Source organism: Odoribacter lunatus, from assembly GCF_943193135.1.
Lineage (GTDB): Bacteria > Bacteroidota > Bacteroidia > Bacteroidales > Marinifilaceae > Culturomica > Culturomica lunata.
The window spans coordinates 115,343-208,359 of sequence record NZ_CALPCZ010000002.1; the positions used below are offsets into that span (position 1 = coordinate 115,343).

The 93,017-nt window shown below is 42.8% G+C and carries 78 protein-coding genes, 4 tRNA genes and 1 pseudogene (1 of these 83 cut by a window edge); 37 read left to right on the forward strand and 46 right to left on the reverse strand.

The features are described 5' to 3' along the window. From NFR61_RS01980 to NFR61_RS02025, 10 genes are all read right to left on the reverse strand, one after another. On the reverse strand, positions 1-2,378 hold the 5' portion of the coding sequence (locus NFR61_RS01980) for an efflux RND transporter permease subunit (protein WP_251620071.1). It extends 709 nt beyond the left edge of the window; the window shows 2,378 of its 3,087 coding nt (coding positions 1-2,378); its start codon is at positions 2,376-2,378; the stop codon falls past the left edge of the window. Between the two features lie 288 nt (positions 2,379-2,666). Continuing rightward, on the reverse strand, positions 2,667-2,900 hold the full coding sequence (locus NFR61_RS01985) for a cupin domain-containing protein (protein WP_251620072.1): 234 nt from the start codon (positions 2,898-2,900) through the stop codon (positions 2,667-2,669). A gap of 119 nt (positions 2,901-3,019) precedes the next feature. Continuing rightward, complete coding sequence (locus NFR61_RS01990; RefSeq protein WP_251620073.1) at positions 3,020-3,970, reverse strand: bifunctional helix-turn-helix transcriptional regulator/GNAT family N-acetyltransferase; 951 nt, start codon at positions 3,968-3,970, stop codon at positions 3,020-3,022. A 376-nt stretch (positions 3,971-4,346) separates the two neighbouring features. Next, a complete protein-coding gene (locus tag NFR61_RS01995) occupies positions 4,347-5,093 on the reverse strand; it encodes a LytR/AlgR family response regulator transcription factor (RefSeq protein WP_251620074.1) in 747 nt (248 codons plus the stop codon). After that, positions 5,074-6,057: a sensor histidine kinase gene (locus tag NFR61_RS02000; RefSeq protein ID WP_251620075.1), complete on the reverse strand. Its 984-nt coding sequence runs from the start codon at positions 6,055-6,057 to the stop codon at positions 5,074-5,076. Before NFR61_RS02000 ends, NFR61_RS01995 begins: the two co-directional genes overlap by 20 nt. 85 nt (positions 6,058-6,142) lie before the next feature. After that, on the reverse strand, positions 6,143-6,409 hold the full coding sequence (locus NFR61_RS02005; RefSeq protein ID WP_251620077.1) for a helix-turn-helix domain-containing protein: 267 nt from the start codon (positions 6,407-6,409) through the stop codon (positions 6,143-6,145). A 695-nt stretch (positions 6,410-7,104) separates the two neighbouring features. Continuing rightward, positions 7,105-9,696 (reverse strand): ATP-dependent chaperone ClpB, encoded by a 2,592-nt coding sequence (clpB, locus tag NFR61_RS02010; RefSeq protein WP_251620185.1) that lies wholly within the window; start codon positions 9,694-9,696, stop codon positions 7,105-7,107. A 287-nt stretch (positions 9,697-9,983) separates the two neighbouring features. Continuing rightward, positions 9,984-10,652, reverse strand: coding sequence for a DUF4159 domain-containing protein (locus tag NFR61_RS02015; protein WP_251620078.1), 669 nt, complete (start codon positions 10,650-10,652; stop codon positions 9,984-9,986). Positions 10,653-10,657: 5 nt separating this feature from the next. Beyond that, complete coding sequence (locus NFR61_RS02020) at positions 10,658-11,362, reverse strand: 16S rRNA (uracil(1498)-N(3))-methyltransferase (protein WP_251620079.1); 705 nt, start codon at positions 11,360-11,362, stop codon at positions 10,658-10,660. Between the two features lie 82 nt (positions 11,363-11,444). Then, a complete protein-coding gene (locus NFR61_RS02025; RefSeq protein WP_251620080.1) occupies positions 11,445-13,601 on the reverse strand; it encodes an elongation factor G in 2,157 nt (718 codons plus the stop codon). A 235-nt stretch (positions 13,602-13,836) separates the two neighbouring features. Between NFR61_RS02025 and NFR61_RS02030 the strand changes: the two genes are divergently transcribed. After that, positions 13,837-14,544 carry a zinc metallopeptidase gene (locus tag NFR61_RS02030; protein WP_251620081.1) on the forward strand — a complete coding sequence of 236 codons (708 nt, stop codon included), beginning with the start codon at positions 13,837-13,839 and terminating at the stop codon, positions 14,542-14,544. A 166-nt stretch (positions 14,545-14,710) separates the two neighbouring features. Here NFR61_RS02030 and metK read toward each other — a convergent pair. Continuing rightward, positions 14,711-15,991, reverse strand: a pseudogene (metK, locus tag NFR61_RS02035) (methionine adenosyltransferase); the annotation flags it as partial. A gap of 195 nt (positions 15,992-16,186) precedes the next feature. Between metK and NFR61_RS02040 the strand changes: the two are divergent. Next, positions 16,187-17,425 carry a 3-deoxy-D-manno-octulosonic acid transferase gene (locus NFR61_RS02040; RefSeq protein ID WP_251620083.1) on the forward strand — a complete coding sequence of 413 codons (1,239 nt, stop codon included), beginning with the start codon at positions 16,187-16,189 and terminating at the stop codon, positions 17,423-17,425. 17 nt (positions 17,426-17,442) lie between these two features. Here the strand turns inward: NFR61_RS02040 and NFR61_RS02045 are convergent, their stop codons facing one another. Beyond that, the gene (locus NFR61_RS02045; RefSeq protein WP_251620085.1) at positions 17,443-18,771 is read right to left on the reverse strand and encodes a S28 family serine protease; all 1,329 of its coding nucleotides are present in this window, start codon (positions 18,769-18,771) and stop codon (positions 17,443-17,445) included. 167 nt (positions 18,772-18,938) lie between these two features. Between NFR61_RS02045 and NFR61_RS02050 the strand changes: the two genes are divergently transcribed. After that, positions 18,939-20,291 carry an MATE family efflux transporter gene (locus tag NFR61_RS02050; protein WP_420910092.1) on the forward strand — a complete coding sequence of 451 codons (1,353 nt, stop codon included), beginning with the start codon at positions 18,939-18,941 and terminating at the stop codon, positions 20,289-20,291. Continuing rightward, a complete protein-coding gene (locus NFR61_RS02055) occupies positions 20,284-21,258 on the forward strand; it encodes a polysaccharide biosynthesis protein (protein ID WP_251620086.1) in 975 nt (324 codons plus the stop codon). The genes NFR61_RS02050 and NFR61_RS02055 overlap by 8 nt, the downstream gene beginning before the upstream one ends. Here NFR61_RS02055 and NFR61_RS02060 read toward each other — a convergent pair. Both NFR61_RS02060 and NFR61_RS02065 read right to left on the reverse strand, forming a co-directional pair. Further along, entirely contained in the window at positions 21,235-21,846 is a 612-nt protein-coding gene (locus tag NFR61_RS02060; RefSeq protein WP_251620087.1) for an HAD family hydrolase, read from the reverse strand. The two genes, NFR61_RS02055 and NFR61_RS02060, sit on opposite strands and share 24 nt — an antisense overlap. Continuing rightward, on the reverse strand, positions 21,846-24,116 hold the full coding sequence (locus NFR61_RS02065; protein WP_251620089.1) for a glycoside hydrolase family 20 protein: 2,271 nt from the start codon (positions 24,114-24,116) through the stop codon (positions 21,846-21,848). Before NFR61_RS02065 ends, NFR61_RS02060 begins: the two co-directional genes overlap by 1 nt. A 104-nt stretch (positions 24,117-24,220) precedes the next feature. On the opposite strand from NFR61_RS02065, the gene NFR61_RS02070 reads away from it, so the two are divergent. Further along, positions 24,221-24,305, forward strand: a tRNA-Leu gene (locus NFR61_RS02070). Between the two features lie 314 nt (positions 24,306-24,619). On the opposite strand, the gene NFR61_RS02075 is transcribed toward NFR61_RS02070, so the two are convergent. Further along, positions 24,620-24,707, reverse strand: a tRNA-Leu gene (locus tag NFR61_RS02075). A 14-nt stretch (positions 24,708-24,721) separates the two neighbouring features. Continuing rightward, a tRNA-Gly gene (locus NFR61_RS02080) sits at positions 24,722-24,794 on the reverse strand. Positions 24,795-24,950: 156 nt separating this feature from the next. Between NFR61_RS02080 and NFR61_RS02085 the strand changes: the two genes are divergently transcribed. The 6 genes from NFR61_RS02085 (at position 24,951) to NFR61_RS02110 (ending at position 30,551) form a co-directional block, all read left to right on the forward strand. Next, complete coding sequence (locus NFR61_RS02085) at positions 24,951-25,811, forward strand: cell division protein FtsX (RefSeq protein WP_251620090.1); 861 nt, start codon at positions 24,951-24,953, stop codon at positions 25,809-25,811. A gap of 16 nt (positions 25,812-25,827) precedes the next feature. Continuing rightward, entirely contained in the window at positions 25,828-26,103 is a 276-nt protein-coding gene (locus tag NFR61_RS02090; RefSeq protein ID WP_251620092.1) for a DUF3098 domain-containing protein, read from the forward strand. A gap of 9 nt (positions 26,104-26,112) precedes the next feature. Further along, positions 26,113-26,901, forward strand: a complete 789-nt coding sequence (locus NFR61_RS02095) for an undecaprenyl-diphosphate phosphatase (protein WP_251620094.1) — start codon at positions 26,113-26,115, stop codon at positions 26,899-26,901. Position 26,902: 1 nt separating this feature from the next. Further along, positions 26,903-27,604: a tRNA pseudouridine(55) synthase TruB gene (gene truB / locus NFR61_RS02100; RefSeq protein ID WP_251620095.1), complete on the forward strand. Its 702-nt coding sequence runs from the start codon at positions 26,903-26,905 to the stop codon at positions 27,602-27,604. A gap of 50 nt (positions 27,605-27,654) precedes the next feature. Then, positions 27,655-28,704, forward strand: coding sequence for a tRNA preQ1(34) S-adenosylmethionine ribosyltransferase-isomerase QueA (gene queA, locus NFR61_RS02105; protein WP_251620097.1), 1,050 nt, complete (start codon positions 27,655-27,657; stop codon positions 28,702-28,704). Positions 28,705-28,775: 71 nt separating this feature from the next. Continuing rightward, positions 28,776-30,551 (forward strand): DUF4091 domain-containing protein, encoded by a 1,776-nt coding sequence (locus tag NFR61_RS02110; protein WP_251620099.1) that lies wholly within the window; start codon positions 28,776-28,778, stop codon positions 30,549-30,551. A gap of 67 nt (positions 30,552-30,618) precedes the next feature. On the opposite strand, the gene NFR61_RS02115 is transcribed toward NFR61_RS02110, so the two are convergent. Beyond that, positions 30,619-31,869 (reverse strand): aminotransferase class I/II-fold pyridoxal phosphate-dependent enzyme, encoded by a 1,251-nt coding sequence (locus tag NFR61_RS02115; protein WP_251620100.1) that lies wholly within the window; start codon positions 31,867-31,869, stop codon positions 30,619-30,621. Between the two features lie 140 nt (positions 31,870-32,009). Here NFR61_RS02115 and NFR61_RS02120 point away from each other — a divergent pair, with 140 nt between their 5' ends. The 5 genes from NFR61_RS02120 (at position 32,010) to pyrI (ending at position 35,867) form a co-directional block, all read left to right on the forward strand. Further along, a complete protein-coding gene (locus NFR61_RS02120; protein WP_251620102.1) occupies positions 32,010-32,810 on the forward strand; it encodes an outer membrane protein assembly factor BamD in 801 nt (266 codons plus the stop codon). A 20-nt stretch (positions 32,811-32,830) separates the two neighbouring features. Further along, positions 32,831-33,178: a DNA-directed RNA polymerase subunit omega gene (locus NFR61_RS02125; RefSeq protein WP_251620103.1), complete on the forward strand. Its 348-nt coding sequence runs from the start codon at positions 32,831-32,833 to the stop codon at positions 33,176-33,178. 80 nt (positions 33,179-33,258) lie between these two features. Further along, on the forward strand, positions 33,259-34,464 hold the full coding sequence (gene coaBC / locus NFR61_RS02130; protein ID WP_251620105.1) for a bifunctional phosphopantothenoylcysteine decarboxylase/phosphopantothenate--cysteine ligase CoaBC: 1,206 nt from the start codon (positions 33,259-33,261) through the stop codon (positions 34,462-34,464). Positions 34,465-34,476: 12 nt separating this feature from the next. Beyond that, positions 34,477-35,385, forward strand: coding sequence for an aspartate carbamoyltransferase (pyrB, locus tag NFR61_RS02135; RefSeq protein ID WP_251620106.1), 909 nt, complete (start codon positions 34,477-34,479; stop codon positions 35,383-35,385). A 26-nt stretch (positions 35,386-35,411) separates the two neighbouring features. Beyond that, on the forward strand, positions 35,412-35,867 hold the full coding sequence (gene pyrI / locus NFR61_RS02140; RefSeq protein ID WP_251620107.1) for an aspartate carbamoyltransferase regulatory subunit: 456 nt from the start codon (positions 35,412-35,414) through the stop codon (positions 35,865-35,867). 119 nt (positions 35,868-35,986) lie between these two features. On the opposite strand, the gene NFR61_RS02145 is transcribed toward pyrI, so the two are convergent. Then, on the reverse strand, positions 35,987-36,961 hold the full coding sequence (locus NFR61_RS02145) for a type I phosphomannose isomerase catalytic subunit (protein WP_251620108.1): 975 nt from the start codon (positions 36,959-36,961) through the stop codon (positions 35,987-35,989). A gap of 303 nt (positions 36,962-37,264) precedes the next feature. Between NFR61_RS02145 and NFR61_RS02150 the strand changes: the two genes are divergently transcribed. Beyond that, complete coding sequence (locus NFR61_RS02150) at positions 37,265-38,503, forward strand: ATP-binding protein (RefSeq protein ID WP_251620109.1); 1,239 nt, start codon at positions 37,265-37,267, stop codon at positions 38,501-38,503. 50 nt (positions 38,504-38,553) lie between these two features. Beyond that, a complete protein-coding gene (locus NFR61_RS02155) occupies positions 38,554-40,005 on the forward strand; it encodes a hypothetical protein (protein WP_251620111.1) in 1,452 nt (483 codons plus the stop codon). Here NFR61_RS02155 and NFR61_RS02160 read toward each other — a convergent pair. From NFR61_RS02160 to NFR61_RS02195, 8 genes are all read right to left on the reverse strand, one after another. Further along, entirely contained in the window at positions 40,002-40,781 is a 780-nt protein-coding gene (locus tag NFR61_RS02160) for an alpha/beta fold hydrolase (RefSeq protein WP_251620112.1), read from the reverse strand. The two genes, NFR61_RS02155 and NFR61_RS02160, sit on opposite strands and share 4 nt — an antisense overlap. Before the next feature lie 68 nt (positions 40,782-40,849). After that, complete coding sequence (locus NFR61_RS02165) at positions 40,850-41,611, reverse strand: succinate dehydrogenase/fumarate reductase iron-sulfur subunit (protein WP_251620113.1); 762 nt, start codon at positions 41,609-41,611, stop codon at positions 40,850-40,852. A gap of 23 nt (positions 41,612-41,634) precedes the next feature. After that, positions 41,635-43,575, reverse strand: coding sequence for a fumarate reductase/succinate dehydrogenase flavoprotein subunit (locus tag NFR61_RS02170; RefSeq protein WP_251620114.1), 1,941 nt, complete (start codon positions 43,573-43,575; stop codon positions 41,635-41,637). A gap of 41 nt (positions 43,576-43,616) precedes the next feature. Continuing rightward, on the reverse strand, positions 43,617-44,252 hold the full coding sequence (locus NFR61_RS02175) for a succinate dehydrogenase cytochrome b subunit (RefSeq protein WP_251620116.1): 636 nt from the start codon (positions 44,250-44,252) through the stop codon (positions 43,617-43,619). A gap of 99 nt (positions 44,253-44,351) precedes the next feature. Then, on the reverse strand, positions 44,352-47,351 hold the full coding sequence (locus NFR61_RS02180; RefSeq protein WP_251620117.1) for a serine hydrolase domain-containing protein: 3,000 nt from the start codon (positions 47,349-47,351) through the stop codon (positions 44,352-44,354). Positions 47,352-47,419: 68 nt separating this feature from the next. Next, a complete protein-coding gene (locus NFR61_RS02185) occupies positions 47,420-48,511 on the reverse strand; it encodes a TlpA disulfide reductase family protein (protein ID WP_251620119.1) in 1,092 nt (363 codons plus the stop codon). An 18-nt stretch (positions 48,512-48,529) separates the two neighbouring features. Next, the gene (locus NFR61_RS02190) at positions 48,530-49,789 is read right to left on the reverse strand and encodes a BamG family beta-barrel-assembly machinery protein (RefSeq protein WP_251620121.1); all 1,260 of its coding nucleotides are present in this window, start codon (positions 49,787-49,789) and stop codon (positions 48,530-48,532) included. A gap of 13 nt (positions 49,790-49,802) precedes the next feature. Continuing rightward, entirely contained in the window at positions 49,803-51,110 is a 1,308-nt protein-coding gene (locus NFR61_RS02195) for a DUF4270 family protein (RefSeq protein ID WP_251620122.1), read from the reverse strand. A gap of 202 nt (positions 51,111-51,312) precedes the next feature. Between NFR61_RS02195 and NFR61_RS02200 the strand changes: the two genes are divergently transcribed. Both NFR61_RS02200 and NFR61_RS02205 read left to right on the forward strand, forming a co-directional pair. Then, on the forward strand, positions 51,313-52,449 hold the full coding sequence (locus tag NFR61_RS02200) for a Kelch repeat-containing protein (RefSeq protein WP_251620123.1): 1,137 nt from the start codon (positions 51,313-51,315) through the stop codon (positions 52,447-52,449). Between the two features lie 87 nt (positions 52,450-52,536). Next, the gene (locus NFR61_RS02205; RefSeq protein WP_251620125.1) at positions 52,537-54,495 is read left to right on the forward strand and encodes a tetratricopeptide repeat protein; all 1,959 of its coding nucleotides are present in this window, start codon (positions 52,537-52,539) and stop codon (positions 54,493-54,495) included. A gap of 20 nt (positions 54,496-54,515) precedes the next feature. On the opposite strand, the gene NFR61_RS02210 is transcribed toward NFR61_RS02205, so the two are convergent. The 11 genes from NFR61_RS02210 to NFR61_RS02260 all read right to left on the reverse strand — a co-directional run bounded on the left by NFR61_RS02210 (position 54,516) and on the right by NFR61_RS02260 (position 69,511). After that, positions 54,516-55,877, reverse strand: a complete 1,362-nt coding sequence (locus NFR61_RS02210; protein ID WP_251620126.1) for a UDP-N-acetylmuramate--L-alanine ligase — start codon at positions 55,875-55,877, stop codon at positions 54,516-54,518. 157 nt (positions 55,878-56,034) lie between these two features. Continuing rightward, the gene (locus NFR61_RS02215; RefSeq protein ID WP_251620128.1) at positions 56,035-56,667 is read right to left on the reverse strand and encodes a hypothetical protein; all 633 of its coding nucleotides are present in this window, start codon (positions 56,665-56,667) and stop codon (positions 56,035-56,037) included. A gap of 2 nt (positions 56,668-56,669) precedes the next feature. Next, on the reverse strand, positions 56,670-57,323 hold the full coding sequence (locus tag NFR61_RS02220) for a DUF6266 family protein (protein ID WP_251620129.1): 654 nt from the start codon (positions 57,321-57,323) through the stop codon (positions 56,670-56,672). A 565-nt stretch (positions 57,324-57,888) separates the two neighbouring features. Continuing rightward, a complete protein-coding gene (locus NFR61_RS02225; protein WP_251620131.1) occupies positions 57,889-58,353 on the reverse strand; it encodes a tellurite resistance TerB family protein in 465 nt (154 codons plus the stop codon). A 5-nt stretch (positions 58,354-58,358) separates the two neighbouring features. After that, positions 58,359-60,149, reverse strand: coding sequence for an AAA family ATPase (locus NFR61_RS02230; protein ID WP_251620132.1), 1,791 nt, complete (start codon positions 60,147-60,149; stop codon positions 58,359-58,361). 7 nt (positions 60,150-60,156) lie between these two features. After that, positions 60,157-62,652, reverse strand: a complete 2,496-nt coding sequence (locus NFR61_RS02235; RefSeq protein WP_251620134.1) for an Hsp70 family protein — start codon at positions 62,650-62,652, stop codon at positions 60,157-60,159. A gap of 12 nt (positions 62,653-62,664) precedes the next feature. Further along, on the reverse strand, positions 62,665-63,624 hold the full coding sequence (locus tag NFR61_RS02240; RefSeq protein WP_251620135.1) for a hypothetical protein: 960 nt from the start codon (positions 63,622-63,624) through the stop codon (positions 62,665-62,667). A gap of 17 nt (positions 63,625-63,641) precedes the next feature. After that, positions 63,642-64,409, reverse strand: a complete 768-nt coding sequence (locus NFR61_RS02245) for a DUF6602 domain-containing protein (protein WP_251620137.1) — start codon at positions 64,407-64,409, stop codon at positions 63,642-63,644. Continuing rightward, positions 64,406-66,478, reverse strand: coding sequence for a hypothetical protein (locus tag NFR61_RS02250; RefSeq protein ID WP_251620138.1), 2,073 nt, complete (start codon positions 66,476-66,478; stop codon positions 64,406-64,408). Before NFR61_RS02250 ends, NFR61_RS02245 begins: the two co-directional genes overlap by 4 nt. 553 nt (positions 66,479-67,031) lie before the next feature. Then, positions 67,032-68,144, reverse strand: coding sequence for a Fic family protein (locus NFR61_RS02255; RefSeq protein ID WP_251620140.1), 1,113 nt, complete (start codon positions 68,142-68,144; stop codon positions 67,032-67,034). 179 nt (positions 68,145-68,323) lie between these two features. Beyond that, positions 68,324-69,511: a 6-phosphofructokinase gene (locus tag NFR61_RS02260; protein ID WP_251620141.1), complete on the reverse strand. Its 1,188-nt coding sequence runs from the start codon at positions 69,509-69,511 to the stop codon at positions 68,324-68,326. Positions 69,512-69,675: 164 nt separating this feature from the next. On the opposite strand from NFR61_RS02260, the gene NFR61_RS02265 reads away from it, so the two are divergent. From NFR61_RS02265 to NFR61_RS02295, 7 genes are all read left to right on the forward strand, one after another. After that, a complete protein-coding gene (locus tag NFR61_RS02265; RefSeq protein WP_251620143.1) occupies positions 69,676-70,806 on the forward strand; it encodes a glycosyltransferase family 2 protein in 1,131 nt (376 codons plus the stop codon). Beyond that, positions 70,797-71,417, forward strand: coding sequence for an RNA polymerase sigma factor (locus NFR61_RS02270; RefSeq protein ID WP_251620144.1), 621 nt, complete (start codon positions 70,797-70,799; stop codon positions 71,415-71,417). The genes NFR61_RS02265 and NFR61_RS02270 overlap by 10 nt, the downstream gene beginning before the upstream one ends. After that, a complete protein-coding gene (locus NFR61_RS02275; RefSeq protein ID WP_251620146.1) occupies positions 71,404-72,063 on the forward strand; it encodes a carboxypeptidase-like regulatory domain-containing protein in 660 nt (219 codons plus the stop codon). Before NFR61_RS02270 ends, NFR61_RS02275 begins: the two co-directional genes overlap by 14 nt. A gap of 140 nt (positions 72,064-72,203) precedes the next feature. Beyond that, complete coding sequence (locus NFR61_RS02280; protein ID WP_251620147.1) at positions 72,204-72,809, forward strand: OmpH/Skp family outer membrane protein; 606 nt, start codon at positions 72,204-72,206, stop codon at positions 72,807-72,809. A 24-nt stretch (positions 72,810-72,833) separates the two neighbouring features. Then, the gene (locus NFR61_RS02285) at positions 72,834-74,078 is read left to right on the forward strand and encodes a glycosyltransferase family protein (RefSeq protein ID WP_251620148.1); all 1,245 of its coding nucleotides are present in this window, start codon (positions 72,834-72,836) and stop codon (positions 74,076-74,078) included. Positions 74,079-74,104: 26 nt separating this feature from the next. Further along, complete coding sequence (locus NFR61_RS02290) at positions 74,105-74,488, forward strand: SRPBCC domain-containing protein (RefSeq protein WP_251620150.1); 384 nt, start codon at positions 74,105-74,107, stop codon at positions 74,486-74,488. 22 nt (positions 74,489-74,510) lie between these two features. After that, the gene (locus NFR61_RS02295) at positions 74,511-75,758 is read left to right on the forward strand and encodes a Gfo/Idh/MocA family protein (RefSeq protein ID WP_251620151.1); all 1,248 of its coding nucleotides are present in this window, start codon (positions 74,511-74,513) and stop codon (positions 75,756-75,758) included. Here NFR61_RS02295 and NFR61_RS02300 read toward each other — a convergent pair. After that, complete coding sequence (locus NFR61_RS02300) at positions 75,751-75,954, reverse strand: RNA-binding S4 domain-containing protein (protein WP_251620152.1); 204 nt, start codon at positions 75,952-75,954, stop codon at positions 75,751-75,753. The two genes, NFR61_RS02295 and NFR61_RS02300, sit on opposite strands and share 8 nt — an antisense overlap. 128 nt (positions 75,955-76,082) lie before the next feature. On the opposite strand from NFR61_RS02300, the gene NFR61_RS02305 reads away from it, so the two are divergent. Beyond that, positions 76,083-76,847, forward strand: coding sequence for a creatininase family protein (locus NFR61_RS02305; protein WP_251620153.1), 765 nt, complete (start codon positions 76,083-76,085; stop codon positions 76,845-76,847). Positions 76,848-77,208: 361 nt separating this feature from the next. Here NFR61_RS02305 and NFR61_RS02310 read toward each other — a convergent pair whose 3' ends face one another. After that, the gene (locus NFR61_RS02310) at positions 77,209-77,760 is read right to left on the reverse strand and encodes an RNA polymerase sigma factor (RefSeq protein WP_251620189.1); all 552 of its coding nucleotides are present in this window, start codon (positions 77,758-77,760) and stop codon (positions 77,209-77,211) included. A 141-nt stretch (positions 77,761-77,901) separates the two neighbouring features. Between NFR61_RS02310 and NFR61_RS02315 the strand changes: the two genes are divergently transcribed. Further along, positions 77,902-78,303 carry a DUF6249 domain-containing protein gene (locus NFR61_RS02315; RefSeq protein WP_420910090.1) on the forward strand — a complete coding sequence of 134 codons (402 nt, stop codon included), beginning with the start codon at positions 77,902-77,904 and terminating at the stop codon, positions 78,301-78,303. A gap of 43 nt (positions 78,304-78,346) precedes the next feature. On the opposite strand, the gene NFR61_RS02320 is transcribed toward NFR61_RS02315, so the two are convergent. Continuing rightward, positions 78,347-78,419: transfer RNA gene (locus tag NFR61_RS02320), tRNA-Phe, on the reverse strand. Between the two features lie 188 nt (positions 78,420-78,607). On the opposite strand from NFR61_RS02320, the gene NFR61_RS02325 reads away from it, so the two are divergent. Beyond that, complete coding sequence (locus NFR61_RS02325) at positions 78,608-78,913, forward strand: RNA recognition motif domain-containing protein (RefSeq protein ID WP_251620155.1); 306 nt, start codon at positions 78,608-78,610, stop codon at positions 78,911-78,913. A 56-nt stretch (positions 78,914-78,969) separates the two neighbouring features. Here NFR61_RS02325 and NFR61_RS02330 read toward each other — a convergent pair whose 3' ends face one another. Both NFR61_RS02330 and thiL read right to left on the reverse strand, forming a co-directional pair. Further along, a complete protein-coding gene (locus NFR61_RS02330; RefSeq protein WP_251620157.1) occupies positions 78,970-79,599 on the reverse strand; it encodes a hypothetical protein in 630 nt (209 codons plus the stop codon). Continuing rightward, a complete protein-coding gene (gene thiL / locus NFR61_RS02335; RefSeq protein WP_251620158.1) occupies positions 79,589-80,641 on the reverse strand; it encodes a thiamine-phosphate kinase in 1,053 nt (350 codons plus the stop codon). The genes NFR61_RS02330 and thiL overlap by 11 nt, the downstream gene beginning before the upstream one ends. Before the next feature lie 87 nt (positions 80,642-80,728). Here thiL and sufB point away from each other — a divergent pair, with 87 nt between their 5' ends. Genes sufB through queG form a run of 7 tightly spaced genes read left to right on the forward strand, consistent with a single transcriptional unit; the run spans position 80,729 to position 87,234 of the window. Then, positions 80,729-82,174 (forward strand): Fe-S cluster assembly protein SufB, encoded by a 1,446-nt coding sequence (gene sufB / locus NFR61_RS02340; protein ID WP_251620159.1) that lies wholly within the window; start codon positions 80,729-80,731, stop codon positions 82,172-82,174. 37 nt (positions 82,175-82,211) lie between these two features. Beyond that, entirely contained in the window at positions 82,212-82,982 is a 771-nt protein-coding gene (gene sufC, locus NFR61_RS02345) for a Fe-S cluster assembly ATPase SufC (RefSeq protein ID WP_251620193.1), read from the forward strand. Then, the gene (gene sufD / locus NFR61_RS02350; protein ID WP_251620161.1) at positions 82,975-84,336 is read left to right on the forward strand and encodes a Fe-S cluster assembly protein SufD; all 1,362 of its coding nucleotides are present in this window, start codon (positions 82,975-82,977) and stop codon (positions 84,334-84,336) included. Before sufC ends, sufD begins: the two co-directional genes overlap by 8 nt. Positions 84,337-84,350: 14 nt before the next feature. Continuing rightward, the gene (locus tag NFR61_RS02355; RefSeq protein ID WP_251620163.1) at positions 84,351-85,571 is read left to right on the forward strand and encodes an aminotransferase class V-fold PLP-dependent enzyme; all 1,221 of its coding nucleotides are present in this window, start codon (positions 84,351-84,353) and stop codon (positions 85,569-85,571) included. 4 nt (positions 85,572-85,575) lie between these two features. Then, complete coding sequence (locus NFR61_RS02360; RefSeq protein ID WP_251620165.1) at positions 85,576-85,992, forward strand: SufE family protein; 417 nt, start codon at positions 85,576-85,578, stop codon at positions 85,990-85,992. Between the two features lie 13 nt (positions 85,993-86,005). Further along, on the forward strand, positions 86,006-86,320 hold the full coding sequence (locus tag NFR61_RS02365; RefSeq protein WP_251620166.1) for a metal-sulfur cluster assembly factor: 315 nt from the start codon (positions 86,006-86,008) through the stop codon (positions 86,318-86,320). Positions 86,321-86,322: 2 nt separating this feature from the next. Further along, on the forward strand, positions 86,323-87,234 hold the full coding sequence (gene queG / locus NFR61_RS02370; protein WP_251620168.1) for a tRNA epoxyqueuosine(34) reductase QueG: 912 nt from the start codon (positions 86,323-86,325) through the stop codon (positions 87,232-87,234). Here the strand turns inward: queG and NFR61_RS02375 are convergent. From NFR61_RS02375 to NFR61_RS02390, 4 genes are all read right to left on the reverse strand, one after another. Beyond that, entirely contained in the window at positions 87,231-88,208 is a 978-nt protein-coding gene (locus NFR61_RS02375) for a DUF362 domain-containing protein (protein WP_251620170.1), read from the reverse strand. The two genes, queG and NFR61_RS02375, sit on opposite strands and share 4 nt — an antisense overlap. 12 nt (positions 88,209-88,220) lie before the next feature. Beyond that, the gene (locus NFR61_RS02380) at positions 88,221-90,125 is read right to left on the reverse strand and encodes a TonB-dependent receptor (RefSeq protein WP_420910091.1); all 1,905 of its coding nucleotides are present in this window, start codon (positions 90,123-90,125) and stop codon (positions 88,221-88,223) included. Positions 90,126-90,314: 189 nt separating this feature from the next. Continuing rightward, on the reverse strand, positions 90,315-91,763 hold the full coding sequence (locus NFR61_RS02385) for an ATP-binding protein (RefSeq protein WP_251620172.1): 1,449 nt from the start codon (positions 91,761-91,763) through the stop codon (positions 90,315-90,317). A gap of 213 nt (positions 91,764-91,976) precedes the next feature. Continuing rightward, positions 91,977-93,017, reverse strand: a 1,041-nt coding sequence (locus tag NFR61_RS02390; RefSeq protein ID WP_251620174.1) for a glycine rich domain-containing protein, incomplete at its 5' end; no start/stop codon positions are given.

Sequence of the window (93,017 nt, forward strand, 5' to 3'; positions counted from 1 at the left end):
TTTGAAATCGGTGACATTTGTCCGGATTTATTGCGGACAAAAATGTTACGCAGAGATTCTTCGCTTAATCGGCTTTCTGCCGGAGCCTGAAGCATTACCCTGTAAAGCTTTGAAAATCTATTTATATTGGAAGAATATGAACCGCCTACGTACGCTCCAAGTGTTCTTAGAACATCAACGGGTGAAATCCCATTCCGCTTACACATGGCGGCATCAACCTCAATCTTATATTGAGGGTAATTTGAATTGAATGAGGTCTGGGCTCTTGCAATCTCAGGCCGTTTAGTGAGTTCCGATATAAACTCCTGTGTGACATTTTCAAGATCCTTAACCGACTTGTCTGAAAAATCCTGAATATGTACCTCAAAACCGTTAGTTACACCATATCCGGCTATTATAGGCTGTGCGAAAGACATAATTCTCGCATCCTTTATATCTGAAAGCCTGCGATAGATCTCAGCAATTACCGACTTATTGTCATCAGCCTTACCTTTCCTTTGTTCCCACGGTTTCAGCCTAATAATAAAGGTTCCATTAGAGGCCCCTTGTCCACCTAACATTCCCATGCCAATCGACTTTGAGTATATCTGAAATTGTGGAATATCTGAGATTTTTCCCTCAACCTCAGCCATTATCTGTTCAGTACGTGCTTTAGATGTACCCGGAGCGGCCTGAATATCCACTACTACAGTACCAGTATCCTCATCCGGCACCAGTCCAGTTTTAGTAATCGATAATAAAATAGCAAAAGAGCCAATTGCCAATATAATAAATCCGATTACAATCCATTTATGCCGAAAAAGCACGGATAAAGAGGATTGATATTTACGTCCGATAGCGTTAAAGGCAGCATTGAATGCCTTGGTAAATTTACCAGTCTCGTCGGCCGGTTTCATGATAATCACACATAGAGCCGGACTCAAAGTCATGGCATTGAAGGTCGATATAAGTACGGCAACCGCCATTGTCAGTCCAAACTGTCTGTAAAAAATACCAACCGCTCCTTCAATGAAGCATACCGGGACAAAGACCGCCATAAATACGAGGGAGGTGGTGATTAAGGGGCGCGATATACCGGCCATACCTTTCACGGTTGCTTGATAGGGAGATTTTTCACCGGTATCGAACTGTGACTGAACTGCCTCCACAACTACGATGGCATCATCAACTACAGTGCCTATGACCAAAACCAATGCAAAAAGAGTAAGCATATTTAGAGAGAAACCTGCAAAATATAGAAAAGCAAGAGTTCCTACCAGCGATACAATAATTGCAATACCGGGAATAAGGGATGAACGGAAATTTTGCAAAAACAGCATAACAACGAGTATCACCAGCACGATGGCTTCTATGAGTGTGTGAAGCACATTTGAGATAGACGCATCCATGAAACTCTTTACACTCATGAGGTCAACCAGCTCAAGCCCTTCGGGCAGTTTCTCCGCTGCACTTTTTATCACTTTGTCTATTTTTTCGACAAGTTCATTTGCATTGCTTCCGGGCATCTGGGCTATCATGCAGTTTGTTCCCGGATGCCCTGAAAGTTCATTTTTGACAGAGTAGCTGAGTTGACCAAGTTCAACATCTGCGACATCGCCCAATCTCAGCACACCGCCATCAGGCGTAGAGCGGATTACCAATTGCTTGAACTCATCCTCAGTCTCATAGCGTCCACGATATTTCAAAGCGTATTGGAATGTATTTTCTCCATCTGCACCGAGTGTTCCGGTAGGGATTTCAATATTCTGCTCGGCAAGTACCTCCTCAATATCTGCCGGGACTAAACCATGCACAGCCATTTTCTCCGGCTTCAGCCATATGCGCAATGAATAGTCGGAGCCAAACAAAGTAATATCTCCCACGCCCGGGACTCGTGCAAGGCGAGGCTCTATGTTTATCTTAAAATAATTAAAGATGAATTTCTGGTCATATCTGTCGTCCGGACTATAAAGAGCCACAATCTTTGCCGTACTGTTCTGGCTTTTGCGTACGTTCACACCAGATTGGACGACCTCTGCCGGTAACAGTCCCTGAGCCTGCGCAATACGGTTCTGTACGTTCACGGCTGCCATATCAGAATCTGTGCCTTGTCGGAAATATATGGTTACGGTAGCCTGACCATTGTTATTTGCCGAAGATGTCATGTAGTTGATACCTTCCACTCCGTTTATCGCTTCTTCGAGTGGCGCAATGACCGAGCGTTGTAAGGTCTCGGCATTTGCACCTGTATAAGTTGCAGATACACGTACGGTCGGAGGAGCTATTTCAGGAAACTGCTCCATCGGAAGGCGTGAAAGTCCGATTGTGCCAAGTAAAACTATAAACACAGACAGAACACAGGACAACACCGGTCGGTCGATAAAAGTCTTTATACTCATTGCTGAAAAAATTTTACAGCAAAAATACGTCATAGACGCCCATACCGAGACTGATGGTGTACTATCACGAAAAACGCATACCTTAAAGCGAATCTAGGACTATATGTCGAGCTGATGAATAAATCATTGTTCCGGCTGGAATTGGAGAATTATTGTCGAGCTTATGAATTATCAAATATTCTGCGGAGACGTCGAAAAGGAGGAAAGATTTCATAGTCTTTTTTATAAAGCGTTATGGTCTATCATCGGCTAATGATAGACCATAACACTAACTTACGGATTGTATAGTTAAAGATAATCCTCGCGTTGAGGAGTGAAGACATCCACCACTTCACCTCCTTCAAGCACCTCAAAGGAGTGAGGTGTGTTGCCCGGGATAGCGTATGAATCTCCGGCAGTCAGGATAACATCAATTCGCGGCTCAGTCTCCACTATCAGACGGTATTGACCGGAAATCACATATCCGCACTGCTCGTGAGGGTGGTGATGGGTTGTAGCGTAATTGCCTTTCACGTAATTCATTTTTGTGACCATCGATTTCTCGCCGACAGCAAGGGAATCAAGGTTGACACCCTTGAACACTCGCTTCAGGGCATCCTCTCGTTTTACTACGATTTTCTGCATAGCAATTTTGTTATTTGTTATAATGTTAATTCCATTTGTATGTCACCACGCTCGTAAGCTGGATGATATTCTTCAAGTTCTTTAAAACCAAGTTTACGGTAGAGATTGATTGCGGGCTTTAAAAGTGTATTGCTTTCAAGGAATATTTTCCTGGCACCCGATTTTCGGGCAAATTCAAGCGTAGCACGACACATCTTCTCACCAACCCCGAGTCCGCGAGCCTCTGGATCTACGGCCAGCTTTGCAAGCTCAAAATCATACTCTGTACCTTCCATTCTACATAGGGCTACGACACCCATCGGCTCACCATTGACAAGTGCCACAAAGATGTGTCCCCCTTTTGAAAGTATCGAACTGTCAGGGTCATTAAGCACTTCGAGGTCATGCGGTTCAAGCGACCAGTGGCTGTTTATCCACATTATATTCAGCCTCTTGAATGTCATAAAATATTCCGGCCGATAGTCTACAATTTCTACAACTCTTTTATCTCTCAGGGCTTTCAAGTCTTGTACTCTTTTCAGTAGCGACTTCTCTGCCAAAGCTTTTTCCCAGTTGTCAAGAGCCAGCCAAAGTTTATCAGATGACCGTATCTCTATCGTCCTGACAACACTTTCTACATCCTTGCAGACTTGGATAAGTCTATCTTTCAAATCCACTCCTTTTTCAGTCAGAGCTATGATTGTCGTTCTGCGATCCTCATCAGATTTGCCATCAGTCACAAATCCTGCGTTTTTCAGCTCCTTAACAATATTACTTACCGAAGGATGGCTCTGTCCGATAGCCTTTGCAATTCCGGTAATACTACAATCCGAGCCATCTAAAAGCATAAACAGTACCGGGAACCATTTAGGCTTTATATCAATGCCATATAATTTATAGATTTCGGTAGCCTCGCGTGTAATTTCATCAGCAAGCCAGCGAAGTCTGCTGCCCATCGCCATTATACCGGATTTATCAAAGAATATCATATATGATGTAATTAGTTGCGTAATCGATTACGCAAAATTAGTGAAAATTTCTGATCTGACAAAATTAATTAAAAAAACATCAATATTTCGTCATCGTAGTTTTGTAATAAACCCTCTCAGTGCAAAGGCGAAAGGTTCTGGAGCTTCCATGGCGGTAAAATGTCCGCCGTAGGGCATCTCCGAGAACTGGACAAGTGGGTAATTGCGGTCAATCCACGGCTTAGGTACAGGTAAAATATCTTTCGGGAACCGTGCGATAGCGGTTGGAACATTCACTTTACCCATCGGAGGGAGAGTATAGGAATTGCCGTAATATTGTCTAATGGATGATTATGCGCAGTTGGTCATCCAGTAGAGAGCCAAGTTGTTACAATTTTTATTTAGTGAGCCACGACTTGAATTCACTCGCGCGATTCTTTGCAATATAAATTTCTTCGGGAGTCTCGGCCGTGAGACGTAAGCGCAGACGGCTATCAAACCAAACAGTTATGTCGGCAATTTGGTTGCGATTGATTATGAACTGCTTGTTGGCGCGAAAAAAGAGCGTCGGGTCAAGATTTTTAATCATCGTATCCAATGGCTTGTTGTATATATAAGAGGTTTCTGCAGTGGTGATTATTTCCGTCTTGCGGTCAGTGGAATAAATGCAGGCAATATCTTCTACTGCAAGCGGGATGATTTTATCCTTTATAGCAACAAGAATACGGGATTGGTACTTAGGCTTCTCTGTTAGTTGATTTATACGGAATATATAGCTGTTTAGGTCAGAGGCGGTAAGTCGTTTGAACTTTTCAAAGGCTCGTTCGAGATCCGTCTGCTTTATCGGTTTCAGGAGATAGTCGATGCTGTTGACCTTGAAGGCATCGAGGGCATATTGGTCGTAGGCTGTAGTAAAAATTATCGGAGTGGAGACTTCGATATGATCAAATAAAGAGAAGGCAGAGCCATCAGAGAGATGAATGTCCATAAAAATCAAATCTGCGTGGTTCTGCATAAGCCATTGCTGTGTCTGTTCTACACTTTCGGTGACCGCTGCTATTTCAATAGCACGGTCAACCTTGTAAAGCAGATATTCCAGATTATCTACAGCAGCAGTTTCATCTTCAACAATCAAAACTCTCATATTTTTTCAACGGTAGAATTACTCTGAATATTTTGTCATCGCTTTCGACCTTAATCTCATTGCCACATAAAAGACGAAAGCGGTTACGGAGATTTTCAAGTCCGGTCCCAGTAGAGTGAACTGGAGAACTCTTAGGGCAAATCGCGTTTTCTACAATAAGATTCCCGTCGGCTGTTGTAAATATATCAACATTCATCTTATGGTCGGAGTCAATACGGTTATGACCGGTTATATTTTCCAATAGAGGTAGCAATGAAAGCACCGGGAGTTTGTACTCCTTATATCGAGCATCGATATGGAGGTTATAATAGAGTTTACCACCGAAACGTACTTCCATGACGTGTGAGAACACATCTACAAAATTGATTTCTTCAATAAGTGAAACTAACTGCCTACGGTCGCTATGGAGAATGTATCGGAATATATCTGAAAGTTGTGCAACATATTCAAGCGTAACCTCATCATTTCCTTTCCTGACAAGAGAAGAAATCGCACCTAACGAATTGAAGAAGAAGTGTGGATTAATTTGATTTGCAAGTGCATCGTATCGACTTTGTAGGCTTTCTATTTTCAACTGCTCTATAAGTTTTTCCTTTTGTCTTTTTACGTTATTGAGATCGGCTATATAACCAATGAACGTACAAAGTAGGCTGACAACAAGAAATTGAAAAGTCAGGTGCTTCGCTACTGTACCAGACTGAATTCCAAATAACGGAACAAGATATGAAATTGTAAGAAATAATACTCCGGCAATAAATGAGTACAGAATATTTTTGCCAAAACGCCCTACAAATCCACTATTATTTATTTGTTTGATATTATAGCCAATCTGAAAGTAGAATAGAATGAAGAAAAATACACAACGAAAGATAAAAGACCCCCAGAATGATAATTGAGAACCAGATTGGAGATTAGCTACATTCCAAGGTATCCACATCACATTCGGATATGTGATGAAGAACATGCATAAGAAACTTATAGCAATCCTATGTTTCTGACTTTTGTATAAATCTACTTCTTTCACTATTAAACTTACCGATTTGGCAATATTATCCCACAGTTATTATCGGCTGGCCGAAGAATGAAGACAGCATTGCGAGTGTTGATACAGTGAAATTATGTTCACCACTCAACCAACGGGTAATCTCGCTCGGACGTTTGCCTATGGCATCGGCAAGCTGCTTCTTTGTAAGCCCTTTTTCCCGCATCAGAGAGTCAAGCCGGTTGGAAATCTGAAATGAAAGCCGAGCTTCAGCCCTTTCTTCAGGTGTGATATCACTTAATAACTCCCGTAGAGAAGTTTTTGCCTGTTTCATATATCAAATGTTTTATCTGTTTCAATCTCATTTTCCGTGATAATAACACTTCCATCAGCTACACCCTCCTTAAGCAGTTCCTCTAAACGCTGCAACGTTAGGACGTATCCACTTAATGCATCATCTTCATAGAGTGTACAGTTCTCTGTCTGATCCAATAGGAGTAGTTCTACTCACTCATAATATCTTGTTTTCTATTATAACGCAAATATACGACAATTATTTCACATTTATGCGAAATATGAGATTCTTTTCACTTCAAAACAAAGGGTTGCCAATGACAATTTTAGGAAACAAGATATTACCGACTATTTTTCTCCCTATGGATAGGGGGATTAACAATAATAATTTGTAATTTGCATTGAATTAAGACAGTATGATTCGGTTTTGTTACAAAGGTTATATTAGGGTTCGCTTTGAACTTCTAAAAATCTGCGGACAACTGCTATTCTCACCTTGGAGTCGTGATGACTTCCCTACAAATCTAACGAAAATCTGTTCTTAGTTTCAACAACCGAACAGACACAGGGCGATAGAATAAAGCTTGGGAACAATCACTCAAAATCCTACACAACTAAATCTGAGTATCAGACAATTACTTCAAAATATGTACCCCGTTCCGAGGTATCACCAAAACACCCGTAAGAAAATAAACAGTTACCCACGCTTGGTCTATATACAATAAAACCAAAAGTTTATTTGTTTCGGAATACGAGCTGATTATCCTTGATGTCTATTTCTATGTGGTTGTCTTTGGTTACTTGCTCCGACAGTATTTGTTTGGATAAGTCGTTCAGCAATACCCGCTGGATGATTCGTTTTACCGGTCGGGCGCCGAATTGCGGGTCGTATCCTTCTCCGGCTATCCATTCGACGGCTTTGTCCGTAACCTCCAGTACGATGCCGTTGTCCGACAGCATTTTGTTTACGCTGTTTATCTGCAAGCGGACAATATCCACGATTTCCGATTTTTGTAATGGTGTGAACATGATGACTTCGTCTATCCGGTTGAGAAATTCGGGTCGGATGGTCTGTTTCAATAGTTCGTATACTTCGGTGTTTGTTTTTTCCAATACGTCATCCCGGTTTTTGTCATTCAGGTCTTTGAGTTTTTCCTGTATGATGTGTGCCCCGATGTTGGATGTCATGATGATAATGGTGTTTTTGAAGTCTACGACCCGTCCTTTGTTGTCGGTTAATCGTCCGTCGTCCAATACCTGTAAGAGTATGTTGAATACGTCTGGATGCGCTTTTTCTATTTCATCCAGCAGGATGACGGAGTAGGGTTTCCGCCGCACGGCTTCTGTCAATTGTCCGCCTTCGTCATATCCGACGTATCCCGGAGGCGCTCCTATGAGTCGGGAGACGGAGTGCCGCTCTTGGTATTCCGACATGTCGATACGGGTCATCTGGCTTTCGTCGTCAAACAGAAATTCTGCCAGGGCTTTTGCCAATTCGGTTTTCCCAACGCCGGTTGTTCCCAGGAAAATGAATGATCCGATGGGACGTTTGGCGTCCTGTAATCCCGCCCGATTGCGACGTACGGCGTCCGCCAGTGCTGCGATGGCAACGTCCTGTCCGACGACACGCCGGTGGAGTTGCTGTTCCAGAGAAAGCAGTTTTTGCCGTTCGCTCTGCATCATCCGATTGACGGGTATGCCTGTCCACCGCGATACGACTGCCGCGATGTCGTCGGCTGTGACTTCTTCCCGTATCAGGGATTCACCGCTTTTGCGTTCGGCCAGTTTTTGTTTCAGCACTTCGATGTGTTCTTCCGCTTCTTTTATTTTGCCGTAACGCAGTTCTGCCACTTTTCCGTAATCGCCGTCGCGTTCCGCTCCGGCAGCTTCAAATTTGTACTGTTCTATTGCTGCCTTTTCTTTTTGCAGTTCGTCGATGACGGCGCGCTCGGATTCCCAGCGAGCACGCAGTTTTGTACGTTCTTCGTTCAGATCTGCCAGTTCTTTGTTTATGCTATCGAGCTTTTGGCTGCTTCCTTCCCGCTTTAGGGCCTCTTTCTCTATTTGCAGTTGCTGTATTTTACGGTCCAGTTCGTCGATTTCTTCCGGTACGGAGTTCATTTCCAAACGTAACCGCGCAGCCGCTTCATCGACTAAGTCGATGGCTTTGTCCGGCAGGAACCGGTCGGATATGTAGCGATGCGATAATTCTACGGAGGCGATGATGGCATCATCGGTGATTCTCACTTTGTGGTGGTTTTCGTAGCGTTCTTTTAATCCCCGCATGATGCTGATTGCGCTCATGACGTCCGGTTCGTTTATCATGACTTTCTGGAAACGGCGTTCAAGGGCTTTGTCCTGCTCGAAATATTTTTGGTATTCGTTCAGAGTGGTTGCTCCGATGGCTCTTAAATCTCCTCTTGCCAGTGCCGGTTTGAGGATGTTGGCGGCGTCCATGGCTCCGTCCGATTTGCCCGCACCGACGAGTGTATGGATTTCATCTATGAAGAGGATGATTTCTCCGTCGGAGGAGATGACTTCATTAACGACGGCTTTCAACCGTTCTTCAAATTCTCCTTTGTATTTTGCTCCGGCGATTAAGGCTCCCATGTCCAAAGAGTATATCTGTTTGGAGGTTAAGTCGGAGGGTACGTCCCCGTTTACGATTCGTTGTGCTAATCCTTCTGCAATGGCGGTTTTCCCGACACCGGGCTCCCCGATTAGTATGGGGTTGTTTTTGGTGCGTCGGGATAATATCTGCAATACACGCCGGATTTCGTCGTCTCTCCCGATGACGGGATCGAGTTTGCCGTTGCGCGCCCGTTCGTTCAGATTGACCGCAAAGCGTCCGAGTGAGTCGTAGGTGGATTCAGCGGATTGGGAATTGACTTTCGAGCCTTTTCGCAGTTCGCTGATGGCGGCACGGGTTTCTTTTTCCGACATGCCGCTGTCTTTCATTAACTGGGCTGTCTGGTCTTTGCCGTCCAACAGTCCCAACAGGATATGTTCCAGTGAAATATACTGATCTCCCATCTCACTTGCCAGACGGGCGGCTTTTTCCAATACTTTATTGGTGTCCTGTGACAGGTATACGTCTGCACCGGAGACTTTCGGATAGGTATCTATTATTTTGTCTAATGCCGAGGAAAGCGCAGGGAGGTTTACACCTAATTTGTTAAAGATAAATTGTGTAACATTTTCTCCCACTTCCATGACTGCTTTTAGCAAATGCCCGGTTTCGATTGCCTGCTGACCTTTGCTTTGTGCATTCTGCACTGCTTTTTGCAATGCTTCCTGTGATTTGATTGTGTAGTTGTCCATGTTCATCATTACATTCTCCTTTCTATGGCTGGAAGTAAACAAAATGTATACCGTCCTCCTCCGGAAAATGTTTCAAGGGCTTTTTTATCTGTTTCTTGTCAATTTGACATAATTAATAAAAGATGAGCGACAAAATGACATGGATTCTGTTTCGTTTCCGAAATGTATCGATATATGGGTAATTTTTTTTAAATTTGTTTATCTATGGTCCCCAAGCGGATGAAGTATACGCCTACTTCAGAGAGTTTAATTTCACGATACGAAGTCCGCTTGGAGATTTTTGAATGTTCTTATCAGTTCATGAATACGTAGGAAATGATGTTTGCCCCCATTTCTAATGCCTGTTCATGTTTTATTGCGGGGTCTTTGTGTACTTCCGGGTCTTCCCAACCGTCTCCCAGGTCTGTTTCATATGTATACAATACGACCAGGCGGCCGTCTTTGATAATGCCGAATGCTTGCGGACGTTTGGCATCGTGTTCGTGAATTTTAGGCAATCCTTCCTGAAATTTGTATTTTTGATTGAAGATGGGATGGTCCCATGGCAGTTCAATCAGTTCGTCGTCCGGAAATATCTTTTTTATTTCTCTCCGGAAGGACTGGTCTAAACCGTAGTTGTCGTCCGCATGCAGAAATCCTCCGGCAAGGAGGTATTCCCGCAGGTTTTGTACTTCTACGGGAGTAAATACCACATTCCCGTGTCCGGTCATGTGTATAAAGGGGTAATTGAATATGTCCCGGTTGCCGGGTTCGACTGTTACGGGCTCGGCAGCCAAGTCCGTTTGCAGGTTTTTATTGCAGAATTTAATCAGGTTGGGCAGGGAGGTGGGGTTGGCGTACCAGTCGCCGCCTCCTTTGTATTTCAACAAGGCGATTTTTACTTTCGTATCCTGTCCCCACATCCAGCGCGGTACGATTAAAAATAAGGCGAGTACCAATATGATTTTCAATATGTTTTCCATGATGATTATACTTTATTGATAAAGTTTATACTATGGCAGGCAACTACTCCCGCTGTTTCGGTTCTTAAACGACTTTCGCCCAGTGTGATGGGAACGAAACCGGCTTCTAATGCCCATTTAACCTCTTCTTCCGAGAAATCTCCTTCCGGTCCGATGAGAATGACTGCGTTCGTGCCGGGAGTATATATTTCGCTCAAATGTTTTTTCTCTCCGGGATGACAATGGGCGATGTATTTCTGCTCTTCTTTTACGGATGTTATGAATTGTTTGAAGTCCGTCATCGGCTGCAAGCGGGGTACATAGGCTTTTAACGATTGTTTTACGGCAGCGATGATGACTTTTTCCAGGCGTTCTTCTTTTACGATTTTCCGTTCCGAATGTGCCGAATTTATTAAGGTAAATTCATCTGTTCCTATTTCCGTGCATTTTTCCAGCATCCACTCGGTGCGGTCGATGTTTTTGGTGGGAGCAACCGCTATGTGCAAACGGAAAGGGCGTTTGCCGTATTGTTTCGTTCTGGAAATTATTTTAACCTCACACCCTTTTGCTTCAGCCCGGATGATGCGTCCTGTATAAAATCCCCCCTGTCCGTCTATCAGGGATATTTCGTCTCCTTCTTGTAGTCTCAATACCCGCACGCAGTGTTTCGATTCTTCCGGATTGAGCGTATAATTGTCGCCCGTAATGTCAGGTGTGTAAAATAAGTGCATGCCTGTTTGTTTATTTCCGTCCAAAGGTATAAATAAAAAATGCCGCTGGCAAGCGGCATTTTTATATTAACATCCGACGGGGTTATTCATCGTCATCGGATTCTTTGTAGCTGCTCAACAGTTCTTCCTGTATTTCACCCGGTACTTTTTCGTATCCGGCGAATTTCATACTGAAGGTGGCACGTCCTCCGGTAATAGAGCTTAATGCGGTGGAATACCGCTGCATTTCCTTTAAGGGGACTTTTGCCATGATTTTCTGGAATCCGTTGTCGCTGTCCATGCCCATGATGATTGCGCGCCGTGTCTGTAAGTCGCTCATGACGTCGCCCATGTCTTCTTCGGGCACAAGTACTTCGACGTCGTAAATCGGTTCCAATACTTTCGGCCCTGCGTTTTTGAAGGCTTCGCTGAATGCGTGGCGTCCCGCTAGGCGGAAGGAGATTTCGTTGGAGTCTACGGGGTGCATTTTCCCGTCATAGATACATACCCGAATGTCTCTGGCATAGGAGCCTGTCAAGGGGCCTTCTTCCATTTTTTCCATGATGCCTTTCAATATGGCGGGCATGAAACGTGCTTCGATGACTCCGCCCACGATGCAGTTATAGAAGATTAGTTTTCCGCCCCACGGCAAGTCATATTCTTCTTTTCCTTTGACGGACATTTTGCTGTCTACGCCACCGATTTTATAGGAGGTCGGTTCGGGCATGCCTTCCGTATAGGGCTCGATGACCATGTGCACTTCGCCGAATTGGCCGGCTCCTCCCGATTGTTTTTTATGACGGTATTCCGCCTGTGCGAATTTCGTGATGGTTTCCCGGTAAGGAATTTTCGGTACTACAAATTCGATTGCTACTTTATCATTGTGTTCGATACGCCATTTCATGGTGTTCAGATGAAATTCACCCTGTCCGGAAAGTATCAATTGTTTTAGTTCTTTGGAGTATTCCACCAGCAAAGAGGGGTCTTCTTCGTGCATCCGGTTTAATACTTCCGCCATTTTTTCGTCATCTCCTTTGTTTACCGCCCGAACGGCTGTTCTGAATCGGGGTTCGGGGTATTTTATCAGAGGAAATTTATAAGTGCAGTCTTTTGCGTTCAATGTATCTCCGTTACGGGTGGCTTTCAGTTTTACGGTGGCTCCGATGTCTCCGGCTTTTAATTCGGAAACTTTCATGCGGTTTTTGCCTGCTACGGCAAATAGCTGGCTGATGCGCTCTTTGTTTTCGTTTGTCATGTTGGTCAGGTCGTCTCCTTCTTTCAGGGTGCCGGACATGACTTTGAAATAGTTTATATCTCCTAAATGCGGTTCGATGGAAGTTGAGAATACAAAGATGGAAGCCGCTCCGTTTTCATCGTAAGGCACCGTTGTGCCGTCTATTGTTTCCGTTCCCGGCATGGCGGCTGCATTGGGGGCAACGTTTACCAGGAATTCCATGAATCTCCGTACACACATGTCTTTTTCGGCAGATACGCAGAAAACGGGGAACATGTCCCGTTTTATCAATCCCGCTCTGATTCCCGCTCTCATTTCGTCTTCGGTGAGGCTCCCTTTTTCAAAGTATAATTCCATTAATTTATCGTCATTCTCGGCAGCTGCTTCTATCAATGCGTTGTGCAGTTCGTCCGCTTTTTCTTTTTCTTCTTCCGGAATAGGCAATACGTCGGGTTTTCCTCCCTCCGGTTTCCATTTGTACATTTCCATCTTCAATACGTCTACGACCATGTTGAATCCGGTTCCCTGATTAACGGGGTATTGCACTAATACCACTTTTTTCCCGAATGACGCTTTGGCATGTTCTATTGTCTGCTCGAAGTTGGCTTTTTCGTGGTCTAATTGATTGACGATGAAGATTATCGGTTTGTTCAATTTCTTGGCATGACGGCTGATGATTTCCGTGCCGACTTCTATTCCTTTTACTGCATTGACTACCATGACTGCCGTGTCCGCTACATTGAGCGCAGAGATAACACCTCCGACGAAATCATCGGCTCCCGGGGTGTCGATAAAGTTCAGTTTCTGATTCTTCCATTCGGCATACAATACTGCCGGAAAGACGGATGAACCGTATTCCTGTTCCACAGGCCGATAATCGGAGGCGGTATTTTTAGCACTTACGCTGCCTCTGCGTGGGATGACCCCGCCTTCATACATCATTGCTTCCGCCAGCGTGGTTTTCCCGGAACCGGCGCTACCCACGAGCGCGATATTTTTGATTTCACTTGGACTGTAGGTTTTCATGGTAATTAGGTTTTAATTAGTAAAATTACGCGTTTCAAACGTTTTAAAAACAGTTCACAAATTAGGTACTATTTTTCACAAAAACAATAATAAGTATCATAAAGAAGCAAAATAATTGCGTGATTGTTAAAATTCGCTAAAACTATCGCCGCTAAAGTAAGCCGGGACGTATATATAAAAGAGATGGTATGCTTTTTGTATTGTTGCTTATAAAGTAATATTAAGTCTTTAAATTATGGAACATTCATCATTATTTGCAGGGAATATGTGGATCTGGGTTATTTTTATCGGATTTACCCTTGTCAGCTGGCTTATCAGTAGTCAATTAAAGAGCCGTTTTGCAAAATATTCAAAAATTCCGACCGACAACGGTATGACGGGGCGGGATGTAGTCGAAAAGATGCTTCGGGATAACGGTATAACGGGAGTGAAGATTGGTAGTGTGGAAGGCCAACTTACCGACCATTATAATCCGGTTAATAAAACGATTAATCTTAGCCGGGAGGTGTATTACGGTAACAGTATCGCTGCTGCCGCGGTTGCTGCCCATGAGACGGGACATGCTATTCAGCACGCGAAGGCATACAGTATGCTGAAGTTGCGTTCTGCTTTGGTGCCGGCTGTAGAATTTGCTTCCCACTGGGTGCAATGGGTTTTGCTGGCAGGTATTATTCTTGTGAACAGTTTTCCCGGCTTATTGCTGGCGGGTATTGTACTTTTCGGTATTATGACTTTGTTTAGTTTTATCACGCTGCCTGTTGAAATAGATGCCAGCCACAGGGCTTTGGCTTGGTTGAGAAATTCTGGTATTACCAATTACCAGACGCAAGGGTTTGCTTTTGATGCGTTGAAATGGGCTGCCTATACGTATGTTATTGCTGCTTTGTCTTCGTTGGCGACATTGCTTTATTATATAATGATTTATTTAGGCAGGCGGGATTAAAGAAGGGTGGATTTTGTTCTTAAAAAAAGCTCCTTGAAGGTGAAATCCAAGGAGCTTTTTGTTATTAGCATTATTCCTGACTTGGAATCTCGCTTTGTTCTTCCGGTTTTTGCGGAACGGTTTGTTCCTCTGGTTGCGGTTGTATCGGTTTTTGCTTGAACGGCTTGAACACTTTTTTGATGGTGTCTACATAATCAAGTTTTTCCCAGGTAAAGAGTTCTACTTCTTTTTCAACCGCAGGCCAATAGCTTGATGTGTAGGCTTTTTTTACAATCTGCGGTTTTCGCCCCATATGTCCGTAACTTGCTGTTTCCTGATAAATGGGATTGCGAAGTTTCAAACGCTCTTCGATGGCTTTTGGCCGCAAGTCGAAGATGTCTTTTATTTTAGCGGCTATTTCCGGGTCACTAAGTTCTACTTTCGCCGTTCCGTATGTGTTTATGTATACTCCGACAGGACGGGCTATCCCGATAGCATAGGAGATTTGTATCAAAATCTCATCCGCTACACCGGCGGCTACGATGTTTTTAGCAATGTGTCGGGCAGCATACGCAGCCGAACGGTCTACTTTGGAAGGGTCTTTTCCTGAAAATGCCCCACCGCCGTGGGCTCCCTTACCTCCGTATGTGTCTACGATGATTTTACGTCCCGTTAATCCGGTGTCTCCATGAGGTCCCCCGATAACGAATTTTCCGGTAGGATTGACATGCAGGATTAAGTTTTTGTCAAACAATGCCTGTGCCCGTTTCGGCAATTTAGCTTTTACCCGGGGTAATAAAATATCGATAATGTCTTTTTTAATCCATTCTACCATGGCTTTGTCTGCTTTCAACTGGGCTTCCGGTGTTTCGTTTGCCGACTGGATAAATTCGTCGTGCTGCGTGGAAATAACAATGGTATGAATCCGGTGCGGTTTGCCGTCATCTCCGTATTCAACGGTTACCTGCGATTTGGAATCGGGACGCAGGTAATTCATCAATTGTCCTTCTTTACGGATTTGTGCCAGTTCCTGCAGGAGCAGGTGTGCCAGTTCCAACGACAAAGGCATGTAATTATCGGTTTCATTGCAAGCATACCCGAACATCATCCCCTGGTCGCCAGCTCCCTGTTCCATGGGGTCTTCGCGCACTACGCCCCGGTTAATGTCGGGTGATTGTTCGTGAATGGCGCACAGCACACCGCAACTGTTGCCGTCAAACATGTATTCGCTTTTGGTATAGCCGATTTCATTGATTACTTCACGGGCTATTTGTTGTACATCTACGTAGGTTTTGGTTTTTATTTCGCCTGCAACGATTGTTTGTCCTGTGGTTACCAATGTCTCGCAAGCGACTTTTGCTTCCGGATCAAAAGCCAGAATCCGGTCAAGCACAGCATCTGAAATCTGATCGGCTACTTTGTCAGGGTGTCCCTCCGATACGGATTCCGAAGTAAATAAGTATCCCATAATTTAATTGAATTTGGATTTTAATTTAATTAATACTATGGAAAAGTGCTGGATGGTTGTATTCAGAAGTAATGCGTTTTAGCAATTTTTTTCCGTGGTTGCAATCAGCCAAATCTTTCCACTTAAAACTGCGCAAAGATAGGAGAATTAATTAATTTTGCCTTCAATTGATTACGTTTATTTTTTTTATCAGATATGGTTTTCTTTTATAATATCGGTATTTTACTTTACACGTTTGCCATACGTCTTGCGGCATCTTTTAATGAAAAGGCTTCCCTTTGGATAAAAGGACGTAAGGGTATTTGGACGAAAATACGTTCGATGGAACGGGGGGATGCTCGCTTGGTGTGGTTTCATGCCGCTTCTCTCGGAGAGTTTGAACAGGGGCGCCCTGTCATGGAGGCATTGAAAAAATCCCGACCCGATACCAAGATTATATTGACCTTTTTCTCTCCGTCCGGTTATGAAATACGAAAGAATTATCAAGGGGCCGATTATATTTATTATTTGCCTTCCGACACGCCTCGGCATGCCCGGCGGTTTGTCGAATTGGTGCGACCGGATGCCGCTGTGTTTATTAAATATGAATATTGGTACCACTATTTAAAACAACTGCATCTGCGGCAAATTCCGGTGTATTTGATTTCCGCTATTTTCCGGAAAGAGCAGCCTTTCTTTAAGTGGTGGGGGGGACTTCACCGGCAAATGTTGCGGTTTTTCACCCGCCTTTTTATTCAGGACAGCGAATCTGCCCGGTTGCTTTCTTCTATTCATATTGAAGCATTTGAGCAGACGGGGGATACCCGTTTTGACCGGGTGAAACAGATTGCGGATGAAGCCCGGAATATTGAAATCGTCGAAAAGTTCCTCAATGGGCAACCGGCGATAGTGTGCGGCAGTACCTGGCCGCCGGACGAGGACCTGTTGCTGGAGTATATTAACCGGGATAGCAGTCGTTTCAAATGGATTATTGCTCCGCATGAAATCGGCGAAAGTCATGTTAAGAATATTCTAAACAAATGTCATAAAAAAGCTGTCCGTTATTCAGAAGAAACTGCCGACTGGGCCGATGCGGATATATTGCTTATTGATTGCATCGGATTGCTATCGTCTGTGTACAGGTATGGGAAAGCAGCTTATATCGGGGGAGGATTCGGTGCCGGTATTCACAATACACTTGAAGCGGCAGTATACGGCATGCCTGTTGTGTTTGGTCCCCGTTATCAGAAATTTAAGGAAGCTGTCAGTCTCATACAGGAAGGGGGTGCTTTCAGTATTCATACAGGAGAAGAATTAAAGGAAACACTGGATACGCTGATACAAAATCCCGCAATTATGGAAACAGCGGGCTCTCAAGCCTTGAAGTTTGTAAACAGTCAATTGGGTGCGACGGATGTTATTATGCGTTGTTTGACAACAACTTCGCAAACATAAACAGGCACATCCGGAGTTTATTTTAGCCAATCTTTCAGGGTATCAAGAATATCCATTTTGGTAATTTCTTCAAAATGTTTTATTCTGCATTGGTGCCCCATGTCTCCCCGTACATATTTGCTGCACTTATCGTTATTTTTTAAATCAACCGCTGTAGCTCCCCATGGGGCTTTGCCACCATAAATAAAAAGCATTTTTTCCGCATCGGTTTGCAGCCAGTGGTTGATAGCCTCCATCTGTGCTTCATCAAACGGTTTGCGTTCCGCATTCTCCGGGAAAGCAAAATCGAATCCGATGTTGTCTTTCTCGTCCATGTATTTTCGGAAAGGCCGCACGTTGTATTCATACATGCCTATTTCTGTTAATGCCGCATAAAAGAACGGATACATTTTGACGATTTCGGTATCGTCAAAAAAGGAAGGGGAAGATACTTTCACTAAATAATCAAATACGGATTCCAATTCATCTTCTTCCTGGGGGATATTTCCGCATTCATGTCCCCACTGCCAGAAAGCGAATTGAAATTCTAGAATAACCAGTTCCAGTGTCCGCTTCAGGCTCCCGACTTTCGTATAAGTGTATGCATGTTCCGCTGAATATTTCTCGAAAAGAGGTAATAGTTCGTCGATATGTTTGAAGCAATTCAATTGAAAATCCCGGACACGGTAAAAGCAATTTTCCTGTGCATCCCCGTTGCCGAAAAACAGATTGCCGAATCCTTTCTTTACGCTTCCGACTTTGCTGAGAAAACGCTCAATGCGGGGATCTGTTTCTTTCAGGTTTAATGGTGCCACATAAGGTACGCTGACATCCACGTCTTCCGGATAGAAGTAACGATGAAATATCGTTGTCTGTCCGCCCTTGCTGATACCTGTCGTTATCCATTTCGACTGCGGATAAAGGTTTGTCTTCAGGGCTTGTATAATTTCATGCTGGTCGGCAGCTGCTTGTTTTATAGTCAGATACTTCCAGGGAATTTCACCTTCCGGTACGCTTCTGTCAAAAAAACGGTGCTCTATCGTCAGCTGATTCCCTTTTAGTAGCCCGGCTAATTCTCCCTCTTTTTCGGTCCAGATGCTGTATCCTTCCAATTCCACAATAACGGGAGCCTTTTCTCTTTTATGTCCTAATAAAACCTTTTGCTTAAAAGTCCCGCCGGAAGGATTTTCATGATCTATCGGCTGCTCAAACCAAAATTCATAATATTCTCCGAAAGGCTCCACCTTCTTCTCCTTCACGTCACTGACTTTCGGTATCTGTTTCAGTTTTTCCAACACCCCGTCACCGGCAAATACGGTTCCTGCAAACAAGCATAAAATGGCTAATAGACCCAGACATTTTTTCATAATCCAAAACATTTTCCGTTTCGCCTGCAAGGTAGGAAAAAATGCGGACAAAGGAAAGAAGTCAGTGCCACGATACAATCGTATAACTGAAATTACCGTCTGTTCTTTCCTTTCTTAAAAGTTATCAGACTTTTTATAAATTTGCGCACTCAATTTGTTCGTACATGATGGGCATGAAATTTTGGAGTCGTTACAAAGAACATTATAAAGCACTGATACAGCTCGGAGGACCGATTGTCGTGGGGCAATTGGGCATCGTTATCGTGGGACTGGCGGATAATATCATGGTGGGACGTTTCGATACGTTGGATTTGGCGGCAGCCTCTTTTGTAAACAGTGTATTCAATATTCCTATTCTTTTTGGTTTGGGATTTTCATACGGACTGACTCCCCTTGTCGGACAGCTTTTCGGTCGAAAAGACAAATTCAAAATCGGACAGCTTTTACGTAATAGCCTACTGGTCAATGGCTGTATGGGTTTATTACTCACATTGCTCATGGGAACACTTTACTTAAATGTGGACAGACTAGGGCAGCCGGAAGAATTGCTACCCCTTATTCGCCCTTATTTTCTTCTGCATTTATTCTCTTTGCTGTTTGTGATGCTTTTCAATTCCTTGAAACAATTTTCAGACGGCATTACCGATACCGTCACGCCTATGTACATTATGGTTTCGGCTAATATATTGAATATTATAGGGAACTATGTCTTGATATACGGAAAATTAGGTTTCCCCGCAATGGGAGTGGTAGGTGCCGGTGTATCGACATTGCTTTCAAGAATAGTGATGTTTTTGGCTTTCGCTATTCTTTTTTGTTGTCGCAATTATTACCGTCGGTATTTGGTTGGCTATAAACGCGGGAGTTATAATCGTCAGGATATTGTCTCTTTGAATAAGATGGGATGGATGATTGGCATACAAATGGGACTTGAAACCGCGCTTTTCAGTTTAACGGGTGTCATGATAGGTTGGTTAGGCAGTATTGCTTTAGCCGCCCATCAGGTAGTTGTCGCTATTTCCACGCTGGGATTTATGATTTATTACGGTGTGGGGGCGGCTATTTCCGTCAGAGTCAGCAATTATTACGGACAGGGAGACCTTGCGAATGTCCGTAAAACAACGGTTGCCGGTTTTCATCTAATACTCTGTCTGGCACTGTTTACTTCCTCGATGTTTTTGATTTTCAGAAACAGTATCGGTCAGGTATTTACCAATTCGGAAAATGTCTTGCAAATCGTCTCCGTGTTGATTTATATTTTAGTAGCTTTCCAGTTCGGGGATTCATTACAAATTACGTTTGCTAACGCATTGCGGGGCATGGGGGACGTCGTATCCATGGCTGTCATTTCTTTTATAGGCTATTTCCTGATAGCATTGCCGACATGTTATTTAAACGGCTTTACTTTCAGTGGCGGCATTACCGGAGTATGGATAGGTTATCCTATCGGACTGACGGCAACGGGTGCTATGCTGTGCTATCGTTTTTATCGAATCACTTCCATGAAAAAATATGCTTAATAATCAACGTATACTCATTACAGGCGGTACCGGTTCTTTCGGGCAAAAGTTTATTGAATTGGCATTCCATACTTATCCTCAAATAAAAGAAGCGGTAATTTTCTCCCGTAATCCGGAAAAACAAGAAGCGATGAAACGCCGATTTCCTCATGTTCCCTTGCGATTTATATGTGGGGATATGGCTCATCCGGAAGAAGTGGAAAAGGCATGTGAAAACGTAGATATCATTATCCATACGGCAGCTTTACGGATTGTGCCGGATGCGGAAGTCGATCCGTGGGGAGCTGTGGAAACCAATGTCATCGGTGCCCACAATCTTATCCAGGGAGCTGTAAAGCATGATGTAAAACAGATTTTGGCATTATCGACCGATATGGCATCGCTGGTAAATAATACATACGGCGCAACGAAGATGTTATCCGATAAATTGTTTATAGCTGCCCATAGGCAATATCCTTCATTAAAAACATCTGTTATCCGCTACGGTAATATGTTCGGGTCTGCCGGAACCGTGATACCTTTTTTCTTGAAAAAAGCGAAAGAAGACGGGGTTTTGCCTGTCACCGATATTAAGATGACACGTTTTATGGCAACACTTGAGGAGTGTGTACACATCGCTTTTCAGGTTTTACAGAATAGTATCGGCGGAGAAATCATCGCTCCCAAAATCAAATCGTATAATATCATGACAGTTGCCCAAGCCGTAGATAGTCATGCAAAAATAGAAATCGTCGGTTTGCGTCCCGGAGAAAAATTATACGAAGAAATGGTGACCCGTTACAACTCCTTCCATACCATTGAAGCACAAGACGCTTATATCATTATTCCGCCTTATGGTGACAAAGAGGTTTTTTGTCGCCACTATTCTGCCCGTCCGGTAGAAATAGGCTTTGAATTTAATTCCGAAAACAATCCGAATAAAATGACAGTCGAAGATATTCAATCACTTATCCGGGCTATTCAGTGAGAGAAGTTGTTCTATCGTTTGATATCCCTTCTCTTTATCGGCAAAAAGGACGGTGTTAAATCCCATGTCGGCAGCAGCCTGGATATTGTCCGGTAAATCATCTATAAACAGGCATTCCTCTGCTTTCAAGCTGAAACGGGAAAGTAACAGACGAAATATTTCCGGTTCCGGTTTTACTGTCTTTTCGTGGGCTGAAATAATCTGTCCTTTAAAATAACGGAATACATCGCGTACTTTCAGATAGTCGTAAAATTCATTCGACATATTGGAAAGACAATACAATGAATATCCTTTTATCGATAGATTATGAATCAATTCTATTGTTTTCGGAATATCCGTCAGAGAATATTTTATAAACGCCATAAAATTCTCACATTCCGACAACGGAAATCCGGAAATGTCCGCCATGGCGCGAATCATTTCTTTTTCCGTTTGAACACCTCTGTCAAACTCTGTCCAATGTGTCTTGAAAAATCCGCTATGAAACAAAAACTGTGGCAGTCCCTTGTCTCCGTTATATTCTTTTTCCACTTTCGCCGGATTCCAGTCTACGACGACACCCCCTAAATCAAAAACAATATTTTTCATCAATATACAATGATTTCATCTGTAAACATAAACCCGGCTTGCTTCCTAGCAAAAATCCGGACATAGCGTCCCTGGGCGGAAAATTTCGTAACAAACTCCTTGAAGAACAAATCCGGTTTATCGGAAGGAATATCATTGTTTACCTGTCCTACTTCTATAAAATTCTTACCGTCTTCCGATACACTGACCTGTACATATTTCGGCATATATACACCGGGACCGGTCAGTTGCATAAACCTGATTCCGACAGAATGAAGCGTTTGCACGGAATCCAAATCGATGATTACATCCAGATTTTTTAAAAATCCTTGCCAGCGTCCGTCGCCGTAAGTCAGTCCGCCCCGGTAACCGTCCGTCAAAGTGGCATCCCCCGCAGCAGGGTAGGAACCACTGTATTTGTTTGCATAACTTACCTTCTTTCCAATGGCTTTGTGATAATCGAAACGTCCGGTTGAAATCACATCGCATCTTTTACCATCCGTAAACAAAGCTGCTTTCACCGTAGCCGAATCTACGCCGAAAGCCCCCGTATAAACAGACGAGTTCATATCAGGAATTGACCCGTCAAGCGTATAACGTATTTCAGGCTTATATTTTTCCGTATCAAACGTAATCCAAATTTGCTTTCTTGAAGTATCTACGCTCATTTCCATATCCACCCGGTTGCTTAAAGTAAAAGCATTTACCCCTTTTTTACGTAAATTTGTAATATGCGCCTGCACCCGCCGTTTGAAATCTTCATCATCTTTCTTTTCTTTTGGAGACCATACAACTTCCGCCAAGGCCAGCGTCCGAGGAAATGCCATATATTCCAGATGTTCCGGTGTCGGGATATATTCCGTCCACAGGTTAGCCTGTGCCCCTAAAACATGGGATGCCTCTTTCGCTGTCAATTCTGCCGGTACCGGATGATAAGAATATACCTTCAGATAGGGTAAAAATCCGCCGATAGCATAAGGCTGAGTTTCCGGTTCCGCTTGGTAACTGTCAAAATAACAATAAGTACCCGGCGTCATAATCACGTCGTGTCCGGAACGGGCTGCTTCAACTCCTCCCTGCTCTCCTCGCCAGGACATAACCGTAGCCCGTGGTGCCAAGCCTCCTTCCAGAATTTCATCCCAGCCGATAATTTTCCGCCCTTTTGAATACAGAAATTTTTCAACTCTTTTAATCAAATAGCTTTGCAGCTCCTTTTCATTCTTCAAATGTTCCGTTTTCATCCTTCTCTGGCATAGCGGGCATTTTTTCCAGGCACTTTTGGAGGCTTCATCTCCCCCGATATGAATGTATTCCGATGGGAAAAGCTCCATTACCTCCGCCAATACGTTTTCAATAAATTTAAAAGAAGCCTCGTTTCCGATACAGAATTCTCCGCTCTTCGCACTGTTCGGGCACTTTAATTTCGGATACACTGCCAAAACCTCTTCCGAATGTCCGGGCATTTCAATTTCAGGAATAACCTGTATATGCCGTTCTGCTGCATAAGCCACAATATCTTTAATCTCCTCCTGTGTATAATATCCCCCGTAGGCGCCTTCGTCCTCTTCTTTCATAAAAGTCCGGTCCCCTTTGTTCCACCATTCTATCCAATCTTCCTGCGTACGCCACGCTCCGTAGCGGGTCAGTTCCGGATAACGTTTGACTTCAAACCGCCACCCGCCGGCATCCGTTAAATGCCAATGAAACATATTGAACTTATACATTGCCATTAAGTCCAAATATTTTTTCACAAACTCCACCGGGAAAAAATGGCGGGCAACATCCAAATGGAGTCCTCTGTAAGAAAATGCCGGTTTATCGGATATCTGCACCACCGGCAAAATCCATTCCCGCTTATTCGCTTTGTAAAAACGATTATCCTCCAATATCTGTAAAAAAGTTTGCAAACCGTAAAACAGCCCCGTATTGGTAGATGCTTTTATTTCAACCCCATCCGGAGAAATGGATAAAAAATATCCTTCCTTCTCCATCTTCGCCAATGAATCTAGAGAAAAACGAATATAACTTCCTTCCTTTTCTTGTTCTCCGAAACGGTAAGACGCCAATGAATTGGTCACGGAATCAATATGTGTTATAAAAAAATCCCCGGAACAACCACCTTGCGAAAATATTCGGGTATATTGATTCAAACGACAAACACCCTTTCCAAATTCAACCTTTTCCGGAACCGGGATAACATTCAGTTCTTGCGGTACACGTTCCGATTGACATGCAACAAAAGAAAAACTAAAAATAAGGACAATACCTATTAAAAAATTTTGACAATACATAATTCATTTTATTATTTGTCGTAAAAATAAAAGAAAAGAATGAAAAAAAAGAAGCTGATTTTGCAGATATTAAAAAAATATCTATTTTTGCAGTCGAGTTCTTTGCTCAGGTGGCGGAATTGGTAGACGCGCTGGACTCAAAATCCAGTGTCCTCAACAGACGTGCGGGTTCGATTCCCGCCCTGAGTACTTAAAATATAAGGAAGCCAAACATTGCTTGGCTTCCTTTTTTTATCTCTCGATATAACGTTCATTCTTAATAGAATTTTTCTATAAACTTGCCATGGGGATACTTGAAGATACATCCTTTATACTTCTTATTCTTCTTTAGGTTATCTCCGTTCTGGAACGGAGATGATTCGGAGATGTAACGGAGGGGATACGGCAGTGTCTATAAGGGGGTGTCTTGTTTTATCTAAGAAAATGTGGTATATGTATAGCGAGAGATTCCGGGAATTTTAGAGATAAAAAAAGAAGCCAGATAAGAATCTGGCTTCTTTTTTTGGTACTCGAAGCGGGACTTGAACCCGCACAGCCGCAATGGCCACAGGATTTTAAGTCCTGCGTGTCTACCAATTCCACCATTCGAGCCTCTTTTGCAAGAGAGCGAAAAACGGGACTCGAACCCGCGACCCCGACCTTGGCAAGGTCGTGCTCTACCAACTGAGCTATTTTCGCATGGCTTAAACAATATTCAAAAATAAAAAAGAGCGCACTTTTTTTGTGAGTGCAAATATAGAGTGTTTTTTTAGTTTGCAAAAAGAAAAGCGTATTTTTTTCTTTACGCCCGATAATATTTTTATCTTTGTCAGACTTTATTAATTATGACCTGATATGTCGGGAAAAAGACGAGTTGCCGGTTCTTATTTTGTATCAACGCTGAGTATCGCATTGGTGTTGGTTGTTGTGGGGATATTGGTGTTTATTTTGTTGAATGCCCGTTCAATCTCGGAGCATGTGAAGCAGAATATCGGTTTCTCTATTATCGTAAAAGATAATGTGAATGAGGCTGAAATAAAGAAGGTGCAAAAGATTTTGGATACGAAACCGTTTGTCGCATCGTCGCTGTTTATCAGCAAGGAGGCGGCAGCGAAGGAGTTTAAACAGGAGTTGGGAGAAGATTTTGAACAGGTGTTGGGTTACAATCCGTTACTGCCTTCGATAGAGATTAAGCTGAATCCGTTATATGCCAATAATGATTCATTGGTGGAAATCGAGAAGCGATTGGGGGCGTATGATGTAATACAAGAGGTTTCTTATCAGAAATCATTGGTTGAGTATATTAATGACAATATTCGTAAAATCAGTTTTATTCTGTTGATAGCGGGAGCGGCATTGGTGTTGATTTCGTTTACGTTAATACGGAATACAATTCACTTGTCGGTATATTCTCAGCGTTTTTTGATTAAGACGATGCAATTGGTGGGGGCGAAGCCGTTCTTTATTTGCAAACCTTTTATTCAAAACAGTGTGTGGTTCGGTTTTTTTGGCAGTATGTTTGCCAATATGATATTGCTGGCAGCCGTGTATGTTTTGCAAAAAGAGGTGGGAGGCGTGATTGATATTATGAATCAGGATATATTGATTATGATGGTGGCGTTTGTATTTGTGTCGGGAATATTTTTATCGTTTGTTTCTTCGTGGCTTTCCGTATTGAAGTATTTGAATACGGATTTGAATGATCTTTACGGGTAATTAATATAGTAATTATATGGCAATTAAGAATGATTTAAAGAAGTCTGCACCGGAGAATAAGGCCGGTTTTCCGATACCGGAAAGCAATTATAAGATGATATTGGTGGGATTCGGTATTGTGATTTTGGGATTTATTTTGATGATGGGTGGCGGCTCTGATGATCCCAATCAGTTTAATTATGATATTTTCAGTTTCCGTCGGATAACTTTGGCGCCCATTGTTGTTTTGCTGGGATTCGGATTTGTTTTTTGGGCGATTATGAGAAAACCTAAAAAAGAAACGGAAGAATAATTCATGGGTATGAATTGGTTGGAAGCATTGGTGCTCGGAGTAGTTCAGGGATTGACAGAGTTCCTGCCGGTAAGCAGTTCCGGGCATCTTCAGATTATCAGTTCTCTGTTCGGCATAAATGGTGAGGAAAATTTGGCTTTTGCCGTGGTCGTGCATGCTGCTACTGTATGTAGTACGATTGTGGTATTATGGAAGGAGATTGCAGCTTTGTTCGGAGGTCTGTTTAAGTTCCGTTGGAACGAAGAGACTGTGTATGTGGCGAAAATAGTTGTTTCGATGATACCGGTGGCAATTGTGGGCGTCTTTTTTAAGGAATATGTAGAAGAGTTGTTTGGTTCCGGATTATTGGTGGTAGGATGTGCGTTGCTGGTAACGGCAGGATTATTGGCTTTTGCCTATTATGCCAAGCCCCGTTTGAAGACGAACATCTCTTTTGTGGATGCTTTTATTATCGGTTTGGCGCAGGCTTGTGCGGTGATTCCGGGCTTATCCCGTTCGGGTTCGACGATTGCGACAGGAACTCTGTTGGGGAACAATAAAGAACGGGTGGCGAAGTTCTCCTTTTTGATGGTGTTGGTGCCGATTCTGGGAGAAGCTTTGTTGGATCTGATGAAGGGAGATTTGAGCCAGGCTGAAAGCGGAATTTCCGCATTGTCGCTGTTCGTTGGTTTCTGTGCTGCTTTTGTTTCAGGGTATTTTGCTTGCAGCTGGATGATTAATTTGGTGAAAAAGGGGAAATTGATTTGGTTTGCCTTGTATTGTTTGGTGGTGGGAGGCTTGATACTGATATTACGTTAATATGATACAATTCAAAGAGGAAGGTAATTATCAGGAGGGGGCTTTGGTATTGGTGGATAAACCTTTGTATTGGACTTCTTTTGATGTTGTAAATAAGCTCCGTTGGTGTTTGCGTGCAACATGCGGTAAGCTGAAAGTAGGGCACGCCGGTACGTTAGATCCGTTGGCGACGGGGCTGGTGATTATATGTATGGGGCGTTGGACAAAGGAGATTGAAAAATACATGGGGCAGCAGAAAGAGTATGTGGCTCAATTGACGTTTGGGGCAACGACAGCTTCTTATGATTTGGAAACGCCGGTAGAAGGGAATTATCCCTGGCGACATATTACACGGGAGTTTTTTGATGAAGTATTGCAGAAATTTATAGGGGAGATTGAGCAGGTTCCTCCCGTCTTTTCGGCTGTGCGTGTGGATGGGGTGAGGGCTTATGAGAAAGCGAGAAAAGGGAAGGGACCGGAAATGCAGGCGAGGAAAGTGTATATCAAGGAGATTGAAGTGGTGCGTTTTGAGTTGCCGGTGGTGGAATTGAGGGTGGTGTGTGGTAAGGGGACTTATATTCGTTCTTTGGCGCATGATTTGGGGCAGGCTTGCGGAAGCGGGGCTTATTTGTCCGCGTTGCGCCGGACAGCGATCGGGGCGTTTCGGGTGGAAGATGCGAATAATATGGAGGATTTAGTTGCCTGTTTACAAAAAAGATTGTAAATTGCGCGACTTATTTTGTGCTTAAAGGTGTTTTTGTTAAAGATATTAGTATGAAGTTATCCAAGTTTAAATTCAAATTGCCTCAGGAGTTGGTGGCACTTCATCCAACGCCCAATCGGGATGAATGCAGGCTAATGGTTTTAAACAGAAAAACGGGAGAGATAGAACACAAGGTGTTTAAAGACATTATCAATTATTTTGATGAGGATGATGTGTTTGTATTTAATGATACCAAGGTTTTTCCTGCCCGTTTGTATGGTAATAAGGAAAAGACCGGTGCGGAAATAGAGGTTTTTTTGTTAAGAGAATTGAATCCGGAATTGAGGATATGGGATGTGTTGGTGGATCCGGCTCGGAAAATAAGAATCGGCAATAAACTGTATTTCGGTGATGATGACAGTTTGGTGGCAGAGGTTATTGACAATACGACGTCCCGTGGCCGGACGTTGCGTTTCTTATATGACGGTGATTATAAGAAGTTCAAAAAGATTCTGTATGGGTTGGGAGAGACGCCTCTGCCCAAGTTTATTGAGAGGAAAGTGGAACCGGATGATGCGGAGAGATACCAGACTATTTATGCCAAGAATGAAGGGGCCGTTGCTGCTCCGACTGCCGGATTGCATTTTAGCCGGGAGTTGATGAAGAGACTGGAGATTAAAGGTATTAATTTTGCTTTCCTGACATTGCATGTCGGGTTGGGGAATTTTCGGGAAGTGGATGTGGAGGATTTGACGAAGCATAAAATGGATTCCGAACAGATTTTCGTGGGGCCTGAAATTGTGAAAATGGTGAATGAGGCGAAAGATGAAAAGCGTAAGGTATGTGCGGTCGGAACAACTGTGGTAAGGACATTGGAAAGTTGTGTTACGACGAAAGGACGTCTGACAGAGTATGAAGGATGGACGAATAAGTTTATTTTCCCTCCTTATGATTTTAGTGTGCCGGATGCATTTGTTTCCAATTTCCATTTGCCGTATTCTACTTTACTGATGATGGTTGCTGCTTTCGGAGGGTATGATAAGGTGATGAAGGCTTATGAGGTGGCTGTAAAGGAGAATTATAAGTTCGGGACGTACGGTGATGCGATGTTGATTATATAGAATTGGTTTTAATTGCGGATAAAATTAAAAGAGGGTAGCCTACCCTCTTTTTTAATCTAAATATATGAGTTATGAAAAATGCGACTGTATTATTTTTTGTTTTGTTATTTGTTTGGGTTGGAATGAGTGGAGGCTATGCGCAGGAAACGGTTTATCGTCAGGATTATGAAGAATTGACGGATGGGCGGGAAATCAGGAGTGAGATGTGGGATAATTGTAAGGAGGGGGTGAATGTTTCTTGGGCTTCGACGGATGTTCGTTATGATAAAAAGAATGTTCCCGATATTTTAAAAGCGGTTTCTGTTTGGCGGGAGACAGCCTGGAAGGGGGAACGCGTGAACGGGATGGCGTTGTTGTGGACAAAAGAAGGGTGCGGAGAGGTGAAGGCGGAAGTTTCAGAGTTGAAAGGTCCGGGAGGGGAGGTTATACCTGCCGAGTCGATTCGTCTGGGGTTTGTTCGTTATGTGATGACGGATGAGTTGAATAAGGACAAGAGAGGAACTTGCGGTTATCGTCCGGATCATACGTTGTTTGATTCTTCCGTGGTGGCTGATGTGATTGATTGGGATGCGGTGTTGGAATTGAAGGCGCAGGAAACACGGCCGTTGTGGGTGAGTATATGGGTGCCGCAGAATCAAAAAGCCGGCGTGTATCGGGGGAAAGTAAGTTTTATTACTTCTGCCGGCAAGATTGAGCCGTTGGCGATAGAACTGAAGGTGCTTAACCGGGAGTTACCGGCTCCGAAGGATTGGGCTTTTCGGCTTGATTTGTGGCAGAATCCTTTTGCCGTAGCCCGGTATCATGGTGTTCCTTTATGGAGTAAGGAGCATTTCGAGGCGATGCGTCCGGTGATGAAGTTGTTGGCGGATGCGGGGCAGAAGATTATTACGGCTAGTATTATGCACAAACCCTGGGGCGGTCAGACGGAAGATTATTTCGAGTCAATGGTGATGCGGATTAAAACTTTGGATGGAAGATGGGTATATGATTATGCTGTGTTTGACAAATGGGTGGAATTTATGATGAGTTTGGGTATTGACCGGCAGATTAATTGTTATACGATGATTCCGTGGGATTTGTCTTTTCAGTATTTTGACCAGTCGACTAATTCTTTGCAGAAAGTGAAGGCGGGTGTCGGAACTCCGGAGTATATTGATTATTGGCAACCTTTTTTGATTGATTTTGCCCGTCATTTGAAAATGAAAGGGTGGTTTGATATAACAATGATTGCTATGGATGAGCGGCCGCAAGAGGCTATGCGTAAAGCTATCCGTATAATCCGGGAGGCGGACCCTGGCTATAAGATTGCTTTGGCGGGAAATTATCATGAGGCAATAGAGGCGGATATTGATGATTATTGTGTAGCTTCGGGACAGTTTTTTCCGGAAAATGTATTGAAAGAGAGACGGGAGCAGGGGAAAATAAGTACCTATTATACTTGTTGTTCGGAGGCTTATCCAAATACGTTTACTTTTTCTCCGCCGGCAGAATCGGCTTGGTTAGGATGGTATGCAGCGGCAAAGGATTTTGACGGGTATTTGCGCTGGGCGTATAATAGCTGGACGGCAGATCCGCTGAAAGATTCCCGTTTCCGGGCGTTTGGGGGCGGAGATTGCTATTTGGCATATCCTGCGGGACGTTCTTCTATCCGGATGGAGCGTTTGATAGAAGGGATACAGGCGTATGAGAAGGTACGGATATTAAAGGCAAAGTATGCGAAAGAGAAGAATGCTTATAAGTTAAAGTTGATGGAAGATATTTTGGATGGTTTCGAGATAGAAAAGTTGGTTACGGAACCGGCGGCTGATATGGTAAATAAAGCCCGGACGGCCTTGAATAAATTATAAGAGAGAGGAAAGGGGAAAAAGAAACGCCGGACAAAATCCGGCGTTTCTTTTTTGTATAAAGGTTATTTTACAAGGCATTTGCATCAACCAAGGTTTCTTTGTTGTATTCACCGTTGGCTAATTTTTCAGCGACAGTTTTAAATGCTTTGATGGTGTATTTCACATCTTCAAGGGTGTGCATTGCTGTCGGAATCAGACGGAGTAACAATTGTCCTTTCGGAATAACCGGATAAACTACGATAGAGCAGAACAAGTTGTAATTTTCTCTTAAATCGGTGGCAACTTGCATGCCTTCTGCAACGCTTCCGGAAAGGTAGACGGGAGTTACCATGGAATTGGTTTTACCTATGTTCAGCCCGTCTTCTTTTAATCCGTTTTGAAGGGCGTGTGCGATTTGCCATAGTTTTTCGCGGCGTTCCGGTTGGGTTTTCAATAATTCCAGACGTTTGATACCTCCTTCAACCATGGGCATGGTCAATGATTTTGCGAAGGTTTGTGAACGCATATTGTATCGCAAATTCATGCATATTTCTTCTTCCGTTGCGATAAAGGCTCCAAATCCAGCCATAGCTTTTGCGAAAGTAGCGAAATACAGGTCTACTTTGTCTTGTACACCGAAATGTTCGCCGGTTCCGGCTCCCGTGGGACCCATGGTTCCGAATCCGTGTGCGTCATCGACTAAAAGGCGGAAATTGAATTTGTCTTTCAATTTCACGATTTCATCCAGTTTTCCGAGGTCACCGGCCATACCGAATACACCTTCTGTAATAACTAGGATTCCGCCACCTGTTTCCTGCACCCATTTCTCTGCTCTTTCCAATTGTTTCTGGAGGCTTTCCATGTCATTGTGCAGGTATACATAACGTTTGGCAGGAGAAAGACGTAATCCGTCCAATATGCAGGCGTGAGCTTCCGCATCATAGACTATGCAGTCGAAACGGCTTGTTAAACAGTCGATGATGGATACCATTCCCTGATAACCGAAATTCAATAAAAATGCATCCGGTTTTTTAACGAAATCGGCTAATTGTGACTCCAGATATTCATGGCGGGAAGTTTGTCCGCTCATCATGCGGGCTCCCATAGGATAGGCCAAGCCCCATTTTGCTGCGGCTTCCGCATCTGTTTTTCTGACTTCGGGATCGTTAGCCAATCCGATGTAGTTGTTTAGACTCCAGTTCAGGACTTCACGTCCGCGGAATCTCATACGGGGCCCGATTTCACCTTCCAGTTTCGGGAATGCGAAATAGCCGTGTGCCTGTTTGGCATATTGGCCGATGTTGCCCTTTTGTTTTTTTACTCTTTCAAAAATGTCCACGTTTACTAATATTTTGGAATTTTTAATTTTTCATCAAAATCGGAACAAAGGTATAATAAAAAAGTAAAAGGAAAAAGCACTTTTTATTTTTTACTTCTTGTTTTTTCGTATATCTTTGCACGATGCAAAATACTCTGTTTATGAAGAAGTTTATAGTTTTTGTATTGGCTGTATTGTTGCTTAGTTCCTGCGGAGAGTATCAGAAACTATTAAAAAGCAATGATTATCAGTTGATGTACAAAAAGGCGGTGGAATATTACAATAAAGGGGAGTATCAGAGGGCAATGAATCTGTTTGACGGTGTTCGCAGTGTATTTACCGGAACAAGCAAGGCACAGAGTATAGCATATTATAGGGCTTTTTGCTCTTATAATCAGAAGGAGTATGAGTATGCTTCGGAATTGTTTAAGAATTTTGTAGCGACGTATCCGGAGAGTTCTTTTACGGAAGAGTGTTTGTATATGGTGGGATATTGTAATTATTTGGCCTCGCCGAAGCCGAGATTGGACCAGTCTGCTACCCGGAAGGCTATAAATGATTTTCAATTGTATTTGACTCGTTATCCCAACAGTGCAAGGAAGGAGAAGATTAACGGGTATATGGATGAGATGCTGGATAAGTTGGCATATAAGGATTATTTGAGTGCCAAAAATTATTATCAGCGGGAGTATTATAAAGCTGCGGTGATTAGTTTGCAGAATTGTCTGAAAGATTATCCGGGATCCAAGTATCGGGAGGAGATTATGTATCTGCTGTTCAATTCAAAGTATGAAATGGCGGCAAATAGTGTGGATGAGAAGAAGCTGGAACGGTATAATGCGGCGAAGGAGGAGTATTATTATTTTGCCGATGAGTATCCGAACAGCAAGTATGTGAATGATATAAAGAAAAAATATGATGCTATTAATTTTTTCTTGGATAATTATAAGTTTAAAGATTAATTGAATATATAAAATTGATTATGGTGGATTTTAAAAAAGTAAAAGCTCCGAATAACACGATTACCCGTAATCCTGCCGTACTTTCCGCTAAAGCCGGAAATATTTACGAGGCAGTGGCTATTATAGCCAAAAGAGCTAATCAGATTTCTGTTGAGATGAAAGATGAACTGAGTCGTAAATTGCAGGAATTTGCTTCCTATACTGATAATTTGGAAGAGATTTTTGAAAATCGCGAGCAGATAGAGATTTCAAGGTATTACGAGCGTATTCCCAAACCGGTGTTGATTGCGACACAGGAGTTTTTGGAGGATCGGGTTTATTTCCGTAATACGTTTGAGAAAGATAAGAGCGTAAAAGGTAACGCTTAAATTAGATTAAACATGTGTAAGATGGAGAGTGAAAAATGGCCTGCAAGGGCGTTTTCATTCTCCATTTTTTTATAAGCTGTATGATGTTAAAAGGGAAGCATATTATTGTAGGGGTGACAGGAAGTATTGCGGCGTATAAGGCTGCATCTTTGATTCGCCTGCTGGTGAAGGAAGGGGCGGAGGTAAAGGTGATAATGACACCTCTTGCCAAGGCTTTTATTACTCCTTTGACGTTGGCGACGTTGTCTAAGAATCCGATTATGGTGGATTTTTATAATCCGGAGAATGGTGATTGGAATTCCCATGTGAGTTTGGGGTTGTGGGCGGATTTGTTTTTGATAGCTCCGGCGACGGCTAATACGATTGCTAAGATGGCACATGGTGTGGCGGATAATCTGTTATTGACGACGTATTTGTCTGCCAAGTGTCCGGTGATGATAGCGCCTGCAATGGATTTGGATATGTTTTGTCATCCGGTGACCCGGAGGAATATGAAGGAGCTTTGGGAATGCGGGAATTTAATAGTAGAGCCGGGAGAGGGGGAGCTGGCAAGCGGTTTGTCTGGAAAAGGGCGTATGGCGGAGCCGGAGACGATTGTGGAAGCGGTATGTTCTTTTTTTATGAAAAGGACGGAGTTTCAGGGCAAGAAGGTGTTGATAACGGCAGGACCTACGTATGAACCGATAGACCCTGTCCGTTTTATCGGAAATTATTCTACCGGGAAGATGGGTTTTGCTTTGGCAGAGGTTTTGGCGGATTGCGGGGCGGAGGTTATGTTGGTAACGGGGCCTGTACATTTGAAGACGCCGAGGGCTTCGATACGACGGATTGATGTGGAATCGGCGGGAATGATGTATGAGGAGGTGATACGGGCAGCACGGCACTCTGATGTCGTTATTTTTTGTGCTGCGGTGGCGGATTTCACGCCGAAAGAGAGGTCGGAGGTAAAATTGAAACGGGGGGATGAGTCGTTGTGTATAGAACTGGAACCGACAGAGGATATTGCAGCCGAAGTGGGAAGGAGGAAAAAGGAGGGGCAGTTGTTGGTGGGGTTTGCTTTGGAGACGAACGATGAAATGTGTAATGCGTTGCTGAAGCTGAAAAAGAAGAACCTGGATTTGATTGTGTTGAACAGCCTACAGGATGAAGGGGCGGGTTTCGGTGGCGATACCAATAAGGTGACGTTGATAGACCGGCAGGAGAGGAAGGAGGTATTTGAGCTGAAGTCGAAGAAGGAGGTGGCCTGTGATATTGTCAATCGTATTGCGGAAATAATGAATCAATAAAATATAATCAGTATGAATAAACATAGTTTAGTGTCTATCGAAGATTACACGAAAGAGGAGATTCTGGAGGTTTTGCAGTCTGCTTCTGAATTTGAAAAGAATCCCAATCAACGGCTGTTGGAGGGCAAGGTTGTTGCTTCTCTGTTTTTTGAACCTTCTACCCGTACCCGTCTTAGCTTTGAGACGGCTATCAATCGGCTGGGCGGCCGTATTGTCGGTTTTTCAGACTCTTCTTCTTCCAGTGTGACGAAGGGAGAGACGTTAAAGGATACCATCAAGATGGTGGATAATTATTGCGATTTGATTGTGATGCGTCATCCCATAGAGGGAGCTGCCCGGTATGCCAGTGAGGTGGCGAAAGCTCCGGTGCTGAATGCAGGAGACGGAGCTAATCAGCATCCTTCTCAAACGATGCTGGACCTTTATTCTATTTATAAGACTCAGGGAACGCTGGAGAACTTGAATATTTTTATGGTGGGGGATTTGAAGTACGGACGTACGGTGCATTCTCTTCTACAGGCGATGAGTCATTTCCATCCCACGTTTCATTTTATTGCTCCGAAAGAGTTGCAGATGCCGGAGGGGTATAAATTGCATTTGAAGGAGCTGAATATTCCTTATTACGAGCATACGGAACTGAACGGAGTGATTAATGAGGCGGATATTTTATATATGACGCGTGTGCAGCGGGAGCGGTTTGCCGACCCGTTGGAGTATGAGAAGGTGAAGAATGTGTATATTTTGCGGAATGCAATGTTGAGCGGCACGAAGGAGAATATGCGTATCCTGCATCCGCTGCCGAGGGTGAATGAGATTGATGTGGATGTGGATGAGAATCCGAAGGCTTATTATTTTGAGCAGGCACGTAATGGTGTGTTTGCGCGTCAGGCGATTATTTGCAAGGCGTTGGGTATAAAGTAGGATATTATAAATTAAATGTAAGTAGTATGGCAAAAAAAGAGTTACAGGTAAGTGCTATTGAGAATGGTACTGTCATCGATCATATACCGGCTGATAAATTGTTTGATGTGATTAATGTGTTGGGGATTGCAAGTATGGAGAATGCGATGGCTTTCGGAACGAATTTGAAGAGCAGCAAGTTAGGGAAGAAGGCGATTGTGAAGATTTGGGATAAGTTTTTGGAAGACGAGGAGGTGAATAAGCTGGCGTTGGTGGCACCGTCTGCAAAGATTAATATTATCCGCGGTTATGAGGTGGTGGAGAAAAAAATGGTGAATGTTCCGGAGAAAGTGGAAGGCATCGTGAAATGCATGAATCCTAAGTGCATCACCAATCACGAGTATGTACGCACGAAATTTGATGTGGTCGGTACGCAGCCGATTGTTTTGAAATGTCATTATTGCGAGAAGCTGACGGATGAAAAACATTTGGAGATTATCTGATATTAAAAAAGAGGCTCTTTTTGATGTAAAAAGAGTATGTTTTTGATGCAAAAAGAGCCTCTTTTTTAAAATGCCCTCCCAGAGTTGTATTGCATGCCTTACTTGGCGTATAATTTTTATTAATACGAAATATAGATTTCAAGCAGGGTTGCTTCTTTTTCCGGGATGAGGAAGATGTTTTTGAAACAGGCCGGGACGAGTATCGTTTCGCCCTGTTTTACTTTTATGAATTTGTCGGTGTTGTAGACGACGGAGAAGTTACCTTGCAGACACATATAAATGACGAATGAGTCGATACGGATGTAGTCTTTTTCGATTTCTTTGTCGAATTTGAGGTAATTTGTCGTGAAATATTTGCATCCGACGAGTTCTTCCGTGTGGTTTTCGTGCTGATGATAGTGGACGCCGTGTTCTTTCTGTTCTTTAAAGTTGATGACGTCGGTAGCTAATTCCGTATGCAGTTCCCGCGGGTTGCCATTTTTGTCCCGTCGGTCGTAGTCGTAGATGCGGTAGGTGATGTCGGATGTTTGCTGGATTTCAGCAATGAAACAGCCTTTGCCGATAGCGTGTACTGTGCCTGCCGGGATGAAGAAACAGTCTCCTTTTTTTACTTTTTCCGTGTTGAGTATTTCCGGCAGCGTATTATTGTGGAGTTTGGCCAGGTATTCCGATTTGTCGGTGTCTTTGTTGAATCCCATGAGCAGTTGTGCTGTCGGGTCGGCTTCGACGACGTACCACATTTCGGTTTTCCCGTAGGCATTATGACGTTCTTTGGCAACGGTGTCGTCCGGATGTACCTGAATGGACAGATTGTCGCAGGCGTCGATATATTTGATGAGCAGGGGAAATTCGATGCCGAATTGTTCGTATATTTTGTCCCCTACGAGGTCTCCCATGTATATTTCGATTAGTTCTTGGAGGTTGTTGTCGGCCAGAGCTCCTTCGGATACAACGGATATGTTGTCCTGGACGCCGGAGATTTCCCAACTCTCCCCGATGCCGGATTGTACGCCTGTTTCATTTTTGCCGGCGAGTTTTTTTCCTCCCCAGATGGTCTGTTTGACGATGGGTCTGAATTTCAAAGGATACAGCATAATTTTAATATCAAATGGACGAAGTCAAAGATACGAAAAGTCGAGCGCAGAAGCAAGCGATAGCTTGATTATGCCGAGACGGAGTATCTAAAACGAAGTTAAAGATACGAATAAGCCGAATATAAAAGCAAATTTCAGGAAAACTAAATGAGATTGCTTGTTCCGGGAAATTCAGAAATAGAGGTGGCATTGTGTCAGTAATATGGGTAAAGTGGTGACGATGTGATGAGATAAAAGAAAAATCCATAGAGAATTTTAGAAGATTCGACAAAAAACACTATTTTTGTAATAAATGAAATGGATATGATAACAAGAAAGCGTTATTTGGACAAAATAGAAACAGCTTTTAGGTTGGTACCTATCGTGGTTTTAATCGGCGCACGACAAGTGGGCAAAACCTCCATTATGAAATCCTATCCTGTAAAGGATTTCCGCAATACGTTATTCCTGAATGGTCAAGACGTTGAGGTCGCTATGCGTTTCCAACAATTCAGCACAATCGAGCAATACCTGAAAATTTACCTGAACCCACAATTGGAAGGTTTGCTATTGCTGGATGAATTCCAATACATCCAAGGTATCTCTACTATGTTGAAACTCCTGACGGACAAATATGAAGGTTTGCGTATCCTTTGTTCTGGCAGTTCCAGTCTCGACATTCTTCAGCGTGTTGAAGAATCTCTGGCAGGCAGGGTGCGGGTCATAGAAGTGCTTTCGCTTTCGTTTTCGGAATACTTGCTGTTCAAAGATGAACGCCTATGGCAATTGCAGCAACAAGTATCCGTCGCGGATGACGAAAACCTGATTGCTCCGTTGCAACGAGCATACGAAGAATATCTGATTTACGGCGGATTTCCACGTACAGCCCTGACCGATAACCCGCAGGAAAAGGCAGAACTGCTGAACGATATTTACCAAACCTACCTGTTGAATGATGTGCGCCATTACATCTCAAACGAATATTTCGTCGGTTTCAATCGCTTGGTGCGTCTGTTGTCCGTACAGATAGGCAATCTTGTCAATGTAAATGATTTGAGTCGTGAAAGCGGATTGCCATACGCTCGTTGCGAAGAATATATTTATTTGCTCCAAAAGATGTATATCATTAAACTGATAGAACCTTATTTCACGAATAAACGCAAGGTTATCGGTAAAATGAAAAAGGTGTACTTTTGTGATTTGGGATTGAGGAACATCATATACAATAGTTTCAATGAAATCGCATTTCGCACGGACAACGGTGCCCTGTTTGAAAATGAAGTATTACTGGAATTGTGGCGAAACCGTCATTCTTCGGATACGATTTCTTTTTATCGGACTCAAAACGGCACAGAAGTGGATTTCATTTTGGAAGGTCCGCAACGGAAATTTGCCGTGGAATGTAAATACAAATGTTTTCAGCATCCGATATCCATTGCTTCTCTTTCCAATTTGGCTGTTGAAGAGAATATGTATGCTCAATACATTGCCAATATCAATCTCAACACCATCCATAAGGAGACTCGATTTGTTCCGGGTATTTTACTCGACCGCATCGAGTGATTCTCTCAAAAAAAGCGGAGGAGGTGTTGTGCCAGTAAGGCTGGTTGGTCTTGGTGGAGGAAGTGGCTTGCACCGGGGAGCGTTTGTCTGTTTTTTTGTATCGCTTCAACGTTTATTTTCCAGCGGAAACCGTTATCGGTTTTGCCGTATGCGTTTGGGCGTTCTTTGGCGACGGCATCATTGGGATGCACCTAGATGGAAAGGTCGTCGCAGGCATCGATGTATTTAATCAGCAAAGGAAATTCGATGCCGGATTGTATGCCTGTTTCACTTTTGCCGGCGAGTTTTTTCCCTCCCCAGATGTTTGCTTGATGATGGGCTTAAATTTTAAAGGATATAGCATGTTGTTATTGTTTTTTAATTGTAACTTCGCAAAGTTATTATTTTTAATTAATAAGGTTATGAAATGGAGTAGGTTATTTATGTTGCTCGCGCTAATGTCTGCGGGTGTTGCATGCAGTGATGACGATTCGCACAAGGAGGAGGATGAGGTGTTGGATATGTCGGGTGTTTTGGGGCAGAGTCTTTATTATAATAAGTGGTTGAATAATAAAAATGATTATACGACGGAGGGTATGGTCGATGTGATTCGTTTCGGGCAGGATGGTAAGTTGTGGGAGATTGATTTCGGCGGACACAATGAGAAACTTTTGGGTACGTGGAAGGAGAATACGGATAATAATCAGGTAGAAGTCAGCTATGAAGACGGGGAGAAGGAGATTTGGCATGTGTTAAGTTGGAAGAATGGGATTTTTACTGTTATGGTGAATAAAGGGAAACGGGAATATATCGCCGAAGATAATTCGCTGGTGGATTATCTGAAGAATATGAGCGGGGATGCTTTTTTCCTGACGGAAGTTGAACAGGGGGGAAGTAAAACTTCCTTGCGTGTGTTGCTGGAGGGTGAACAGACGGTGAATGTTAGGGAGGCGAAAGTTATTCTTGATAAAGATCAGGAGATGGAGTTGGTGTATGTGGGGAATAATGTGATGATGGAGAAGGAGGCGATAGAGGAAGAGGCGTTGACGAATCTTGGTATGCCGGGGAAGGGCAGAGATGTTATTTTCTATGTGAATGAAGGCAGTGAACGTGAGTTTAAATTTTCAGACTATGTGTATGCTGACGGATTTACGAAGGTGGATTATAAGGCTTTCGACTTACGTGCAAGCAATACCAGCGGTGAGATTTCGGTGAATTGGAAAAATCCGTATTCCAATGGAGAAACTTATTGCCAAGTGGAGGTATTATCTTCGGACGAGAAGACTACCTATTTTAAAAGCGATTTGGAAAAAGGCAGATTGACGTTGGATATTGATAATACGACTAAGACGATCTCTGGATCGAATGATATCCGAAAGCTGTTGGATAAGGGACGGGGAACTAATTTTATTGTTCGTTTGTCGGTGGTATTATTGGAGCCGGGTATTTCGTCAACCAGCAGCAGTTGTTATATCAATCGCCAGGCTGTAACGAATGTTACAGTTTTGGAGGTTCTGAATTAGGATTTTATTAGGAGGTGGGATAATATTAGTTTGTATAGTCTTTCCGGCTCTTCTGTGTGAAGCCAATGACCGGTATCGGGAATTTGGGTCAGCAGGGCAGCTGGAAAGTTTTTTTTGAGAATGTCCGGGTTGGGGATGTAGGGCGAGTTTTCTCCTTTGACGAATAGGAGCGGGCGGTTGTATTGCAGGTGGATGAGTTCGTCCGGCCACTGGCAGATGACATGACGGTTGTTGTAGAGGGCTTCTGCGTTTATTTTCCATTCAAAATCTCCCTCTTTTTTTCGTCGGATGTTTTTTAGGATGATTTGTTGTTCTTGTTCAGAGGGAAGGTGTTGGGCCAGGTGTTTTTTAATGGATTCGTAAGAGTTGAATTGTTTAAGTTCGGTGGTATGGATGAGCCGGAATAGTCTTTCGTGCAGTTCCGGCAGGGGATAATCGCAAGGAGCGATGTCGAGAATGATGCTTTGACTGATTAAGGATGGTTGTTTCAGTAAAAGGTACATGGCGGTTTTTCCTCCCATGGAGTGGCCGATTAGGTGCGGCTGTTCTTTGGGGCAGAGGGACTGTATTAATTCTGCGATGTCTTGTGCGAGGGCGCTGTAACTATGTTCCGGATGATGGGGAGAATGGCCGTGGTTGCGCAAGTCCGGCAATATGACCCGAAAGTGTTTGCTTAACTGGTGTGCAATTGGAAGCCAATTGTCAGAAGCCCCCCAAAGTCCATGCAGGATGAATACCGGGTGACCTTTGCCTTCTTCTCTGTAAAATAGCTTCATGGGAATAAAATTTGAGGGTGCCGAATAATTATCCGGGCACCCTCTGTCTGTTTATCGGTAATAAATTCTTAGTCTTTCAGTTTTGCTTTTAAGAATTCCCGGTTTAAACGGGCAATGTGTTGAATGGAGATGCTTTTGGGGCATTCCATTTCACAGGCACCGGTGTTGGTGCAGTTACCGAATCCAAGTTCATCCATTTTAGCGACCATGGCTTTTGCTCTGCGGGCAGCTTCAATTTTTCCCTGCGGTAATAGTGCCAGTTGGGATACTTTGGCTGCGACGAATAGCATGGCAGAAGAGTTTTTGCAGGTTGCCGCGCATGCACCGCATCCGATACAAGCGGCAGCATCCATGGCTTCTTCCGCATTGTCGTTAGAGATGGGGATAGCGTTACCGTCGGGTACACCTCCTGTGTTTACGGATACATATCCGCCTGCCTGCAAGATTTTTTCGTAAGCCTGACGGTCTACGATGAGGTCTTTGATAACAGGGAATGCTCCGCTTCGCCACGGTTCAATGGTGATGGTGGCTCCATCCTCGAAACGACGCATGTGTAATTGGCATGTGGTAACATCGTCGTCCGGTCCGTGAGCGCGTCCGTCGATGAACAGGCTACAAGTTCCGCAGATACCTTCACGACAATCGTGGTCGAAAGCAACCGGTTCTTTGTTTTCGCTAACCAGTTGTTCATTCAGGATGTCCAGCATTTCAAGGAATGAAGTGCCTGTGGAAATATTATGGATTTTGTATGTTTCAAACGCGCCTTTGGATTTGGCATCTTTTTGACGCCATACCTTCAGTGTCAGTTCTTTTAATATTTTGTCTGCCATAATGATTTTGTATTTATTGTTCTTTATTTATAAGAACGTTGTGTTAATTGAACATTTTCAAATACTAACTCTTCTTTGTGTAATTCGGGAGCGGCGTTTTCACCTTTGTATTCCCATACGGAAACATATTTATAGTTTTCGTCATCCCGTTTAGCCTCTCCTTCTTCCGTAACTGATTCCAGACGACAGTGTCCGCCGCAGGATTCGTTGCGGTCAAGGGCATCGTGTGCCATCAAGTCTGCCAATTCGATGAAATCGGCAACACGACCGGCTTTTTCCAGTTCATTGTTCATGGCAGTGAATTCACCGACAACGCGAAGGTCTTTATAAAATTCGGTTTTTAATTCCGCAATCAATTCGATGGCTTTTTTCAAACCTTCCGCATCGCGCGCCATTCCGATATAGTCCCACATGATGTGGCCCAGTTGTTTGTGGAAGTGGTCGGGTGATTTGGTTCCCTTGATATCGTAAAGTTTGCGTAAACGTTCCGTAACGTTTTTCTCTGCTTCGTCGAATTCCGGTGTATTGGTTTGAATTTTCGGAGTCTGGATTTCTTTTGCCAGATAGTCTCCGATGGTATAAGGCAGGATAAAGTATCCGTCTGCCAATCCCTGCATCAAAGCGGAAGCTCCCAAACGGTTTGCTCCGTGGTCAGAGAAGTTGCATTCTCCGATGGCATATAATCCCGGGATAGTTGTCATCAGGTTGTAGTCTACCCAAAGACCACCCATTGAGTAATGGATAGCGGGATAAATCATCATCGGGTTTTCATAGGGGTCTACAGCCGTGATTTTTTCGTACATCTGGAATAGATTGCCATAACGTTTTTCAATGGTATCGCGTCCCAATTGCTGTATAGCGTATTTGAAATCCAGAAATACGGCTTTACCGGTGTTATTTACTCCGAAGCCGGCATCACATCTTTCTTTGGCTGCACGGGAAGCAACGTCACGCGGAACTAAGTTCCCGAATGCGGGATAGCGGCGTTCCAGGTAGAAGTCACGGTCTTCGTCCGGTATATCGTTCGGGTGTTTGGTGCCTTCCTGTAATGCTTTGGCATCTTCAATTTTTTTCGGTACCCATACACGACCGTCGTTACGTAAGGATTCAGACATCAAGGTCAATTTACTTTGCTGTTCTCCGTGTACCGGAATACAAGTGGGGTGAATCTGTACGAAACAGGGGTTGCCGAACATAGCTCCTCTTTTGTAGGCTTGCCATGCTGCACTTCCGTTACATCCCATCGCATTGGTTGATAAGAAAAATACGTTACCGTAACCGCCGGTAGCCAATACGACAGCATGGGCACCGAAGCGCTCTATTTTTCCCGTTACGAGATTGCGGGCGATTACACCGCGGGCTTTACCGTCTACGACAACAACATCCAGTACTTCATGACGGTTGTATACTTTGACTTTTCCTTTTTCAATCTGACGGTTCATAGCTCCGTAGCAGCCTAACAACAATTGCTGTCCCGTTTGACCGCGGGCGTAGAATGTACGGCTTACCAAAGCACCACCGAAAGAGCGGTTGGCTAATAACCCGCCGTAATCACGGGCGAAAGGTACACCTTGTGCAACGCATTGGTCGATGATGGCGTTACTTACTTCTGCCAGACGATATACATTGGCTTCACGTGCACGATAGTCTCCTCCTTTAATGGTTTCGTAGAACAAACGGAATATGGAGTCATTATCGTTTGTATAGTTTTTGGCGGCATTGATTCCTCCCTGTGCAGCGATAGAGTGTGCCCGACGGGGAGAATCCTGATAACAGAAAGCCGTTACGTTGTATCCTAATTCGGCTAAGCTGGCGGCAGCGGAGCCTCCTGCTAATCCTGTTCCGACAACGATGATATCAAATTTTTTCTTGTTTGCCGGGCTGACAACACCAATGTGTGCTTTGTGGGTTGACCATTTATCTTTTAACGGACCGGCCGGTATTTTAGCATCTAATATTGACATAGTGAATTTTTTTAGTTTTTGATTTTATGTTGGATTGGTGTTTATTTTCCGAATATCAAGAAGTAAATCGGAAGGATGCTGAAGCCTACAGCGAACACTATCGCAAAGAAATAAGCTACATATTCCAGACGTTTTCTCCAAATGTCGTTGGAAAAACCGATGGATTGGAATGCCGACCAGAATCCGTGGGAAATATGGAGTCCCAATAAAATAGCGGCAATAATGTAGATTACGGCATATACCGGCTGCATTAAGGTTTTGCTTACCAATTCGTATTGGCTGCTGACTTCACTGAATTTGAAGTAGTACCAGAAGTTACAGATGTGGAGCGCAAGGAATGCCAATACCAATGCCCCTAAGATATACATGTTGCGGGAAGGCCACGTGCAATTTTTTGATTGATTGCGTAAAGCGTATTTTTGCGGGCGAGCCTTTTGATTCTGAATCGTTAAAATACTTGCCCAGATAATGTGGATGATAAAACCCAGAGCAAGAACCGGTTCGATTACTTTGATAAAAGGCAGTTCCATAAATTCACATCCTGCATTGAAGGCTTCTTCGCCGAAAAGCAGCAATAGGTTCACCGATAAGTGAACGCATAAGAATAGAATTAGAAAAAGTCCAGATAAACTCATGATGACTTTTTTCCCAATAGAGGAGGATAAAAAATTACTCATAGTAAGATTTATTGATTAATAAATGGTTAAAATCTCTGTTCATGTGCAAAAGTATCTTTTTTCTTTGATTTTGCCATGAATCAATAGAGAAAAGTTTCATTAATTAGCGGAATTGTTTTTTGTTTTTAAGGCTTGGTATAGGACGCTTTGTATTTCTGTCCGTATATTTTCCTCGCTGAGCTTTGTATTGAATTCGTTGGGATAAGTCCGGTTTGACAGAAATATATACAAAAGTCGGTTCTCCGGGTCCGCCCAGACAAGGGTGCCGGTAAATCCGGTGTGTCCGAAACTGCAAGCGGGGGCTTCTTTGCAGGTAGGCCCTATTTTTTTTTCATCCAATTCCGGTTTGTCAAATCCGAGGGCTCTTCGATTGTTTGGAAAACAATGGTTCTTTTGTGTGAATAGCTGAATAGTAGCGGAATCTAATAATTGTTCTCCTCCGTAGCTGCCGTTGTTTAAGTAGAGAGTCATGATTTTTGCCAAATCTTCAGCCGTGGAAAACAGTCCGGCGTGTCCGGCTATTCCTCCCAATATGGCAGCGGTCGGGTCATGTACATAGCCTTTTATTTCTGATTTGCGGTATAGATTGTCGACACAGGAAGGTACAATTAGTTCCTGTGGAAGACGTTTATAGGCTAAAAAGTCGGTGTGGGTGGTACCCAGTTTTTCAAAGAAGTATTTTTTGGCTAATACGTCTAAAGAGGAGCCTGTTTGTGTTTCTGCAATTTTTTGAAGGAAAATGAATCCGAGGTCGCTGTACGCATATTCCTTTTTAGGACTGACGTCGGAGTGGATGATTTTGGCCAGAACTGTATCCTGATACCCATTGAACATATACAGTCCGGGAGTGAAAAGCCGGTAGCCCGGACGGGAGGTATGGGACAGCGTGCTGTCTTTGAATTGGTAATTGGGGTTTGCGAACAAGTGGTCTTTCAGCTTCAGGGTATTGTATTTTGTCGGCACTTTGGAGAAAAGATGTTCGGGCAGTTCTTTCATGTTGATTGGTTCGGAAAAGACGGGGAAGAAACTTTTTAGTCCGGCGTTGTGTGTCAATATTTCTTTTAGTGTGATGCCTTCTTTATTGGTTTGTGCCAACGCAGGGTAATATAAGTGGGCAGAAGAGTCCAATTCGATTTTTTTCTGCTCATAAAGTTTCATGATGATAGGCAGCGTTGCCGTGATTTTCGTTACGGAAGCGATGTCATAAATATTGTCGGGGTGGGTCGCTTTTTGTTTTTCGTAGGTGTGATAGCCGAATGCTTTATTATATATGATGTAATCATCTTTGGCAACGAGTACTTGACAGCCGGGGGTACTTTTTATGCGGATGGCGTTTTCGCAAATAGAGTCAATGGCGGACAGAGAAGCTGAAGGTATGCCGCACATTTCAGGAAGTTCATAACCTAAGCGGATTTTTGGAGTTGTGATGCCTGTACCCTCCGGAAATTCGGGGGAGATGGAGACGGGTAATTTTCCGGAGACGGGAATGCCTCCGAAGACAGCTTGTGCTGCATATTGTCTCGCATACAAATGGTCTTCATAGCTGATTAGAATAGCATCAATAGGCAGGTGTGTGTACTGTTGCAATCCATACGGGATCCCTGGATGGCAAAGTATGATTTTTTTGTTTTTAAGGAGCGTGATAAATTGTTTTAATGCCGGAGTGTAGCCATACTGTCGGGAGATTTTATTGGAGGCAGCATTGTTGTAAATGATAACACAGTGGTAAGATGATAGTTTTTTGATTAATTTCTGTATAGCATCTTCGGATAGATTTTTGGGTGTGGTGAAATGAGAAACTTTGGCGTATTTGCCTAAAGTTGTTTGAAATGTGTTTAGTTTTTCGGAACCGAAGTTTACGGAAGCAATTTTCAGCGTATCCAGATGTTTCAACGGTACTAATTCCCCGTTATTTTTGATAAGGGTTATGGCATTTTTATACAGTTCTTGTTTTAAGGCAAAATCTTCGGGACGGTTTACTCTGGACCAAAGTTGTTCGTTCTTTAAATTCGTGGAGGGAATGTATTGTTGTTTTATACGTAAGATTTTTTGACATTTGGCGTGAATGTCCTGTTCTGATAGTAAGCCGTTGCGGATGGCTTTTTTAATTTGTCGGATTGCATGTTCAAGATTTTCAGGGAATAAGAGTATATCATTTCCTGCCATGAGAGCCTGTACTTCTGCTTCTCCCTTTTCCCTCCCGGTCGTGACACCTTTCATGTTCATGGCGTCGGTAAAACAGAGACCGTCAAAGCCTAATTGTCCGCGTAGCCAATGATTGACAATGTGTGGGGATAATGTGGCGGGCAGTGAGGAGGAGTCCAGGGCTTTTACATTGAGGTGGGCAACCATAATGGCGGGCAGACTGTCCTGAATGAGTCTTTTGAAAGGATATAGCTCTATTGAATCCAAGTGTTCCAGATTGTGAGAAATCACGGGGAGAGTCAGATGCGAGTCGGTATTGGTATTTCCATGTCCGGGGAAATGTTTGGCTACGGGCAGTACGTTGTTGGATAAACTGCCGGCAATATACATGCTCGTTTTTTTGTATACGTTCTCCGGGTTTTCGCCGAAAGAGCGCATGCCGATAATCGGGTTTTTAGGATTGTCGTTGATATCTGCGATAGGAGCGAAGTTAACGTGTATACCCATTTCGTTGCAATGGCGGGCGATGGTCTGGCCTAAGCGATAGATGAGGGAATCGTTCGTGACGGCTCCGTTGATAAGCATTTGCGGAAATTCCATAGCGGTTTGCAAGCGCCAGCCTAATCCGTGTTCCGCATCAATACCTATTAGCAACGGATATTTGCTGATTTTTTGAAAATTACGGGTCATTTCCAATTGCTTTGCCGGGTCGCCTTGAAAGAAAATAAGCCCGCCGATATGGTATTTCTTGATTATTTCTTTTGTTTTTTCTTCATATTCTTTGTCCTTATTGCTATACACGGCAATCATGAAAAGCTGTCCTATTTTTTCATCCAAAGTCATATTGTTCAATGTCGTTATGACTTGGTCGGGTTGTGACTGAGGATACCCTTGGAACACTATTCCCGATAAAAGAAAAAACAGTATGATGCAATGTTTCCGTATAAGTATCATGAAGTAAAGATAAGGAAAAGAGGGTAGCGAAAAGATCGGTACCCTCTTTCATTTGCTTAAATATATGTTTATTTTAATAATTCGGCGATTTTATCCTCCAGTTCCTGACCGTGAAGATTATGTGCAACGATGATATTGTCTTCGTTTAATATGAAAAGGTTGGGAATGCTCATTACGGCATATTGTCCGGCAGCGGCATTGTTCCAATACTGAAGATCGGAAACCTGATACCACACAAGGTGGTCATCTGCTATTGCTTTTTCCCAATTCGCTTTATCTCTGTCTAATGATACACCGAGAATTTCCAATCCTTTCGGATGGAATTTTTTGTAAATCCGTACCATTTCGGGATTGGCACGACGACAGGGACCGCACCAGGAAGCCCAGAAGTCAATGATTTTCACTTTGCCTTTGATGTCATACAAAGACAGCGGTTTGCCTTCGGGAGTATCTTGTGTAAAGTTAGGAGCCTTTTGACCGATGGCAACGGTTTCTAATTTTTTAATATGTTCGGCAATTTTTTGTCCGTATTCGCTGGCTTTGGCATTCTCGCCCAAAGCGTTGTATTTTTCCTGCAATGTCGGTAAATCCAGATTATAAATCTGACTGTTTATGATGTAAGGAGCAACATAGCTGTCCGGATAAGCGGCAATCAAAGCATCCTTTTTTGCAGAAAACAAGCTGTCAGCCTCATTAAATTGATTGCGGATGGCATTGATTGTTTTTTCGTCTTTCGCTTGCATGGCAGCAGAATATTCTTTGTAAAGTTCGGACTGCTGTTTTCTGTAATCGTAGGAAATAGCCAAATATTCATTCAGGATTTTTTGGTTTTCCGTTCCTTCGATTTTAGACAGGGTATTGTCTGTGGGATGAAGTGTTGCCGTGAAAGTAGCGTTTTCGATTAAAATAGGGGCTCCGCCTTTTTTACCTTCTACGACAAGTTCTGCATTGGTAAGGTTGTTGGCGATGCCGCGCATGGTAAATTTACCCGACTTAATCGGTGCCTGGTTCAAAGTATCAACGACTCTTCTGTTGTATTTTAGCAAATAAACGGTGCCTTCATTCTCACCTTCAATACTTCCTTTAATAGTGTATTGAGGTGTGGTATTGCAGGCAGCCAGAAAGGCGAGCGCTGCTAATGGAAATAAAATTCGTTTCATAGTTCTTATAATTATAGATTAATCGATTTTGCGTTTCATAAACCATCCTTCTTTGAAAGCGATGTTTAATCGGACTTTTGCGTATTTTTCCTGAATAAGTCCGTTCTTTTCGGTGCCTCTGAGTCCTAAGTCAAAAGCGATTCCGAGAGACAATTCACGGTTTGATACATATACGGGCATTTGGATACCGCAAGTTACACCGTAGGTATTAATGTGTACATTATTGACTTCAATTTGCGACCGGACAGCGTATGCCCCCAAAATGTATTTGTTGCGTTGCCACCAGAATCTGCCGTAGCGTGCCGGTAACAACGACGCTCCGATTGCAATTTTGTGATAGTCATTGTATTCCTGGTCTATGCCGAACTCCTTATAGGCTGACATTTCTTGGAAAGTGTAATCACCCGAAACCATCCATTTGTCTTTATAGTCGTATGCAAATCCGCTTATGATTCTGAAAGGATAGGAAATATTTCCGTTGTTTAGTTTTTCATCATCCAGTGTTTCATTGACTTGCGTACTTGAGTTGATTTTGTAGGACTCCAGGTCTTTGCGGGCATTCATCTTGGATGACAGGTTGAAAGCAGACCCTAAGGTAAGTTTCGATTTCGGAGAAAGTTTCATATCATATTGGAGTCCGATATTGAAAATTACATCGGAGATGGCTATCTTATTCCGGCTATTGATATAATAACTGTCGGAAATGAGAGGCGTAAGGGTTTCTCGTTTTTCGATATTTCCGAATACAACGGAAGAGTTGAGCCCCACAGAAAGATTCCAGAACCTGTAAGCAAACCCGAGATAGAAATCGTTTAATCCTCCCTCTCCTGAAACTTGTTGATTGTAATATTCATTATCACTACCGTTTATCATTTTGTAATAATAAAGGTCGTAACCGATATCCGAACGTTGATTGAAACCCAAAGAGGCGAATAAATTGTTGTAAACGCGGAAAGCCATATTCAGGGAAGCATTTTGTGCAACCCTATAACTGCTGTTCTCTTGGTGAGTGGAGATATTAACATATTCACCCGTTATTCCGAACTGGAAATAAAAACGGTTGCTGTCCAAAGCCGTGTAGGATGCCGGATTTAGAAAATTAATATTATTGTTGTCGCGCATGGCGGCAGAAACCCCTCCCATGGCAGTGTAAGGGCCGTAATTGTCTTGCAACAGACCAATCCCGAACATAGAGTAGGGGGTTCCCGTATTGTTTTGACTATAAAGCTGATGAGCTAATAAAATAGACAGAAAATATAGCAGAATAATTTTTTTCATATAGCTGTAAATCTTATTCGTAGCGTGCATAGTAGATATTTAAAACAGGAATCCTGTCTACTGTTAATCGGTTGAAATTGCTTGACATCAAATCGGCTGGAACGCTTACAATCACATAGTTTTTCCCGTCTGCATTGGCATCCTGGCAGAGTGAATTATAATAGTCAGTGATATTTATAACATAGCGTTCCTCTTCAGGTTTGTTTTCTTCCCGTACCAAAGACCCTGTAATAACACTGCCATCCGCTTTGTTGATGGTGCTGACGAGGTCATTTTGCGAGTTGGATTGATAGAGATATAAAACTTCGGATAATTTAATCTCATTGTAACTTCCCTGTTGCGGACGCAAAACGATTTCCGCTTTGACAATTGTCTTGTATTTATCCCCGGCGGGGGCTATCGGCAAGCGCATCTTGATAGCATAGCCGCTTAGTCCCTGGGTTACAACTTGTCCGTATCTTGCATTGGGGACCTTTACATTGTAAAAAGATAAACTTTGGGTTTGTTCGGTCAGCACATCATAAGGAGTTCCGGCGGCATCATTGTGAATATTTTCGTATGTGTATTCGCTGTAAGCAACACTCGGAGTGAATTTATAACTCAATTGGTTTTCGGCATCGTGGAAATGCAGTTGTATCGAAACACTGTCCGTTGCGGATGAAAAACCGAAAATACAGCTGTTATTCTCATCGGGAACTAATGTGATGCCTTTGAAATACTGTACAAAGTAATGTGCATTTGTTACGATTTCATTTCCGAATTTTACTTTTTCAAATAATTCTTTACCGACCTCATCGTCGAGCCGCATGCAGAATTTGTTTAAATTTTGCGTTTTTGCCAAAATCTGGTATGTTCCTAAAGGTGTCGGATTGTACGGAGTATGGGTCGTATTATACAACAAATCGTTTAAAGGGTCGAGGATGGGCAACCGGGAGAGCTGGTACAATCTGAACGTTTGAACCTGATTCGTGTCACCCCAGATTTGGCCGTTGTATTGTAAGTTAAAAGTGATGGAATCGAGATTATGGATGATGTTAATCGTACTTCCGCCGGTCGGGACAAGAGAAAAATAAGGCTGGGCGGTCGTCAGACCCGTAATGGGGTCATGAAAGGCGCCTACGATTAAGTTTGTTAAAGAACTTCCTGTTTTACCTGTTGAAGTCGGGAAAGAATCTATTTTAATAGTGGCGCTGTTTTCTATATTGTATTGTACTAATTCTACATAACTTTCGTCATTTATTAAATCCTGTCCGATAGAAGTAACATCGTTGTTACATGCCCAACAGAAAATCAGACAAAAAATAAACAGAAAATTTCTCATTTTATACATTTTGCGATAATCAAAAGGCGAAGGTAAAACTATTTTCCTAAAATAACATATTGAAAGAATCTTAATTTGCAGGGACAGTATTAATTAGTGTTTGGTAACGTAATTTAATAAGGAAATTTGTTGTATTTATTTATAAAATATGTAGTTTTGCCAAATCTTTTTGTAAAAATGAAATATTGAAATATAATTACTTATGAAGACGCTGAAAAAAATAAGTTTTTGGTTTGCTTTAGGACTTTCCCTTATAGCTTGCCACTCGAATGACGATGAAGTTGGAAACTGGAAAATAACCGAATCGTTTGGAGGAGTGGGACGTGTGGGAGCCGTTTCTTTTGTGTTGGGAGACCGCGCTTATATAGGGACCGGAGTAAGTGAGCAGGCCAGAGAATTAAATGATTTTTATAGTTGTGTCGCCAATTCCGATAGAGAGTTGAAATGGGCTTCAGCTCCGACGTTCCCCGGCCGTCCGCGTTTGGGGGCAGTCGCTTTTTCTACGGGCAAGAAAGCCTATGTAGGACTTGGATATGCAGCCGGATATAATACGAACGCAATGGGACAGGAAGAGTTCTTTGATGATTTTTACAGATTTGATGGAACGACTTGGGAGAAGTTGCCGACACCTTTCCCCGGACAGACCCGGCGTTACGCTTTGGGATTTTATGTACCGGATCCGAACAATGCGGACAAAGGCAAAGCATATGTAGCATACGGATTTTATAATAACGGAAACGAAGGACAGGGAGCATTGAAAGACTGGTGGGAATTTGACGTAGAGACCGAAACATGGCGTGAATTGGGACCGTTTGGAGATAAAAGACAAGGAGCTTGTGTCGCTGTTATCGGTTCAAAAGCCTATATCTTTACCGGACAGGACGGTAGTTCTTATCCGAATGATGTAATCTGTTTCTCTCCTTATGCAACATCGGAAAGTGAGCAATTTGTGAAATTGGATCAATTGAAAAACAAGGACGGCCAGTCATTTGACAATGACTACGGAATGATACCGAGAGGATTTGCGGTTGCATTTGCTGTTGGTAGAGAGTCCGACCAATCCGCCCGCATTTATCTGGCATCGGGAACAAGAGGAAGTTTGCTTAGCGATTGTTGGGAATTTAATCCTTATAAAGGAGAAAAAGGAAGATGGGATGAAGTAACCAGTTTGCCTTCGTTTGCATTGAGACAGGCTGCCTGCGCTTTTGTGCTGAATGATGTGGGATATATTACGGTAGGAGGTTCCGTAAGTGTACCGAGTTCCAGTACATTGTCCGTAAAACAGACAAGTTACTTGTTTGAGCCGGGCATCGATGATGACGATCAGGATGACGACTAACATTCTATAATGAATTTAAAGCGGGATGTGAGAACATCCCGTTTTTTATTTATATTTACTGATGCTAACAGAAAAAATCCGTTACGAATGAAACGTTATTTACTCTTGTTGCTTTTGGGGTGCTCAATGACAATTTCCGCACAATGGAACACTTACAACATGTTGCAGATGGGGAAGAGTGCGATTTATTTTGATGATTATATCAGTGCGATAGAGAACTTCAATAATATAATCCGGATAAAACCTTATTTATCCGAGCCTTATTTTTTCAGAGGATTGGCCAAGATGAATCTGGATGATTACGAAGGGGCAATCAAAGATTATACCCAGGCCATATCTTTGAACCCCAATTATTTTCACGCTTACATGTATCGGGGAATAGCCTATCACAATCTAAGGAAATTTAAAGACGCGATGAAAGACTATGCGACGGCGATTGCCATCGATCCGGGGAATGCGTATGTGTATGCCAACCGGGGAATGACAAAAGCTGAAAACGGCGACTTTAAAGGCGCGGAGAAAGATTATTCCAAGTCATTGTTGATAGATGACAAACTGATGGCTGCTTATTTGAATCGGGCCATTATGCGGGAAAAACTGGGAGATATGGAAGGAGCGATGGCCGATTGCAATATGGCTATAAAATTAAATATGTTCTCCGACGACGCCTACGGCTTGAGAGGGTATTTGTGGTATAAACAAAAAAATTACCACTACGCAATAGAAGATTACAATCGCGCCCTGAAGGCCAATCCCAAAAACGAACGCCTGCTGATGAGTCGTGCCATGGTATGGTATGAAATGAAAAAATATCAGGAAACATTGGACGATTACAGTCGGATTATAGAAATAGACAGCAGCTACATTTATGCTTTTTATAACCGGGCAATGTTGCTGGCGGAGATAGGGGATTATAACCAGGCCATTATGGATTTGGACAGGGCTGTAGAGATGAATCCCGATAATATATTGATTTATTTCAATCGGGGGCTTTTAAAATGGCAGGTAAAAGATTTGCCAGGTGCTTACAATGATTTTTCCGAAAGTATTCGGTTATATCCGGATTTTGTAAAAGCCTATATGATGCGGGCAGCGGTTTCCGGTGAATTGCAGGACTATGCCTCTGCCGAGAGAGACAGCCATAGTGCAAAATCGATAATGGAGCGCTACCGGAAAATGAAAGAGGGAGATAAGAATGCCTTGGTTGATACCACCGAAAATTTTCAGCGTTTGATAGATTTCAATGCGCGGACGGATAAAATGCGGGACGTGATAAACGGACGGGTACAGGATAAAAACGTCATCGTATCCTTGCAGGAGATATTTTGTGTACAATACCAGAGCATGGACTCATTGAGGACGGGTAAATTCCAAAATTATAATACTCATATCACTAATTTTAACCAGCAGCACGACTATAATCCAGCCTTGGCCTTATCCAATAAGCACTTCAATTATTCTCCGGAACTGGTGGAAAGCCGTATCGAGGAATTGACGCGGCGGTTAAAAGAGAAGGAAGACGAAGATTTATATCTATTGCGGGGAATTTTTTATATGGCCAATTACGAATATCCGAAAGCCATAGAAGATTTTGCAGTGATTTTGCAAAAGAATCCGGATAACTTATTGGCATTATTCAGTATGGCGAACGCCCGGATGTTAATGTATGACTACATCGCCTCCCTTGATAATAATACCTCACGCTATATCGGAGAAGCGGATAAGAAAGAGAAAAAAACGGTGGTCGATTACTCCCAGATTCTGGCGGAATATAATAAATGCCTGACATTGGATCCGGATTTCGTTTATGCTCTTTTCAATATTGCAAATGTGTATGTAAAAAATGAAAAGATAGAGCAGGCGATAGACGTCTACACGAAAGTGATAGAAAAAGATAAAGACATGGCAGAAGCTTATTTCAACAGAGGCCTATTGTATATTTATATCGGGCGGAAAGCCGAAGCGAACGCCGATTTAAGCAAGGCCGGGGAAATCGGGATTGCGGAAGCCTACAATATCATAAAACGCTATTGCAAGAAAGAATAAAAGCAAAACAACGTTTTGCTTTATTCCTGTTGCAATAATTCTTGGGCCATTGCTTTTAAATCAACTCCGTTGAAATTGCCGGAAGTCATAATGAGCAGGACACTGTTTCGGTAATTTTGTTCCTTTAGAAAGGCCAAAAGTTGCTGATTGTCGGTAAAGACTTCAAGTTTACCATTTTGAAATCCTTTTTTTACATCCTCGGGGCTGATAGCCGGAAGCCGTTTGTGGACAATAACCTCGGGATTGTAATATACGACAGCCGTATCGGCCTGGTCCATGCTATTCTTATATTGAGGAAGAAAAGCGGCGTTCAGACTGCTGAAAGTATGCAGTTCCATACAGGCGATAAGCTTTCTGTCGGGATATTGTTCTCTGACGGCTTGAATCGTAGCCTTTAACTTGGAGGGAGAATGGGCAAAATCCAAATAGGCGGTACATTGAGGCGTTTCGGCGATTTTTTGTAAACGCTTGGCAGCACCCTTGTAACTGCTTATTGCTTTAAAAAAGTCCGAATCCGATAAGCCGATTTCCTTACAGGCGAGATAAGCGGCATGTAAATTTTGCATATTATGCAGGCCGAAAATCTGCAATTCGGTTTCTTCTCCGTGTAGAACATACGTTTTGCCATTCCGGGTAACATGAGGGAGAGCCTCATACGGAACCGTTTTTACCGAAGATTTGGCACGACAGGTAATCTGCCGGATATTTTCATCTCCCTGATAATAAATAAGGCATCCGTTATCCTGGATTGTTTCGATAAAATGCGCAAACTGCTCCACGTAATTGTCGAAAGTCGGAAAAACATTCATGTGGTCCCAGGCAATCCCGGTCAGAATGGCAACATCCGGATGGTAATGGTGAAACTTGGGGCGTTTGTCAATGGGAGAGGAGAGATATTCATCCCCTTCAAAAACAGCTATCTTGCTGGACTTGCTTAGGTGCACCATGGTATCGAATCCCTCCAGCAGTGCACCGACCATATAATCGAACTCCACGCCGCACGTCTTGAGAACATGCATAATCATGGATGTCGTCGTTGTTTTACCGTGACTTCCCCCGACAATAATTCGTTTCTTATCCTTCGTCTGTTCATAGAGATACTCCGGATAACTGTAAATGCGCAAGCCTAATTCCCGGGCGCGGATCAGTTCCGGATTATCTTCGCGGGCGTGCATCCCGAGGATAACAGCGTCCAAGTCCGGCGTAATTTTTTCCGGAAACCATCCCCATTGGGCGGGAAGGATTCCGGCCTTTTCCAGTCTGCTGCGGGAAGGCTCGAAAATCTCGTCGTCCGAGCCGCTTACTTCATATCCTTTTTCGTGTAAAGCCAATGCGAGATTGTGCATGGCACTGCCTCCAATGGCGATAAAATGTATTCTCATGTTGATGGGGTTTTATACCAAAACAAAGATAGTTTTTTTGCGTGAAATCTGGTATACAGGGAGAGATTCCTATGGATTTTTTGTTGTGTTTTTCGATTCTTATTAAAACAAGGAGGAGGAATTAGTTCCTCCTCCTTCGTCATTCTCCGTCCCCTCTTTACGACACTTCCACGTACTTCGTATCCGAAGCCTTGTCGCCGTTCTCCGAAAGCATAAAGACGTACACGCACAGATTCTCTTTTTTCCATGCTTCGTCCAGTTCCGCCGTCACCGCTTCCGCCTCCGAGCGTTTATTCAGCTCGAACACCTCCACCTCTTCCAACTCCTTCTCCAGCACGGCGGCATACAGCCGGTCTGTCGCCTTGCGGCACCGTCCGTTTTTCTGCGCCGGATGCGTAAACGTCAGGACCGGCGGCTCGCCCGTACAGGTCACCGTTACTTTCGGAACATCCAAGCGTCCCTTAGAGCAGGCGATTTGGGTGTAATCCACCGTAATCTCCCCCTCTTCGCTCACCGACACAACCTCGGCATTCGCCTGCATAAAAGCGTTCTGCACGCTCAATTGCCGCTGCCGGGTGGGAAATCCCAGCGCCGCCGCCTCACCGAATATATTCCCCCAATCGGACAATTCGGTAAAGATACGCCGCTGACGTTGTTGTGCCGGTGTATTCGAGGTATTTTCCTCGATTTTCATTTTCACTACATTCTGTCCGTTTACCTGGCAGAATGTCTGTTCGCCGACGGACCTCTTAATCCGCCGTGCGATAGCCGTGGCTTGAAATGTAGCCATTATTACCTCCTTTTTAAAAGTAAATTAAAATATTTGCTCTTTGAACACACCCCCGTATGCGAGCAAAACAGAACATACAAATGGGGATACCCTTGCAGGTATTCGGGCAAACGGAACATTACCTGTCCGTCCTGCCGCACTCCTTCGACGGCCTCCAGCGGCTCGACATCAAACGTCCCGCCGTCCTCCTTCATCACAAACAGCTTCAAACGGTCGTCCGCCCGGGCATTCACCTGGTAGGGCGTATTCGTCCACGCCAGCACCCACCCGTCCGCTTCCTCCGCTTCCCGTAGCTGCAATTCATCGGGCAAAGCCAGTGAACCGTCCGTCAGGCGGATTTTGGAAAAATCGCAAATCATTCCGTTGCTGTTGAACGCGGGCAAATTCTGCTGCACCAGCAGATTGTAACCGTTTGCCACCCTGCCTTCCGCCGCTTTCTGCCAATAGGGATAAATGCCCACCTCCTTCAATGCCTGGTAAAAGATAGCGATAGACGCCATCCTTTCCTGTTGAGCCACTTGCCCCGGCGCAGAAGGCGGCTTTACCTTCCCGGGCTTTCTTCTCATGCACCGTTGTTGTCGGTGCATATAAATAATCCAGTCTTCGGTGGAGCCTAAAAATTGCCCCAAAATCGAATCATTTTTAGAAACGATCATAATTTATTTGTTTAATTGTAAATAAATAGAGGAGAAGAAAATCGATATCGATTTATGGTCAATATCTTTAGGATAAAATGCCTTAAAGCATTAACGTAGTACAGAGAGTATCACCAGCCGGCGTAAAATATAGCGCTAAATAGTATTTAAATCTTTAACGGTGATACCTTATAGAAAATTAAGTCTTAAAAAGAACTATTCAGATTCATAAGTTATTCTCCTCGTTTTATGAATCTGAGAGCAAAAGTAAGTAAAAAAATAATTGTGCAAAAAAATAATCGATTATTTTATGGATTGATTATGAGAATCTTAAATATCACCTTTAGTATCATTAAAAATAGTTGTAGATATGCCATAATTATCTATAATGACACTATTTCGTTTTATAGTACGAATAATAATATTAATATTATAGTAAAAACCTATCTGTACTACTACTTCAATAGCCACAGATAGGTTTATAATAAAATAAGTCTCCAAAACTTATTCTTAATCCACACCAAAACAAGATACAATCAGCATATTATCATTTATAGGATTATCAATGATAACTTTAATAAGAGAATCAACTTAAAGAAATAGTTGCAAACATTATATTTTCGTCCCAAGTCGGAACTTCTGAAACATTTATATCCGGTAACAAGAAATCTTCCTTATTGGGATGTTTTTCTAAGATTTGTTTGTCAGAAACAGACAATCGTGAACGAATTTTCTTGAAAAATTTTATTTCAGAATATTCTATACAATTATCCGCTTCAATCATTTTTATAGCTAAATCAATTAGCACTAGTTCTTCGTTTGGCGTCAAGTCTTCTTCCGATAATTCGTTTAAGTAGCTCCTTAAAAATAATATACCATTTTGGTTGATTGCAGTAATATATGTATTTAAGATATTTTCTACATCAAGTTCTTCAAACAATGATGTTTGTATTGCAATTGCCTTTATCATTGCTATTTCTTCTGTTGCAATGTTTCCATCACAAGCCATACAACAGAACATGGTTTTTAAATACAATTCTTGTTTTGTCATAGTTATTATTTTTGTTTAAATCCAATTCGAGGTCTTTCAGTGTCCTGTTTATTTGATATTGTCCCCTCCATTTTAGCTTTAATTTGCTCATAACGTTTAATTTCTTCTATATTTAAAGAAGGACGAGTGTCCCGGATTGCTGTAATCAGAAGGGGCATTGTAATTTTGCTGTGTGCTTTCAAGGCATTTCTTGCAGCATCATTGACTATCAATTGAATATCCGCCGAGACATAATTATTCGTCAATTTGGCAAGCTCCTCATAGTCTATACCAAAATCATAAGGACGTTTTTCAAGATACAATTTAAATAAGGCAATCCTTGCTGTTTTATCGGGAGCCCCTATAAAATATTTTTTATCAAGTCGTCCTGCTCGAAGGATTGCAGGATCAATGGTATGCGGATAATTTGTTGCTCCGATAATGAAAATTCCACGTTCACCGGTTCTGTCCATTTGCGCCAGCATTTCATTTACTGCACTTCGAGACATTTCATGTACATCACTTTCACGATTGGGGACTAGTTCATTCATTTCATCAATGAAGATGATAGTTGGTGCTTTTTCTTCCGCCTCTTTAAACATTTTGGCAATATTTTCTTGGGTAGCATTAACGTAGCGACTTTTGAGCGTGGCAGGTGTTACACACATGAAATTGAAACCTACTTCTTCGGCAAAATGTTTGGCAAAGAAAGTTTTTCCACATCCGGGAGGTCCATATAATAGCATGCCATTGGGAATATTTACACCATACCGTTCATATTCTTCTGGATTATGAAGAGGCTCAATAACTTCTTCTCTGAGCTGTTCTTTCAGTTCATTCATTCCTGCAATGGCTGCAAAGCCTTCCCCCTTTTTCGATAAATGTGTTTTACTTGTTGTAGATGAGTTTGTGGTATCGGAGGAAAGAATTTTCCGTTTTGTGGATTGACGGTCTATAATGATATCTCCTGCAATAGCTTTGATAAAGTCATCGGCAGTTTGAAATCTATCTTCAACATCATAACTTAAAGATTTTATAATACAATTGATTAATTGATTGTCAAGTTCAAATTTTTCAATACTTGGAATGTCTAGTGCTTTAACTCGTTCTGAAAGTATAGTGTCAGTCTTGTCTGAATCTTTTATTCTTGTCATATCAATAAACCAAGGAAGTTTTCCATAGAGCAATTGATACATCATGACTCCAACAGAATACAAATCAGATTGAACTTGGCTTACTCCTGCAAATCTTTCTGGTGCAAGATAAAAGGCATTCAATTCACCTAAATTTGGTTTTGCTGGAGGCTGATTAAGAAAGCAGGCATGCCCGAAATCAATTAATTTTAAGTCTTCTAAATTACCGGCAAGATTAATAAAGATATTTTGAATCGTTATTTCACCATGAATAATAGGTATCGGCTGTTGATGAAGATAATACAAAGCAGATAAAACGGACTTGGCGATTTGTTTTATCTCATATACACTTAATTCATGGTCTCTTATAATTTTTTGGGAAAGCGTTTCGCCACTTATATATTCTGTAACAAGAAAAGCGTATTGCCCACCATTTATTATTTGAATTCCTGAATCTATGTATTTGCATAGGTTCGGGTGATTCAATTGTTTGCTTATTTCCACTTCAATCACTCTGCCATTATCATCCAGTTGACGATGGTTTAGTTTACTGTAATTGATGAGTTTTAAAAAACGTGTTTTACCGTTTATATCTTTCACACGATAGGTCTCCGCATAAGAACTTTGTTTATGCGGAAACACTACTATGTAAGAGCCAATTCTGTCGTTTTTATTAAATAACATGTGAATACTATCTTAATAATCCTCCTGTATTTTGTATCGCTTCATCGTCTGGCATTAACCCAATAAGATTACGTGCGATGGGATGAAGTTTTTCGATGGTAGGCTGGTTATTGATTTCTTCCAGTCCTTGATTTATTAATTGGCGGGCACGCGAAACATCTTTCCAACGAATCTGCTCAAAACGTTCATTACAATCATGAATTAATCCCATACATTGATAAATCATGGTTAAATGAACAAATAAGCTTTTAATTTGCTCTAGCGTTTCATGTCCCATACGAACATTTTGAGTGCGTATTACTTGGTCTGTTTGTGAGCGTAACTGACTGACGAGTTGAGCTGTCTTTTCATTGCCAAGGTCATTTTGGGCTTTTTCAAGACGCTCAAACTCTTCACGAAGTTCAGTTTCCAAGCGTTGCCACTCAGTACTTTCATCAAGACTTTCTATTTTCCTAAGAACTTCTTTCAAATGTTGCAGTACGGCTTTCTTTTCTGAACTATTATGGGCTTCTTCCTTTACCATGTTAAGCTCATCTTGAATCGTTTCTGTTGAAATATTGGCATTTGCTAAGCGATTGATACTTTGTTGCGCTTCTATCAAATGCTTTTTAATCATATTTTCAGCTTCTTCAATAGATTGTTTTTTATTTGTCTCAAGTTTCTTTTCAACAGTAATATCGGAAGCTAGGAAATGGACTTCTAAAGTCATTTGTTCGGAAGTATCAACTTTCAAAGTTACATCTACCGGGCTATTAGCAGGAATAAGGACATCGATATCATCCCCTGTTACGATAACATCTGCAACATATTCATACAAAGATACTGAACGCCCTTCTGCACCGGAAAAGTCATCAACTTGATAAATAGGAATAGTAAGTTTATCATCTTCCATACCCGGACGAAGCTGCCCGGATGTTTTTAAATCATTGATTATTCCGATAGCCGGGACAGGTTTATTTTTCTCTAATCCTTTAGCCATACGGAATACGCCGTATTTTTTTACATCACTCCATATAGCTATGCCAATATTATAAGGTAAAGGTGCCGCTCCGACTTTAGCCCCTTGAATAATAGTAAATTCCGTAGGAAAGCATGGCAGGATATTCCCTTTTTCGTCATACGCCATTATGTTGAATGAGTTGGGTTTGGACTCTAAAAGATTTACCTCAATGACATTACCAGTCTTGTCGATTTCAACCTTGCCACTTGCCCAAGCTTTGTCGCTACGTACTAATTCTAGCCAAACTTTTGGGAATAGTGAATCATCTGCTAATTTAACGCTTGCCCATTCCGTTGTTTCAACGGAAGTTGCTTCATACCCCAAATCTAAAGTAACCGTTCCGGCTTCAATATTTTCTTCCTCTATCTCTGCATTTATTGTGGAGGCATAGAGTGCGGCACCCGTTGCAACGGCTGTCATTGGGTCGATGCTTGTGTCCACATCGGATGTAATCTGCTCTTTCAGCATTTGACGTATTAGCGGGCTATGCGTCGGACCACCGACTAATATCAATTTATTAATTTGAGAACCGGATAAATGATTGCGTTGCAATAGATTCTTACAGATATCGACCGCTTTTTGGAAATACGGACGCATCACATCAAAGGCTTCTTCTTGTGTTACAGCAAGGTCTAACTCTATTTCTTCTCCGTCTTCATCCTCTCCTAATTCTCCGAGATTAGATAAAATATCTTCTTTTTCTTTGAATGAAAGCTGATTCTTTACCTCTTCTGCATATGTCTTCATAGCATCTCGCAATACCTCTTTTTTATCTGCATCCGCAATGGTAGAATTGAGATTGTAGTTTTCCATGAGATAAGGAACTATAATGTTATCCACAATCGCATAGTCAAGATTCTTGCCTCCCAAATAATTATCCCCTTCCGTATCAAAGACCTGCATGATACCATCTTCTACTTTTAAAAGTGCGGCATCGAATGTGCCACCACCGAAGTCAAATACCATCCATATTCCATTTTTGTTATTTGTTGTTACTCCGTATGCCATTGCAGCTGCTATCGGTTCTTGCAAAAGTTCACATCGCTTGAATCCGGCTAATTTAGCAGCTTCGATTGTTGCGGTTTTCTGATTTACAGTGAATTTTGCAGGTACAGTTATAACAACAGAGGAGAAATTTTCATCCGTTACGAAGGATTTCAGTGTTTTCAAGACTTCTGCAGATAGTTCTTCCGAAGAATAGTCTCTTTCCATGAAAGAACTGTGATAACGGGTATCTGTTGCCATTGTACGTTTGAATTCTCCGAAAGCGTTACGTTCTCCTCTTCTCCATGTTTTTGTTGCACGACGTGCGTCTTGTATAATATCGTTCATAGCTCCTTGTCCAACTCTAAGACTTCTTTTTTTAGTAAAAGACACTTTGGACGGCATCGTATCTGCCTGAACATCACTTTTGATAATTCTAGGTTCTCCTTTTTCTATCCGGCATATCGCTGAATTCGTTGTTCCGAGGTCAATGCCATAATCTATTTTAATCCGTGCCATAATTATTTTAATTTAAATGTTTTGACTTACTGTAATCTGAGCTGCTTGTATCATTTGCCCATTGTAATTTATCTGAGGTTTTATGATTCCCGTTATTATTTGTGATCCAAACGGAAGTTTTTCATCTGGAATAAAATTTGCAACAACTTTCATTCCTATATTATAGGTTTTCCCAAGCATATCTGTAATCTCATAACCGTTGGCGTTAAAATTATCTTTAATTCGTTGAACAGCTTTTGTCAATTGCTTGTACCCTTTGACTGTAGCATCCATGTGAGATAGATTCATTTCAATCCGTACAATTTCATCCGCAACCTTTAGTGCTAATGAGTGGTCTTGCGTTGTTGTATTTGATTGTTTTTCTGTCATCTGCTTTTCAATCAATTCAAGTAATTTATTATCTAATCCAATAGATTCTTCTTGCATTTTTGCTTGGACAGTTTGCAGCATATCTTGAGTCTTACGCACTTCATCAATAGAGGATGCTCCAGTTTTTATTCGCCTTGCTAAGTGATAAGAAATGATAAAAATTATCGTCAGGGTAATAATTATTATAGCACTTCCCCAAACGGTACGATTCGTCAGTCGAGTATGATTAAAGGTTACGAAATCATTCGTGAGCTTTATTTGTTTATTGAAACTTTCCTTGTCGGAAGCCAATAAATCGTACAATCTTTTACATTCGGTTTGTAAATTTTCGATAGAACTACGAAGTGTATCATTCTTTTTTGATAGAAGTTGTAAGTTTCGGTTATTCCTGTTTGTTTCTTGTGATAATTTATGGACAGTATTTTCAATATTAATTTGTTTGTGGCATAAACTATCTATAACGAAGTAGAGGGAATCATGAGCTTGTAGCAAAGCTTGTGAATTTTTCGGAGAAAAATTCTCATTAAGACTTGCTTGCGCCATTGATAATTGTTTTCCTAAAACTATCAGTGAAATTAATAAAACAAAATATCTTGCTATCATATAATTAAATTTAAATATTACATATCAAATAAAGGGATCCCTTCATATTTGTCATACGAATTACCATATTCACTACCTAATATTATTCCAAACATTGTTAAAAGAATTGCCATAAATTCTTCTAAACACGAAACAGGTTTATTTGTATTGTCATTCAAAATGAGAGAAGTGTAGCCCATCATGTCCCGATGATCTGTTATTACATAATCCTTTTTTAAAAGAAATTCATGCTGAGGTTTAAGATTGACAATTGCTTCAGGCAACTCTTCATAGTTGTCATAATCATATTTACCTAATCCGGTAGATATTTCTTTTTGTGAACAATTTTGTTCTTTGTTCATTTCAGAAAAGAAATAATTTTTTAAAGTTTTGACAGACGGTGAATTATATATAAATAAATATTTTGCTTTTATTCCCATACTATGAAGTAAAGAGAAGTCTTTAAGAGTTTTATGAAACTGCTTTTCTCCAATAGTTGTTTTTACTTCGATGACTGCAATAACAGAGTTTACTGGAAGCACGACCAAAGATTCTGTTTTAAACAACGGAGCAAAATTTAGACTATCATATATAATTATATCACATTGAGAAGAACATGACTCTCCATTTGTAATAAACCCCTGTGATATACTCGCCTTTTGAGGTAACAGCATCTTTAATGAATCACGTAATAGATCTTCCGCAAACATTCCTATTGTCAAATTATGCTTTATATTAAATTGGCTAATTTGCAATAATTTATTGTATAGTTCCTCAGCTCGTAGTCGGTAAAATTCTGTTTTCATTTCTTATTTTCATCATCTAACGAATAACTTATAATCGAGAGTAATACCAAGACAGCGATAATAATGGCAAGAATTATTGACCATTCTAAAGTTATAAATACTGCAATAATTATACTTGGAATCAAAATACCAAGTATCCACATCAATATGACTTTATGTTCTTTTTTTATAATATCTGTTGCTTCTGATACATGTTTCCCATTAGGATATTCACGGATATAATTCTTTAATTTTTTGATTGATTTGTAATATTCAAAGAGCAGACGATCAAAATCATTTTTAATGTCATTGATGAACCAACCATTAGGGTATGTTTTCATATACATTTTACATCCTGCAATATTTTTCTTGTGTTCGTTGTATAATTCATATTCATGTTGAGATGTGCTTTCAAATTGTTTTACTTGTTCAACGAATTTTCCATTAGGGAATTTTTCGAGGTAATGCTTATAACTATTTGCATAACATTTTTTTCTTTGGAAGTCTTCCTTGCATTCATTAAAATAATCTTCTTCTATCTTGAGATTTATAAATTCCTCCATACGATATCCCGACATAAAATTTTCAGTGAGTGTTGCATAAGGGTGGGATCGGGATCTGAAAGTAGGCTTCCCCCCAAGGTCTTCTAATCTATTCCCTAAACCCAACCGGTCAATGGGATTTTCGCTTATATCAAACTTATACCCATTATAAGGGAAATGATTGTCGAGTTGTGCAATAAACTTTTCAATGTTTTTTTTATTGGGTTTAAATCTTTTATTGGTAAAGTCGTTAGAAGTATTTAATTCTTCTATATTTAGAATTATATTCCATGAGGGACGCAACATCAGCATTAATTCACGTAAAGTGTTTTCCTTATTAATTTCAAAGTTAGATGCCAATGTTTCATTTACTTGTTCATTATATTTTTTTATGACAAAACTTAATAATATATTGGCGATAGAAGTAGAGATCTCTATATAAAACTGATTATTAGCACCTAGCTTACTTTTTATGGAAATAAGGTATGGCTCACAACCAAAGAGAAAATTTTTAGCTCCGTTGAAATGATAATTTTCATTATAAAATTCTTCCACTAATTTATTGACTGCTCTATTTTCTGCAAAAACCTCAACGGGTGGGAGTTCATCAATAATTTTTTGCAAAATATCCATATTCTCTTTACAGCGGTCTTTGGCCATTTTTCCTACAACAATAGATAAAGCGTAGGCGTGTAATTTCATTGCTTTAGAGGCTGCGTCCAATGCTTCAGAATCGTTATAATAATCAATACCACATTGTAAGATTTCTAAACCAAGTTTGTCGGCAATCATTTGATATTGTAGATTACTTTCTGTTAGCAAACTACGGAGTTGAGAGAGCGATGATTTTGTATCATTCATTAGATTGATACCGGCGATAAAACGTGCTTTTATTCCTTTGCCTTTAGAAGACTTTGCAGTATCAATTGCCGATTGCAATGTTTCGATTATGGGTGTTATTGACTTATTTTTAAGATATTGTTTCCAATTATCACAAAGTGAATAGGAAAAAACCTGTACACCTATTGCCGAATAAAACTCATCCAAGAAACAATATCCTAATTCTTCAGTACTTGCCGTGTGATTTTCTCCTAGAACAACATTTACAAAATCGGTAGAATGAGCACTATAGAGTTTTTCTGCATAAATAAGAGCTTCATTATATTTACTCTGTATTAATGCGCATACGATGCGGTTTTGCAAGGATGAAACATTTTCTTTCTTTTCCCAAATTGATATCGCATTTTCAATATTCCCTGCAAACAAATGATTCATGGCAATATCATCCATAGGTGTTATTTTGATAAACCAAAATTGTGCATATCGAAGTTGCTCATTAGGCAGAGTTAATTTTGCCTCAGCTTTAGCTACCGCATCAGTGGTTCGATTAATTGCAGGTAGTAATTGTGGTAAATCTAATTGAAATGATATGGTTTTTCCCACCTTAAGAAAGGCTTTCAACCGATTGTTATTTGCTATACGCTCTTTTGTAGATGAATTCGAATATATGCCTAAAAGACGATAGGGATTTATTTGAATGATATCCATTTGTCGACTTATAACTTAAAGGTAGTAGTTGTCAGCCGACTCCATTGCTGCCAAATTTTTTAGTAAATAAAACCATACACAAAAAACGTGGAGCCGTTCTGTCGCCCGTTCCACATTCTAAAGGCTCTCGCATTGCCCTGTCCGTCGAAACGAGCAACGTTGAAAGCCCCACGCCGATGTCATTTATATTATTTATATATATAACATCCCATGAGACGTTTCCGCTGCTTTGTTTTTGACGAACAATTAGAATTTGCGAGATTCTTAGAATGTCAAAACAAAAGCGTTCAGTAAACGCCTTTATGTATAGCATCCCACCCATCCGACTCATTGGCATGATACCGGCGTGAGGGATGTTGCAAAATTAATAAATTTTATTAGAATTCTTCTAATATTCTCCGAGGAAACAAGGGAGCATCCCTATATCAAGTCTATATGACACCTATATCACGCCTATCTGCGGATAGGCATGATATAGGCATGATACACTTTTGATATGTATATAATATGCAGATACTCCTAAGAAAGTCAATGATATTTAGCTGAAAAGATTTTATGGCAGTATATAATTAGTGCTTCTGCCGCCTTCTCTGCTGTCGCGGAGCATGCCTTTGGATATAAGGTCGTTGATGTCTCGCAGAGCGGTGTCTTGGGAGCATTTGCAAATCTTTGCCCATTTGGAGGAGGTCAGTTTCCCGTCGAATCCGTCCCAAAGGCGGTTGATGATTTTACGTTGGCGTTCATTGACCGGCACGTCGTGAAACTGCTCCCAATAAGTTGCCTTTTGCAACGTGTGCTTTATGGTATCGTTGGTTCGGAGAATTGTTTTTTCCAGACAATCAAGAAACCACAACAGCCATTCGGTTATATCCATGCTTCCTTTTTGGGTGCGTTCCAGAATATCGTAATACGATTTCTTGTTTCGGTTGATTTCTGCCGACATGCTATAAAATCGGGTGTTGTTGTCATCCATTTGGGCAAGGAACATATCGGTGAGGGTACGTCCCAGACGACCGTTTCCATCGTCAAAAGGATGAATTGTCACAAACCACAAATGGGCAATTGCAGCTTTGATGAATGGCAACTGAGGGCTGTTATTGCACCATTGGATGAAACGGGTCATTTCTTTCGGCACGACACTTGAAGGCGGTGCCTCGTAGTGCACCTTTTCGTGTCCGAGAGCGCCGGACACGACTTGCATGGGCTCATCGCCTTTGCGCCAGTCGCCGATTGTAATCTTGTACATTCCGCTGTGTCCTGTCGGGAATAGCGCACAATGCCACCTTAACAAGCGTTCATCTGTAAGAGGTTCGCCAGAATGCGCCGTTGCGTCAAGTATGACATCGACAAGTCCTTCTACATAGTGATTCTCAACAAAATGTCCGTCTGTATCGATGCCGAGCTTTCGGGCAATGGAACTGCGCACTGAATCGGCATGAAGCATTATGCCCTCGATTTCGGAAGAGTTCAGCAGTTCTTCGGTAAGGGCTTTCAGTTGTGTCTCGCTCTTGTCGTTAAAACCGAGCATAGACATCTGTCCCGTTAGTTGTCCGTGCAAATGGCTCAAGCGGGTGAGCGGTGCAAGCAATTTATCCGAATCCCATTGAAAATTCGGCCAATCGGGGCGTTGCCATATATAAATGGTATGTTGGTTAGATGGTTTCATACAACAAAGATAATATTTTGCGGTGATTATTGGGTGTATTCTCCGCAAATTTGCGGAGAATAAGGTTGTTTTTCACCGCATCGGGGAGGTATGGTGATGAAAGAAAGGGGAAAATAAGGTTCGGAAGGATGGATAAAAAAAGAGTGTGCCGTTTGGCACACTCTTTTGGGTTTTTCAGCTTAGAGAATCATTTGAGGCATGAATTCAAAGCTGTTGTATTTAGGACGTAAACGTTCCGTGTTGTAGAATTTATCTACGTCTACCAGTTTTTTGGTGCTGGTAATGATGTCGATGGGAGCGTTGTCATACCGTCCGTTGCGCAGGATGACCAGACGTCCGTGCATACCTTTGCCGATGAGGTCTAATGCTAAGTTCCCGTAAGCCATAGGTACGATGGAGTCCATAGCGTCCGGATTACCACAACGTACCATGTATCCTAATTTTTGGTTGATGACGTTGATGGTTTCCCCGTTGTTGTATTTAGGAGATAATTCTTTTAATTGGTTGGCAATGTGGTCGCCGATACCTCCTAATTTTTTGTGTCCGAACATGTCGGTTTCTTCGCTTTGGAACATCATGTCACCTCCACTGTAGCTTGCTCCTTCTGAAATCAGAACAACGGAGTATTTGCTCGGATTGGTGTAGCGGTCCTGGCAAAGCAGTTCACACAAATGGTCTATATTAAATTGGTATTCGGGAATAACGCACCGGTTTGCTGCTCCGGCCAATGTCGGCAACATGGCAGAGAAACCTGCGTAGCGTCCGAATACTTCAAGTACCAATAAACGTTCGTGAGAGCCGGCACAGGTACGAAGGCTGTGGGTAAGCTCGATGGTACGGGTGATACATGTACTGAAACCGATGCAATAGTCTGTACCCGGTACGTCGTTGTCCATTGTTTTGGGAATGGCAATGACTTTCACACCTTCCTGGCTCAAGCGTACACCATAGCTTAATGTGTCGTCTCCGCCGATGGGAATTAAATAGTCGATGCCCATGAAATCAAGATTTTTCAGCACTTCGGGTGTCAAATCGTTGATTTTTTCCGTGTATTTGTCTTTCAGATGCTGGGGTACGGATTCAAGAGGTACATGGGATGCACGTGTGCGGGATGTGTGTAGAAATGTACCGCCCGTACGTCCTGCTTTGTTTACAATCTCTTCCGTTAATTCAAAAAAGTTATGGGAGTTGTCTACTTTTTTATCACGAACGATGTCGATTAAGCCTCGCCATCCTCGTCTGATACCGATAACTTTGTACCCTTCTCTTAATGCTCTAATGGTTACTGCACGTATTGCAGGATTTAGTCCTGGCACATCACCACCACCGGTTAAAATACCGATAATTCCTTTTACTTTTTGACTCATATGTTTTATAGTTTTAACTTGTTTTTAAAAACACCTAAAATTATAAAATATATTTTGAATTACAAGTGAAATCTTGGATAAGTGAGTATATTTGTCTGTTTTTATATGAAAAATAGAAACTATTTGTAAATTTTTTTAGGAGAAATTGCCTGTTGTTTAATATCATGGATGGTGTTACTGTATTTTGGGAATCTTTAGGAAGTAATCGGTATTGGTTGTTGGTTTGCGGAATATTGTTTTTATGGCATGTGATAAGTGTTATTTATTCAATGACGGTAATTTGTCGGAAAGAAAAAAATAAAGGCAAAGTTAACAACCAGGGTGTTTCTCTCATTATTACGGCTAACAATAAGGCTGATTATCTGAAGCAAAATCTGGAATACTTTTTAAATCAGAAATACGAGTTATTTGAGGTTATTGTCGTAGATGAATGTTCGGAAGATGATACGCAGGATGTTTTGGCTGAAATGCAAACGAAGTATCCGAAGTTGCGTACGACCCGAATTTTTCCGGATACGAAGTTCCGGAGTACCAAAAAACTGGCTATTAATATTGGCATACTTGCCGCTCATTATGATATTGTCCTTTTTGCAGAGATTAACAGCCGGCCTTTATCCGATTTGTGGATAAAAAATATGATGTCTTATTTTACCGAGGATACGGCAGTGGTATTGGGTTACGCTAATTATAGCGAGGGAGAAAGAAATATAAATTTTCATCGGATGTATCGTTTTCTGCGTTATCTGAAGATGTTGTTATTTGTAAGAAATCGGATTTATGTTTTAGGGGAAGGATATAATATGGCATATCGGAAAGGGCTTTATTTATCTCATAAGGTTTTTGCAAGGAATTCCCAAAGTTATGCCGGGTATGATAGTGAAATAGTAAGAATATTGTCTAAGAGCGGTAAAGTTAAGGTTGCAAAGAATAAAAATACTTTTATTGAAATAAATGACGACAGAAAGAAAACCCGGACGGAAGATTTTACGTATTATAGTTTTAATAGACGAAAATGGGAGTTTCAGATAAAATTGAAAGCGCATGCTGATAGTTTATTACGTTTCATGTTTTATGTCGTTAGTTTTTATTTAATTTATGTAAAAATATTACAAATTTACATGATATTTGGTATTTTGTTAATGTTTTTAATAGATTTTATTGCGGTAAATTCGTTTTTAAGGCGCTTCAATCAAAAAAAATTATTCTTAACTTCGTTTATTGTTGGTTTTATTGGTTTTTTATATAGATGGTATTATAATGTAAATTCAATTTTTACTAATAAAAAATGGAGATAATTAATAATTTATCAGAGAAGGCTTTATACGATTATAAGATTGTCAAAGCAGCAATTGCTGGTAATGAGAAGGCTTATTCGGAATTGTTTAAAAGATACAAAGATTCGGTATACTTTATGATACTGAAGATGGTAAACAATAGAACCGATGCGGAAGATTTGATGTTCGAGGCCTTTGAAAAAGCTTTTGCGAGTTTAAATTATTATTCTCCTCAATTTGCTTTCAGTACGTGGTTATTTAAAATAGCTTCAAATAATACCATTGATTTTATTCGGAAACGTAAGGCGCAGACCATCTCTTTGGATAAGGATGATATAAATCCGGAGGACCGGGGATATATCAACAGTATTCCGGCAGATGTACGGACTCCCGATGAGGAGGCTATCCGTTCTCAGAGGGCGGATTTTATGAGGGAGAAGGTTGCTATGTTGAAAGGACGTTACCGTCGTTTGATTGAGTTACGTTATTTTGATGAATTTTCGTATGAAGAAATTGCAGAGGAATTGTCGATTCCTTTGGGTACGGTGAAGGCGCAGTTATTCAGGGCACGTGAATTGTTGCTGAATATTTTACAACATACGGAAATAGCAGAGGACAATGAAAGGAGTTAATGCCTCTGTTTTAATTTTGATATGCCTGATAGAAGCTGTTTTTGCTCAGGAAGTTGAAAGGAAGCCTATTCGTTTCTCAGGAGTGGTGATGGACGGAAAAACGACGGAGCCTTTGGCTAATGTGAATTGTAGGAGAGGAGAGAGGGTGTCTGCGACGGATTTAGCCGGCCGTTTTGCTTTGGAAACGGAAATCGGAGATACGATTTTTTTTACTTATATAGGGATGCAGCCGACCCAGGTGGTTGTTCCGGATACGCTGACTCGTGAAGAGTATATTTTAGCTGTATTTATGTTTGCCGATACGTTGCTTCTTCCGGAGGTCGTGGTGGTACCTCGTTATAGGTATCAAATGAATCAGTACAGAAGAAATTTACGAAATAATATGCTCCGGGTAAGGCAGGATGCTTTTTCTCCGGCTTTGGATATGACTCTTCAGGAAAATCAACAACGAATATTAGATGAATTTGCAGCCAGCACCAATAAAGGCCATGTGGATGTGAAATTAGGCATTGGGACGGAGAGTTATCGGGCCTTATATAGCCGGATAAAACAGAAGACGAGGAGGAATGAGTCTTCGGAGCTTTTGCGGCGGGAGGAAATCGATTTGTTGAAAATGCTGTTTTCTTTAAGGAAGCAGGATAAGTAGGAGATGTTTAATCTATCTTTTAAATTAGATATAAAAGTTAGAAAAAAAGAAAAATCATTATTAATTCAACAAAGATAAGTATATCTTTGTCGAGTAGATTTACTAATTCGTCGAACACATATATTTTAAGTTATAGTATTATGAAGAATTATTCGGTTGTATTAAATGGCATATTATTGATTGCTGTTGGAATATTGTATATACTGTATTTTACGGCAGGTAAAGGAGGGAACTCTTCGAATGTTCGTGAAAAGCAAGTGGTGGGAGGCGGTAGTAAGATTGTATATATCAATACGGATACGTTGTTGCGTAATTACGGACTTTCGGTAGAACTGAATGAGGCGTTTTTAAAGAAACAGGAAGAAAGAAATACGGAATTGAATATAAAAGCGAAGGATTTGGATCGTCAGGCCCGTGAGTTTCAAAGAAAATTGGAAAACAATGGTTTTATTTCAGCAGAAAGAGCAGAGGCAGCCCGCCAGAGCCTGTTGGAGAAAAATCAGAAACTGCAACAGTTGCAGCAGGAGATGACTGAAAAGATGATGAGAGAGCAGAGCGAGTTGAATAAGAAGTTGTTTGAGTCGATTACGAACTTTTTGTCTGAATATAGCAAAGAAAGAGGATATGAAATTGTATTGAGTACGGTGGTTGCGGGGAATGTTCTTTATGCGGAAGATGGGTTTGATATAACGCAGGAAGTCGTAGAAAAATTAAATGAAGCATATAAACCCAAAAAGGCTGAGTAATCAGCCTTTTTACATTTCTGTTTTATGAAGTTGTTTGAACGTTATTTCAACAGAAATGTACTTTCCTTTGAATCCGATTTTTCTGAGAATCTTTCTTTAATTGTTGTTTTGCCGGCGTTGGATGAGCCGGATTTGTTTTGTACGTTGAAATCTTTTGAAGCCTGTCGGCGTACGAAGGTAAAAGTGGGCGTGATAATTGTCGTAAATCATCCGGAAGATTGTGCCGTTGAAGTAAAACGGAGGAATGAAAATATTTATGATGCCTTGTTGGAATATACGACGCAAATTTCTACCCCGAATCTGGAGTTTTGCCTTATCAAAGCTTTTGACTTGCCCGTTGCATCGTCGGGAGTAGGAGTTGTTCGTAAAATGGCAATGGATGCGGCGGCATGGTATTTCTATAAAAATGGAAACCCTGACGGGATTATTGTGTCAACAGATGCCGATACGTTAGTTGAAGAAAATTATTTTGAAGAAATTTTTAACTGTTTTAGTAAAACGGATGTTGCCGGTGTTTCGATAAATTATGCACATGTTTTGGAAGATATTGATGCTTCGTTGCGTCATGCGATAATTCAGTATGAATTGTATCTGCGTTACTATAGTCGGGCTTTGCGTTTTATCGGGCATCCTTATTTTTATTCGTGTATAGGTTCTGCTTTTGCCTGTCGCGTGTCTGATTATGTTGCACAGGGAGGTATGAACAAGCGTCAGGCGGGAGAAGATTTCTATTTTTTACAGAAATTGATGACGACGGGGCGTTTTACTAATTTGACGGCGACCACAGTCTGGCCGTCTGCAAGAATATCTTCGCGGACGCCTTTCGGAACAGGACAGGCAGTTCATAAGATTATGAGGGAAGGGGGGATGCTTCAGACTTATAATTGGCAGGCTTTTTTGGAGTTGAAAGTTTTTTTTGAAGATATTGGGTCTTTATATAAAGAAGAGGGGGCGGTGATTGAAGAGTATATGAGTAAGCAGGCTCCGGCTTTACGGGCTTTCCTGGAAGAGGGTGATTTTGTGCAGAAAATCAGTGAAATTAATAATAATGTGGCTTCGCAAGTTTTGTTTCGGAAAAGATTTTTTGATTATTTTAATGCTTTCCGGATATTGAAATATCTTAATTTTGTGCATGTCGGGTATTGGGGAAAACAGACGATAGAGGAGGCGGTAACGGAATTATTTAAAGAGCTGAAACAAGTTTGTCCTTCGACGCCTTATGAAATGTTATTACTTTTACGCTTGTGGGATAAAACAGGAAATTTCTGATACCTTTGTAAAGAAAAGCAATAAGTATGGGTGATTTTAATTATGAGTTGAAAATTGCAGCGGAGCCGGAGGAAGTTTTTGCGGCTCTGACGAATCCTTTTCAGATAGAGTTATGGAGTGGTTATCCGGCGGATATGAAAGCGGAAAGAGGCTATGTTTTTTCTTTGTGGGAAGGGGATATTTGCGGAATGAATATGGAGGTTGTTCCGAATAAGAAATTAGTTCAGGAATGGTTTTTTGGAGAAAACGAACAGCCTTCTATTGTAACGATTGATTTGAAGAAGGAGAAGAATTTAACTCGTGTGGAGGTGAACCATACGAATATACCGGAAGAAGTAGAGGAGGAGATTACGGAGGGGTGGAAAAAGTATTATTTGGACTCTTTAAAAGATTTCCTTGAAATGTATTAACTGTTGGGAATTTTTCTGATTTATGACAAAGGTGAGAATTGCGGCAATTGGGGCAGGGAATCGGATGAATGCTTATTCCGAATATGCTTTGCATTATCCGGAAGAGATGGAAATTGTTGCTGTTGTTGAACCCAATCCGATTCGGCGCGAACAGTACAGACGGCGATTGAATATATCTGAAGATTGTTGTTATAATTCTTGGGAGGACTTTTTCCGGATGCCGAAACAAGCCGATGCCGTATTTTTATGTACTCCGGATGATTTGCACTATCAACCGGCCCTGTGTGCTTTGGAGAAAGGTTATGATATTTTATTGGAAAAACCCATTGCGCAATCTTGGCGTGAGTGTGTGGAGATTGTTGCTAAAGCCAAGGAGTTGGGACGTATTGTCGGTGTGTGCCATATTTTAAGATACCATCCTTATTTTATTAAATTTAAAGAGATATTGGAAAGTGGAAGATTGGGGGAAATAATCAGTGTCAATCATGTGGAAGCTGTCGGGATAGATCGTATGACTCATGCTTTTGTGAGAGGGTTGTGGAGAAAAAGAGAAGCGAATCCGATGATATTGTCCAAGGCTTGTCATGATTTGGACCTGCTGGTGTGGTTGACGGGAAGAAAATGTATGGATGTCTCTTCGTACGGTTCGTTAAAGTGGTTTTCTGAAACAAACGCTCCGCAAGGGAGTACGGAACGTTGCATTGAGGGATGTGCGGTAGAAAAGGAATGTCCGTATTCGGCTCTGAATCTGTATTTTCGCCAGAAACGTTGGTTGAGGCATTTTGATATTCCGGAGGGAGAGAATCCGGAGCCGTATATTTTGCGGGAATTGAAAGAAGGTCCCTACGGAAGATGTGTGTACCGCTGTGATAATGATGTTGTGGATCATCAGGTTGTTTCCATGTTGATGGAGGGGCAAGTTACCGTAAATTTTTCAATGGAAGGATTTACGAAAAAAGGAGAACGGCGGACCCATATCATGTGTAGTAACGGGGAAATTTATGGGGATGAAAAGACCTTGACGGTAAAGTATTTTCATCCGGCTTATCCGGATGAAACTTATGATTTTTCCGCATATAGCGGAGAGTGTAATTTTCATGGAGGGGCGGATTGGAGTATTGTTGCCGATTTCATAAAAGCAGTGCGTGAGCACGATGCGTCTTGTTTGCGTACAAATATCGAAACGTCATTGGAAAGCCATCGCATGGCTTTTGAAATTGAGAGGAAAAGAAGGTTGAATATGGGTGCGGTAGATGAAACTTTTATTTGATATAAATTGTCTGTCCATTTACCGTGATTACTTCACCTTTGCGAATTTTGGCTCTCTTTCGGAATTCCGGTTGCCCGTTCCGGCGCACATCACCGTTTTCTACGATAAGCTTGGCCTGTCCCCCGCTTTCTGCAAGGCGGGTTGTTTTTAACAGCCGAATGAGTTCGATATAATCTTCTGTCAGTACGAAGTCCATATTAATCTGTTTTCTTTGATAGGGTAAAATTGATGAAATTTTGACACTAAAACAAGAGAGAACTATCTGTGAATAAATATTACTTTTGTCTTTCGATTATTATAGGAAACAATGAAATGAAACAAGTCATGAATAATATCGGGATAGAATTGGGGATTACTCCTTATGGAAAGGCGAAAGGTATAAGTTATGATTTAGTCGTTTTGCCTTGGGGGGCAACAGAACCGCATAATTTGCATTTGCCTTATCTGACAGATTGCATTCTCTCGGAGGCTATAGCCCTCGATGCGGCGCGGAAAGTAAGGCAAAGAGAAGGAATAAGGGTGATGGTATTGCCTCCGGTAGCCATGGGTGCACAGAATCCGGGACAACGGGATTTGGCTTTTTGTATTCATTACCGCTACGAAACACAAAAGGCGATATTGTCGGATATCGTAGCTTCGTTGTACAAGCAAGGACAGCGTAAATTAGTCATCATAAACGGGCATGGCGGCAATGTCTTTAAAAGCATGATACGGGATTTGGCGGTAGACTATCCTGACTTTCTGATTGCTTCTTCCGAATGGTTTACGGTTGAGTCTCCGGCCGGATATTTTGAAGAGAAAGACGACCATGCCGGAGAAATGGAAACTTCCGTGATGATGTATTACCACCCGGAATTAGTGAAATTGGAAGATGCGGGAGAAGGACGGGGAAAACCTTTTCAATGTAAATCATTGAATGAAAAAGTCGCGTGGGTTCCGAGGCATTGGACGAAGGTCACAAAAGATACGGGAATCGGTAATCCTCGCAAAGCATCTGCGGAAAAAGGCGAGCGCTTCGCAAATGCGGTGGTTGAACGCTATATCGAGCTGTTTACGGAATTGGTACGCCAACCTCTTTATCCGGATTGAGTCCTGGATAATTTTTTGTGCAAAAGGTAATCCAGCCCCAAAAGGCAGGATACGATAACACAGATAAAGAATATGGGCAAAGGGCTGGGAAATGAAAGACTTTCCGGCATTTTCATGTTACTTATTGTGTCGTGGAATAAATCGGAGAAATTAAATCCCCAATAATATTTTAACATACACACGACACCGATAGTCAGGCATAGTGAGATGATACCGGTAATACATAAATTCCTGATTTCTCTTCTTTTTTGAACTTTGCGCACTTTATACATAATTTGCGCATTCAAAAGAGGGAGAGAGGAAAGGTCTTCCTTATTTTGAAAATACTGTTCAATAGCTTGGTCCTTGTATATTTCTTTGCTCATGGCATATCTTCAATAATGGTATATAACTTTTTGCGTATACGATGTAATTTTACCTTTATGTTACTTTCTGTCAGACTTGTTATTTGGGCAATTTCTTCAATGGAATGATTCTCCATATAAAAAAGACTGATTAACCCTCTTTCGTCAAAAGGAAGCAACTCCATGGCCCGTTCAAGTTTCTCTAAGAGTTCCGAGTTATCCGCTTCGTTAAAAACTTCGTCAATCACAGAATCAGCGACATTGTTTATGGCAGACTCTTCTATATATAAAAACTCGTTTTTCTTCTTCCTTGTAAAGGATATTGCCGTTGTGTAAGCTATCTTATACAGCCAGGTTGAAAAGCGGCAATCCCCTTTAAATCTGTGTAATGTCTGAAACGTCTTTAGAAAAACATCCTGCGTAATCTCCTCTGCATCTTCTTTGCGGCATACAATTTTAAAAATCAGGATATATATACGGTGACTATATCTTTCCACCAAGCGGGAAAAATACTCGATGTCCCCGTTTAGTATCTTTTCAATATAGTATGTATCATCCAACTTATTCATTTCGTCCATTGGACGCAACTTAATAATTGAGGTTACAATTTTAGGGAATTAAAATTTATGGAAAAAATGTGTAACCTGAAATTTGTTTCGGCGTCAAAAGGGCGAAAAAACCAAATTACAAACATTTTAAAACTTACAATTATGGATTTTATTACAGGACCTTTGATTACGTTTATCGTTTTCGCGTTCATTTACAAATTATTTGAACTGTTCGTTCGGCGGAGAGAGAGAATAACGGTTATTGAAAAATTGGGAGACAAGCTGGACACCTCTTTTGTTGAGGGCAAACTGAACTTCGGAGTTTTGGGTAACAAATGTTATTCATTCGGAGCCTTGAAAATGGCATGCCTGATGGTAGGAATCGGCTTGGGATTTCTGATAGGTTTTTCAATTTGCAGTAGCTGCATACCTGATTACTATCAGGGAGGGTATCACATTCATGACATTGCCGGAATCGTATATGCGGCGTCTCTGTTTGTCTTTGGAGGAATCGGCTTATTGGTTGCATTCTTTTTGGAAATGAAATACTCCAAAAAACAATAAATCAAAAAAAAGCAGTTACGAAAGTAACTGCTTTTCTTTTCTGTGGTATCACCTGGAATCGAACCAGGGACACAAGGATTTTCAGTCCTTTGCTCTACCGACTGAGCTATGACACCATCATTTTTGTGTCTGCAAATGTAATTCATTTTATTTAAATCCCCAAAAAATCGGTAATAAATTATTCTCTCTCCGGGATTCGTCTTAGGCTAATCTGAAAATTTGTATAGAAAAATCCTAAAAAGTGAAACCCCGCGAACGCGTCGTGCGTACTTCTTACATGTTTTACTAATTTAATTTTTTTATTGTGAATATTTTTATTGCAAAAATGAGTTCCTCTACCACCGGTGAGGACTTGCAGGCACTCTTCGGAGAACACGGTAATGTCGCTTCGGCGAAAGTTGTTATGGACAGGGAAACCGGAAATTCCAAATGTTTCGGTTTTGTAGAAATGGAAGATGAAACGGAAGGCTTGAATGCTATCAATGCCTTGAATGAAACAGAATTTCAGGGCAGAACAATTGTCGTGAAAAAAGCTCGTCCGAGAGAAGAAGGTGAGCGAAATACCATGCGTCCGCGCAGAGCCTTTCACAGATACAATTCAAATCATTGAATTGTCTGGGGGGTAGAAAAACGAAGGGTACCGCAAGGTACCCTTCGTTTGTAATATCAAGCCCGGTGTTTCGCTTTCAGATAAGCATAAAGTACTTTGTGCAGCAAATCGGCTTCCTGTTGAGCCTCTTCCGAAAAGTCCGGCGGGAATTGAAGGCTGTTGCAGGCGTCCGTTAATTGTTCGTCTGCATCGATAAATTCCGGATATGTCTTTTCTAACTGCAAAATATCTGCCATCTGCATCTTCTCAATACATTCGAGAGCCATATTGCGGGCTTCAAGCAAATTATTTTCCCGGTATTTTTTTAGAAATATTTCAATAATCGCATCTGTAAAATAGTCACTGAAATAATGAAGCAGCAACAATCTGCGCTTATAATGTTCGGGTGTTATGCCTGGAGAATCATCTTTTAAAACGGAAGCAATGCCGAGATAGGCCAGCTCTGCCGTTTCAATACTTTCGGCTTCCTCTTCGTCAAGTTCCAGGAGCAATACTTTAAACAAAGAATCGCTCAATTCATCCTCTAAATGAAGTTGGCAACTTTCGTGATAATATGCCTTGCGGTGCTGCATAAGCAGGCGCAATTTCTCGGATAGCCCGTGTCGGTCTCCTTGTTCACAATCCTGTCGGATTTCTTCCAGCAAAACGTTTAAATCTTTCCGCACTCCCATAAACTTATTCGGCATTAGTCTTAAAATTAGTCCATCCCTGCGCTTTCAGTTCAAACGAATTACCGTCGCGGGTAATCAGGTAGCAACCTTCATCGGCTTTGCAGGTATGACCGATGATACTCACGGATTCCAGCGTCAGCAGTGTATCGTACGCCTCCAGTGGTGCCGTGAACAACAACTCGTAATCCTCTCCGCCCGACAATGCGCATACCGTTGCGTTCATATTCAACTCCTCCGCCATTTTAAACGTTTGGTAGTCGATAGGGATTTTTTCCTCATACAATTGGCATCCGACCCCCGAATTTTTGCAAATGTGAAGTACTTCGGAAGCCAGTCCGTCGGAGACATCAATCATTGCTGTCGGCAGTATTTTTTTCTCCCGGAGTTGCCGCACAATATCCACGCGGGCTTCCGGTTTCAATTGCCGTTCCAGAATATATTCATATCCTGAAAAATCGGGTTGTACCGCTTCCGTGTTTCCGGAAAAGACCGTCTTTTCCCTTTCCAGCAGCTGCAAGCCCATATAAGCGGCACCCAAATCACCGCTCACGCAAATAAGTTGATTTTCTTTTGCTGTATGACGGTACACAATATCCTGCTCTTCCGCCTCTCCGATAATTGTTACATTGATACACAGCCCTGTCCGGGAAGATGTTGTATCACCACCCACGAGATCTACTCCGTATTGCTCGCACGCTAACCGGATACCGGCATAGAGTTCTTCTACACCTTCTACCGAAAAATGATTGGAAAGAGCCAATGACACGACAATCTGGCGCGGCGTACCGTTCATGGCGCAGATGTCGCTCACGTTACTTGCCACCGCCTTGTAACCGAGATGTTTTAAAGGGGTATAAGTCAAATCGAAATGAATCCCCTGAATCATCATGTCCGTACTTACCAAAATCTTTTTCCCTCCGTAATCCAGCACGGCCGCATCGTCACCTACCCCTTTCAGGGATGAGGCATTTTTCAGCTGAACATCTTTTGTCAGGTGTTCAATCAGCCCGAATTCCCCCAAAACGGATAATTCCGTGTACTTCTTTTTATCGCTCATAACAATTATGGATTGATTGAAAGGCAAAAATAATAAATTAAAATATATTTCGTAATTTTGCGGGGATTCGCGAAAAACAGAAACACGATGACGAAAGAAAAAGATAATCTCTTGCAGGAAGTCACGGGAAGCGACTACAAATACGGCTTCGTGACAAATGTGGAGACGGACGTAATTGGCAAAGGATTAAGTGAAGATGTCATCCGGCTGATTTCTTCTAAAAAAGAGGAACCCGAATGGTTGTTGGAATTTAGATTAAAAGCATACCGGCATTGGCTTACCATGAAAATGCCGCAATGGGCGCAATTGACAATACCCGAAATAAATTATCAGGACATTATTTACTACGCAGCTCCCAAGCAGGAAGAGAAAAAGAACTGGGATGAGGTCGATCCGGAGCTGAAGGCTACTTTTGACAAACTGGGCATACCCCTCAATGAGCAAAAAACATTGGCGGGCGTTGCCGTAGATGCCGTCATGGACAGTATCTCGGTAAAAACCACTTTCAAAGAGGCTTTGGCGGAACGGGGCGTTATCTTCTGCTCCTTCTCGGAAGCCGTAAAAAACCATCCCGACCTGGTAAAAAAATACTTGGGTAGTGTCGTTCCCTATAACGATAATTTTTTTGCCGCCTTAAACTCTGCCGTATTCAGCGACGGTTCTTTCGTCTATATCCCCAAAGGCGTGCGGTGTCCCATGGAACTCTCCACGTATTTCCGGATAAATGCCGCAAAAACCGGTCAGTTTGAACGGACGCTTATTGTAGCCGAAGACGATGCCTATGTCAGTTATCTGGAAGGTTGTACGGCACCCCAGCGGGACGAGAACCAGCTCCACGCCGCTATCGTGGAAATCGTCGTTGAAAAGAATGCCGAAGTAAAATATAGTACGGTACAAAACTGGTATCCGGGAGACAAACAGGGGAAAGGGGGGATATATAACTTTGTAACCAAACGGGGTATCTGCCGGGGAGAAAATGCCAGGCTTATCTGGGCGCAGGTTGAGACGGGTTCCGCTATCACATGGAAATACCCCAGCACAATACTGAAGGGCGATGGCTCTGTCAGTGAATTTTACTCCGTCGCTGTTACCAACAACCACCAGCAGGCGGATACGGGTACGAAAATGATACATATCGGCAACAACACCCGCAGCCGCATCGTATCCAAAGGAATCTCGGCGGGGCATAGCAGCAATTCCTATCGGGGAAAAGTGAAAGTGGTCAAAAACTGTCAGAATGCCCGCAACTATTCCCAATGCGATTCTCTGTTATTGGGAGATAAATGCGGGGCGCACACCTTCCCTTATCTTGAGATAGAAAACCCCACGGCGCAGGTAGAGCACGAAGCCACTACCTCGAAAATAGGGGAAGACCAGATATTCTATTGCAACCAGCGGGGCATCTCTACCGAAGACGCTGTCGGGTTAATCATCAAGGGATATGCCGGTGACGTCATCAACAAAATGCCGATGGAATTTGCCGTAGAAGCGCAAAAACTATTACAAATCAGTTTGGAGGGGAGCGTAGGATAAGACATCGAAAACGAAAGATTCAATCATGGAAAATACAATGCTAAAAATAAAGGACCTGCACGCAGTCGTAGACGGTAAAGAAATACTCAAAGGCATCAACCTGGAAGTAAAGCCCGGCGAAATACACGCTATCATGGGGCCCAACGGAGCGGGGAAAAGCACGCTGTCGGCTGTATTGACAGGAAAAGAACGGTTTCAGGTAACACAAGGCGAAATCGAATTCCGGGGCAAAAACCTCTTGGGCATGCCCGCTGAAGACCGTGCCCGCGAAGGCATATTTCTTAGCTTCCAGTATCCCGTCGAAATACCGGGTGTCAGCACCGTCAATTTTTTGAAAACAGCGGTAAACGAACACCGGAAATACAAAGGACTACCGCCCTATCCGGCAGGAGATTTCCTCAAAATGATACGGGAAAAAATGCAGCTCGTTGGCATCGATAACAAGCTCCTCAACCGTTCCTTAAACGAAGGATTCTCCGGGGGGGAGAAAAAACGGAACGAAATTTTCCAGATGGCAGTGCTGGAGCCGCTGCTGGCGATTCTGGACGAAACCGACTCCGGCCTCGACATCGACGCCCTGCGCACCGTCGCACAAGGTGTAAATAAACTTAAAACACCCGACAATGCCGTCATCGTCATCACGCATTACCAGCGTTTGCTCGACTATATCGTTCCCGACATCGTACACGTACTTTACGACGGGCGAATCGTAAAAACAGCCGGCAAAGAGCTTGTCGCCGAACTCGAGAAATACGGCTACGACTGGATAAAAGAAGAAATCAAAAGCAAAGACAACGGGCATGCTTGACATCGATAAAATAAATAACGACTTTGCCGCGCTTTTTGAGCAAGGCAGGGAAATGCTTCGGGAAGGGCAGGCGAAGATAATCGACGAAAAGAGAGAGCAGGCCTTTCGGCAATTCCGGACGTTGGGCGGAATCCCCGGCAAAACGGAAGACTATCTTTACACAAATTTGCTGCCCGTCCTTTCCAAAGACTATAACGTCGTATTCAAATACATCCCGCAGGACGTAAACCTGCATGACGTATTCCAGTGCACCGTGCCCGAATTGGCTACTGACCCCGTGCTGACGGTGAACGGTTGGTACTTCGCCGGAAACAAAAAGCTCGACCTTCCCGACGGCGTTGTCATTTGCAGCCTCCGGGAAGCCGCGCTGAAATATCCGGAGATGGTAGAAAAGCATTACAACCGGTATGCTACGGCAGCGGAAAAAGACGGTTTCATCGCCCTGAACACTGCCTTTGCCCAAGACGGTTTATTCATCTATATTCCCGATGGCGTCGTTCTGGAGAGACCTGTGCAAATAGTCAATCTCCTGCGTGCCAAGGCAGACCTTATGGCATTCCAGCGGAATTTAATCATTGTGGGACGGGATGCACAGGTAACGTTGCTCGTTTGCGACCACACCCTGTCGCATGACAGCTTTTTCATGAACACTGTTACGGAAATTTATCTGGATGATAACGCGCATTTCGATTACTGCCAGGTGCAAAACCAACACTTGAGCGCTTCGCAGATAAATTCAGTCTTTGTGTCCGAACACCGCGACACTTCTTGCGATGCTAACATCGTCACCCTCTACGGGGGCATGGTGCGGAACAACTTTTATGTCGCATTAAACGAAGAAGGAGGGTGCTGCAACCTGAACGGGCTTTACATCCTGGACAAAAAACAGCACGTAGACAATTTCTCCTATATTGACCACATCGCTCCGCGCTGCACCAGCAACGAGCACTTCAAGGGCGTCATGGACGACACTTCTCTGGCAAACTTCGCCGGGTGCATCCGCGTACGTCCCGACGCACAGAAAACAGAAGCCTATCAGGCAAACAACAATCTTCTGCTCACCGATACCGCGCGGGTAAACACCAAACCCCTGCTTATCATCGACGCCGACGACGTCAAGTGCAGCCATGGAGCAACCGTCGGGCAAATAGACGAAGAAGCCATGTTTTACCTTCGTTCCCGCGGGATAAGTGTTGCTGAAGCCAAAATGATGATGATGTTCGGATTTGCCCATGACATCATTCGGCATATCAAACTCCAGCCTTTGCGCGATAAAATTGACGCGCTGGTCGAAAGCAGACTGCGGGGGGAATTTTCCAAATGCCACCATTGCGCTCTGCAATGCAGAAAATAGAAAACGGACAAAGCATGTACGATATCCATAAAATACGAGCCGACTTTCCCATATTGGAAGAAAAAATATACGGGAAACCTTTGGTGTACCTCGACAATGGCGCCACGGCCCAGCGCCCCCGCGTCGTCATCGACAAAATGACGGAGTACTATCTCCGGTACAATTCCAACGTTCACCGCGGCGTCCATTACCTAAGCAACAAGTGCACCGACGCTAACGAAGAAGCCCGGCGCATCATACAACAATTTATCGGTGCGGCTTCCGAAAAAGAAATTATCTTCACCCGGGGTACCACCGAAGCCATTAATTTAGTCGCCTATACTTTCGGCGAAGCGTTCATACAGGAAGGGGACGAAATCATCGTTACCGAAATGGAACACCATGCCGACATCGTTCCCTGGCAAATGCTCTACGAACGCAAAGGCGCCCGGCTTAAAGTCATTCCTTTCGACGACAAAGGAGAACTTCGCCTCGATGAATACGAAAAACTGCTCACCGACCGCGTTAAACTCGTTGGTGTCGCCTACGTGTCCAATGTGCTCGGAACCGAGAATCCCGTCCGTGAAATCATTGCCAAAGCCCACGCCGTCGGCGCCAAAGTACTCGTCGATGCTGCCCAGGCCGTCGCCCACCTGCAAGTGGATGTCCGGCAACTGGATTGCGATTTTCTCGCCTTCTCCGGGCACAAGTTGTACGGCCCCACCGGTATAGGTGTCCTTTACGGCAAAGAAGCATTGCTTCAGCAAATGCCGCCGTGGCAGGGGGGAGGGGAAATGATTAGCGAAGTCCGTTTCGAGAAAACGACCTACAACGAGCTTCCCTTCAAATTTGAAGCGGGAACCCCTGACTTCATCGGCATTATCGGACTGGGAGAAGCCGTCAGGTATGTAGAACAAATCGGCCGGGAAAACATCCGCCGCCACGAGCAAGCTCTTTTGGACTACGCCACCGGGCGGATGAAACAGATTCCCCGCCTCCGCATATACGGGGAGGCTGCCGCGAAAGCCTCCGTTATCTCCTTTCAGATAGACGGCATCCACCACTTCGACCTCGGTACCCTTCTGGACCAGATGGGAATCGCCGTGCGTACCGGACAATTGTGCGCCGAGCCCGTTATGCAGCATTACGGTGTCACCGGCATGGTGCGCGCCTCTTTCGCCATGTACAATACGCCGGAGGAGATAGACAAACTGTGTGAGGTACTGGGCAAAATAGAAAAAATGCTAAACATCTAAAGCCATGACCATAGAAGAAATAGAAAAAGAAATCATAGAAGAGTTTACCGTTTACGACGACTGGATGGACAAATACGCCTACCTCATAGAAATAGGCAACAGTCTCCCCGTCATGGATGAACAGCACAAGACCGACGACAATCTCATTAAAGGCTGCCAGTCGCGGGTGTGGTTTTACCCCGAAATGCGGGACGGGAAACTCTATTTCACCGCCGACAGCGACGCCATTATCACCAAAGGAATCGCCGCCCTCCTTATCCGGGTATTTTCGGGACAGCAACCCGAAGAAATCGTGCGGGCGGACTTGAAGTTCATCGAAGAAATCGGGCTTACGCAACACCTGTCGCCCACCCGTTCCAACGGGCTGCTCTCAATGCTCAAGCAAATCAAAATGTACGCGCTCGCGTTCTCGGCACAATAAAACACAGACTCTCATGGCAACCGATATTTTGAAAAACCTCGTCATAGAAAAACTTTCTACCGTATATGACCCCGAAATTCCCGTCAATGTATGGGAATTGGGACTTATCTACGACATCGCTTTCCCCAAGCCCGACGAAATCATCATCACCATGACCCTCACGGCTCCGGGATGCCCCATTGCCGATGAAATCGTACAGCAGGTACACGACGTCGTCATGGAAATAGAGGGCGTGTCAAGCGTCACCGTTAATTTAGTATTTGAGCCGATGTGGACGCCTGAGAAAATGAGTCCCGTCGCCCGGCTGGAACTGGGATACGATATCTGACCATGGAACCACGGCTCTGTCTGGATGATTTACTGGCACAAAGCCGTACCGTCGGTTTCGACGCGGCGGGCGTTGCTCCCGTGGAAAAACTGACTAAAAACAGAAAAGTACTGGAGCAGTGGCTCGCGGAAGGATGCCATGCCGGCATGATGTATATGGCGCGCAATATCGAGAAGAGGGAGGACGTCACTCTGCTGGTCGAAAACGCCCGCTCCGTCATAGTCACCCTTACCAACTACTACACGCCGGCCGCCCAGCCGCCCACCGCGCCCCTTATCGCCCGCTATGCTTACGGGAAAGATTACCATATCGTCGTGAAGGACCGTTTGCGTCAGCTCATGCAGGCGCTCGGCGACATTCCCGGCCGTTGTTTCACCGACTCAGCCCCCCTCTTCGAGCACGAATGGGCGCGGCGGGCAGGACTTGGCTGGATAGGGAAAAATACCCTCCTTATTCACCCCGTGTACGGTTCCTTCTGTTTCATCGGAATCATTGTCACCCCGCTTGCGTTTGACCGTTACAGCCGGCCTGTCGAAGCCTCCCATTGCGGCACTTGCACGCGCTGCCTCGATACCTGTCCTACGGGAGCTCTCGCGCCCCGTTGCCTCGACGCCCGCCGCTGCATCTCTTACCATACCATCGAAAGCAAAGACCCTTTGCCGGAAGACATAAAAAAAGCGGCGGGCAACCGTTTGTTTGGGTGCGACCGCTGCCAGGAAGTATGCCCGTGGAACAGCCGGGCAGAAAAAAACCGTGTCCCGGAATTTGCTCCCGATCCCGCGGTACTTCGTCTTTGCCGTGAAGATTGGTTGGCGATGGACGAACTCACATTTAAGCAATTGTTTTGCGACACCCCTTGTGAGCGTGCGGGACTCGAAAAGCTCCGGAACACGGTAAAAGAACAGTGTGATTAATCCAGTTCAATCAATTCATATTGCTGGCTGCCCAGACCCAATTGCTCGGCATACTCCAGGTTATGCATTCCGTTACGTGAATCAATTCGCTCAATCAAATGAATCTTACCATGGTCTTTGGACGCCCGCACCAAATCCACGCAAGCGCGGTCCAGTGCCACCGGGTCCAGCGAAGCCAGAATACCGATATCGCCCATCTGCGGGTCTTCCGGTGTAGCCACACAATCGCAGTCTACGGACAAATTATTGGCGACATTGATATAAAGAATCTTATCCCCGGCATGGTCGATAATCGCCTTTGACGCCTCCGCCATGGCTTCCTGGAAAATATCCTGATGCGGAATATCGTTCCATACCTCCTCAACATTCTTCGTCTTGCCTGCCGAGTGAATCCACGCTTTCCCCTCTGCCGAGGCGATACCGATGGAAATATTCTTCAGCGCGCCGCCGAATCCGCCCATCGGGTGTCCCTTGAAGTGAGAGAGTACCACCGTAAAATCATACGTCAGGTAATTCTTGCCTACGAAATCTTCCTGCAAGTGCTTGCCGCCCTTCACGGGAAGAGCCGCTTCCCCTTCCGCGTCCATAATATCCACCGGAGCAATCGCTGTAAATCCGTGCTCTTCGGCAGCCTTCAGATGGTCCTGCGTCTTCGCGCGTCCGCCTCCGTAAGCCGTATTGCACTCCACGATTGTACCGTTGATTTTCTGAACTAAATCCTTGATAAGATTTGGGTCGAGGTGATTCGGATTGCCCGGCTCTCCGGTAGAGAGCTTCACGGCCACTTTGCCTTCCGCCTTGCGTCCCAGTGCCTCGTAAATCTTCACCAGATTTTCCGATGAAATACCTTTGAAATAATACACTTTGGGTAGCTCTGACTTCGCTCCTGCGTCCGTCTTCTTTTGCGCATTACCGCAACCTGTACCCGTCAATAAAACTGCACATGCTGATGCCATCATAAGAAAGTTTTTCATAGTAAATAATTGTTAAAACCGTATATTAAAACCGGCCATGACCGTTGCCCTCGGCATCGGATAACCGGCATTGATTTCATACCGTTGGGCGAGTAGATTCTCCCCGCGAGCCCAGATTTCCGCCCATCGGGGGGCACGGAATGAAGCCCGTATGTTCCACAAGGTAAAATATTCCGTTGCAACGGGAGCGACCGACGTATACAATCCTGCGATATACTGTACGCCCGTGGAGACATTCCAACGTCCTTGCGCAAATCCCGTGCCCGCGTACAACTTGTGTTCCGGAGCCGCCACTACGGGATTCTCCATGTGCAGGTAGCTGTAATTGGCATCCACCGACCACGTCGGCGTAATCCGGTAAGCCGCCTGCACCTCTACGCCCGTATTCTCAATCTTTCCCGAATTCAGATTCAGGCGCCCGCTTCCGTTCGGATTCGGCAATGTCATAATCAGATTCTTGCCGTTGATGTAAAAAAGATTCACCCCGTACGACAAGCGTCCCTCCCGCTGCGAAAAGGCTATTTCGTAATTCCACATAGACTCCGGCTTCAAATCGGGATTCTGCGGAGGGAACATATACATTTCCCGCAGTATCGGATACCGGAAGCCTTTGGCCGCCGACAGTTTCAGTTCCATCGCCTGCGGCAGGTGAAATGACAGCCCCGCTTGCGGAATCCATTCCGTACCCACCCGAGAGTGCCGGTCGATGCGTATCCCCGCGTTCAGCGTTATCCCCGTGCCAAGATGCTGGCGAAAATCCACATACCCCGCCATTTCGTTCTCGTGCTTGTCCACCAATTCCCGTCTCGTCCCCGCATTTGTGCCGGCAATGTATTTGTTCCATGCCTTGCCGCCGTAGCGGAACCAATCTGCGCCTGCCGTCACGCGGTTGCCCTTGAAAAGCTGTGCGCTTTGGAACAGCGATACGCCCATCATGTCGTCATGTGAATGAAACCGCCCCTCCTGCGGGCTTTCGCCCGCGCCGGGTGTATATCCGTCGTTAATCCGGTGTTTGCCCCAGTTATAGAAAAAACTCAATCCTCCCGATGTCCTTTCGTAATCATTTTCAACAGCCAATGACGCAGCTCCCCGCGTGATGCGCTGGTCGCCCTCCAAAAGCGGCGCCGAAACCGGACCGGGGTACGAAGCGTTAAAGTGCGTTATATTCACATCGGCCCGCGCCTGCCAGTTCGGGGTCATTTGATAGCCCGCTTTGGCGTAACCTCCGTACTGCTCGAAACCCATATCTGTACGGTGTCCGTCCGTGCGGTTGTAAGAGCCGCTTACGGTACTGGAGAACTTGCCGCGGCGGACGCTGTTCGTCAATTCCGTTTCAAGCGTATTGTAAGAGCCGTAGCCTGTATGCAATACCGTGCGTATCGCCTCCTCCTCCATTTTGCGGGTAACGATGTTCACCACGCCGCCCATCGCATTGGAGCCGTAGAGCATCGAAGCCGGGCCCCGCAGTACTTCGACCCGTTCCGCTAGGAGCGTCTGGTAGGCATCGGAAATCGGGTGTCTGAAAATCCCTGCGTATTGCGGGTGTCCGTCGATAAGCACCATCATCCGGGCATTGCCGCCGCTCAGCCCGCGCAGCGAGATACCGCCCGCCGCCCCGTCCGAGACACCGAAACCCATGACACCCCGCGCCGTCGTAAACAGCCCCGGTACCTGCTCCGTCAATATGGGCAAAAGCGAAGGTTGCATCCCCTGCTCAATCTTCCGGCGGTCAATTACGCTCACCGTCTGCGACAAATGGCGCACATCCGTTTTGTTCCGTGTGCCGGTCACCACCACTTCCTCTATCATATAATGATTGTCCACGGCGCTGCTGTCCTGCCGAACCTCCTGCGCTTTCTCCGCAAGCGGCAACAGGCACAACCCCATAAAACAAGAGATGAATGTTACGTTTTTCATACCATTATACTACGATTGGCGTGCAAAGGTAGGAATAACGTGCAAAATGGCAAAAGCAATGTTGAATGATAATCTTATAGAAAACTTGCCGGCAAATTACCGGCAAGTTAAATTACTATTATAAATATTTGAAAATCAATAATGATTTTTGCTGAACTAAGGCGTTTAGCAAGTTACCAGCAAGTTAAATTATGCCCAAATGGGAATATACTTCATATAACGGGGAGCTGTATTAGGGTCAATAGGCCTGATTAATTTATTATTCAGTACTTCTTTGATTAATCGGGAAATACTGCCGGAAGATGATACTGCAACCCCAAATCGTTCTCTTAGTGAACTATTTGTTAAAGTATCTCCCTCAATAAATTTAATGCAAGCATGAAGATAAGTCGCCCATATTTTGTCTTCCATTGGAATATTAGTAAAATCTAAATGGGAGAATAATGATACTTTCGTTGATTCCTCATATATCTGAATGCGTGGAGCAGGTAGTTTTTGTAATTCGCAACTGATAACCATTCGATCCCATCCGCGTCCTAATTCTTCACACATACTTAGGCGCCGCATTAATGATGCTAATTTTTCGTTACGCGATTTGGGAGGATTATCTACAATTCGCATGATATCAACCAATGGTGTTCCCGGATTTGTAACCTCTACACGATTTTGGAATATCTCAATAAGTGGTCCAGTGCCAGTAAGGAAAAAATCTTGATGAATAAGTGAGTTTGCAATAGTCTCTCTGATGGCAGGAATTGGGAATGGACTTGTAGACGTTCTTCGTACGGAATCAATATCTTCTTTTGTAGGAAGCAGGGTATTTACGAATTTTATGGCATTCTCAAAACTGATGGCATAGCCTTCCGTTGTTGTTTCTTCTTTCAAGATAGTAAGCCTGTTGTTTCCTTCGTACTGTACAATCCTTATAGCTTTTCGTCCTATGCGTGGAAAATCTGAAAGTTTCTTTGCAAAGAGAATTGCACCTAAATTTGTGATAGCATATAATCCGTTATCTTGGCAAATAATAATCCCTTCTTCTAAAAGATAGTAAGCATATTTTTCAAGACTTGTTGGAAAGGGCATATTGAGAATATTGAAATAAGTTTCGCAATTTAAATAATGAGGTATGTCATTCAGTTGGATATCAGATATGGCATAAGTATCCTCAAATTGTTCATTTCGCAATTTGTCCCATAACTGGGTTTGTAGTGCCGGAAATTCAATGATTTTCTTTGTATAGCTTCCAACGCGGATATAATCTACTTTTTCAAATGTAACCGGTACATTGACGGCTTTTGAGATAATTATTATTTCCACATGCTTTCCGTCAATATCAATAGAATGAATTTCAAAATCTGCATTCTTGGAAAGCATATAGCGTAACCAGTTTTCAAGCTCTTGATTGCCTCTTTTTTCCTGCTTGAGGCGGACATTCGTATCAATTAGTTCATGATTTTTATCATCTACTCCCCATATCATATAGGCATGGCTTCTGTCTGCGATAACGGCACTATTAGCTAATGCACTAATGTTCTCGCCAATCATTCGGGGGTCACAATTATTATGTTTAAACTCTACCCAACCGGTTTCTTGCGGTAATTTGCATAATTCTAATACCAGTTTGTCTAAATTTTCCATAATGCCTATAAATTTGAGGAGAATGAAATGGTGCTTTCTAAGGAGCAAATATAAAAAAAAGCAGGAATTTCTTCCTGCTTTTTTATATCTCCTCCTCTTCCTCTTTTTCCTTAGTGTGGAGGCTGTGGTGTTAAATCCTAAATATTTTTTATGTGCCGCAAACAGCAGCTTAAATTTTTAACAAATTTTCCGCTCTTTGCACTTCTCTTGAGATTAAGGAACTACTGGGCTGATTCTGACCAAACCGTTGCCTAATCTCGTACCATTAGACATAGAGGAATTCGTAAAAATACTGGTATTAACATATCCGGAACCACCAGCACCACCAGAGCTCCTAGCACTACCTCCTCCATAGTAGCCACCTCCACCTCCACCACCTCCACTGTTATTGTTTCCTCCATATATTCCATCAGCTCCCACTCCGAGAGCATTACCGGTATTTTGTTTACCTGGAGATGTAGCTGTTGAAGAAGTTTTAGACTGTCCGTATCCACCGTTAGTACCACCACCAGAGCCTCCAATTCCATAACCTCCTGTGCTACCTCCACCACCACCGGCAACCATAATTCGATTGGATAGAGCCTGCCCTCCCATTCGTATATCCGTAGCTCCACCACCACCTCCTCCGGCGTCATCTCCTTCATCGTTTCCTCCTTTTCCTCCTCCGTTCCAACCTCCGGCTCCTCCTGTCTTATTTTTCGAGGAGTCATTTCCTTTTCCTCCAACGTAGGTATAGAAAGTCGTCGTAGAAGTGAGTACTAATTCACCTTTACTATATCCACCATTGCCACTATTATTATTAAGGGTTCCGTTACTTCTACCTCGTCCTCCTTCTGCACCGTAACATTCCATCTTATATTTACCTAGAGCGAGGGTAATTGAACTTGAGGTGACTGAAGTGAACTCTCTTTGTATTTCCAGTCTCTTTGTCCATTCTTTTCCCGGACATTTGTCGGATGATACCGTTACGTTTGTCCAGAAAACAGAATTGGAAGTCAAGCCTGTTACCAGTCCCTTGTCAGAAATAGATATCCCTGTGGGGGGAGTATCTAATGTCCAGTGGGTTTGCTGCATGGTTCCCCACCTGGAATCAACAGTGAAAGAAGGATAGGCATTGGTAAGAGTTTCCACGGAACTACTGAACGGCGATGGAGCCAATACTATGGTCACATAGGAGGTTTCTGCCACACCCACGGCACAGATGGCTCTCCGTTTGAAATAAAAATAGTGGAAAGTCGTGTAGCTTAGTGTAAG

Excerpts from the sequence above, each read along its gene's own strand:
- NFR61_RS01985 (WP_251620072.1), bottom strand. The coding sequence starts at position 2,900 with ATGAATTACGTGAAAGGCAATTACGCTACAACCCATCACCACCCTCAC.
- NFR61_RS01990 (WP_251620073.1), bottom strand. The coding sequence starts at position 3,970 with ATGATATTCTTTGATAAATCCGGTATAATGGCGATGGGCAGCAGACTT.
- NFR61_RS01995 (WP_251620074.1), bottom strand. The coding sequence starts at position 5,093 with ATGAGAGTTTTGATTGTTGAAGATGAAACTGCTGCTGTAGATAATCTG.
- NFR61_RS02000 (WP_251620075.1), bottom strand. The coding sequence starts at position 6,057 with ATGTTCTTCATCACATATCCGAATGTGATGTGGATACCTTGGAATGTA.
- NFR61_RS02005 (WP_251620077.1), bottom strand. The coding sequence starts at position 6,409 with ATGAAACAGGCAAAAACTTCTCTACGGGAGTTATTAAGTGATATCACA.
- clpB (WP_251620185.1), bottom strand. The coding sequence starts at position 9,696 with ATGAACATGGACAACTACACAATCAAATCACAGGAAGCATTGCAAAAA.
- NFR61_RS02015 (WP_251620078.1), bottom strand. The coding sequence starts at position 10,652 with ATGGAAAACATATTGAAAATCATATTGGTACTCGCCTTATTTTTAATC.
- NFR61_RS02020 (WP_251620079.1), bottom strand. The coding sequence starts at position 11,362 with ATGCACTTATTTTACACACCTGACATTACGGGCGACAATTATACGCTC.
- NFR61_RS02025 (WP_251620080.1), bottom strand. The coding sequence starts at position 13,601 with ATGAAAACCTACAGTCCAAGTGAAATCAAAAATATCGCGCTCGTGGGT.
- NFR61_RS02030 (WP_251620081.1), top strand. The coding sequence starts at position 13,837 with ATGGAACATTCATCATTATTTGCAGGGAATATGTGGATCTGGGTTATT.
- NFR61_RS02040 (WP_251620083.1), top strand. The coding sequence starts at position 16,187 with ATGGTTTTCTTTTATAATATCGGTATTTTACTTTACACGTTTGCCATA.
- NFR61_RS02045 (WP_251620085.1), bottom strand. The coding sequence starts at position 18,771 with ATGAAAAAATGTCTGGGTCTATTAGCCATTTTATGCTTGTTTGCAGGA.
- NFR61_RS02050 (WP_420910092.1), top strand. The coding sequence starts at position 18,939 with ATGGGCATGAAATTTTGGAGTCGTTACAAAGAACATTATAAAGCACTG.
- NFR61_RS02055 (WP_251620086.1), top strand. The coding sequence starts at position 20,284 with ATGCTTAATAATCAACGTATACTCATTACAGGCGGTACCGGTTCTTTC.
- NFR61_RS02060 (WP_251620087.1), bottom strand. The coding sequence starts at position 21,846 with ATGAAAAATATTGTTTTTGATTTAGGGGGTGTCGTCGTAGACTGGAAT.
- NFR61_RS02065 (WP_251620089.1), bottom strand. The coding sequence starts at position 24,116 with ATGTATTGTCAAAATTTTTTAATAGGTATTGTCCTTATTTTTAGTTTT.
- NFR61_RS02085 (WP_251620090.1), top strand. The coding sequence starts at position 24,951 with ATGTCGGGAAAAAGACGAGTTGCCGGTTCTTATTTTGTATCAACGCTG.
- NFR61_RS02090 (WP_251620092.1), top strand. The coding sequence starts at position 25,828 with ATGGCAATTAAGAATGATTTAAAGAAGTCTGCACCGGAGAATAAGGCC.
- NFR61_RS02095 (WP_251620094.1), top strand. The coding sequence starts at position 26,113 with ATGAATTGGTTGGAAGCATTGGTGCTCGGAGTAGTTCAGGGATTGACA.
- truB (WP_251620095.1), top strand. The coding sequence starts at position 26,903 with ATGATACAATTCAAAGAGGAAGGTAATTATCAGGAGGGGGCTTTGGTA.
- queA (WP_251620097.1), top strand. The coding sequence starts at position 27,655 with ATGAAGTTATCCAAGTTTAAATTCAAATTGCCTCAGGAGTTGGTGGCA.
- NFR61_RS02110 (WP_251620099.1), top strand. The coding sequence starts at position 28,776 with ATGAAAAATGCGACTGTATTATTTTTTGTTTTGTTATTTGTTTGGGTT.
- NFR61_RS02120 (WP_251620102.1), top strand. The coding sequence starts at position 32,010 with ATGAAGAAGTTTATAGTTTTTGTATTGGCTGTATTGTTGCTTAGTTCC.
- NFR61_RS02125 (WP_251620103.1), top strand. The coding sequence starts at position 32,831 with ATGGTGGATTTTAAAAAAGTAAAAGCTCCGAATAACACGATTACCCGT.
- coaBC (WP_251620105.1), top strand. The coding sequence starts at position 33,259 with ATGATGTTAAAAGGGAAGCATATTATTGTAGGGGTGACAGGAAGTATT.
- pyrB (WP_251620106.1), top strand. The coding sequence starts at position 34,477 with ATGAATAAACATAGTTTAGTGTCTATCGAAGATTACACGAAAGAGGAG.
- pyrI (WP_251620107.1), top strand. The coding sequence starts at position 35,412 with ATGGCAAAAAAAGAGTTACAGGTAAGTGCTATTGAGAATGGTACTGTC.
- NFR61_RS02145 (WP_251620108.1), bottom strand. The coding sequence starts at position 36,961 with ATGCTGTATCCTTTGAAATTCAGACCCATCGTCAAACAGACCATCTGG.
- NFR61_RS02150 (WP_251620109.1), top strand. The coding sequence starts at position 37,265 with ATGATAACAAGAAAGCGTTATTTGGACAAAATAGAAACAGCTTTTAGG.
- NFR61_RS02160 (WP_251620112.1), bottom strand. The coding sequence starts at position 40,781 with ATGAAGCTATTTTACAGAGAAGAAGGCAAAGGTCACCCGGTATTCATC.
- NFR61_RS02165 (WP_251620113.1), bottom strand. The coding sequence starts at position 41,611 with ATGGCAGACAAAATATTAAAAGAACTGACACTGAAGGTATGGCGTCAA.
- NFR61_RS02170 (WP_251620114.1), bottom strand. The coding sequence starts at position 43,575 with ATGTCAATATTAGATGCTAAAATACCGGCCGGTCCGTTAAAAGATAAA.
- NFR61_RS02175 (WP_251620116.1), bottom strand. The coding sequence starts at position 44,252 with ATGAGTAATTTTTTATCCTCCTCTATTGGGAAAAAAGTCATCATGAGT.
- NFR61_RS02180 (WP_251620117.1), bottom strand. The coding sequence starts at position 47,351 with ATGATACTTATACGGAAACATTGCATCATACTGTTTTTTCTTTTATCG.
- NFR61_RS02185 (WP_251620119.1), bottom strand. The coding sequence starts at position 48,511 with ATGAAACGAATTTTATTTCCATTAGCAGCGCTCGCCTTTCTGGCTGCC.
- NFR61_RS02190 (WP_251620121.1), bottom strand. The coding sequence starts at position 49,789 with ATGAAAAAAATTATTCTGCTATATTTTCTGTCTATTTTATTAGCTCAT.
- NFR61_RS02195 (WP_251620122.1), bottom strand. The coding sequence starts at position 51,110 with ATGAGAAATTTTCTGTTTATTTTTTGTCTGATTTTCTGTTGGGCATGT.
- NFR61_RS02200 (WP_251620123.1), top strand. The coding sequence starts at position 51,313 with ATGAAGACGCTGAAAAAAATAAGTTTTTGGTTTGCTTTAGGACTTTCC.
- NFR61_RS02205 (WP_251620125.1), top strand. The coding sequence starts at position 52,537 with ATGAAACGTTATTTACTCTTGTTGCTTTTGGGGTGCTCAATGACAATT.
- NFR61_RS02210 (WP_251620126.1), bottom strand. The coding sequence starts at position 55,877 with ATGAGAATACATTTTATCGCCATTGGAGGCAGTGCCATGCACAATCTC.
- NFR61_RS02215 (WP_251620128.1), bottom strand. The coding sequence starts at position 56,667 with ATGGCTACATTTCAAGCCACGGCTATCGCACGGCGGATTAAGAGGTCC.
- NFR61_RS02220 (WP_251620129.1), bottom strand. The coding sequence starts at position 57,323 with ATGATCGTTTCTAAAAATGATTCGATTTTGGGGCAATTTTTAGGCTCC.
- NFR61_RS02225 (WP_251620131.1), bottom strand. The coding sequence starts at position 58,353 with ATGACAAAACAAGAATTGTATTTAAAAACCATGTTCTGTTGTATGGCT.
- NFR61_RS02230 (WP_251620132.1), bottom strand. The coding sequence starts at position 60,149 with ATGTTATTTAATAAAAACGACAGAATTGGCTCTTACATAGTAGTGTTT.
- NFR61_RS02235 (WP_251620134.1), bottom strand. The coding sequence starts at position 62,652 with ATGGCACGGATTAAAATAGATTATGGCATTGACCTCGGAACAACGAAT.
- NFR61_RS02240 (WP_251620135.1), bottom strand. The coding sequence starts at position 63,624 with ATGATAGCAAGATATTTTGTTTTATTAATTTCACTGATAGTTTTAGGA.
- NFR61_RS02245 (WP_251620137.1), bottom strand. The coding sequence starts at position 64,409 with ATGAAAACAGAATTTTACCGACTACGAGCTGAGGAACTATACAATAAA.
- NFR61_RS02250 (WP_251620138.1), bottom strand. The coding sequence starts at position 66,478 with ATGGATATCATTCAAATAAATCCCTATCGTCTTTTAGGCATATATTCG.
- NFR61_RS02255 (WP_251620140.1), bottom strand. The coding sequence starts at position 68,144 with ATGAAACCATCTAACCAACATACCATTTATATATGGCAACGCCCCGAT.
- NFR61_RS02260 (WP_251620141.1), bottom strand. The coding sequence starts at position 69,511 with ATGAGTCAAAAAGTAAAAGGAATTATCGGTATTTTAACCGGTGGTGGT.
- NFR61_RS02265 (WP_251620143.1), top strand. The coding sequence starts at position 69,676 with ATGGATGGTGTTACTGTATTTTGGGAATCTTTAGGAAGTAATCGGTAT.
- NFR61_RS02270 (WP_251620144.1), top strand. The coding sequence starts at position 70,797 with ATGGAGATAATTAATAATTTATCAGAGAAGGCTTTATACGATTATAAG.
- NFR61_RS02275 (WP_251620146.1), top strand. The coding sequence starts at position 71,404 with ATGAAAGGAGTTAATGCCTCTGTTTTAATTTTGATATGCCTGATAGAA.
- NFR61_RS02280 (WP_251620147.1), top strand. The coding sequence starts at position 72,204 with ATGAAGAATTATTCGGTTGTATTAAATGGCATATTATTGATTGCTGTT.
- NFR61_RS02285 (WP_251620148.1), top strand. The coding sequence starts at position 72,834 with ATGAAGTTGTTTGAACGTTATTTCAACAGAAATGTACTTTCCTTTGAA.
- NFR61_RS02290 (WP_251620150.1), top strand. The coding sequence starts at position 74,105 with ATGGGTGATTTTAATTATGAGTTGAAAATTGCAGCGGAGCCGGAGGAA.
- NFR61_RS02295 (WP_251620151.1), top strand. The coding sequence starts at position 74,511 with ATGACAAAGGTGAGAATTGCGGCAATTGGGGCAGGGAATCGGATGAAT.
- NFR61_RS02300 (WP_251620152.1), bottom strand. The coding sequence starts at position 75,954 with ATGGACTTCGTACTGACAGAAGATTATATCGAACTCATTCGGCTGTTA.
- NFR61_RS02305 (WP_251620153.1), top strand. The coding sequence starts at position 76,083 with ATGAATAATATCGGGATAGAATTGGGGATTACTCCTTATGGAAAGGCG.
- NFR61_RS02310 (WP_251620189.1), bottom strand. The coding sequence starts at position 77,760 with ATGAATAAGTTGGATGATACATACTATATTGAAAAGATACTAAACGGG.
- NFR61_RS02315 (WP_420910090.1), top strand. The coding sequence starts at position 77,902 with ATGGATTTTATTACAGGACCTTTGATTACGTTTATCGTTTTCGCGTTC.
- NFR61_RS02330 (WP_251620157.1), bottom strand. The coding sequence starts at position 79,599 with ATGCCGAATAAGTTTATGGGAGTGCGGAAAGATTTAAACGTTTTGCTG.
- thiL (WP_251620158.1), bottom strand. The coding sequence starts at position 80,641 with ATGAGCGATAAAAAGAAGTACACGGAATTATCCGTTTTGGGGGAATTC.
- sufB (WP_251620159.1), top strand. The coding sequence starts at position 80,729 with ATGACGAAAGAAAAAGATAATCTCTTGCAGGAAGTCACGGGAAGCGAC.
- sufC (WP_251620193.1), top strand. The coding sequence starts at position 82,212 with ATGCTAAAAATAAAGGACCTGCACGCAGTCGTAGACGGTAAAGAAATA.
- sufD (WP_251620161.1), top strand. The coding sequence starts at position 82,975 with ATGCTTGACATCGATAAAATAAATAACGACTTTGCCGCGCTTTTTGAG.
- NFR61_RS02355 (WP_251620163.1), top strand. The coding sequence starts at position 84,351 with ATGTACGATATCCATAAAATACGAGCCGACTTTCCCATATTGGAAGAA.
- NFR61_RS02360 (WP_251620165.1), top strand. The coding sequence starts at position 85,576 with ATGACCATAGAAGAAATAGAAAAAGAAATCATAGAAGAGTTTACCGTT.
- NFR61_RS02365 (WP_251620166.1), top strand. The coding sequence starts at position 86,006 with ATGGCAACCGATATTTTGAAAAACCTCGTCATAGAAAAACTTTCTACC.
- queG (WP_251620168.1), top strand. The coding sequence starts at position 86,323 with ATGGAACCACGGCTCTGTCTGGATGATTTACTGGCACAAAGCCGTACC.
- NFR61_RS02375 (WP_251620170.1), bottom strand. The coding sequence starts at position 88,208 with ATGAAAAACTTTCTTATGATGGCATCAGCATGTGCAGTTTTATTGACG.
- NFR61_RS02380 (WP_420910091.1), bottom strand. The coding sequence starts at position 90,125 with ATGAAAAACGTAACATTCATCTCTTGTTTTATGGGGTTGTGCCTGTTG.
- NFR61_RS02385 (WP_251620172.1), bottom strand. The coding sequence starts at position 91,763 with ATGGAAAATTTAGACAAACTGGTATTAGAATTATGCAAATTACCGCAA.